Source organism: Curtobacterium sp. 1310, from assembly GCF_017834105.1.
Taxonomy (GTDB): Bacteria; Actinomycetota; Actinomycetes; order Actinomycetales; family Microbacteriaceae; genus Curtobacterium.
This window is the reverse complement of sequence record NZ_JAFICY010000002.1, coordinates 802712-888602: the sequence shown is the minus strand read 5'-3', so window position 1 is coordinate 888602 and position 85891 is coordinate 802712. Positions and strand designations below refer to the sequence as shown.

The 85891-nt window shown below is 72.4% G+C and carries 87 protein-coding genes and 2 pseudogenes (1 of these 89 only partly in view); 50 read left to right on the top strand and 39 right to left on the bottom strand.

Features of this window, described 5'->3' with window-relative positions; translation table 11 throughout:
• Positions 1 to 169: 169 nt before the first annotated feature.
• From JOD95_RS08235 to JOD95_RS08215, 5 genes are all read left to right on the top strand, one after another.
• Positions 170 to 1129: an ABC transporter permease gene (locus JOD95_RS08235; protein WP_209684403.1), complete on the top strand. Its 960-nt coding sequence runs from the start codon at positions 170 to 172 to the stop codon at positions 1127 to 1129.
• Positions 1126 to 2019 carry an ABC transporter permease gene (locus JOD95_RS08230; protein ID WP_209684402.1) on the top strand — a complete coding sequence of 298 codons (894 nt, stop codon included), beginning with the start codon at positions 1126 to 1128 and terminating at the stop codon, positions 2017 to 2019. Before JOD95_RS08235 ends, JOD95_RS08230 begins: the two co-directional genes overlap by 4 nt.
• The gene (locus JOD95_RS08225) at positions 2020 to 3696 is read left to right on the top strand and encodes an ABC transporter ATP-binding protein (protein ID WP_209684400.1); all 1677 of its coding nucleotides are present in this window, start codon (positions 2020 to 2022) and stop codon (positions 3694 to 3696) included.
• A complete protein-coding gene (locus JOD95_RS08220; RefSeq protein ID WP_209684398.1) occupies positions 3693 to 4619 on the top strand; it encodes an ROK family protein in 927 nt (308 codons plus the stop codon). Before JOD95_RS08225 ends, JOD95_RS08220 begins: the two co-directional genes overlap by 4 nt.
• 119 nt (positions 4620 to 4738) lie before the next feature.
• On the top strand, positions 4739 to 5470 hold the full coding sequence (locus JOD95_RS08215; RefSeq protein ID WP_209684396.1) for a trypsin-like serine protease: 732 nt from the start codon (positions 4739 to 4741) through the stop codon (positions 5468 to 5470).
• A 90-nt stretch (positions 5471 to 5560) separates the two neighbouring features.
• On the opposite strand, the gene JOD95_RS08210 is transcribed toward JOD95_RS08215, so the two are convergent.
• Positions 5561 to 6379, bottom strand: a complete 819-nt coding sequence (locus JOD95_RS08210; protein ID WP_069711866.1) for an SDR family oxidoreductase — start codon at positions 6377 to 6379, stop codon at positions 5561 to 5563.
• Between the two features lie 129 nt (positions 6380 to 6508).
• Here JOD95_RS08210 and JOD95_RS08205 point away from each other — a divergent pair, with 129 nt between their 5' ends.
• Positions 6509 to 7396: an SDR family oxidoreductase gene (locus JOD95_RS08205; protein ID WP_209684395.1), complete on the top strand. Its 888-nt coding sequence runs from the start codon at positions 6509 to 6511 to the stop codon at positions 7394 to 7396.
• A 69-nt stretch (positions 7397 to 7465) separates the two neighbouring features.
• On the opposite strand, the gene JOD95_RS08200 is transcribed toward JOD95_RS08205, so the two are convergent.
• A complete protein-coding gene (locus JOD95_RS08200) occupies positions 7466 to 7822 on the bottom strand; it encodes a VOC family protein (RefSeq protein ID WP_209684393.1) in 357 nt (118 codons plus the stop codon).
• 126 nt (positions 7823 to 7948) lie between these two features.
• Here JOD95_RS08200 and JOD95_RS08195 point away from each other — a divergent pair, with 126 nt between their 5' ends.
• Positions 7949 to 8257: a Dabb family protein gene (locus JOD95_RS08195; protein ID WP_081984546.1), complete on the top strand. Its 309-nt coding sequence runs from the start codon at positions 7949 to 7951 to the stop codon at positions 8255 to 8257.
• A gap of 106 nt (positions 8258 to 8363) precedes the next feature.
• The gene (locus JOD95_RS08190; RefSeq protein WP_209684391.1) at positions 8364 to 9089 is read left to right on the top strand and encodes a phosphatase PAP2 family protein; all 726 of its coding nucleotides are present in this window, start codon (positions 8364 to 8366) and stop codon (positions 9087 to 9089) included.
• A gap of 75 nt (positions 9090 to 9164) precedes the next feature.
• Here the strand turns inward: JOD95_RS08190 and JOD95_RS08185 are convergent, their stop codons facing one another.
• Entirely contained in the window at positions 9165 to 10400 is a 1236-nt protein-coding gene (locus JOD95_RS08185) for a multidrug effflux MFS transporter (protein WP_209684389.1), read from the bottom strand.
• A 46-nt stretch (positions 10401 to 10446) separates the two neighbouring features.
• Here JOD95_RS08185 and JOD95_RS08180 point away from each other — a divergent pair, with 46 nt between their 5' ends.
• Together JOD95_RS08180 and JOD95_RS08175 are read left to right on the top strand one after the other, a co-directional pair.
• Positions 10447 to 10887 (top strand): MarR family winged helix-turn-helix transcriptional regulator, encoded by a 441-nt coding sequence (locus tag JOD95_RS08180; protein WP_209684387.1) that lies wholly within the window; start codon positions 10447 to 10449, stop codon positions 10885 to 10887.
• A 216-nt stretch (positions 10888 to 11103) separates the two neighbouring features.
• Positions 11104 to 12342 (top strand): MFS transporter, encoded by a 1239-nt coding sequence (locus tag JOD95_RS08175; protein WP_209684385.1) that lies wholly within the window; start codon positions 11104 to 11106, stop codon positions 12340 to 12342.
• 7 nt (positions 12343 to 12349) lie between these two features.
• Here JOD95_RS08175 and JOD95_RS08170 read toward each other — a convergent pair whose 3' ends face one another.
• Positions 12350 to 13573, bottom strand: a complete 1224-nt coding sequence (locus JOD95_RS08170) for an ATP-binding protein (protein ID WP_209684383.1) — start codon at positions 13571 to 13573, stop codon at positions 12350 to 12352.
• Positions 13574 to 13677: 104 nt separating this feature from the next.
• Between JOD95_RS08170 and JOD95_RS08165 the strand changes: the two genes are divergently transcribed.
• Entirely contained in the window at positions 13678 to 14649 is a 972-nt protein-coding gene (locus JOD95_RS08165) for an NAD-dependent epimerase/dehydratase family protein (protein WP_209684381.1), read from the top strand.
• Between the two features lie 148 nt (positions 14650 to 14797).
• Here JOD95_RS08165 and JOD95_RS08160 read toward each other — a convergent pair whose 3' ends face one another.
• From JOD95_RS08160 to JOD95_RS08125, 9 genes and pseudogenes are all read right to left on the bottom strand, one after another.
• Positions 14798 to 15568 carry a DUF4190 domain-containing protein gene (locus tag JOD95_RS08160; RefSeq protein ID WP_245171635.1) on the bottom strand — a complete coding sequence of 257 codons (771 nt, stop codon included), beginning with the start codon at positions 15566 to 15568 and terminating at the stop codon, positions 14798 to 14800.
• A 96-nt stretch (positions 15569 to 15664) separates the two neighbouring features.
• Positions 15665 to 15760, bottom strand: a pseudogene (locus JOD95_RS17065) (DUF2510 domain-containing protein); the annotation flags it as partial.
• 308 nt (positions 15761 to 16068) lie between these two features.
• A complete protein-coding gene (locus JOD95_RS08155; protein WP_081984549.1) occupies positions 16069 to 16425 on the bottom strand; it encodes a monovalent cation/H(+) antiporter subunit G in 357 nt (118 codons plus the stop codon).
• Complete coding sequence (locus tag JOD95_RS08150) at positions 16422 to 16763, bottom strand: sodium:proton antiporter (RefSeq protein ID WP_209684378.1); 342 nt, start codon at positions 16761 to 16763, stop codon at positions 16422 to 16424. Before JOD95_RS08150 ends, JOD95_RS08155 begins: the two co-directional genes overlap by 4 nt.
• Positions 16760 to 17341, bottom strand: coding sequence for a Na+/H+ antiporter subunit E (locus JOD95_RS08145; RefSeq protein ID WP_066651579.1), 582 nt, complete (start codon positions 17339 to 17341; stop codon positions 16760 to 16762). Before JOD95_RS08145 ends, JOD95_RS08150 begins: the two co-directional genes overlap by 4 nt.
• Complete coding sequence (locus JOD95_RS08140) at positions 17334 to 19037, bottom strand: Na+/H+ antiporter subunit D (RefSeq protein WP_066651581.1); 1704 nt, start codon at positions 19035 to 19037, stop codon at positions 17334 to 17336. The genes JOD95_RS08145 and JOD95_RS08140 overlap by 8 nt, the downstream gene beginning before the upstream one ends.
• Positions 19034 to 19459: a Na(+)/H(+) antiporter subunit C gene (locus JOD95_RS08135; RefSeq protein WP_209684376.1), complete on the bottom strand. Its 426-nt coding sequence runs from the start codon at positions 19457 to 19459 to the stop codon at positions 19034 to 19036. Before JOD95_RS08135 ends, JOD95_RS08140 begins: the two co-directional genes overlap by 4 nt.
• Positions 19456 to 22383 (bottom strand): Na+/H+ antiporter subunit A, encoded by a 2928-nt coding sequence (locus JOD95_RS08130; RefSeq protein ID WP_209684374.1) that lies wholly within the window; start codon positions 22381 to 22383, stop codon positions 19456 to 19458. The genes JOD95_RS08135 and JOD95_RS08130 overlap by 4 nt, the downstream gene beginning before the upstream one ends.
• 133 nt (positions 22384 to 22516) lie before the next feature.
• Positions 22517 to 23272: an SDR family NAD(P)-dependent oxidoreductase gene (locus JOD95_RS08125; protein ID WP_209684372.1), complete on the bottom strand. Its 756-nt coding sequence runs from the start codon at positions 23270 to 23272 to the stop codon at positions 22517 to 22519.
• 71 nt (positions 23273 to 23343) lie between these two features.
• Here JOD95_RS08125 and JOD95_RS08120 point away from each other — a divergent pair, with 71 nt between their 5' ends.
• From JOD95_RS08120 to JOD95_RS16675, 6 genes are all read left to right on the top strand, one after another.
• Entirely contained in the window at positions 23344 to 24063 is a 720-nt protein-coding gene (locus JOD95_RS08120) for an SDR family oxidoreductase (protein ID WP_209684370.1), read from the top strand.
• Positions 24060 to 24746 (top strand): FadR/GntR family transcriptional regulator, encoded by a 687-nt coding sequence (locus tag JOD95_RS08115; protein ID WP_066651590.1) that lies wholly within the window; start codon positions 24060 to 24062, stop codon positions 24744 to 24746. Before JOD95_RS08120 ends, JOD95_RS08115 begins: the two co-directional genes overlap by 4 nt.
• 37 nt (positions 24747 to 24783) lie before the next feature.
• Positions 24784 to 25404, top strand: coding sequence for a DedA family protein (locus JOD95_RS08110; protein ID WP_209684368.1), 621 nt, complete (start codon positions 24784 to 24786; stop codon positions 25402 to 25404).
• A 37-nt stretch (positions 25405 to 25441) separates the two neighbouring features.
• Positions 25442 to 26317 (top strand): SMP-30/gluconolactonase/LRE family protein, encoded by an 876-nt coding sequence (locus JOD95_RS08105; protein WP_209684366.1) that lies wholly within the window; start codon positions 25442 to 25444, stop codon positions 26315 to 26317.
• Positions 26318 to 26324: 7 nt separating this feature from the next.
• A complete protein-coding gene (gene rlmC / locus JOD95_RS08100; RefSeq protein WP_209684364.1) occupies positions 26325 to 27476 on the top strand; it encodes a 23S rRNA (uracil(747)-C(5))-methyltransferase RlmC in 1152 nt (383 codons plus the stop codon).
• Positions 27477 to 27837: 361 nt separating this feature from the next.
• On the top strand, positions 27838 to 28521 hold the full coding sequence (locus tag JOD95_RS16675) for a transglycosylase family protein (RefSeq protein WP_066651599.1): 684 nt from the start codon (positions 27838 to 27840) through the stop codon (positions 28519 to 28521).
• A gap of 81 nt (positions 28522 to 28602) precedes the next feature.
• Here the strand turns inward: JOD95_RS16675 and JOD95_RS08090 are convergent, their stop codons facing one another.
• Positions 28603 to 29637: an LCP family protein gene (locus JOD95_RS08090; protein WP_209684362.1), complete on the bottom strand. Its 1035-nt coding sequence runs from the start codon at positions 29635 to 29637 to the stop codon at positions 28603 to 28605.
• A 67-nt stretch (positions 29638 to 29704) separates the two neighbouring features.
• Positions 29705 to 30103 (bottom strand): MarR family winged helix-turn-helix transcriptional regulator, encoded by a 399-nt coding sequence (locus JOD95_RS08085; protein WP_209684360.1) that lies wholly within the window; start codon positions 30101 to 30103, stop codon positions 29705 to 29707.
• An 83-nt stretch (positions 30104 to 30186) separates the two neighbouring features.
• On the opposite strand from JOD95_RS08085, the gene JOD95_RS08080 reads away from it, so the two are divergent.
• From JOD95_RS08080 to JOD95_RS08065, 4 genes are all read left to right on the top strand, one after another.
• A complete protein-coding gene (locus JOD95_RS08080; RefSeq protein WP_209684358.1) occupies positions 30187 to 32316 on the top strand; it encodes an efflux RND transporter permease subunit in 2130 nt (709 codons plus the stop codon).
• A gap of 12 nt (positions 32317 to 32328) precedes the next feature.
• A complete protein-coding gene (locus tag JOD95_RS08075; RefSeq protein WP_209684356.1) occupies positions 32329 to 32979 on the top strand; it encodes a GntR family transcriptional regulator in 651 nt (216 codons plus the stop codon).
• 82 nt (positions 32980 to 33061) lie between these two features.
• Positions 33062 to 34555: an LCP family protein gene (locus JOD95_RS08070; RefSeq protein ID WP_209684354.1), complete on the top strand. Its 1494-nt coding sequence runs from the start codon at positions 33062 to 33064 to the stop codon at positions 34553 to 34555.
• Positions 34556 to 34610: 55 nt separating this feature from the next.
• The gene (locus JOD95_RS08065) at positions 34611 to 35396 is read left to right on the top strand and encodes an endonuclease/exonuclease/phosphatase family protein (RefSeq protein ID WP_209684352.1); all 786 of its coding nucleotides are present in this window, start codon (positions 34611 to 34613) and stop codon (positions 35394 to 35396) included.
• A 60-nt stretch (positions 35397 to 35456) separates the two neighbouring features.
• Here JOD95_RS08065 and JOD95_RS08060 read toward each other — a convergent pair whose 3' ends face one another.
• Positions 35457 to 36284, bottom strand: coding sequence for a hypothetical protein (locus JOD95_RS08060; protein ID WP_209684349.1), 828 nt, complete (start codon positions 36282 to 36284; stop codon positions 35457 to 35459).
• A gap of 158 nt (positions 36285 to 36442) precedes the next feature.
• On the opposite strand from JOD95_RS08060, the gene JOD95_RS08055 reads away from it, so the two are divergent.
• Positions 36443 to 37369, top strand: coding sequence for an SDR family oxidoreductase (locus tag JOD95_RS08055; protein WP_066651615.1), 927 nt, complete (start codon positions 36443 to 36445; stop codon positions 37367 to 37369).
• Positions 37370 to 37544: 175 nt separating this feature from the next.
• On the opposite strand, the gene JOD95_RS08050 is transcribed toward JOD95_RS08055, so the two are convergent.
• Complete coding sequence (locus JOD95_RS08050; RefSeq protein ID WP_209684347.1) at positions 37545 to 37862, bottom strand: hypothetical protein; 318 nt, start codon at positions 37860 to 37862, stop codon at positions 37545 to 37547.
• A gap of 152 nt (positions 37863 to 38014) precedes the next feature.
• Here JOD95_RS08050 and JOD95_RS08045 point away from each other — a divergent pair, with 152 nt between their 5' ends.
• Together JOD95_RS08045 and JOD95_RS08040 are read left to right on the top strand one after the other, a co-directional pair.
• Entirely contained in the window at positions 38015 to 38692 is a 678-nt protein-coding gene (locus JOD95_RS08045) for a TetR/AcrR family transcriptional regulator (protein WP_066651619.1), read from the top strand.
• An 82-nt stretch (positions 38693 to 38774) separates the two neighbouring features.
• On the top strand, positions 38775 to 38969 hold the full coding sequence (locus JOD95_RS08040) for a DUF2795 domain-containing protein (protein ID WP_066651621.1): 195 nt from the start codon (positions 38775 to 38777) through the stop codon (positions 38967 to 38969).
• Positions 38970 to 39067: 98 nt separating this feature from the next.
• Here JOD95_RS08040 and JOD95_RS08035 read toward each other — a convergent pair whose 3' ends face one another.
• From JOD95_RS08035 to JOD95_RS08025, 3 genes are all read right to left on the bottom strand, one after another.
• Complete coding sequence (locus JOD95_RS08035; protein ID WP_209684345.1) at positions 39068 to 40576, bottom strand: threonine/serine exporter ThrE family protein; 1509 nt, start codon at positions 40574 to 40576, stop codon at positions 39068 to 39070.
• A 64-nt stretch (positions 40577 to 40640) separates the two neighbouring features.
• Positions 40641 to 41117, bottom strand: coding sequence for a hypothetical protein (locus tag JOD95_RS08030; RefSeq protein ID WP_209684343.1), 477 nt, complete (start codon positions 41115 to 41117; stop codon positions 40641 to 40643).
• Positions 41118 to 41200: 83 nt separating this feature from the next.
• Positions 41201 to 41641, bottom strand: coding sequence for an OsmC family peroxiredoxin (locus JOD95_RS08025; protein ID WP_209684341.1), 441 nt, complete (start codon positions 41639 to 41641; stop codon positions 41201 to 41203).
• 155 nt (positions 41642 to 41796) lie between these two features.
• On the opposite strand from JOD95_RS08025, the gene JOD95_RS08020 reads away from it, so the two are divergent.
• Positions 41797 to 42840 carry an NAD(P)-dependent alcohol dehydrogenase gene (locus tag JOD95_RS08020; RefSeq protein ID WP_209684339.1) on the top strand — a complete coding sequence of 348 codons (1044 nt, stop codon included), beginning with the start codon at positions 41797 to 41799 and terminating at the stop codon, positions 42838 to 42840.
• A 190-nt stretch (positions 42841 to 43030) separates the two neighbouring features.
• Here the strand turns inward: JOD95_RS08020 and JOD95_RS08015 are convergent, their stop codons facing one another.
• The 6 genes from JOD95_RS08015 to JOD95_RS07990 are packed head-to-tail and all read right to left on the bottom strand — an operon-like array spanning position 43031 to position 50834.
• A complete protein-coding gene (locus JOD95_RS08015) occupies positions 43031 to 43732 on the bottom strand; it encodes a GntR family transcriptional regulator (RefSeq protein ID WP_251154236.1) in 702 nt (233 codons plus the stop codon).
• Between the two features lie 46 nt (positions 43733 to 43778).
• On the bottom strand, positions 43779 to 45437 hold the full coding sequence (locus JOD95_RS08010) for an ABC transporter ATP-binding protein (RefSeq protein ID WP_209684337.1): 1659 nt from the start codon (positions 45435 to 45437) through the stop codon (positions 43779 to 43781).
• Positions 45438 to 45447: 10 nt separating this feature from the next.
• On the bottom strand, positions 45448 to 47343 hold the full coding sequence (locus JOD95_RS08005; protein WP_245171631.1) for a gamma-glutamyltransferase family protein: 1896 nt from the start codon (positions 47341 to 47343) through the stop codon (positions 45448 to 45450).
• Positions 47344 to 47353: 10 nt separating this feature from the next.
• On the bottom strand, positions 47354 to 48229 hold the full coding sequence (locus tag JOD95_RS08000) for an ABC transporter permease (RefSeq protein WP_066651633.1): 876 nt from the start codon (positions 48227 to 48229) through the stop codon (positions 47354 to 47356).
• Complete coding sequence (locus JOD95_RS07995; protein WP_066651635.1) at positions 48226 to 49179, bottom strand: ABC transporter permease; 954 nt, start codon at positions 49177 to 49179, stop codon at positions 48226 to 48228. Before JOD95_RS07995 ends, JOD95_RS08000 begins: the two co-directional genes overlap by 4 nt.
• Positions 49176 to 50834 (bottom strand): ABC transporter substrate-binding protein, encoded by a 1659-nt coding sequence (locus JOD95_RS07990; protein ID WP_209684335.1) that lies wholly within the window; start codon positions 50832 to 50834, stop codon positions 49176 to 49178. The genes JOD95_RS07995 and JOD95_RS07990 overlap by 4 nt, the downstream gene beginning before the upstream one ends.
• Before the next feature lie 312 nt (positions 50835 to 51146).
• Between JOD95_RS07990 and JOD95_RS07985 the strand changes: the two genes are divergently transcribed.
• The gene (locus tag JOD95_RS07985) at positions 51147 to 52304 is read left to right on the top strand and encodes a peptidoglycan DD-metalloendopeptidase family protein (protein ID WP_209684333.1); all 1158 of its coding nucleotides are present in this window, start codon (positions 51147 to 51149) and stop codon (positions 52302 to 52304) included.
• Positions 52305 to 52335: 31 nt separating this feature from the next.
• Positions 52336 to 52959: a DNA alkylation repair protein gene (locus JOD95_RS07980; RefSeq protein WP_209684331.1), complete on the top strand. Its 624-nt coding sequence runs from the start codon at positions 52336 to 52338 to the stop codon at positions 52957 to 52959.
• A gap of 123 nt (positions 52960 to 53082) precedes the next feature.
• Here the strand turns inward: JOD95_RS07980 and JOD95_RS07975 are convergent, their stop codons facing one another.
• Positions 53083 to 53913, bottom strand: coding sequence for a polysaccharide deacetylase family protein (locus tag JOD95_RS07975; RefSeq protein ID WP_209684329.1), 831 nt, complete (start codon positions 53911 to 53913; stop codon positions 53083 to 53085).
• Between the two features lie 222 nt (positions 53914 to 54135).
• Here JOD95_RS07975 and JOD95_RS07970 point away from each other — a divergent pair.
• The 5 genes and pseudogenes from JOD95_RS07970 (at position 54136) to JOD95_RS07950 (ending at position 58033) form a co-directional block, all read left to right on the top strand.
• Positions 54136 to 55326, top strand: a pseudogene (locus tag JOD95_RS07970) (zinc-dependent alcohol dehydrogenase).
• Positions 55327 to 55354: 28 nt separating this feature from the next.
• Entirely contained in the window at positions 55355 to 56413 is a 1059-nt protein-coding gene (locus JOD95_RS07965) for an NAD-dependent epimerase/dehydratase family protein (protein WP_209684328.1), read from the top strand.
• Positions 56414 to 56568: 155 nt separating this feature from the next.
• Entirely contained in the window at positions 56569 to 56916 is a 348-nt protein-coding gene (locus JOD95_RS07960; protein ID WP_209684327.1) for a hypothetical protein, read from the top strand.
• Positions 56917 to 56925: 9 nt separating this feature from the next.
• Positions 56926 to 57360 (top strand): DUF6314 family protein, encoded by a 435-nt coding sequence (locus JOD95_RS07955; RefSeq protein ID WP_066651647.1) that lies wholly within the window; start codon positions 56926 to 56928, stop codon positions 57358 to 57360.
• Positions 57361 to 57364: 4 nt separating this feature from the next.
• Positions 57365 to 58033, top strand: coding sequence for a pentapeptide repeat-containing protein (locus JOD95_RS07950; protein WP_066651649.1), 669 nt, complete (start codon positions 57365 to 57367; stop codon positions 58031 to 58033).
• Here the strand turns inward: JOD95_RS07950 and JOD95_RS07945 are convergent.
• Entirely contained in the window at positions 58018 to 59007 is a 990-nt protein-coding gene (locus JOD95_RS07945) for an NAD(P)/FAD-dependent oxidoreductase (RefSeq protein ID WP_209684326.1), read from the bottom strand. The genes JOD95_RS07950 and JOD95_RS07945 overlap by 16 nt on opposite strands.
• A 66-nt stretch (positions 59008 to 59073) precedes the next feature.
• Between JOD95_RS07945 and JOD95_RS07940 the strand changes: the two genes are divergently transcribed.
• The gene (locus JOD95_RS07940; protein ID WP_209684325.1) at positions 59074 to 59682 is read left to right on the top strand and encodes a helix-turn-helix domain-containing protein; all 609 of its coding nucleotides are present in this window, start codon (positions 59074 to 59076) and stop codon (positions 59680 to 59682) included.
• A 3-nt stretch (positions 59683 to 59685) separates the two neighbouring features.
• On the opposite strand, the gene JOD95_RS07935 is transcribed toward JOD95_RS07940, so the two are convergent.
• Both JOD95_RS07935 and JOD95_RS07930 read right to left on the bottom strand, forming a co-directional pair.
• The gene (locus JOD95_RS07935) at positions 59686 to 60369 is read right to left on the bottom strand and encodes a hypothetical protein (RefSeq protein ID WP_209684324.1); all 684 of its coding nucleotides are present in this window, start codon (positions 60367 to 60369) and stop codon (positions 59686 to 59688) included.
• A gap of 89 nt (positions 60370 to 60458) precedes the next feature.
• Positions 60459 to 61223: a glycosyltransferase family 2 protein gene (locus tag JOD95_RS07930; RefSeq protein ID WP_209684322.1), complete on the bottom strand. Its 765-nt coding sequence runs from the start codon at positions 61221 to 61223 to the stop codon at positions 60459 to 60461.
• 199 nt (positions 61224 to 61422) lie between these two features.
• Between JOD95_RS07930 and JOD95_RS07925 the strand changes: the two genes are divergently transcribed.
• From JOD95_RS07925 to JOD95_RS07885, 9 genes are all read left to right on the top strand, one after another.
• The gene (locus JOD95_RS07925) at positions 61423 to 62307 is read left to right on the top strand and encodes a hypothetical protein (protein ID WP_209684320.1); all 885 of its coding nucleotides are present in this window, start codon (positions 61423 to 61425) and stop codon (positions 62305 to 62307) included.
• Complete coding sequence (locus tag JOD95_RS07920) at positions 62304 to 62747, top strand: phage holin family protein (protein ID WP_066651661.1); 444 nt, start codon at positions 62304 to 62306, stop codon at positions 62745 to 62747. Before JOD95_RS07925 ends, JOD95_RS07920 begins: the two co-directional genes overlap by 4 nt.
• Positions 62744 to 63316: a DUF3618 domain-containing protein gene (locus JOD95_RS07915; protein WP_209684318.1), complete on the top strand. Its 573-nt coding sequence runs from the start codon at positions 62744 to 62746 to the stop codon at positions 63314 to 63316. Before JOD95_RS07920 ends, JOD95_RS07915 begins: the two co-directional genes overlap by 4 nt.
• A gap of 79 nt (positions 63317 to 63395) precedes the next feature.
• The gene (locus JOD95_RS07910) at positions 63396 to 63821 is read left to right on the top strand and encodes a MarR family winged helix-turn-helix transcriptional regulator (protein WP_209684316.1); all 426 of its coding nucleotides are present in this window, start codon (positions 63396 to 63398) and stop codon (positions 63819 to 63821) included.
• 54 nt (positions 63822 to 63875) lie between these two features.
• Positions 63876 to 64517 carry an MBL fold metallo-hydrolase gene (locus JOD95_RS07905; protein ID WP_209684314.1) on the top strand — a complete coding sequence of 214 codons (642 nt, stop codon included), beginning with the start codon at positions 63876 to 63878 and terminating at the stop codon, positions 64515 to 64517.
• 48 nt (positions 64518 to 64565) lie between these two features.
• Positions 64566 to 65246 carry an HAD family hydrolase gene (locus JOD95_RS07900; protein WP_066651668.1) on the top strand — a complete coding sequence of 227 codons (681 nt, stop codon included), beginning with the start codon at positions 64566 to 64568 and terminating at the stop codon, positions 65244 to 65246.
• A gap of 33 nt (positions 65247 to 65279) precedes the next feature.
• Positions 65280 to 65762 (top strand): GNAT family N-acetyltransferase, encoded by a 483-nt coding sequence (locus JOD95_RS07895; protein ID WP_235426426.1) that lies wholly within the window; start codon positions 65280 to 65282, stop codon positions 65760 to 65762.
• 47 nt (positions 65763 to 65809) lie between these two features.
• On the top strand, positions 65810 to 66433 hold the full coding sequence (locus JOD95_RS07890; RefSeq protein ID WP_307810406.1) for a TetR/AcrR family transcriptional regulator: 624 nt from the start codon (positions 65810 to 65812) through the stop codon (positions 66431 to 66433).
• The gene (locus tag JOD95_RS07885) at positions 66430 to 68139 is read left to right on the top strand and encodes an MDR family MFS transporter (RefSeq protein WP_209684312.1); all 1710 of its coding nucleotides are present in this window, start codon (positions 66430 to 66432) and stop codon (positions 68137 to 68139) included. The genes JOD95_RS07890 and JOD95_RS07885 overlap by 4 nt, the downstream gene beginning before the upstream one ends.
• Before the next feature lie 376 nt (positions 68140 to 68515).
• Here the strand turns inward: JOD95_RS07885 and JOD95_RS07880 are convergent, their stop codons facing one another.
• The gene (locus JOD95_RS07880) at positions 68516 to 69523 is read right to left on the bottom strand and encodes a LacI family DNA-binding transcriptional regulator (RefSeq protein ID WP_307810405.1); all 1008 of its coding nucleotides are present in this window, start codon (positions 69521 to 69523) and stop codon (positions 68516 to 68518) included.
• A 232-nt stretch (positions 69524 to 69755) separates the two neighbouring features.
• On the opposite strand from JOD95_RS07880, the gene JOD95_RS07875 reads away from it, so the two are divergent.
• The 4 genes from JOD95_RS07875 (at position 69756) to JOD95_RS07860 (ending at position 74131) form a co-directional block, all read left to right on the top strand.
• The gene (locus JOD95_RS07875; RefSeq protein WP_066651673.1) at positions 69756 to 70784 is read left to right on the top strand and encodes a nucleoside hydrolase; all 1029 of its coding nucleotides are present in this window, start codon (positions 69756 to 69758) and stop codon (positions 70782 to 70784) included.
• A complete protein-coding gene (locus JOD95_RS07870; protein WP_209684495.1) occupies positions 70781 to 72199 on the top strand; it encodes an MFS transporter in 1419 nt (472 codons plus the stop codon). Before JOD95_RS07875 ends, JOD95_RS07870 begins: the two co-directional genes overlap by 4 nt.
• Entirely contained in the window at positions 72196 to 73053 is an 858-nt protein-coding gene (locus JOD95_RS07865; RefSeq protein ID WP_209684310.1) for a ribokinase, read from the top strand. Before JOD95_RS07870 ends, JOD95_RS07865 begins: the two co-directional genes overlap by 4 nt.
• Positions 73054 to 73195: 142 nt before the next feature.
• Complete coding sequence (locus JOD95_RS07860) at positions 73196 to 74131, top strand: Ppx/GppA phosphatase family protein (RefSeq protein ID WP_066651676.1); 936 nt, start codon at positions 73196 to 73198, stop codon at positions 74129 to 74131.
• Positions 74132 to 74182: 51 nt separating this feature from the next.
• Here the strand turns inward: JOD95_RS07860 and JOD95_RS07855 are convergent, their stop codons facing one another.
• Together JOD95_RS07855 and JOD95_RS07850 are read right to left on the bottom strand one after the other, a co-directional pair.
• Positions 74183 to 74797 (bottom strand): antibiotic biosynthesis monooxygenase, encoded by a 615-nt coding sequence (locus tag JOD95_RS07855; protein ID WP_066651677.1) that lies wholly within the window; start codon positions 74795 to 74797, stop codon positions 74183 to 74185.
• 89 nt (positions 74798 to 74886) lie between these two features.
• Positions 74887 to 75942, bottom strand: a complete 1056-nt coding sequence (locus JOD95_RS07850; protein WP_066651683.1) for a Ku protein — start codon at positions 75940 to 75942, stop codon at positions 74887 to 74889.
• 93 nt (positions 75943 to 76035) lie between these two features.
• Between JOD95_RS07850 and JOD95_RS07845 the strand changes: the two genes are divergently transcribed.
• The 3 genes from JOD95_RS07845 to JOD95_RS07835 all read left to right on the top strand — a co-directional run bounded on the left by JOD95_RS07845 (position 76036) and on the right by JOD95_RS07835 (position 80099).
• Entirely contained in the window at positions 76036 to 76590 is a 555-nt protein-coding gene (locus JOD95_RS07845) for a hypothetical protein (protein ID WP_209684308.1), read from the top strand.
• Positions 76591 to 76689: 99 nt separating this feature from the next.
• Positions 76690 to 77580 carry an SDR family oxidoreductase gene (locus tag JOD95_RS07840; RefSeq protein ID WP_209684306.1) on the top strand — a complete coding sequence of 297 codons (891 nt, stop codon included), beginning with the start codon at positions 76690 to 76692 and terminating at the stop codon, positions 77578 to 77580.
• Positions 77577 to 80099 carry an ATP-dependent DNA ligase gene (locus tag JOD95_RS07835; protein ID WP_209684304.1) on the top strand — a complete coding sequence of 841 codons (2523 nt, stop codon included), beginning with the start codon at positions 77577 to 77579 and terminating at the stop codon, positions 80097 to 80099. Before JOD95_RS07840 ends, JOD95_RS07835 begins: the two co-directional genes overlap by 4 nt.
• 306 nt (positions 80100 to 80405) lie before the next feature.
• On the opposite strand, the gene JOD95_RS07830 is transcribed toward JOD95_RS07835, so the two are convergent.
• From JOD95_RS07830 to JOD95_RS07805, 6 genes are all read right to left on the bottom strand, one after another.
• On the bottom strand, positions 80406 to 80579 hold the full coding sequence (locus JOD95_RS07830; RefSeq protein WP_209684302.1) for a hypothetical protein: 174 nt from the start codon (positions 80577 to 80579) through the stop codon (positions 80406 to 80408).
• A gap of 10 nt (positions 80580 to 80589) precedes the next feature.
• Positions 80590 to 81555, bottom strand: a complete 966-nt coding sequence (locus JOD95_RS07825; RefSeq protein WP_209684300.1) for a sugar phosphate isomerase/epimerase family protein — start codon at positions 81553 to 81555, stop codon at positions 80590 to 80592.
• 178 nt (positions 81556 to 81733) lie between these two features.
• Positions 81734 to 82417 (bottom strand): fumarylacetoacetate hydrolase family protein, encoded by a 684-nt coding sequence (locus JOD95_RS07820; protein WP_209684298.1) that lies wholly within the window; start codon positions 82415 to 82417, stop codon positions 81734 to 81736.
• Between the two features lie 17 nt (positions 82418 to 82434).
• A complete protein-coding gene (locus JOD95_RS07815; protein WP_209684296.1) occupies positions 82435 to 82650 on the bottom strand; it encodes a hypothetical protein in 216 nt (71 codons plus the stop codon).
• Positions 82647 to 82988: a hypothetical protein gene (locus tag JOD95_RS07810; protein ID WP_209684294.1), complete on the bottom strand. Its 342-nt coding sequence runs from the start codon at positions 82986 to 82988 to the stop codon at positions 82647 to 82649. Before JOD95_RS07810 ends, JOD95_RS07815 begins: the two co-directional genes overlap by 4 nt.
• Before the next feature lie 111 nt (positions 82989 to 83099).
• On the bottom strand, positions 83100 to 85571 hold the full coding sequence (locus JOD95_RS07805) for a phosphoketolase (protein WP_209684292.1): 2472 nt from the start codon (positions 85569 to 85571) through the stop codon (positions 83100 to 83102).
• A 206-nt stretch (positions 85572 to 85777) separates the two neighbouring features.
• Here JOD95_RS07805 and JOD95_RS07800 point away from each other — a divergent pair, with 206 nt between their 5' ends.
• Positions 85778 to 85891, top strand: the 5' end (the start) of a protein-coding gene (locus tag JOD95_RS07800; protein ID WP_209684290.1) for a hypothetical protein. It continues 573 nt past the right edge of the window; the window shows 114 of its 687 coding nt (coding positions 1-114); the start codon lies at positions 85778 to 85780; its stop codon lies beyond the right edge, outside the window.

Sequence of the window (85891 nt, the reverse complement as noted above, 5' to 3'; positions counted from 1 at the left end):
GGGGGGGGCGGCCGCCCCCGGGCCCCCCCCCCCCCCCCGCCGGGGCCCGCCCCGGGCGGGGGGGGGGCGGGCCGCCCCCCCCCCCCCCCGGGGGGGGGGGGGGGGGCGCCCCCCCCCCCCCCCCCCGCCTCCAGACCGGCTCAGCAACCACCCGAACGAGGGAAGCCGCATGACCACAGCTCTCTACCTCACCAGGCGCGTCCTGCAGGCGCTCGCCGTGATCCTCATCGTCACCGTCGTCGTGTTCTGCCTCCTGCACGCCCTGCCGGGCGGTCCCGCCCGCGGTGTGCTCGGTGTCTCCGCGACACCCGCGCAGATCGCCACCTTCAACCAGGCGCAGGGGCTCGACCAGCCGCTGCCGGTGCAGTACGTCCGGTTCCTCGGGCGGCTGCTCTCCGGGGACCTCGGCATCTCCTACACGCTCAACGAGCCCGTCGGGCAGCTCATCGTCGAGCGCCTGCCGAAGACGCTCGTGCTCACCGGACTGTCCGCCGTGCTCGGACTCCTCGTCGCGATCCCGATCGGGATGCTGCAGGCCGCTCGCCGCAACGGCGCGGTCGACTACGCGGCGACCGCGCTGGCGTTCGTCTTCTACTCGACGCCGGCGTTCTTCCTGGGGCTCGTCCTCATCATCGTGTTCAGCCAGCAGCTGCCGTGGCTGCCGTCGCAGGCACCGAGCGGCACCACCCTGGCCGAGGTGTTCCAGGACCCGGCGGGCCTCGTCCTGCCCGTCCTGACCGGAGCCCTCGCGATGATCGCCGTGTTCAGTCGGTACATGCGGGCGGCGACGCTCGAGAACCTGCAGGAGGACTACGTGCGCACCGCGCGGGCCGGGGGAGCGTCGACCGCGGCGATCCTCCGGCGGCACGTGTTCCGGAACTCGCTCACCCCGGTGGTGGCGATGCTCGGCTACTACCTGCCGGTGCTCTTCGGCGGCGCACTCGTCACGGAGCAACTCTTCAACTACCCGGGCATGGGCCTGCTGTTCTGGAACGCGGCCCAGTCCTCGGACTACCCGACGTTGCTCGGCTGCGTGCTCGTCATCTCCATCGCGACCGTCGTGGGCACCCTGCTCGCCGACGTCGCGCAGTCCCTCATCGACCCGCGAGTGAAGGCGAGCCGCGCATGACCGCCGTCCAGATCGCGCCGGAGGCCCCCGGCGCCCCCGCGACCGTCGCCGCGACGGGCTGGCGTCTCGCCGTCCGTCGCTTCCGGCACAACACCCTGGCGGTCATCGGCCTCGCCGTGATCGTCGTCATCGTGCTGTTCTGCTTCGTCGGGCCGTTCGTGTACCCGACCGACCAGGTGCACACGCAACTGTCCGAGGCGAACCTCGGCCCGAGTGCCGCGCACCTCCTCGGCACCGACGCCGTCGGGCACGACGTCCTCGGTCGGCTGATGTACGGCGGCAAGGTGTCGCTGATGGTCGGCATCGCGGCCGGTGTCCTGGCGACCGTCGTCGGCACCCTGTGGGGCTCGGTCGCCGGCTACCTCGGTGGTTGGGTCGACGCCGTGATGATGCGCGTCGTCGACGCGGGCATCGCGATCCCCGCCCTGTTCATCCTGCTCGTCATCTCGGCGATCACCACCCCGGGGGTCGCCGGGCTCATCGTGATCCTCGGGCTCGTGTCGTGGCTCGTGCCCTCGCGGCTGATCCGTGCGGAGACGCTGACGCTGAAGAACCGCGACTACCTCCTGACCCTCCGTGCGATCGGCGGGTCCCACGCTCGCGCGATCGGGAAGCACCTGCTGCCGAACTCGGTCTCGACGATCGTGGTCGCTGCGACGTTCCAGGTCGCCGATGCGATCCTGCTCGTGGCCTACGTGTCGTACCTCGGCCTCGGGGTGCAGCCGCCCGCGACCGACTGGGGCGGCATGCTCTCGGCGGGACTCACCGCCGCGTACTCGGGCCGCTGGTGGTTGATCGTGCCACCGGGACTCGCCGTGATCCTCGTCGTCTGCGCGTTCAACGCCGTGGGTGACGGGCTCCGTGATGCCTTCGACGTGAGGGGCCGCTAGATGTCCGTCCTGACCACCACCGACCTCGGGGTCGTGTTCACCACGGAGACCGGTCCCGTCGACGCGGTCCGCGGCGTCTCCCTGCACGTCGACCCGGGGGAGACCCTCGCCCTCGTCGGTGAGTCCGGGTCGGGCAAGTCGACCGTGGCGCTCGCCGCGATGGGGCTGCTCTCCGGCAACGCGACGGCCCGGGGGAGCGCGGTCGTCGACGGCCACGAGGTCGTCGGGGCGACGGAGTCGTCCCTGCGCGGGCTGCGGGGCAACACCGTGTCGATGGTGTTCCAGGAACCGGCGACCGCCCTCGACCCGCTCACGCGCGTCGGCGCGCAGATCGCCGAGGTCATCCGGAACCACCGGTCGGTCTCCGCCGCCGAGGCCGCCGAGGCCGCCGTCGACCTGCTCGACCGCGTCGGCATCCCTTCGCCCGAGACCCGCGCGAAGGCCTTCCCGTTCCAGCTCTCCGGCGGACAGCGCCAGCGCGTCGTCATCGCGATGGCGATCGCCAACGAGCCGGCGCTCCTCATCGCCGACGAGCCGACGACCGCGCTCGACGTCACCGTGCAGGCAGAGATCCTCGAGCTGCTGCGCCGACTGGCGGCCGACTCGGGGACCGGTGTCCTGCTCGTCACGCACAACATGGGTGTCGTCGCGGACTTCGCCGACCGCGTGGCCGTGATGCTGCAGGGTGAGGTGGTCGAGACCGGGGGTGTCGAGGACGTCCTGCTCCGCCCCAGGCACGACTACACGAAGCGCCTCCTCGCGGCGGTCCCACGGCTCCGGGTCGCGGACACGCCGCTCCCTCCGGTCAACACGCGGTCGGCGGCCGTCGGCGCGGCGACGGAGGATCGGGCGCCGGTGGTCGACCTGCGGGACGTCTCCGTCGTCTTCGGCCGCGGCGCGCGGGCCGTCCCCGCCCTGCGCGGCATCGACGTCGCGGTGCACGCCGGCGAGACGGTCGGGCTCGTGGGCGAGTCCGGATCGGGCAAGTCCACCGCCGCCCGGGTCGCGCTCGGCCTGGTCCGGCCCACCGGTGGGAGCGTGCGGCTGTTCGACGAGGACCTCCGGCGCGTCCGCGGGGGATCGCGGCGACGACTCCGGGCGGGCATCGGCGTGGTCCTGCAGGACCCGGTGGCGTCGCTCGACGCCCGGATGTCGGTCGGCGAGTGCATCGCCGAACCCCTGGCCGTGCACCGACGCGGAACGTCGGCCGCTGAGCGTCGTCGTCGCGTGGACGAGGTGCTCGACGCCGTCCGCCTGCCGCGCGCCCTGGCCGGTCGGGCTCCCCGCGAGCTCTCCGGCGGGCAGCGCCAGCGGGTCTCGCTCGCCCGGGCACTCGTGCTCGAACCCCGGCTGCTGGTCGCCGACGAGCCGACCAGCGCCCTCGACGTCAGCGTGCAGGAGGCGGTGCTCGAGGTCCTCACCGACCTCCAGCGCGACCTCGGCTTCGCCTGCCTGTTCGTCTCCCACGACCTGGCCGTGGTGCAGCACTTCGCGCAGCGCGTCGTCGTGATGCGGCAGGGGGTGGTCGTGGAGCAGGGGACGACGGGGGAGACCCTCGTGCACCCGCAGACCGACTACACCAGGCGGCTCCTCGCGGCGGTCCCGGTGCCGGACCCGGTCGTGCAGCGCCGTCGGCGGACGGAACGGTCGGCGACCCTGTCGGCGGTCGACGCGTGAGCGCGGTGATCGCAGGGATCGACGTCGGGGGCACGAACACCAAGGTCGTCCTCACCGACGCCGACCTCGTCGTCGTCGACCGCGTCGACCTCCCGACGCCCGCGCACGAAGGCGGCGCGGCGATCGTCGGTTCGGCCCTCGACGCCGTGGCGGGACTGCTCGACCGGCACGACGCCGAGCTCGTCGGTGTCGGCGTCGGGGCCGCCGGTGTCGTCGACGCAGGGAGCGGGACGGTCCTGGTCACCGCGAACTCGTTCACCGGGTGGGCTGGCTACCGGGTCACCGAAGCGATCACCGCGGCCGTGGGGGTGCCCGCCACGCTCGACAACGACGTGAACGCCTTCCTGCTCGGCGAGGTCGCCACCGGTGCGGTCGAGGGGGAGACCGACGTGCTGGGCATGACCCTGGGCACCGGTGTCGGCGGCGCCCTCGTGCTCGGCGGGGAACTCTTCGCAGGGCCTCGTGGTGCCGCCGGGGAGATCGGCCACGTCCCCGGTTTCGGCGACGCACCGTGCACCTGCGGGCAGTCCGGGCACCTGGAGACGGTGGCCGGCGCACGCGGCATCGCCGACCGGTACGCCGAACGCTCCGGCCGTCGGGTGTCGGCGCGCGACGTGGCCGATGCCGCACGCTCCGGAGACGCTGACGCGGTCGAGGTGTTCCGGACCGCGGGGTGGGGCGTCGCCCGCGCGGCGCTGCTCGCGGCCGGGATCCTCGACGTGACCACGGTGGTCGTCGGTGGCGGCATCGCACGGTCCTGGGACCTCCTCGGACCCGCTGTGGCAGCGGCGATCACGGCGGAGCCCCCGGTCAGCGGTGCCGCGGTCCGGTTCGCGCACTCGGCCCTCGGTGCGGACGCGGTCGCCCTCGGCGCGGCTGCCCGGGTCCGAGCGCGCCTGTTCGAGGACGCCCCTGCACGCTGACCCTCAGCGCCCGAACCCGTGTCGGTGGAAGTGCGGACTGGCGCGGCCCCCGGACGAGGGTCAGGATGACCGCAGTTGCATCCTGCAACGGTGCAGGAGCCAGGAACAGAGGAGTCCCCGTGAAGCACACCCTCGCAGCGGCATTCGCCGCCGTGGCCGTCGTCGCCGGCGGCGTGTTCGCCGCCACCCCCGCCTCCGCGCTGCCCGCGGGCACCGAGGTCGTCGGCGGTGAGAAGGCACCCACCACCACCTGGGCCGTCCAGCTCGAGGCGTCCGGCGGCACCATCCCGTCCGGGTACGTCAGCAACTGCACCGGCGAGCAGATCAACGCCTCGTGGATCGTCACCGCCCGCCACTGCATCGACGGCATCGGCGCGATGAACGTCTACCACTCGAACTCCACCACGAACCGCGGCACCGCCGTCGCGGTCGACCGCGTCAGCGCCGCGCCGGCCGGGGACATCGCGCTCGTGCACCTGCGCAGCACCTACGCGCTGTCGACCTACGCCCCCCTCGACCTGACCGCCGCGGCGAAGTCGAGCGGGACCGGCGTCATCCAGGGCTACGGCCTCCGCGCGAACGCGCAGCAGTCGGACGCGCTGTACCAGGCGACCGTGTCGCTCACGGGTGCGACGCGCGACGCCTACAGCGGCAAGGCGCAGCACGTCACCGGCGTCACCGGCGCGTCGAACCACGGCGACTCCGGCGGCCCGCTCCTGGTCAACGGCAAGGTCGTCGCGGTGTGCTCCACCGGCGACAGCGCCGACCCCGGTGCGGACACGACGGCCGGGTCGAACTACGCACTGCTGTCGCAGTCGTCCTCGTGGATCCGGTCGACGGCGGGCGTCTGACCGACGCGACCCACCGACGGACGGGAGGCTCCCCACCAGCTGGTGGGGAGCCTCCCGTCCGTCACGTGGCGACGTGGGCGACGTGGGCGCTCAGGCGCCGTGTGCCTCCTCGGCGACCGGCTGCCACTCGCGCCACGTCGCGAGCCGCGACTCGTAGTCCTGCTCGGCGATGCCGAGCGGCGCCTTGCCGAAGAAGACGCGCAGCGGCGGCTGCTCGGCGTCGACGACCTTGAGGATCGCCGAGCGGGTCGCCTCGGGCTTGCCCGGGTCCGATGCGGACGGACGCTTCGAGGCGGCCTCGCGGACGTCCGCGTAGGCGTCGAGCTCCTCGCTGTGCTTCGAGGACGGACCGGACCAGTCGGTCGAGAAGCCGCCCGGCTCGACGAGGGTGACGGAGATGCCGAACCCCGCGACCTCCTGCGACAGGGACTGGGACAGGCCCTCGAGCGCCCACTTCGACGCGTGGTACGCGCCGACCGTCGGGAACGCGCTGATGCCGCCGATGCTCGAGACCTGCACGATGTGGCCCGAGCCCTGCTCGCGCATGATCGGCAGCGCCGCCTGCGTGACCCAGAGCGCGCCGAAGAAGTTCGTCTCGAGCTGCGCGCGGACCTCGTCCTCGGTGAGCTCCTCGACCATGCCGAAGTGGCCGAAGCCCGCGTTGTTCACGACCACGTCGAGCCGGCCGAAGTGCTCCGCGGCCTGCTGCACCGCAGCGGTGTCGGCGGCCTTGTCGGTGACGTCGAGCCGGATCGCGAGGAAGGTGTCCGGGTACTGCTCGACGAGTGCCTGCACGTCGTCGGTGTTCCGCGCGGTGCCGGCGACGGAGTCCCCGCGCTCCAGTGCGGCCTCCGCCCACTCGCGGCCGAAGCCCTTCGACGCTCCGGTGATGAACCAGGTCTTGGCCATTCGCTGCCTCCAGTTGCTGATCGGGTGACCGCGAGCAGGCAACGCCCGTCGCCCGGGCGCGACCTGTGTGCCCGGGTGACACGTGGCCGACTGGACCGGCACGGAGCAGCTCGCGAGCACCATGGCCCCATGAGCCAGTACGAGAAGCGCGACCCGAACTCCCTCTACCCGAAGCCGCCGTTCCCGAAGCAGGAGCAGTCGCTGCCGGGTGCCGCGTGGAAGATGGACCCGGAGCCCGACCACGGCGAGCAGAGCTACGTCGGCAAGGAACGGCTGACCGGCTTCCGCGGCATCGTGACCGGTGCCGACTCCGGCATCGGCCGCGCCGCCGCCATCGCGATGTCCCGTGAGGGTGCCGACCTCGTCCTCTCCTACCTGCCCGACGAGCAGGAGGACGCCGAGCAGGTCCGCGACCTCCTGGAGTCCGAGGGGCGCAAGGCCGTCCTCGTCCCCGGGGACATCTCCGACGAGCAGTACTGCAAGGACCTCGTGCAGAAGGCGGTCGACGAACTCGGCGGGCTCGACACCCTCGTCATGGTCGCCGGTCGCATGGACAGCAACGACGACATCCTGTCGCTGACCACCGAGCACTTCGACTCGACGTTCAAGACGAACATCTACTCGCTGTTCTGGCTGACGCAGGCCGCAGTGCCGCACCTCGAGCCCGGCTCGACGATCGTCACCACCGGCTCGATCCAGGCCGCGACGCCGTCACCGGACAAGATCGACTACGCGATCTCGAAGAGCGCCGTGAAGACCTTCACCGAAGCCGTCGCGCAGCAGCTCGCCCCGAAGGGCATCCGCGTGAACTCGGTCGCGCCGGGTCCGGTGTGGACGCCGCTGCAGCCCGGGTCCGACGACGCCGAGACCGTCGCGCACTTCGGTGAGCAGTCGCCGTTCGGTCGCCCGGGCCAGCCCGCCGAGCTCGGTGCCGCGTACGTGCACCTGGTGAGCCCGGAGTCGAGCTACCAGTCCGGTTCGACCGTCACGATCGCCGGTGGGACGCCCGCGTTCTAGACAGGACCAGCAACGGACGGGAGGCGCGGTGCCAGCTGGCACCGCGCCTCCCGTCTGCAGGTCGTCGCCTCAGCCCTGCGGCGGCGAGTACAGCTGCAGGTCGTTGCCCTCACTGTCCTTGAACGGGATGATCTTGCCCCACGGGTGCTCGCTGACGTCACCCGCGAAGTCGACGCCCTTGGCCTTGAGATCGGCGACCTCGTCCTCGATGCTGCCGTCCGGCTGGAACGACACGACCGCGCCGCCGCCGCTCGACGGGCTCGCCGACTCCCGACCGTTCAGGCCGATGAGCAGCCCGTCCGCGTCGATCTCGCTCCAGTCGTCGTCCTCGCTCTTCACCGTCAGGCCGAGCGCGTCGCGGTAGAACGCGACCGCGCGCTGCATGTCACTGACCGGTACCCAGACCGCTGCCACTCCGCTTGCCATGGTGTTCCTCTCGTCGTGCCGTCTCGTACCCGGCCGACGGTAGGTCGCCTGGTTGCGTGCGGGCACAGGCGGGGTGGTGTCCCAGTGCTCGGGTGGCAGTGTGGGCCGGGACGACGGGAGCAGGACATGGCTGGTGTGACGCACGTGGTGCTGGTGCAGTGGGACGCAGCGCGGGACGGGGTCGGCGAGCACGCCGTGCAGGCGGATGCGCTCTGCCGTGACCACCTGCCCCGCATCGACGGGGTGGAGTCGGTGCACTCCGGTCCGAGCATCAGCACCGAGGGCCTCGAAGGCGGGTTCGACTGGATGCTCACCGTGCGCTTCCGTGACCGCGAGGCGCTCGCCGGGTACCTGCCGCACCCGGAGCACCGTCCGGTCGCCGACCACATCGGCGCCGGCAGCAGCCGCGTCGTCGTGTTCGACGTCGAGGACTGAGCCGGGGACGTCCTCCGCCGGGCCACGAGCGTCAGGCTGAGCGGTCTCTGATCTGCGCGTGCCGCGCGTGCCGGGCACGGGCGGCTCTCCCTGGGACGATGGGCGGATGAGCACCGAGCCCGAGCGCCGCCGCAGGAGGGCCGACGTCGTCGGCATCCTCGAGCCGAACCCCCACCCGCTGGCGACCGTCACGATCGGCATCGGGGCCGTGGTCGTGCTGACGGTGATCGGGTTCTTCCTCGGTTCGGTGGACGCGGGGCTCGCGAAGGCGTTCAACACGCTGCACACCGGTGCGCTCGGTGCGTTCACGACGGCGGTCTACCACGTCATCAGCCCGGTGCCGGCGATCGCGATCACGTTCGTCGTCGCTGGTGTCATCTGGTGGCGGGCACGGGACCTCCGACCGGCCCTCGGATTCGGCATGACGATCGCGATCACGTGGCTGCCGTCCGCCGTCGTCAAGGAGATCGTCCACCGCGCCCGGCCCGACGTGGCGCTGCTGCCGCACCCGTTCCCCGTCCAGCCCGACCCCGGGTACCCGAGTGGCCACACGGTCTACATCACGGCGTTCGTGATCGCGCTCGTGTGGGTCGTCCGCGAGACGCGGTGGCACCAGGTCGCCCGGGTCGCCGGTGTCGCGGCGATCGTGGTCGTGTTCCTGTCGGTCTCGATCGACGCCGTGCACTACCCGACGGACGCGGCGGCCTCGATCCTCTGGGCGCTCGCGGTCGCTCCGGCGGCCCGGGTGGTGTGGGTCGACTGGGCGATGCCCCGCATCCCGTTCCTCCGCCCGCGTGAGGGCGCCGCGGTACCGCTCGGGCGCCGCCACTGAGCGGCGCACGGCCCCGCGGCCCCGCGCCGCTCCGCCCGTCTGCGCTGCGCCGCTCCGCCCGGCTGCGCTGCGCTGCTACGCCCGGCTGCGCCGCGCCGCCACGAGCGCGACGACGGCGACCACGGCGGCCGCGAGCATGACGACCGCGAGCGGCGCCGCCGTGTCCTCGCCCCCGATGCTCACGAGCGGCGACACGAGCGCCGCGAGCCCGAACTGCAGGGCGCCGAGCACGGCCGAGGCGCTGCCCGCGACCCCGGGGACCGCGCCGAGCGCCAGCGCCGTCGCGTTCCCGAGCACGAGGCCGAGCGACCCGACCGCCGTGAAGAGCGGCACCGCGAGCCAGAGGACGGGCGCCCCGGTCACGACGAGCAGCGCGAACGCCACGGTGGACGCCACCACGAGGGTGATGCCGAGCGTCAGGACGCCCTCGACCGAGCGGGTCGCGGTGAGCTTCGCCGACAGGATGCTCACGCCCATCAGCGCGAGTGCGTTCAGACCGAAGGCGAGCCCGTAGCCGACGGTGTCGAGCCCGAGCATGCCCTGGTACAGGAACGGTGACGCCGAGATGTACGCCATCATCACCGCGAACGCGAAGCCGAAGACCGCCGTGTACCCGACGAAGGTGCGCGATCGCAGCGCTCGCAGCGGGGAGCCGGATGCCACGCGCTCGGCCCGGAGCGCGTCACGCCGCGAGCGCAGGTGCGTCTCCCGCACGACGGCGAGCACGGCGACGAGCATCAGCACCGACAGGCCGAGCACGATCGTCAGCAGTCCGCGCCACCCGATCGGTCCGGTGAGCAGACCGCCGAGGAGCGGTGCCACCACGGGCGCGACCCCGCCGACGATCATCATGAGCGAGAAGGCGCGGGCGGCGGGCTTGCCGGTCGCCAGGTCGGAGATCACGGCGCGGCCGATGACCATGCCGGCCGCCCCGCCGAGTCCCTGCAGCAGCCGGGCGACGACGAGCACCGCCACGTTCGGCGCGAGCACCGCTGCGGCGCTCGCGAGGACGCAGAGCGCGGCGCCGGCGAGGAGCGGGGGCACGCGGCCGAAACGGTCCGACAGCGGCCCGAACACGAGCTGCCCCGCGGTCACACCGACCAGGAACGCCGTCAGGGTGAGCTGCACGGTCGTCGCCGAGGCGGACAGCTCCGTGGTCATCCGCGGGAACGCCGGCAGGTAGAGGTCGGTCGCGAAGGGCGCGACCGCGCTGAGCAGGCCGAGCACGAGCAGCAGGGGAGTCGTGATGCCCGTGGGGCGGGTGGAGGGCGTCGCCGTGGTGGCGCGGATGGATCCGGTGTCCGTCGTCATGGTTATGAAACCATAACTCATTGTCGCTGGACGGTACAGTGACGCCATGGCACCAGCGGTCTCCGACGACGCCCTCGCCGAGTTCGCCGACGTCGTCCTGCGCATCGGTCGCGAGGTCGACCCGCACGGCCCGCACGCGCTCGACATCGTCCCGCTGACCGGCACCGAGGCGCTCGTGATGCGCTGGGTGCACCGGAACCCGGGTGCGTCCCCGAGTGCCGTGGCCGACGCCACGGCGCTGCAGCGCAGCAACTGCAGCGTCGCGCTCCGCTCGCTCGTCGCGAAGGGCATGGTCGAGCGCCGCACCGACCCGGGCGACGCCCGGACCGTGCAGCTGCACCCCACCGCCCTCGCCCACGACAGCATCTCGCGGTTGCACGCGCACTGGGCGGGCCGGCTCCGCGCCGCCCTCGGTGGCGACGAGAGCGGCCTCGGCGCCGCGGCTGACCTGCTGGCACGCATCGACGACGGCCTGCGACGCGGCTGACGACGGCCGGGAGGCGCGTGGCGGCCCTGCCACGCGCCTCCCGGCCGACCCGTGGCAGGTCCCGACCCCGCGTGCCGTCCGGACGGGCTTGGTACCCTGGAGGGACACAACAGCAAGCAGTGTGTATCTACCGGCCGTCGGCCCCACCGACGGACAGCGGCGGCACCCGATGGGCCCGTCGCCGGATCGGCCGGGCCCCAGAAGGCACACCCCCTCATGCTCCAACCTCGACGCTCCGACGCGTCCCTCGTCTCCCTCGCCGGTCGGTGGTACTTCCCGATCGCGTTCATCGCCCGTCTGCCCTTCGCGATGATGGTCGTCGGTGTCCTCACCCTCGTCGTCGCGTCCCGTGACTCCGTCGCCCTCGGCGGCATCAACTCCGCCTTCGTCGGCATCGGCTCGGCGATCTTCGGGCCGCTCGTCGGTGCGGCCGCCGATCGCTTCGGCCAGCGGGCCGTCCTCGTCCCCGTCGGACTCGCGAACGCCGTCCTGCTCGGCGTCCTGCCGATCGTGGTCGCGAGCACCGCGCCCGACCTCGCGGTCCTGGCGATGTCGTTCCTGATCGGCGCGACCGCACCGCAGGTCGCCCCGATGTCCCGCACGCGACTCGTGGCGATCATCCGCCAGCGCATGTCCCCGGCATGCCGCGACAAGGTCTTCAGCGGCACGATGGCGTACGAGTCGGCCGCGGACGAGACCGTCTTCATCGTCGGTCCGTTCCTGGTCGGCCTGCTCGCGAGCACGATCGCGCCGTGGGTGGCCGTCGCCGGTGCGTCGGCACTGACCTTCGTCTTCGTCACCGCCTTCGCGCTGCACCCGACCGGCGCCCTCGTCGTCGGTGGGCCGGCACAGGAGACGCGCTCCCCGGCCCGGCAGCTGCTCCGTCCGCGACTCCTCGTGGTCGTCGTCGGGATCCTCGGCATCGGACTCTTCTTCGGGTCGACGCTGACCTCGCTGACGGCCTTCACGGAACAACAGGGCGAGGCGTCCCAGGCCGGCCTGCTGTACGGCGTGATGGGGATCGGATCCGCCGCACTCGCACTCGGATCGGCGGCGTTCCCACAGCGGTTCGGTGTCACCTGGCGCTGGCTCGTGTTCGGGGTCGTGCTGCTGGGCGGCGCGATCGCCTTCAGCCGGGCGGACTCCGTCGTGGCGGTCGTCCTCGTGCTCGGTGTCATGGGTATCGGCATCGGCCCGACGCTCGTCGCGCAGTACAGCCTGGGATCGGACCGGTCGCCCGTCGGCCGTTCGGCGACCACGATGACGATCCTCGGCTCGGCGGTCATCGTCGGACAGTCGGTCGCGTCGGCCGTGGTCGGCGAGGTCGCCGAGCGTGCGGGCACCGGTGCCGCGATGGCGTTCCCCGCGTACGCTGCCGCGCTGGTCGTCGTCGCCGCCGTGGCGGACCTGCTGCTCGCCCGCCGCGAGGACGCTCCGGCGGCCGCGACCGCCTGAGCCGGGATCAGCTCGGCTTCTTCGGCGTCCGGCGTCTGACCTCGGGCACGATCAGCTTCGGTACGGCTCGCAGCATGAACTTGTCGAAGTCCGGCACGGTGAAGGCAGCGTAGCCGTGCTCTGGCGTGTAGAGCAGCCCCATGTCGATGAGTTCTGCTCTGGTCGGTCCGAGTTGCGTGGACTCCCGGTGCAGGACACGGGCGACGTCCGCAGCCTTCTGCGGAAGCGGACCGAGTTCAGCCATTGCTCGGAGGTAGGCCGTCTGGAGGGTCGTGGTGCGATCGAGCCGGACACGGAAGAACGACTGGTCCAGTTTCGCGAGGTATCCCTCTCTCGCCGCGTCGACGTCGTCTGCAACGATCACCGGACCGGGAGCGATCTCCCAGACCTGGTACCCGAGTTCCTGGATGAAGTAGGGGTACCCCTTCGTGATCTCGAGCGCGAGCTCTACGGCATCCTCGCTGAAGGATGCGTCCTCGATCTCTGCCGGTCGGATCAGGGCTTCACGTGCGTCCTCCGGGTCGAGCGACCCGATCTCGGGAAAACGGAACAGGCGTTCGGCGTACGACTTCGCGTCGCCGGCGAGCTCCGCGATCTGCGGAAGGCCCGCGCCGACGAAGGTGATGGGGAGCCGTCGCTGAACGGTCTTGTGGAGTGCTTGGATCAAGGCCTCGAGTTGTGCGGCGCGCAGGAACTGGACCTCGTCGATGAGGATGGCGAGCCCCCTGCCGTGCTCCTGTACGGCCTCCCCGAGCGCAAGGAGTACATCGGTGAGGTCGAGCGTCAGGTCTCCGTGATCAGCGAGGCCCTCCGCGGGTTCAACGTCCCACGTCATCGACCAAGTCCCCTCCGCGCTCATGTTCATGCTGAACGAGGTCAGGACCTCAGCGGCACGCCGAGCCCGGTCGCTCCATCGTTTCCGGGGTGACACCTGCAGCAGTGCTGATCGGAGCAGGGAAGCCATCGTCTGTCGGAACTGGCCGTCGTCGTGCTTGCTGGCCTCGAACTCCACGACTTCCCACCGCGCCTCGCGCGCCAGGTCCGCGAAAGCGTTGAGGAGCACGGTCTTCCCCACCCCGCGCAGACCCGTCATGATCATGGACTGGTCAGTGCGGCCGCGAGCGAGGCGACGGAGGAGTACCTCGAACGAGCGCGTGTGCTCGATGCGTCCTGCGACGATCTCCGGAGTAGCACCGGCGTTGGGCGTGTACGGGTTCCTGACGCTGTCCACGCGCCGACCTTACTGGCCTTACCAGGCTTTATCTCGATTCGCTAAAGCGAAGTAAGAAATCAAAACTCTCGAGAGTGCCTCGAGCTCGGTGCAGGCTGGACTGCATGCGCATCCTCGTCCTCGGCGGTACCGCCTGGCTCGGCCGGACCGTCGTGCAGCACGCCCTCGACACCGGCCACGACGTCACGTGCGTCGCACGCGGCTCGGACGTCCCCACCGGCGCCCGGCTCGTGCGGGCCGACCGGGACCGCGACGACGCCCTGACCGGGGTCGCCAGCGAGCGATGGGACGCGGTCGTCGACGTCTCCCGCACCCCGGAGCACGTCCGTCGCGCAGCCCGCGACCTCGAGCCCGTCGCCGACCGGTACGTCTTCGTGTCGACCGTGAGCGTCTACGCCTCGCAGGCCGAGCGCGGTGCCGACGAGCACGCCGCCGTGCTCGAGCCGTCGGACGACCCCGCCGACTACGGCGCTGCGAAGGTGGCGTGCGAACGTGCGGTCCTCGACGCCTTCGGCCCCGAGCGCGCCTCGATCGCGCGGGCCGGGCTCGTCGGCGGACCGGGTGACCACACCGGACGTTCCGGCTACTGGCCGTGGCGGTTCGCCCGTGCAGCCGAGAGCGGCCGCGCGGTGGTGGTCCCGGCGCGCACGGATCGACCCACCTCGGTGATCGACGTCCGCGACCTGGCGGGATGGCTCGTCGGAGCGGCCGAGGGCCGACGAGCGGGTGTCCACGACGTCCCCGGCGAGGTCGTCACGCTGGGGCAGCACCTCGAGGGAGCACGGGCCGCAGCGGGCGTGGACGTGCCGGTCGTGGCGCTCGCGGACGAGGTGCTCCTCGCGCGCGGGGTGGCGCCCTGGGCGGGGGCGCGGTCCCTGCCGCTGTGGATCCCCGACGACGACCACCAGGGCATGAACGACCGACCGGCAGACCGCGCGCGTGCGGCAGGCCTGACACGGAGGCCACTCGCCGAGACGCTGGCAGACGTGCTCGCATGGGAGCAGCTGCAACCGGTCCACCCGCACGGCGCGGGCCTCTCGGACGACGACGAGGCTGCCGTCCGCGCCGCCGGGTGAATCGACGACCTCCCGTCCCTCGTGCCGGTGGACGGACAAGTGCCCCGGACCTCGGTCCGGGGCACTTGTTCCTCGTCGACTCGATCTGGAGCTCCTGGCGGCGACTCCCGATCAGCAGTGCGAGAGGGCGATCACTGGCGTGAGCGGTTCAGAAGGCGATGTACTTCCCGTTGTCGTAGAGCAGGAAGGACTGTGCGCTGTCCGGAACGAGGTAGGCCGTGTACCCGGTGAACTTCGATCCGGGGTAGAGGGTCGGCCCGTCGCTCATCGACGGCATCCCGTCACCGAACATGATGTACTCGCCGTCGTACCGATTGCCCTCAGGGGTCGCGAGGGAGAGATCGATCGACGCGAGCGACGGCTCGACCCCGTCCGGATCGATCCCCGTCATGGTCAGTTCCGCGATGACGTACTTGAACCCAGCAGGCGCTTCGTCGTTGAACATGTTGTACTGCGCGACGGCTGCATTCGCATTCGCATCCACGATGCGCGCCGTCAGGCTGTACTTCTCGCCGCCGAGCAGGCCCTTGGCGGTGTAAGGCTGCGGCGAGGGGTTCTCGACGGTGCCGTCCGCAGTCGGAGCTGCCTCGGAAGCCTTCTCGGGCTCGTCCGCCGCGGCCGGCGCATTCGTCTGACTCTCCTGCTCGGCGGGTTCGGACGGCTTGGCGGTCTCCGCAGACTCGACCACGCTGGAAGCCTTCGACGCGGAATCGGTGCTGTCGTCCCCGCCACCTGCCACTGCGACTCCGGTCAGGAGTGCGACGCCGCCGAGCACGAGGCCCGTGATGGCCATCTTCTTCGCGTGTCGCTTGACCAGCGCCATGATCGCCAGGACGACAGCCGTGATTGCGAGCACGAGGCCGAGCACAGGCACGAGGCCCGTGAGGAAGGCCACGATGCCGACGACGAGTGCTGCCACGGACAGTCCGTACGGCTGGTTCGCGGAACCGGGTGCTCGAACCGCCGGAGGAGCCATCTGCGCCACCGATCCGTACATCGGAGCGGCGGGTTGTTCCGGCTGGAAGGGCGGCGGAGTCTCGGACCAGTCTCGTCCGTCCCAGTAGCGTGGTTCGTTGTTGGCGTGCGGTGCTGGGTACCAGCCGGCGGGCATGTCCTGAGGCAAGGCTCGTTCTCTCGGGTCGTGGCGCAGACTGCTCGGGATGCGTTGCGCGGTGGGGGAGCTCGCTGCCGTACAGACCTGGTGGGCGTCTGGGCGGGACGTCGCTGATCGGAGCTCGAACCGGAACCGGATGTCCTGGATCCCCGACGAGTGCTCCTCGGAGAAGCTAGACGAATTCGAAGGATCTTCGCTACTTGGAAGCGTGCCCTAGAACGGGGGGGGGGGGAGGTGGAACTCGTGGACCCGTTACGGCGCCCGGCTCGTCGATCACGAGGCCGACAGGGTCAGGAGGAGCCGCGTCAGTCCTCGGTGTCGTCGACCAGCAGGTCCTCGTGCCGGTAGTCGTTCGACCGCAGCCCGGCACGCGCGATCATGTGGGTCGACACCGGCACCAGGAAGAGCTGGAACACGAGCACCGGCAGCACGACCCAGAACGCCGTCCAGGTCCACACCGCCACGACGATCGCGGCCAGGGCGAGCGCCAACCCGAGCACCTGCGGCTTCGCCATCGCGTGCAGCCGGACGAGGGGGTCCCGGAACCGGACGATGCCCACGGCGGCGCCGAACGACAGCCCCGCGGCGAGGAGCATCAGCACGAGGGCGATCCACGCACGGACGCCGGCCCCGTCGACGAAGGACTGCAGGATCTCGATCACTTCGACTCCTCCTCGGCGGCGTGCTCCGGCGTGGTCACGTCGATCCCCTCGTCGGACGGGTCCGACGAGGGCGTGACGATCCGTGCGACGGCGATGGTCGCGAAGACGCTCGTCGCCGCGATGACGACCAGCACCGGGACGCCGGTCAGGTCGCGCCGGACCACCATCGCCGCGGCGATCACCACGAGCGCGGTGGTGAGCACCATGTCGGAGCCGATCATCCGGTCGAGGATCGTCGGTCCGCGGACGATCCGCCCGACGGCCAGCGCGAGCGTGGCGCCGAGCAGGACGAGCACGAGCGCGATCCCGACGGCCATGACGACGACCGCGGCGCTCACCGGGTCACCTCCGGCAGCGGCTCGGCGAGTTCGGAGACGTCCTGCTTCGACCCGATGGCGCGGATGACGAGCTCCTCGATGCGTGCGACGGTCCGCCGCTCCTGGTCGACCTGCTCACGGCGCTCGGTGTCGAGCACGTGGATGAGCAGGCGACGGCGGGGGAGGTCGACGTCGGCGACGTACGACCCGGGCACGAGGGAGATCGCCAGGGTGGCGAGCGTGAAGGTCATCTCCGACGTGGTGTGCAGCTGCACGAGCACGATCGAGCTCTGCCGGACGCCGCGCGGTCGGACGGCCGCCCAGGCCACCCGGAACGAGGCGACGACGACGTGCCCGGCCCACACCACCAGGAACCACAGTGCGCGCGGCAGCGAGAACCGCTTCGACAGGGGGACGGGCGGCAGCGGGAGCAGCTGCGTGACGAGGAGCGCGACGACCACGCCGCACAGCAGCGTCAGGACGCTCCAGGATCCCCACAGCAGCGCCCAGAGCACGGTCAGTCCGGCGACGAGCGGCACGTCGTAGCGCCAGGCGAGGGCGATCCGTCGGGCGTTCGAGATGCGGCGGGTGTCACTCATCAGCGCCTCCGTCCGTGCTGCCCAGGACGGCCTGCACGTAGCGGTCCGGCGACTCGAGTGACTCCGCTGCGCGGGTCGCGTAACCGTAGAGCGGACCGGCGACGACGGTGAGCGCGACCGACCCGAGGACCGCCACCGTCGTGACGGCGACGAGCATCCGGGGCAGCGGCGTGTGCACCGACGGCTCGACCGCGGGGGTCTGGCCGGTGGCCGGACCGGAGGCACTGCTCGCGTGCGCCGCGTCGGTGACGGTGGTCGAGCCTCCCGGGTGGTACGCCTCGCCCGTCTCCTCGGAGACGGTCAGCGGCGCCGGTTCCGGCGACCGCAGGTGCGCGTGCGGCTCGGCCGTGCTGGCGTGCGGTGCCGCCGCCTCGGCGGCCGGCTTGGGCCGCCAGAAGGCGGCGTCCCAGACGCGCATCAGCGCGTACAGGGTGAGGAGGCTCGTCACCACGCCGGCGCCGACCGTCACCCAGGCCATCGGGGAGCCGTCCTCGGCCGCGGCGCGGAACAGGCCGAGCTTGCCGATGAACCCGGAGAACGGCGGGATGCCCCCGAGGTTGAACGCCGGGACCAGGTAGAGCGCGGCGAGGAGCGGTGCGGCCTTGAGCAGCCCGCCGAGCGACCGGGTCGAGGTCGTGCCGCCCACGCGTTCCATCACCCCCGACACCAGGAACAGCGTGGTCTGCACGACGATGTGGTGCACCGTGTAGAACACGGCCGCGGCGGTGCCGACGACGGAACCGAGCCCGACGCCCATCACCATGAAGCCGATGTGGCTGATGAGCGTGAAGGACAGCAGTCGTTTCACGTCGGTCTGCGACACGGCCCCCAGCACGCCGACGATCATCGTGAGCACCGCGACCACGAGCAGCACCGTGTTGAGCTGTGGTCTCGGGAAGATGATCGTCTCGAGCCGGATGATCGCGTAGATGCCGACCTTCGTGAGGAGTCCGGCGAACACCGCGGTGACCGGGGCCGGTGCGGTCGGGTACGAGTCCGGCAGCCAGAAGGCGAGCGGGAACACCGCGGCCTTGATGCCGAAGGCGATGAGCAGCATCGTGTGGAGCAGGAGCTGCACGTGCTCGGGGAGCCCGGCGACGCGCTCCGAGATCTGCGCGATGTTCACGGTGCCGGTCGCGCCGTAGACCAGGCCGATGGACGCGAGGAACAGCGCCGAGGCGATGAGGCTCGTGATGATGTACGTCGTGCCGGCGCGGACGCGCTGCTCGCTGCCGCCCAGGGTGATGAGCACGTAGCTCGCCACCAGGAGCATCTCGAACGCGACGTAGAGGTTGAACAGGTCGCCCGCCAGGAACGCGTCGAGCACTCCGGCGGCCAGCACCAGGTAGGTCGGGTAGTAGATCGTGACGGGGGCGTCCTCGTCGTCGGCCGCGAGTCCCTGGCCGATCGAGAAGAGCAGCACGAGCAGGAGCACGCTCGCGCTCACGGTGAGGAGCAGGGCGCTCAGCCGGTCGACGACGAGCGAGATGCCGTACGGTGCCTGCCACCCGCCGACCTGCACGACGATGGTGCCGTGCTGGTCGACGAGCACCATGAGCGTGGCGGCCACGACCACGGCCACCGCGAGCACCGCGACCGTGATGGCCCGCTGGAGCTTCTGGTGCCGCAGGAGGCCGAGCGCGATGGCGGCGCCGAGCAGCGGGACGAGGACGAGCAAGGGGACGAGCCAGGTCATCGCGAGGCCTCCTCGTTCTGGACCGCTTCGGGGTCGGTGTCGATCTCGGGGTCGTCGTCCGCGGGATCGTCGTCGCGGTCCTTGCCGATCGCGACGTCGGCCTCGTCGACCTCGACCTCGTCGGCGCGGGACAGCTTCCACGAGCGGTGGATGAGGGCGAGCAGGAACGCGCTCACCGCGAAGGTGATGACGATCGCGGTCAGGGCGAACGCCTGGGGGAGCGGGTCGGTGATGCCCTCGGACGAGCCGCCGATCGGGGGCTTGCCCGCCGCGCCGGACATGATGAGCAACAGCAGGTTCAGGGAGTTGCCGAGCAGCAGGAACCCGAGCAGCATCCGGGTCAGCGACCGCTCGAGCAGCAGGTACACGCCGCACGAGAACAGCACCGCCATCGCGATGACGAGGACCAGGGTGATGGTCATACGGCACTCCCCTCCGGGGTCGCTGCGGCGGCGTTGTCGTCGACGTCGCCCTCCGTGGTGTCGGTGATGCGCGCCCGGGAGTCCTCGAGCCGTTGCCGGTCGACCTCGGCACCGAGGCTCCGGAGCACGTCGAGGACGAGCCCGACGACCACCAGGTAGACCCCGATGTCGAAGAACGTCGCGGTGACGAACTCGACGTGCCCGAGCACGGGGACGGTCGCCTCGAAGAACGCGGAGTACAGGGCTTCCTTCCCGAAGAAGAGCGGGACGATCGCGGTCGTGGCCGCGGTGGCGACGCCCAGGCCGAGCAGGCGACCGGCGCGGACGGGCGCGGCGGCGCCGAGCTCCGCGGGACCGCCCGCCAGGTACCGACCGGCCAGCGCGATGCCGGCGACGAGTCCGCCGGCGAAGCCGCCGCCGGCCGTGTTGTGCCCGGCGAAGAGCAGGTAGAGCGAGAGCACGACGAGGCCGTGGAAGAGCAGGCGGACGACCACGTCGAGCAGGGCCGAGCGACCGGTCGGGATCGCCGCGCTCGTCGGCAGCCAGGCGCGGGGCTCGCCGTCCGGGCGGTGCTTGTCGCTCGTCACGGTCGCCGGCAGGTCGCGCAGCCGCGGCAGGGTGTCCTCGCGCGAATCGAGGAAGATCAGGCTCGCGACACCCGTGGCCGCGGCGACGACGACGGTCAGCTCACCGAGCGTGTCCCAGCCGCGCAGGTCGACGAGGGCGACGTTCACGACGTTCAGGCCGTGACCGAAGGACTTCGTGAGCGCCGGGATGTCCGGCCAGATCGGGGTGCTGTTCCGTGCCGAGGCCGCGACGACCACGACGACGGCCAGGGTGGCTCCCGCGAGGCCGGCGAACAGGGCCCGCACGATCCGGAAGCGCGACGGGTTGGCCGTGGCGATCCGCGGGGGGAGCCGGCGGAGCACCAGCACGAACGCGATGAGCGTGACGGTCTCGACCACGAGCTGGGTGAGCGCGAGGTCGACCGCACCGTGCAGGACGAAGAGCACGGACATCCCGTAGCCGGTGACGCCGACGAGCACGGCGGCGGCGAACCGGGTCTTCGCGGTCAGCACCGCGATCGCGGCGACGGCCATCACGGCGACGACCGGTACCTGGCCCCACGAGTCGGCGAAGCGCACGCGGAACGCCCACGGGCCGCCGAGCACCAGGTTCGCCAGGGCGCCGGCGACGAACACCGACAGGATCACGGTCAGGTAGTAGGGGAGCGAACCGCGCTGGACGCCGGCCGTGAGCCCGGTCGCCAGGCGGTCGAGCCCACGCATGGTCTTCCGGTAGGTGTCGGCCGCGCTCGGTGACCCGGAGAGTCGGTGCTGCAGGGCCTCGACCCGGCGTCGTGCCAGGAACAGGAGGACGCCGCCGACGAGCGTGATCGCGGAGAGGCCGAGCGCGGGCTCCAGGCCGTGCCAGAGCGCCAGGTGCGGGACCTCGCCCTCGGGCAGGGCCGCGGCGGTGGCAGCGGGTTCGACGCCGTGCGCGACGACGGGCGTGAGCAGGCCGAGCGCGAGTCCGGCGACGGCGAGGACGGACGGCACGACACCGAGTCCGTGCAGGCCGTGCGGCTCGGTGTCGGCCACGCCGGACTTCCGGGCGAACGTGCCCCAGAGGAAGCGGAGCGAGTACGCGACGGTGAGGAGCGAGCCGAGGGTCACCCCGACGAGCGCGATCCACGCCCAGGCCGCCTGCGGTCCGTGGAGCTCCTCGACGAAGCCGGTCAGGACGGCCTCCTTCGCGACGAAGCCGATCGTCGGCGGGATGCCTGCCATCGACGCGAGCGCGAGGACGCTGACCACGACGAGCCACGGCAGCTTCCGCCCGAGACCGCTGAGCTTCCGGAGGTCGCGGGTGCCGGTCGCGTGGTCGACGGCTCCGACGACCAGGAACAGCGTCGACTTGAACGTGGCGTGCGCGACGAGCAGTGCGATCCCGCCCAGGGCGACGGCCGGAGCGCCCCACCCGGCGGCGAGCACGAGGAAGCCGAGCTGCGCGACCGTCCCGTAGGCGAGCAGCAGCTTCACGTCGGTCTGGCGCAGCGCGCGGTAGCCGCCGATGAGCATGCCGAGCACACCGAGCACGGTGATCGTCTCGCGCCAGCCGGTCAGCAGCGCGAACGCCGGGGCCAGGCGGGCGACCAGGTAGATGCCGGCCTTCACCATCGCCGCGGCGTGCAGGTACGCGCTGACCGGGGTCGGCGCCGCCATCGCTGCCGGGAGCCAGAAGTGGAAGGGGACGATCGCCGACTTCGTCAGGGCGCCCAGGAGCACGAGGACCACCGCGACCGGCACGAGCGGCCCCGGACGCTCGACGAGCTCCGGTGCCTGCGCGATGATGCCCGACAGGCTCGTGGTCCCCGCGGTCACGGACAGGGCGACGAGTCCGGCGAGCATCGCCAGCCCGCCGGCGGTCGTGACGACGAGGGCCTGCATCGCGGCGGCACGGCTCGCGCGCTTGTCGGCGTCCTGCCCGATGAGCAGGTACGAGAAGACCGTCGTGGCCTCCCAGAGCACGAAGAGCACGATCACGTCGTCGGCGACGACGAGGCCGTACATCGACCCGGCGAAGGCGGTCAGGACGGACGCGAACCGGCCCAGTCCGGGCTCGTCCCGCTCGAAGTACGACGCGCAGTAGACGAGCACGAGCGCACCGACGACGGAGACCACCAGGGCGAGGACCCACGACAGGGCGTCCATCCGCAGCGACAGCGCCAGGTCGAGCTCCGGGATCCACTGCCACCGGCTCGTGACCCCGCCGTGGAGTGCGGCGTCGCTCTGGGCGATCGTCAGCACCGCGGCGGCGGCGGGGGCGAGGGCGGCGACGTAGAACACGCGGCGCCCCATCAGCGGGGTCAGGGCGGGGACGATCAGGGCGACGATCGCGAACGCGACGAGGACGGAGACCATCGGGCACCTCCTCGGGGTCGGGCTGCAGTCCGGCTCACTGGGCCCTCACAGCCTACGGAGAGGCGGATGGCAACTTCCTGAGCGACCGGACAGCCGGAGCGAGCGTTCCCTCCACTCTGCTCCGCGTCCGGCCTCAGCGACCGTGCGCCCGTGCCGGGATCTGCGTCGCGAGCTTGCCGCCGGAGACGTCCAGCAGTGTGCCCGTGACGTAGGCGGACGCGTCGCTCGCCAGGAAGACCAGGAGGTCGGCGACGTCGTCGGGCGTCTCCCACCGCCGGAGCGACAGGGTGTCGAGCAGCCGGTCCTGCTCGGCCTGCGGCATCTCGGCGAACCCGTTCATCGCGGTCGGCACCATGCCGGGCGCGTAGGCGTTCACGGTGATGCCCCACGGGCCGAGCTCCGACGCCAGCACGCGGGTGAACGAGACCACCGCGGCCTTCGACGCCGCGTAGGCCGCGCTGCCGACGCTCGGCACGATCGCCGCGAACGACGCGGCGTTGACGATCCGCCCGCGCCCGGCCGCCTGCATCACCGGCGCGACCGCCTGGCTGACCAGGAAGGTGCCCCCGAGGTTCACGTCCATGCACCGTCGCCACTCGTCCCAGCCGAGCTCGGCGACGGTCCCGGTGACGTTGATGCCCGCGTTGTTGATGAGCACGTCGACGGTGCCGTGCCGGCGGACGACCTCGTCGACGGCCGCACGCACGGAGGCCGGGTCGGCGACGTCGCACACGACACGGTCGACGCCGTCGTCACCGGCGTCGTCGAAGGCGAGGTCGAACGCGACGACGCGGCACCCCTCGGTGGCGAACCGCGCCGCGAGTGTCCGGCCGATCCCCCGGCCGGCTCCGGTGACGACCACCACGCGGTCGGTCAGGTCGAGGTGCATCGTCGCTCCCGTCGTCGGTCTGTCCCGGCAACGGAGGGCGCCCGTGCCTCGAATCGTCATACTATTCAAGCATGACGGCGAAGGTGCTCTGGATCACGGGTGGCGGCAGCGGGATGGGGGCGGCGAGCGCGGTGGCCGCAGCCCGTGACGGGTGGACGGTGGTGCTCAGCGGGCGTCGCCGGGAGCGACTCGAGCAGGTCGCGGACGAGGTCCGCGCGGTCGGCGGGACGGCGGACGTCGTGCCACTCGACGTGACGGACGGCGACGCGGTGCCCGCAGCACGCGACACCGTGCTCGGACGGCACGGCCGGATCGACGGCCTGGTGCTGGCAGCCGGGCTGAACTCGCCGGCGCGACGGTGGGACGACCAGTCGCTCGCCGACGTCCGCGCCGTCCTCGACACGAACACGACCGCGGTGGTGACGGTGGTCGACGCTGCACTGCCGGCGCTCCGGGACGCGGGCGGTGTCGTCGTGGTGGTGTCGTCCTACGCGGGCTGGTCCTTCCAACCCGGTGCCGGTGTCGCGTACTCGGCGAGCAAGACCGCCCTCGGCTCGATCGTCCGGACGCTCAACCAGCAGGAGGCCGAGCACGGCGTGCGGGCCACCCACCTGTGCCCGGGCGACGTCGCGACGGACTTCCTGGACCAGCGTCCGGAGGTCCCCGACGCGGCGGCGCGCGCTCGGATGCTGCAGCCCGACGACGTCGGCCGCACGGTGGCCTTCGTGCTCGGGGTGCCGGCCCACGTCCGCATCGACGAGCTCGTCCTGTCGCCCGTCGCGCAGCGGTGACGAGCGCCTTCGACCGGGTGCTCGACGGGATCGGGACCGCCGTCGTCACCGGCACCTTCGCGCCGGGGAGCCGTCGGAGCACCGACGACCTGGTGGCCTGGTCGGGCGCGAGCCGCAGCATCGTCCGTGAGGCGGTCCGCGTCCTCGTCGCGCTCGGCATGCTCAGTGCGCGCCCCCGCGTCGGCGTGGTCGTCGCCCACCCCACGGACTGGGACGTCCTCGATCCGCTGGTCGTCCGCTGGCGGCTCCGGGGGCCCGACGCGGCGCAGGTCTCCGTCGAGCTCCGCGAGCTGCGGGTCGCCGTGGAACCGGCAGCGGCCGCCGCGGCGGCCCGACGAGCACCGCTCGAGGACTGCGCGGCCGGACGGGAGGCGCTCCTCGCCACCGCGGACGAGCTCGCGTCCGCCGCGGCCGAGGACCGCCGGGTCGACTTCACGATCGCGGACGTCCGGCTGCACTCCCTCGTGCTGGAGCTGTCCGGCAACGCGCTGTACCGACGGCTGCACCGCGTCGTGGGGGAGGCGCTCCGTGAGCGCGGGAGCATCCGGCCGGACCGCCACGACGTCGGCCTGCACGTCGCGCTCGTGCAGGCGGTCGTCGGGGGTCGGTCGGACGAGGCCGCCGACGTGATGCGCGAGATCGTGCGGCGCACCGAGCACCGGCCGGGCCCGGACCTGGGATGATCGTGGTCGGCGCACCCCGCGTCGACGGAGGTGACCGGTGGACGCAGCGCAGGAGATGGTGCTCCAGCTCGTCGGGACGCCCTGGGCCTTCCTCGTGGTCGGGCTCGTGCTGGCCGCCGGCAGCGTTGCGGTGTTCCTACCGAGTCAGGCGCTCGTCGTCGCGATCGGCACGCTGCTCGTCGGTGGTGACGGTGGGTTCCTGCCCGTGCTCGTCCTGGTGGTCGCGGCGACGATCGGGATGGTGCTCGGCGACGTCGCGCTCTGGCACCTGGCGCGGACGGTCGACCTCGGCTCGCGGTCGTGGTTCAGCCGGCCGAAGGTCAGGAAGGCGCGGGAGTCGATCGACGCCCGGTACCGGAAGGCCCCCGGACGCATCGCCGTCCTCGGCCGCTTCATCCCGATGGGGCGCCTCACGACGAACCTGGTCGGTGCGGACAGCGGGCTCGACCTCCGGCGCTTCCTGGTCAGCTGCCTCGTCGCCGACGTGGTGTGGGCGGCCTACTGCGTGGGGATCGCCGCGGCCACCGGGCACTGGAGCCGGGAGCAGCCGTTCCTCGTGACGACCCTCGCGGTGGTCGCGTCGATCCTGCTCGGCCTCGCGATCTCCGCGGTCGAGAAGGCCGTGCGACGCCGCGCCGAGGCCGCTGCGACCGCCTGACGCCGTAGCGTGGACGGCACCGTCCGAAGGAGGACCCGTGTCGAGCCTCACCGAACTCGTCCCCGACCCCGACGCCGTCGAGCGCCTCGCGACCGGCAGCACCTGGGCCGAGGGGCCGTGCTGGATCCCGTCGGACCGGACGGTCCGCTGGTCGGACATCCCGGGCGACCGGATCCTCGAGTGGCACCAGGAGACCGGCGGTACGACCGTGTACGCGTCGGACGTCGAGTTCACGAACGGCCGCACGCTGGACCGTGACGGTTCCGTCGTGCAGTGCTCGCACGGGCGGCGACGTGTCGAGCGCGACCGGGGCGGCGTCGTCACCGCGGTCGTCGACGGCTGGGCGGACGGTCGGTTGAACTCGCCGAACGACGTCGTCGTCACGCGGGACGGCTCGATCTGGTTCACCGACCCGGCCTACGGCATCACCCAGCCGCGTGAGGGACACCCGGGCGAGCGGGAGTACGGCGACCACTGGGTGTTCCGGTGCGGACCGGACGGCGAGGACCTGCGCCCCGTGGTGCTCGACGTCGACGAACCGAACGGTCTCGCGTTCTCGCCCGACGAGCGCGTGCTCCACGTCGCCAGCTCGTCCGCCCACGAGCCGGTCATCCGCGCCTACGACGTCGACGGCCACCGCGTGAAGAACGGCCGGGTGTTCGCCCGGCTCGGCGAGGGCGAGGGCGTGCCGGACGGCATCCGGGTCGACGTCCACGGCAACGTGTGGTCCTCGACCCACCGGGGCGTGACGGTCTTCGCTCCCGACGGCGCCCGCATCGGCGACGTCGCCGTGCCCGAGGTCGTGTCGAACCTGTGCTTCGGCGGCGACGACGGCACGACGCTCTTCGTGACCGCGACGACCTCGCTGTACCGCATCGCGACGACGACGCGGGACGCCGCTGCCGTATCCTGACCCGGCCATGCAGTGCGACTACTTCGACCGGGGGGTGTGCCGCTCGTGCACACTCATGGGACAGCCCTACGGCGACCAGGTGCTCGACAAGGAGATCCGCACGCGGGAACTCCTGCGGGACGCCGTCGAGGCCGCAGGGGGCCCGGGGGCGGTCGAGTGGTTGCCCGCGATCACGAGCCCGGAGTCCGGGTACCGCAACAAGGCGAAGATGGTCGTCGGCGGCACGGTCCAGCGCCCCACGGTGGGGATCCTGGACCACCGGCAGCGCGGCGTGGACCTGCGGCACTGCGGCATCTGCACGCCGGGCATCCGACGGGCGCTCCCGGTCCTGGCGGACTTCGTCGCCGACACGGGGCTGATCCCGTACGACGTGGCCGCACGTCGGGGCGAGCTCAAGTTCGTGCTCGTGACCGAGTCCCCGGACGGCGAGCTCATGGTGCGCTTCGTGCTGCGCTCCGAAGGGCAGCTGCCACGACTGCGTGAGCGCCTCGACGACCTGCGGCGGGTCCTGCCCGAGGCGGTCGTGGTCACCGCGAACCTGCTCCCGGAGCACAAGGCCGTCACCGAGGGGGAGCGCGAGGTCGTACTGACCGAGCAGGAGACGCTGCCGATGCGGTTCGGCTCGATCACGATGCACCTGCGACCGCAGAGCTTCTTCCAGACGAACACGAGCGTCGCGAGCCAGCTGTACGACCAGGCGTCGGCGTGGATCGACGAGGTCGGGCCGGCCTCGATGTGGGACCTGTACTGCGGTGTCGGCGGGTTCGCCCTGCACGCAGCGCGCCCGGGTCGTGCCGTCACGGGGATCGAGACGAGCCGGGAGGCGATCCGCTCCGCGAAGCAGTCCGCGCGCGAGGCGGGGCTGACCGACGTCCGCTTCGCCGCCGACGACGCGACGGAGCACGCCCTCCGGGCCCGACCGGACGCGCTGCCCGAGCTGGTGGTGGTGAACCCGCCGCGCCGGGGCATCGGCGAGACGCTCGCGACCTGGCTCGAGGAGTCCGAGGTCGAGCACGTCGTCTACTCGAGCTGCAACCCGGTCACCCTCGCGAAGGACCTCGCGCGCATGCCGTCGCTCCGCCTGCGACGGGCGCGCGTGCTCGACATGTTCCCGCAGACCGGCCACCTCGAGGCCGTGACGCTGCTGTCCAGGCGCTGACCAGGACGCGACCAGCCAGCGGTCGGGAGGCTCGCTGCCAGGCCGCCACGGGCCTCCCGTCCGCAGCATTGCCAGGAAACTGCCAAGGTCACGTACCCGGGTACAGACCGATCTGCATGCCCATGGTGATCGGGGCACTCAGGAAGACCGGTGGGGGACATAGCACTCACGGGTAGAACTCATTGTCTCGGTTTGATAACAGTCACGAATTTCCTATGGTTGCCGACCAGCGCCACCGGCACGAGACCACTGCCCCCGGCGGCGCACCCCACGACATGACCGCGATCGGTCGGGACGGGCAGTGGCGACCGGGTCCGCTCAGGCGGGCGCCAGGTCCGTGGTCCCGGTGGAGCGATCAACCATGAAGAAGCTTTCCCGTACCCGCACCATCGTCGGTGGCCTGGCCTTCGCCGGCATCGCCGCGACCGGTGTCGGCCTGGCGGCAGCGCCCGCGAACGCCGCATCCGGTTCGACCTGGGACGCCCTCGCACAGTGCGAGTCCGGTGGCAACTGGGCCATCAACACCGGCAACGGCTACTACGGTGGCCTGCAGTTCAACCTCGGGACCTGGCAGGCGAACGGCGGCGCCGGCAACCCGGCCTCCGCGAGCCGCGAGGCCCAGATCGCCGTCGCCGAGCGCGTCCTCGCGTCCCAGGGCTGGGGTGCATGGCCGGCCTGCTCCGCGAAGCTCGGCCTGAGCGGGACCACGGGTGCCGCTCCGCAGGCCGCCGCTCCGGCCCCCGCCGCGCCGCAGCAGGCTGCACCGCAGCAGGCCGCGCCGCAGCAGGCTGCACCGAAGGCGACCACGCCGGCCGCACCGAAGGCGACCACGCAGGCCGCTCCGAAGGCGGCCGTGTCGAGCAAGCCGGCCGCGGTCGCGACGAGCGGCAAGACGTACACGATCGAGTCGGGCGACACGCTCGACAAGATCGCGACGAAGCTGAACATCGACGGTGGCTACATGAAGCTGTGGGCCGCGAACACGTCGACGATCGACGACGCGAACCTGATCTACGCCGGCCAGGAGCTCCAGCTCCCCGCCTGATCGACCGCCCGATCCGACACGAGACCCCCGTGGCACCTGCCGCGGGGGTCTCGTGCTGTCCGGGATTCGCCGGCGCGACCGTCAGCTCGGGCGGTCCTCGAGCCACCGCTGCAGGTCGTCGGACCGCAGGGCGCTCGAGATCGCGGCGCGGTCGTGGTCGTCCAACCGGACGAACGACTGGCCGTCGGGGGTCGTCCCGCTGCCCGCGGTCGGCATCGTGAACGTGACCAGGTCGTCCGGTCGGACCCCGCGCAGGGACCACCCGAGACGGACGATCGTCGCCGCGTCGAGCCCGGGGTCCACCGCCAGGTGCTCGCTCGTCGCGGTGACGAACTCCTGCAGTCGTCCCGGGTGCGTCAGGGTGCCGCGCGACAGGGCCTGGTCGAACACCCCGCGCAGGAACGCCTGCTGGTTCCGGACGCGTGTGTGGTCGGCGTCGGCGAACGCGTACCGCTCCCGCACGAAGGCCAGGGCCTGTTCGCCGTCGAGCCGGTTCGCACCGCTGACGAAGTGGTGGCCCCGCGCCGTGAAGTCGCGCGGCGACTGCACCGTCACGCCGCCCAGTGCGTCCGTCATGTCGGCGAACCCGGCGAGGTCGACCTCGGCGACGTGGTCGATCCGGACGTCGAGCAGCTGCTCGACCGTCTGCACCGTGAGCGGGATGCCGCCCCAGGAGTACGCGGCGTTGATCTTGGCCTGGCCGTGGCCGGGGACCTCGACCCACGAGTCGCGCATGATCGACATGAGGTACACGTGGCGGCGGTCGGCGGGCACGTGGGCGAGCATCAGCGTGTCCGACCGCCCGCCGGCGGTCTGGTCGCCGTCGGCCAGTCCGGCCCGCGAGTCGGAGCCGATGAGCAGGATGTCCTCGGCGCCGCCGGAAGGTGCGGGCCGGTCGCCGGCGGGGAAGGGGTCCGCGATCGCCTCGGTGTGGTCGTCGAAGCTCCGGGTCAGACTGCCGACGAAGACCGCTGCGACGACCGCGAGCACGGTGGCGATGCCGACCAGGGTGCCGGTGGTGGCGACCAGCGCGACGAGCGCGGGGTGCCTGCGCCGCCTCCGGGCCGTTCTTGCTGTTGCTGCTGCCGCGGCTCGGGCGGCGCGACGCTCGGACATCGGGACTCCTCGGGTCGGGTCGGCCCTGCGCCGACCCGGAGAGTCTACAGCATGTGGTATTTCAGTGTCACGAGCGCCGCAGCACGCTGGTCAGCCGCCGGCGGAGCTCCGCGTCCTCGGGGAGGACCTCCCGCTCGATGTGCTGTGCGGTCTCCCATGCGCGGCGACCCACGTCGGTGACGGACACCACGCGACGCCGGCGGTCCTCCGGGTGGGCGGTCCGCTCGACCAGGCCGTCCCGTTCGGCCCGCTCGAGGGTCCGCGACATGGTCTGGGGCTGCACGCGAGCGGTCCTGGCGATGGTGTCCGCGCCCGTCGGGCCGGTCCGCAGCAGGATGTCGATCGCGACGAGGGCGGCGTGGGTCAGCCCGATCGCCCGGAGTCGCTCGTCCCACTCCCGTTCGACGGCACGTGCCGCGGCGGAGAGCAGGCGTCCGAGCGGCCACTGCTCCGCGGGTTCGTGCATGATCGGAGTCTACGGGCGGGTCCTCCCGGCGGCGTCGGCGCGGAGATAGTCAGCATGCTGACGATCGGTGTACGCTCACCGACGTGTCCCGGTTCCTCCGCATCGTCCTGCCCGCACTCGTCATCCTCGTCTGGCTCGTCGTGGCCGGCGTCGGCGGTCCCGTCTTCGGGAAGATCTCCGAGGTCGCCACGAACGACCAGACGTCGTTCCTGCCGGCATCGGCCGACGCGACGAAGGTGCAGGAGCGTGCCGCCGACTTCCGACAGGCCTCGGGGGCACCCGCCATCGTCGTCCTCGACCGCGACGGCGGCCTGACGCCCGACGACCTCACTGCGGCCCGTCGGATCGCCGACACCATCGGCGAGCGCGACGACGTGCAGGGCACGAGTCCGGTGATCCCGAGCGAGGACGGCGACGCCGCCGAGATCGTCGCGACACTGACCGAGGACGCGGAGACCGGAGACGCCGTCTCGGCCATCCGGACCACGGTGGACGAGGCGCTGCCCGCCGGCGTCTCCGGGTACGTCACCGGTCCGGCGGGCTTCACGGCCGACCTGACCGAGGCGTTCGCGGGCATCGACGGCCTGCTGCTCGGGGTGGCACTCGCCGCCGTGTTCGTCATCCTGATCGTGGTCTACCGGTCGCCGCTGCTGCCGTTCCTGGTGCTCGGGACGGCGACCTTCGCCCTGTGCGCCTCGATCCTCGTGGTGTACGCCCTGGCGAAGGCGGGGGTCGTGACGGTCAACGGGCAGGTGCAGGGCATCCTGTCGATCCTCGTGATCGGCGCCGCGACGGACTACGCGCTCCTCTACACGGCGCGCTACCGCGAGGCACTGCGCGAGCACCGCACCGGCTGGGAGGCGACCCGGGCCGCTCTCCGCGGCGCGTTCGAGCCGATCGTCGCCTCGGGCGGGACCGTCATCGTCGGGGTGCTCTGCCTGCTCCTGTCGGACCTCAACTCGAACAAGGCGCTCGGGCCGGTCGCCGCGATCGGGATCGCCTTCAGCCTGCTCGCCGCCCTCACCCTGCTGCCCGCCCTGCTGCTGGCGTTCCGTCGGGCGGCGTTCTGGCCCCTGCGCCCGGCCTTCGGCTCCGGTGGCCGCCCGACCACCGGTCCGGACGCGACCGGACTGTGGGCGCGGGTGGGGCGCCTCGTCGCGCGTCGGTCCCGCACGGTCTGGATCGTCTGCACCGTGGCGCTCCTGGCGATGGGCAGCGGCCTCGTCGGGCTCCGTGCCGACGGCGTCCCGCAGAGCGACCTGGTGATCGGGTCGTCCCAGGCGCGGGACGGCCAGCGGGTCCTCGCCGACCACTTCCCCGGGGGTTCCGGCAGCCCGGCCCAGGTCATCGGCACCGAGCGTGACCTGGACGCCCTCGTCGACGCCGTCCGCTCGGTCCGCGGGGTCGACGGGGTGGTGGCCGCCTCCACCGACTCGCCCTCGGGGACCGTCCCCGTGGGGTCGGACGCCGCCGCCCGGACCGCCCCGGGCACGGCGGAGCCGACGGTGTCGCGCGGGGACGTCCTGCTCGAGGCCACGCTCGCCGACCCCGCCGATTCGAGCGCCGCCGAACGGACCGTCCGCGACCTCCGCGTCGCCGTCGAGCGGGTGGACCCCGACGCGGTCGTGGGTGGCGTCACGGCGACCGCCGTCGACACGAACGACACCGGCATCCGCGACCGCTCGGTCATCATCCCCGTGGTGCTCGCGGTCATCCTGCTGATCCTCGTGCTGCTGCTCCGCAGCGTGGTCGCCCCGCTGGTCCTCGTCGGCAGTGTCGTGGTGTCCTTCGCGGCCGCACTCGGCGTCGGCGCACTGGTGTTCGACCACGTGTTCCACTTCCCCGGGGTCGACCCGTCCGTCCCGCTGTACGCGTTCGTGTTCCTCGTGGCGCTCGGCGTCGACTACAACATCTTCCTCATGACCCGGGTGCGCGAGGAGTCCCTGCGGCACGGCCCGCGTGAGGGTGTCCTGCGCGGGCTCGCGGCCACCGGGGGAGTGATCACCTCGGCGGGCATCGTGCTGGCGGCGACCTTCGCGGCGCTCGGCGTCATCCCGATCCTGTTCCTGGCGCAGATCGCCTTCGTCGTGGCGTTCGGCGTCCTGCTCGACACCGTCGTGGTCCGGTCGCTGCTCGTCCCCGCGCTCGTGATCGACCTGGGGCGCCGGGCGTGGTGGCCGTCGCGCCTCTCGCGCCCAGCGCGTCACATGTGACACGCTGGTGGCATGCCAGTTCCCTCCACGCAGCCGGCCGCAGAGCGCAAGCTGCTCCGTGACACCGTGCAGGACAAGATCCGCGACGCGATCATGGACGGCACGCTCGAACCGGGCGAACGACTGAACGACGACGACCTCATCGCGTGGCTCGGCGTCTCCAGGACCCCGATCCGTGAAGCACTGGCAGAACTCGCACGGGCCGGACTCATCGAGATGGCGCCGAACCGCTACACCCGCGTCGCCGCACCGACCGAGGCCGAGCTGCTCGACGCCTACCGCACGCTCGGCGTCATCTACGGCGGGGTCGTCCGCCTGGCCGTCCCGCGGTTCTCGGACGCCGAGCGGGAGCGGGTCACCGCCGTGCTCGACGACGTCCTGGCGCGGCTCGACGCCGACCAGCAGGCCGAGGTCGCGCGCGAGGGGGCGGACATCTACTCGATGTGGGCGGAGGCCTGCGGCAACGCCTCGCTCGCGCAGCTGTGCCGCTCGACCACCGACGGTCTGGCCTTCCGGCTCCGCGTGCCCGAGCTCACCGAGCTCGTCCCGACCGACGTCATCCGACCCGAGATCGTGAAGCTCCGTGACGCCGTCGCCGCGGGCGAGCCGATCGACGCGGAACTCGCGATGGAGGCGATCCACCTCCTGCCCACGCGCGACTGACCGAGCGCCGGGCGTACAGCGTCGGGCACGGACCCTCAGGGATCTCCCTGTCCGTTCCACGCTGTGCCGTTATGGTTTCCGGGTGAGCATCGAACCCGAGCAGACGACGCGCCGTGCCCGCCGCGGCCACGTGCCGCCGCGCCACGGGCGCCAGAAGCGTGGGAGCGGCGTGGTCCTCCCCGCGGTCGCCGGCGTCCTGGCGATGGGCCTCGTGCTGACCGGCGGCTACGCCGCGTTCGCCTTCACGAGCCTCAACAGCGGCGTCACGAAGATCGACGCGATCAGCCCGCGGTCGGACGACGACGACGACGTGGACGGTCAGGCGCAGAACATCCTGCTCGTCGGTGACGACCACCGCCCGGACAACGCGACGCCGGAGCAGATGGCCGAGCTGAGCACCGAGGACGACGGCGGTGCGACGAACACCGACACGATGATCGTGCTGCACATCAACGCCGACGGGTCCCAGGCGACGATGATCTCGTTCCCGCGCGACTCGTACGTCCCGATCCCCGGTGTCGGCAAGGGCAAGCTCAACAGCGCGTTCTACTACGGCACGCTCAACGGCGGCGGCGACACCGGCGGCGCGAAGCTGCTCATCCAGACGATCCAGGACCTCAGCGGCCTGACGATCGACCACTACGTCCGGGTGTCGTTGCTCGGCTTCTACCAGGTGGTCAAGGAGCTCGGGCCCGTCGAGGTGTGCCTGAACAACGCGGTGAACGACCCGTACTCGGGCGTCGACCTGCCGGCCGGCACCTCGGAGCTCGACGCCAAGCAGGCGCTGTCGTTCGTCCGCCAGCGGCACGGGCTGCCGAACGGTGACCTCGACCGGAACGTGCGCCAGCAGTACTTCCTGTCGCAGGAGGCCCGCAAGGTGCTCTCCGCGGGCACCCTGCTCAACCCCATCAAGATGAACAACATCCTCAGCGCCGTCGGGAGCTCCATCCAGACGGACACCGACCTGGTGTCGCTGGCGAGCCAGATGCGGAACCTGCGCCCGGGCAACATCCAGTCCGCCACGATCCCGACGCTCGGCACCCCGACCATCACGGTGGGTGGCCGGCCGCTGTCCATCGTCGAGGTCGACACCGTCGGGTTGCCCGCGTTCGTGCAGGGACTCGTCGGCGAGCCGAAGGAGTACACGAAGGCCACGGCCGCCGAGCCCGCCGCGACGACGGTCACCGTGCTGAACGGCAGCGGGACGACCGGCGCCGCCGCGACGGCGACCGCGAACCTGACGGCCCGCGGCTTCCAGGTCGGGACGCCGGGGTCCTCGGACACGACGCAGAAGACCCAGGTGCAGTACCCCGCCGGGCAGGAGGCGCAGGCCAAGGCCGTCGCCGCGGTGGTGCCGGGTGCGGTCGCCGTGCGGTCGACGACGGTGTCGGGCGTCACGCTCGTCCTCGGGTCCGACGGCATCACCGTCACCGCCCCGGCCGCCCCCGGCGACGCCTCCTCCACCCCGGCGGACGAGACGCCCGAGGCCGAGGCGTCGAAGCCGGCGGAGTCCGAGCCGACGCCGAGCTCCACCGACGTGAAGACCTACGGCGAGGAAGGCGTCTGCATCAACTGACGCACCCTTCACCACCCTGGGGTCGCCCGTGGGAGCGTGTCGGTAGGGTCGACCGGTGAGCCACGTCGCGCGTCCGATCACCCTGATGACCTACAACGTGAAGAACCCGGATCCGCGGTACGACTGGCCAGCGCGCCTGCCGCTGGTGCTCGAGGTCATCCGACGGCACGACCCCGACGTCCTCTGCGTGCAGGAGGCGTTCGACCACCAGATGGACGCCCTCCGACAGGGGCTGCCCGACCACGACGCCGTCGGGCAGGGCCGCGAGGGGGGCTCCGCGGGGGAGCACGCCGCGGTGTTCTTCCGCCGCGACCGCCTGCGCCCCGTCGACGTCGGGACCTTCTGGTTCTCCGACACCCCGGACGAGCCGGTGTCGAACACCTGGGGGAGCCTGTACCCACGGGTCGCCAACCACGCGCGCTTCCTCGACGCCGAGGGGGCCGCCTTCACGCTCCTCACCGCGCACTTCGACCACGAGGAGAACGACCACGGGGACGAGGTCCGTCGGCGCAGCGCCGCCCTCGTCGTCGAGCGGCTCGCCCCGGTCGACGGCCCCGTCGTCTTCGCCGGTGACTGCAACGAACCGTGGGGCGCGGGTCCGGCGTCCCGGGTCTTCACCGATGCCGGGTACCGGGACGCCTGGTCCGACGCCGGTGACCCCGGTGACCGCACCGCGTCCTTCAACGGGTGGCAGGAACCGGTCGACTCCGGCGAGCGGATCGACTGGGTGCTGACCCGCGGCGACGTCACCGCCGAGCGCGTCGTGATGGACCACGACGGCCCGGAGACGTGGGCCGCGAGTGATCACTTCCCGGTGGTGGCGTCCCTGCGCGTGGCCTGAGCCGCGTGGCCTGAGCCGCGCGGGTCGTGACCGTGCGGCCGTCGTGCAGTGCGGGACGCGTCAGCAGGACCGGCGTGCGTGCACCGGCATCGGGGACCCGATGACCGTCACCTCGGTGTCGTTCGTCAGCGCCGAGACGCCGTTCGTGCCCTGCGCGTCCTCGCCCGTGTCGTGGGTCGGACCGTCGGCCGCGTCGTCGTGCTCCGCGCGGGGGTCGTCCCCGGTCGGGTCGTCACCGGTCGGGTCGTCGCCGGTCGAACGCTCGTCGGGAGCCCAACCGGCTTCGAGCAGCAGCTGCCACGCCCGGGAGTCGCCGGACCCGAACGACACCTTGTCGGAGCGTGGAGCCGTCGCGATCTCGTCCGCGACGTCGTCGCCGACCTGGACCCCGTCAGGACCGGTCAGCTCGACCCGGTCGCCGGTCCGGCCCCGTACCGAGTCCTTGAGGACACGGATCTCGACCGCGTTGCCGACGGCGGACGGTGTGCGCAGCGCCGCGACGCGGACCGCGCCGCCCCAGGTGTAGGTCGTCCCCGCCGGGAAGCACGCGCCGCCGTCGCCGACCGCGGTCTGCGTGCGCGACGGGGTCCCCAGCAGCCGGTTGAGCAGCGAGACGGTCGACCTCGCGTCGCGCATGGGGACGTCCGCGACGGTGTCGTCGGCGTGCCGGAGGACCAGGGACTCGGCGTCGAGCTCGACCGTGTCGACCCGGCGCAGTTCGCGGTCGGTGACCCGGATCAGTGGCTGGACCGGGTCCGCGACGTCGCTGCGGTCCTCCGCTGCCGCGGCCGGTGCCACGCCCCCCGTCGCGAGAGCATCGGACCCGACCGTGCCGGCCGCGAAGGCGAGCACGGCAGCGCCGAGCGCGAGCAGAGTGCGGGAAGTCACCAGTCGACCGTACGGCCCGGAGCCGGACAGGACGACAGGTGTTACCGAATCGCAGCCCGGTCGTCACGTGTTCGTGATCTTGGGGATGTGTCACGGACGCGTCGCGGGGGACACCCGGCTGGACGGACAGCGGTACCCCGGTGCGTACCGTCCAGGCCATGACGGAGCAGCAGAACGACCAGGCGGGTCTCGACCAGTACGCGATGCAGGACCCCACGAAGATGTACGCCGACAAGAAGCCGGACGAGCAGTACCTGCAGGGTGCCGGTACCGACGAGGAGATGGCGCAGAACGTGCCCGCCGATCACGGTGAGGACACCTACCGCGGCTCGGGCCGCCTGCAGGGCCGCAAGGCGCTCGTCACGGGCGGCGACTCGGGCATCGGCGCCGCCGTCGCCATCGCCTACGCCCGCGAGGGTGCCGACGTCGCCATCGTGTACCTGCCCGAGGAACAGGAGGACGCCGACCGCATCGTCGGCCTCATCGAGGCAGCGGGCCGCAAGGCCGTCGCGATCCCCGGTGACATCAAGGACCTGGCGTTCTGCGAGGAACTCGTCCAGAAGACCGTCGACGGCCTCGGTGGGCTCGACATCCTCGTGAACAACGCCGGCAAGCAGCAGAACGTCGACGACATCACGAAGATCTCGGACGAGGAGTTCGACGAGACCTTCAAGACGAACGCCTACGCGACCTTCCGCATCACGAAGGCGGCCGTGCCGCACATGCAGCCCGGTTCCACGATCATCAACACGACGTCGATCCAGGCGTACGCGCCGTCACCGCATCTCGTGCACTACGCCGCCACGAAGGCGACCGTGAACAACATGGCCAAGGGGCTCGCGGCACAGCTCGCGCCGAAGGGCATCCGCGTCAACGCCGTCGCTCCCGGCCCGATCTGGACCCCGCTGCAGCCGGCCGGTGGCCAGCCGCCGGAGGCGCTCCCGTCCGCCGGTGAGCAGACCTACCTGGGCCGCTGGGGCCAGCCCGCCGAGCTCGCGCCGGCGTTCGTGTTCCTGGCGAGCGGCGAGTCGTCCTACGTGGTCGGCGAGACGCTCCACGTCGACGGCGGCATGCCGACCCCGTGAGACGGGTCGCCTGACGCGCGCACACCGCAGACGGACGGGAGGCGCGGTGCCGGCTGGCACCGCGCCTCCCTCACAGGCTCGGTGCCGACTGGCACCGCGCCTCCCTCACAGGCTCGGTCGGGGCGCCCCGCAACGCTTCGCGTCGCCGTTCAGCGGGGCGCGCCCGTCCGTCGTCTCAGCAGGCGACGGAGCGCGCCATCCGCTCCAGCAGCTCCCGTGCGGACATCGCCGCGGTCAGTTCGACCTCGACCGGGTTGATCCCGATCGCGCGCTCGAACGCGCGGCGGCGGGCCTGGTCGGCGATCGGGACCTCGGGGCGTTGCGGCAGCCGGGCGATCGCGCGTGCTGCGGCGTCGAACGCGCCCTCCGGGGAGCCGAGCTGCTCCCACATGGTCCGCACGTCGTGCGCGACCTGCTCGTCGTCGCCGCCGAACTCGTAGCCTGCGGAGGCCATGATGGCCAGGCCCTGTGCGACGGGGTCTTCGGGGGTCATCCCGGCATGGTCGCACGGCAGCCCGCGTGCGTGCTCCGGGGTCGTCGCCTGTCCCCCGACATGCTGACACCCGTACCGGGGATGCTGTGTCCCCCGCCACTGCGCTTGGATGGAGGTGCGGACAGGACGTCCGCCGCACGACGGAGGGCACGATGCTCGAACACACCAGCGCCGACACGCAGGCGGCAGCCGCCGCGGCCGCCACCCTGCACCTGCGCATCACGATCGTCGGCGCCACGGTCGACGTCCTCCGCGACGTGCCCTTCCACGAGGCCCACGTCGGCATGGTCGCCGAGCGGATGGGCATCACGACGGAGGAGCTCCGCCAGCACTTCCCGTCCTGGGACGGCCTCGTGCTCGCCGCCGTCGACCGCTGGAACGGCGCACGACTGGAGGCGGTGGCGCACGAGGTCGGGGACGGCCCCACGGTCGACCTGCTGCGTGCGATCGTCGCCTCGAACGCCGAGGACCCCGCGCTCATGCGGCTGCTCGTCGCACTGCTCTCCGTCGCCGGCAACCCTGCGCACCCCATGGCCACGTACCTGCGGTCGCGCTACCAGCTCTTCTTCTCGCAGGTCAGGCGCGGACTGGAGCACGACATCGCCGTCGGCCGCGCGCCGCACACGATGGACCCCCGTCGCGGTGCCGAGCAGCTCATCGCGCTGTACGAAGGGCTCCAGCTGCAGGCGATGCTCCGCGCGGAGCTCGACCTGGTGCCGGCGTTCGACCGTGCGGTCGCCCGACTCGAGCGCGGATGGATGGAGCGGTACGAGCCGCAGGCCGCGCAGCGCTTCTCGACGTGGAGCGACAGCGGGAGCTGGGAGATCTGACCCCTGGCCGCGAGGCGCGTCACCCGGGTCGACCCGGAGCCGCACGGGCGTAGTCGTGGAGGCTCCGACGGAAGGAACCGACATGGCAGCACCGAACCCGATCCAGGTCCAGAAGTACCTCAGCGGCATCGACTACCCCGCCTCGAAGGAGGACATCGTCGCGACCGCCGAGAAGGAGGACGCCCCCGGTGACGTCCTGGACGCCCTGAAGGGGATCCCGGACGGCGACTACGACGCCCCCACCGCGGTGACGAAGGCCGTCTCCGACAAGGGCTGAGGCGCTCGCACCACCCGAGACCCGGGCTGGGCGACGTTCCTCGTGCTCCCGGGCACGAGAGCGGTCGCCCAGCCCGGGTCTCGTGTCCGGGTGGTCCCTCAGCGCGGGCGGTGGCCCCGCGGCACGGAGCCGTTGCCCGGGTCGTACCCGGTGTCCCGCAGGACGGGGATCGCCGTCGTGTCGTTGTGGACCGAGTGCACCGTCACCCGACGCGCCCGCCGCAGGGCCCGTCGCGCGCCGGGGGTCGCCACGAGACCGCCGAGCACGAGCCCCGCGCCGATGCCGAGTGCCACCGAGACGGCCGCCACGAAGTCGAGCGCGGCGCCGGACGCCCCCGACATGAAGTGCAGCAGGGCATCGGACACCGCGACACCGGGCAGCAGTGCACCGCAGAACGCCGGCACCGCGATCGCCGCCACGGCCGTGCGCATCCGGGCTGCTGCGATGGTCGACAGCACGCCGAGCAGCACCGACGCGATGAACGTCGCTCCCAGCAGCGGCATGCCGAGGTGCCGGAGCTCCCAGAGGAACGCGCCGGCGGTGACCGAGAACACCACCGCGACGGGGATGACCCGGGCACTGGCCTGCTGCACGAAGCAGTTCGCCGCCGCGGACACGACCGTCAGCGACAACGAGGCCCAGAGCGGCAGCGGTTGCAGCACGATGCCGGACGGGTCGACCTCGATGCTGAGCCACTGCAGGACCGCGATGCCGGCCGGGACCCCCACGACGATCGCGGCGATCACGAGCACGATGTAGAACGCCCGGGCGACGGCCATGGCCCGGAAGCCGGAGATCGCGTCCTGGGCCCAGGTGACGAGCGACACGTGGGGCAGCAGCAGGACGACGAGTGCGGCGACCATCGTGGCCGCACCCGTCGCGGTCAGGACCTCGGCCCAGATCGCCAGGGTGCCGATGGCCGAGGCGACGGCTGCCTGCGCACCGGAGACGAAGAACTGCGGGAAGCCCCGGCCGGTCAGCCAGCGGCCGGACAGGATGATCCCGAACATGAGCACGAACGCGCCGACACCGGCGCGCCAGCCACCACCGGCCTGCATCGCGATCGAGGTGCCGAGCACCGAGAGGCCCACGTCGGCGAGCCAGGTCGGCCACCGGGTGGGCAGCCGCAGGACGGCGACCAGGGCGCTCACCGCGCTCGTCATGTCGCGCTCGCCGTGCACCAGGTCGTCGACGATCTGGTTCGCGCGCGCGAGCCGGTCGAGGTCGGAGCCGTCGGACTGCACCGTGCGGACCTTGACGAGCGGCGGGTGGTCGGCCGGGGCGTACTGGAGCGTGACCGAGCTGCCGGAGAAGTCGAGGTCGAGGGGCGCGAGGTTCCACTTCGTGGACACCGCGACGACGGCGGTCTCGACACTGCGGGTGTCCGCACCGGAGGCGAGCATGACCTCGGCCAGGTCGAGGCAGAAGTCGACGATCTGCACCGGCGAGTACTGCTCGCGCGGGCGGGTGTCCGGGGTGACGTCCTCGTAGATCGTGCCGCGCAGGCGGGCACGGGCGTCGCGGATGTCGTGCTGTGCGAGGTTGCGGACGCGCGGCCGGGGTGGGCGCCCGGGCCGCGGGACGCCGGGGAGGAACTGCTCGGCCATCAGACCATGGTGCCAGCCGCTCGCGCCCGAGTCCGGACGTCCGCTGGACGTTGCCGATGACGGGTCAGTGACGGGCCTGCGTGCTGAGTCGTCCGGCTGCGAAGGCGGTGAGGACCGCACCGACCAGCACGACGACCTGCCCGGTCAGCTGCAGTCGGGTGGTCCGGATCGGCAGCATCGTCTCGCCGGCGAGGGGCGCGTAGGCGAACCACCCGAACGACGGGTTCGGTGCTGCGAGGAGGAGGACCACGCCGGCGACGAGCAGGATGATCCCGACCAGCAGCCCCCGGAGCGTCCAGGTGCGGGCGAGGCGAGCGGCGCAGGCGGCCGCGACGATCCCACCGAGCAGGGCGAGGACCGCCCCCACGACGAGCTGCCCGGGTCGGTCCCCGCTGACGAACGCGAAGTCACCGCCCGATGCACCCGCGATCCAGCCGGACGAGTCGAGTCGCCGCACCGCCAGGAACACCACGCCGACGAGGGCGACGAGTGCGCCCACCCACGTGACGACGTGCGTGCGGGTGCGGAAGAGGCGGCGCATGCGCCCCACCGTACCGATGGACGGACGGGAGGCGCGGTGCCAGCTGGCACCGCGCCTCCCGTCCGTCCGTCCGTCGGTGACGACTACTGCTCGAAGGTCGCCTTGAGCTCGATCTCGACGCCCGTGAGCGCCTTGGAGACCGGGCAGGTCGCCTTGGCCTCGTCGGCCGCCTTCAGGAAGGCGGCCTCGTCGATGCCGGAGACCTCACCGTTGACGGTGAGGGTGATGCCGGTGAGCTTGAAGCCGCCGGCGCTGTCCGGGCCGAGCGAGACGTCGGCCTTGACGTCGAGGGCCTCGACGGTGCCGCCGGCCTCGCCGAGGATCGCGGAGAACTGCATCGCGTAGCAGGCCGAGTGGGCCGCGGCGATGAGCTCCTCGGGGCTGGTGGTGCCACCGGCCTCGTCCGCGGCGCGCTTCGGGAAGGAGACGTCGTAGGTGCCGACCTTCGAGCTCGACAGCTCGACCTGGCCGGAACCGTCGTTGAGGCCGCCCTGCCAGGCGGTGCGTGCGGTGCGCGTGGGCATAGCCGCTCCTTTCGTTGGGGGAGGCCCCGTTCAGGGCCGACGCCAGTCAATCGGAGAACGACCGTTCTCGCAACCGGCTCTCGGGGAAGACGCAGGATGTCCGGCGACCGAGATGCGCGACAGGTGTAGTTTTGACGGAGATCGAAGGAGAACCCGTGCACGCCGTCGTGTTCGAACAGTTCCGGACGTTCCCCGTCCTGACCGAGGTCGAGAAGCCCGTCCCGGGACCCGGGGAGGTGCTCCTCAAGGTCGCCGGTGCCGGGGCGTGCCACTCCGACGTCGCCGTCTACCGCGAGTTCCAGGAGGGGCAGCCGGGCGCGCAGGCCCCCGGGTTCGTCCTCGGGCACGAGACCTCCGGTTGGGTCGAGGCCGTCGGTGACGGGGTGAGCGGCTTCACCGAGGGCGACGCCTACCTCGTCTACGGGCCGGTCGGCTGCGGGCACTGCGCGTCCTGTTCGAAGGGCCAGGACACCTACTGCGAGAACGCCGCCACGAACCCGTACGCGGCCATCGGTCTCGGTCGGGACGGCGGCATGGCGGAGTACGTGACCGTCCCGGCGCGCAACCTCGTCTCGCTCGGTGACGCCGACCCGATCGCGGCGGCACCGCTCAGCGACGCCGCACTCACGCCGTACCACGCGATCAAGGCAGCGATGCCGAACCTGGCGGGCGGCGGCAGGTACGCGCTCGTGGTGGGGCTCGGCGGTCTCGGGCAGATCGCCGTGCAGATCCTCACGGCACTCACCGGCGCCACGGTCATCGCGACCGACACGAAGCAGGACGCGATGGACCGTGCCGCGGCCCGCGGTGCGGTCACCGTTCCCGCCGGGCCGGACCAGGCCACCGCGATCCGCGAGCTCACCGGCTGCAAGGGCGTCGATGCGGCGTTCGACTTCGTCGGTGCGACGCCGACGATCGCGACCGCGAAGGCCTCGATGGCGATCGGCGGACGGCTGACCGTCGTCGGGATCGCCGGCGGGACCGTCGAGTGGAACTTCTTCACGACGCCCTACGAGTCAACGATCACGAACACCTACTGGGGCACGATCGAGGACCTGCACGAGGTCGTCGCGATGTACCGAGCGGGGCAGATCGAGCCCGACGTCGAGCGGTTCGCGTTGTCCGACGCGCTCGAGGCCTACCGCAAGCTCGAGGCCGGCGAGCTGTCCGGCCGCGCGGTGGTCGTCCCGACGCTGTAGCGGCCGCGGCGCGGCCGCGGCGGCGGCCGCGGCGGCGGAGCGCCGCGGCTGCCCGAGGCTCGGCTGGGCGGACGGTTTCGCGGCCACTGGGCCGCGAACGTGTCCGCATGCGCGAGCCTCGGCCGCGCGGCCCGTGCGGGCCGCGCGGGCCGGGCCGCGCCGGCCGGGCCGGCCGGGCCGGCCCGACCGGTCAGACCGCGGGGCCCGCGGTCCGCAGGGCGTCGGCCTGCTCCGGGGAGGAGCGCGCCGCGTACCCGATGCGGCTCTCGCGGACGTGCCAGGCCATCCGCTCGGCGGCCTGCTCGACGTCCCCCGCGTCGATCGCGGCCAGGATGCGCCGGTGGTCGGGCCACAGCCGCTTGCCGCGCGACGAGGTGTCGAGCGCGTAGAGCCACTCGATCTTCCGCGAGAGCTGCCGGAGCAGGGTCGCGAGCGTCGTGCTGCCGGAGAGCTCGGCGACCAGCAGGTGGAAGCGCTCGTTCAGGTCGACGAGCAGGTCGAGCTCGCCCCGCTCGACGGCCGCGTCACCCTCGTCGAGGACGGCCCCGAGTTCGCGGCGCACGCGCCACCAGTCCTCCGGCGGGGCCTCCGCGTCGAAGAGCGTGCGCGCCCGGGTCGCGGCGCGGCGGGCGGTGGCGGTCTCGAGCGACTCGCGGACCGCGAACAGGTCGTCGGCCTCGTCGAACGGGATGTCGGCGATGCGCGAGCCCACGTTCGGGCGCGACACCACGAAGCCCTCGCCCTCGAGCCCGCGGAGTGCCTCGCGGACCGGCACCCGGGAGACCCCGTGCCGCTCCGCGAGGAACGCCTCGGTCACCCGGGTGCCCGGTTGCAGGGCGCCGGTCACGATGTCGTGGCGGATGGCGTCGATGACGCTCGTCCCGTTCAGCACGGTGCCGATCGTGCCACACCGCGCCGGTCGCCCACCCGGGACGCCGTCACGCAGCCGCCTCGGCGAGGGCTCTCCCCGGGATGGCGTCGAGCAGGTCCTTCGTGTACTGCTCCTGCGGGTCGTCGAACACCGCTGCGACGCTGCCCCGCTCGACGACCTCACCCCGGCGCATCACCACGACGTCGTCGGCGATCCGCCGGACCACCCCGAGGTCGTGCGTGATGAAGAGGTAGCTCAGCCCGAGCCGGTCCTGGAGCTCCTCGAGCAGCGCCAGGATCTGCTCCTGCACCAGGACGTCGAGCGCCGAGACCGCCTCGTCGAGGATGATCAGCTCGGGTTCGAGCGCCAGCGCCCGGGCGATCGCGACGCGCTGCCGCTGCCCGCCGGACAGCTCGTTCGGCCGGAGCTGCGCGACCTCGCGGGGGAGCGCCACCTGGTCGAGGAGCGTCGCGACCCGCTCGGTGCGCGACGCCCGGTCACCGATGCCGAAGACGCGCAGGGGCTCGTCGATGATCCGCTCGATCGTCGAGGTCGGGTCGAGCGACCCGTACGGGTCCTGGAACACCGGTTGCACGCGGCGTCGGATCTCCCGCCGCTCGGCGCCACGGGCGGTCCCGATGGACTTCCCGTCGACCAGGGCGGTGCCCGACGTCGGCGTCTCGAGTCCGAGCACGATCCGCGCGACCGTCGTCTTGCCCGAGCCGGACTCACCGACGACCGCGGTGGTCGTGCCGCGACGCACCGCGAACGACACCCCGTCGGCAGCCTTCAGCGTTCCGGCACCACGACCGCGGAGCCGGTACTCCTTCACCAGGTCGGACACGACGAGGATCGGCTCGCCCGCGGCCACGGGCTCCGGCGCGACCCCGGACAGCGCGGGCGCCGCCGCGATGAGCCGCTTCGTGTACTCGTGCTGCGGGTCGCGGAGGATCGCCTCGGGCGCACCCTGCTCGACGATCTCGCCGTCGAGCATCACGACGACGCGGTCGGTCCGGTCCGCCGCGACCCCGAGGTCGTGCGTCACGAACAGCAGCGTCGTGCCGTGCTGGTCGACGAGGGTCTGCAGGTGGTCGAGGATCTGCCGCTGCACGGTCACGTCGAGCGCGCTGGTCGGCTCGTCGGCGATGAGCAGCTCGGGCTGGCGGGCGAGTGCGACGGCGATGAGGATGCGCTGCCGCATCCCGCCGGAGAACTCGTGCGGGAACTGGTCCGCCCGCCGCGACGCCTCGGGGATCCCGGCCTCGGTCATCAGCGCCACCACCCGCTGCCGGATCGCCGCGCGTCCCCGCAGCCCGCCGGCCCGCAGCGCGTCGGCGATCTGCGCGCCGACCCGCATCGACGGGTTGAGGTTCGTCGACGGGTCCTGCGGCACGAGCCCGATCCGTGCGCCACGGACGCGTCGCATGAGCGCCTCGTCGGCGTGGGCGATGTCGTCGTCGCCGAGGCGGATCCCACCACCGGTGATGTGCCCGGCCCCCGGCAGGAGCCGGAGCAGGGCCGCGATGAGCGTCGACTTGCCCGAGCCGGACTGGCCGACGATCGCGACGCGCTCGCCGCGGCGGACGTCGAGGTCGACGCCGTGCAGGACCTCGCGGTCACCGAAGGCGACCCGCAGGTCGCGGACGGACAGCAGGGTGTCGGTCCGGTCGGTCTGGTCGGTCTGGAGGCGCGGTGCGGCCCCGGTGGTCGTGTCGCCGTCGTGCATGGTCCGGTCCTCAGCGTCCTGCGGCATAGCCCTGTGCTCCTCGCGGGTTGGCGGCGGCGCCCATGACGCCGGTGTCGGGGTCGCGCGTCACGCACGACAGACGGCCGAGCGACCAGTCGCCGGCGCGGGTGACGACGTGGCCGAGCTCCTCGAGCCCGGCGATGACGTCGTCACCGAGGCGGTCCTCGACGACGAGGCCGCCCGGGGTCCAGGTGCGGGGCCAGAACGACCCCGGGAACGACGTCGTGTGCAGTGCGGGTGCGTCGATCGCCTGCTGCGGGGACCACCCGCCGACGATCGTGCGGAGCAGGAAGAGCAGCTGCCACTGGTCCTGCTGGTCGCCGCCCGGGCTGCCCATCGCGACCACCGGCTCGCCGTCCCGGAGCACGAGCGTCGGGGTGAGCGTCGTGCGGGGTCGGGCGCCCGGGGTGAGCGTGGACGCCGTGCCCTCCTCGAGCCAGGTCATCTGCATGCGGGTGCCGAGGCAGAACCCGAGCTCCGGGATCGTCGGCGACGACTGCAGCCACCCGCCGGAGGGCGTCGCGCTGACGATGTTGCCCCAGCGGTCGACGACGTCGATGTGGCACGTGTCGCCGCGGGTCTCGCCCGTCTCCATCACGATCGGCTCACCGCGGTCCTCGTGCACGGGGGCATCCTCGGCCGGTGCGGCCACCGCGTTGCCGCGGGCGCCGGGGACGGTGGGCTCGCCGACACCGGCGATCGACTCGCCGCGCGGTGTGTACGTCTCACGCAGCGGGGGCATCGCACCCGCGGGCACCGAGACCGACCCCGGTCGCAGCTCGTGCGACGCACGGTCACCGATCAGGGCGCGACGCGCGTCGGAGTACGCGTCGGAGAGCAGCTCGGCCATCGGGACGTCGCCGTCGCCGTAGTACGCCTCGCGGTCGGCGAGCGCGAGCTTCTGCGCCTCGGCGATCGTGTGCGCGCCGAGGACGGTCGACGGGTCGAGCCGCTCGTCGTCCAGTGGGTCGAGCAGGCGGAGGGTCTGCAGGAGCGCCGGACCCTGGCCCCACGGCCCGGTCTTCGCGATCGTGTGGCCCCGGAACTCCGCGGTCGTCGCGGGCTCGGTCGACGCGCGGAACGCCGCGAGGTCGCTCGCGCGGACCACCCCGGCGTGGTCGGTGCCGGACGCGTGGCGGTGCGGGGCGCGGACGAAGGCGTCGACTGCCTGCGCGACGAAGCCCTCGGCCCACTCGGTGCGGGCGGCCTCGATGCGCGCGACGCGCGCGCCCTCGCCCTCCACGGTGCCGGACCCTGCCTGCACGAGCCGTTCCAGGACCGAGGCCCAGGTCTCGTTGCGCACCATCGACCCGGCGGCCGGCACCGAGCCTCCCGGCAGCCACCGCTCGGCGGAGGACGGCCAGTGGTCGCGGAACAGGTCCTGCACGGTCGCGATGGTTGCGACCACGCGGGGCGCGACCGGGTGGCCGTCACGGGCGTACCCGATCGCGGGGGCGAGGACGTCGGCGAGCTCCCACGTGCCGTGCTCGGCGAGGAGCAGCAGCCACGCGTCGACGGCACCGGGGACGGCGGCCGCCAGCGCGCCCGCCCCCGGGACCAGGTCCAGGCCCTCGGACCGGAAGTGCTCCGGCGTCGCGCCGGCCGGGGCCGGTCCCTGGCCCACGAGGACGGTCGGTGCCCTGTCGGACGCCGTCGCGAAGATCGCGGTCACGTCGCCACCGGGTCCGTTCAGGTGCGGTTCGACGACGTGCAGGACGAAGGCGCCGGCGACGGCGGCGTCGAAGGCGTTGCCGCCGCGCTCGAGGACCGACTGCGCCGTCGCGGTCGCGATCCAGTGCGTCGACGCGGCCATCCCGAAGGTGCCCTGCAGGTCCGGACGGGTGGTCTCCGTCGGCGGGGTGGTGAAGGCGGGGTTGGTGCTCATGGTGCTGGTGCTACTTCCGGTCCGAGGCGGTGGGGTCGAGGGCGTCGCGCAGGGCGTCCCCGAACAGGTTGAAGCCGAGGCAGATGACGGCGATCGCGACCCCCGGCACGACGGCGGCCCACGGCGCCTGGCCGAGGTACTGCTGCGCGTCCGAGAGCATGATGCCGAGGCTCGGCGTGGGCGGCTGGATGCCGAGCCCGAGGAAGGACAGCAGTGCCTCGCCGATCACCGCGACCGGCATGATCACGGTGGCCTGCACGATGATCGCCGAGACGCAGTTCGGCAGGACGTGCTGCGCGATGATGCGCGCGCCGCCGGCGTCCAGCGTCCTCGCGCTCGTCACGAAGTCGGCGCTCGTGATCCGCAGGGTCTCACCGCGGACGATGCGGATCATCGCCGGCACGTGCGAGATGCCGATCGCGATCACGGCGTTCGACAGGCTCGGCCCGCTGATCGCCGCGAGCCCGACCGCGATGATGAGGAACGGGAACGCGAGGGCGACGTCGGTCAGGCGGGAGATGATCGCGTCGAGCCAGCGCCAGTACCCGGCGAGCAGACCGAGCGGGGTGCCGACCACGACGGCGAGCAGCACCGACAGCACGCCGACGACGAGCGAGACCTGGATCCCGTACAGCGTGCGGGACAGGATGTCTCGGCCGAGGTCGTCGGTGCCGAACCCGAAGCCCACGGTGAAGGGCACCTGGAACGGCAGGTCGAAGTGCGTCGCGGTCGGGTCGTGCGGTGCGACGAGCGGTGCGGTGATCCCGGCGAGCACGACGACGGCGAGCATGATGCCGCCCGTCATGCCGAGCCGGTTCGTCCGGACCTGCTTCCAGATGCGACCGCGGCTCGAGCCCAGGTCGAAGGGAGCGGTGATGGTGGTCATGCGGTGCCTCCGACGCGGATCTTCGGGTTGATGACGGAGTACAGGACGTCCACGGCGAAGTTGATGAGGACGTAGCCCAGGGTGATCACGAGCACGACGGCCTGGATGACCGGGTAGTCGCGGGTGAACACGGCGTCGAGCGTGAGCTTGCCGAACCCGGGCAGGGCGAAGATGCGCTCCGTGACGACCGCGCCCGAGATGAGGCCACCGAGCTGCAGGCCGACGATCGTGACGACGACGATCATCGAGTTGCGCAGGCCGTAGCGGAAGAGCACCCGCGGGCGGCTGAGCCCCTTCGCGCGGGCGGTCCGGACGAAGTCGGTCTTCATCGTCTCGATCATCGACGCGCGGGTCTGGCGCATGATGACGGCCGCGAGCGACGTGCCGAGGATGAGCGCCGGGAGCGTCAGGTGGTGCAGCGCGCCGAGCGGGTCCCGCGTCACCGGGACGTAGCCCGAGGCGGGGAACCAGCCGAGGCCCGCCGCGAGCCAGACGATCGCGAGGATGCCGAGCCAGAAGTTCGGCACGCTCAGGCCGACGAGCGCGGCGGCGTTCGCCATCCACTCGGGCCACCGGCCGCGGTAGCGCTCGGCGAGGGTGCCGAGGGCGACCCCCACGACGACCGCGACCACGATCGCGTAGAGCGCGAGCCACAGCGTGACGGGGAGCGTCGAGCCGAGCAGGTCCGTGACCGGGGTGCCGGTGCGGGTGGACTGTCCGAGGTCGCCCTGCAGTGCGTTGACGACGAAGCGCCAGTACTGCACGAGCAGGGAGTCGTCGAGGCCGAGGTCGGCGCGGACGGCGGCGAGCCGCTCGGGGCTCGCCTCCTCGCCGGCCAGGGCCAGGGCCGGGTCGCCCGGCAGCTGCCGGACCCCGAAGAAGACCACGATCGAGGCGAGGACGAGCGTGAGCGCCGCCTGCCAGAGCCGTGTCAGGACGTACCGGGTCACTTGTCGCTGCCTTCCACGAACGCCGCCTGACTGAGCCGGACCACGCCGTCGGCGTAGGTGGACACCCCGGCGACGTCGGAGCTGACGCCGGTGATGCTGCGGGTCCGGTAGAGGTAGATGATCGGGTCGTCCTGCTGGACCTTCGTGACCAGCTGGCCGTACAGGTCGGCGCGTTCCTGCTGGTCGGTGGCCTGCGCCGCCCGGGCGATGAGGTCGTCGACCTCGGGGTCGCTGTAGCCCGGGTAGTTGTTGCCGCCGCCGGTGCCGAGGAACGAGCCGATGTTGCCGTGCGGGTCGACACGGCCCGACCAGCCCAGCTGCAGCGCCTGGAAGTCGCCGCGGGTCTGGTCGTCGAGCAGCGTCGTGTACTCGACCGGGGTGATCGTGATCGCGAAGCCCCCGGCGCGGGCCTGGGCCTGGAGCGCCTGGGCGAACCGGACGGTGTCGGGGGTGTTCGTCACCTCCATCTCGATCGGGAACGGTTGCTCGACCCCCGCTTCCTCGAGGAGCTCCTTCGCGTGGTCGGGGTCGTACTCGGGGCACGCCGTGCTCGCGTCGGTCGCGAAGGCGCTCGTGTCCGGGATCGGGGAGCACGCGACGTCCGCCCACCCGCGGAACACGCTCTGCACGAGCTCGCCGCGGTTGATCGACATGGACAGGGCCTGCCGGACCTTCCGCTCGGTGGCGAGCGGGGTGTCGAGTGGCTCCGGGTCGGTGCCGACGCCGTCCTGGTTGGCGAGGTTGATCGTGATGCCCTGGTAGCCGAGGGAGCCGGTGCGCAGGACCTCCAGGTCCTTCCGCTCCATCAGGTCGTCGACGTCCTGCGTGGAGATCGTGTCGGCGACCTGGACGTCCCCGGACTTCAGGTTCTGTGCGCGGATGCTGGCGTCGGTGATGATCCGGTAGGTGATCCGGTCGAAGTGGGCGCTCGCCGGGTCGTGGTACATCGGGTCGCGCTCGACGGTGATCGAGGTCTGCGGCACGCGCTCGACGAACTTGTAGGGGCCGATGCAGACCGGGGCGTCCCCGAACCCGTCGCCCTCCTGCTCCAGTGCCGTCGGCGACATGACCATGCCCGCACGGTCGGCGAGCGCCGCGGTGATCGGGGCGAACGGGGTCGAGTAGCGGATGCGGACGGTGTGGTCGTCCACCGCGTCGATGCTCGAGACCGGACCCATCTCGCTCTTCCGGCTCGAGTCGTCCTTCGTCAGGTTCCGCTCGAGCGTCGTCACGACGGCGTCCGCGTCGAACGGGGTGCCGTCGGCGAAGCGGTAGCCGGTGTGCACCGGGAACGTGACGGTCTTCCCGCCGTCCGACACCGTCGGCAGCTCGGTCGCGAGCATCGGGATGATCGCACCCTCGGCGTCGATGTCGAAGAGCTTCTGGCACATCGTCTCCATGACGTACCGGGTGTACAGCGACGACGAGGTGGTCGGGTCGAGCCGGTCCGGTTCGGCGGAGAGCGCCATGACGAGGTCACCGCCTTCGCGGACCTGCTGGTCGCCGATCGCGACGGTCGTGACGGTACCGGCGGTGGCGCCACCGGCCTTCGAGCGTTGGACCGGCACGCAGGCGGTGAGCGCGAGCGAGGCGGCCAGGGCGACGGCGGGCACGGCGAGGAGTGTCCGGCGGCGTCGAGCGGGAGTCTGGGACATCGTGTTCCTGGAGCTGCTGGTGTGCGTGGTGACCCTTGTGGAGTCACGCTCAGGAGTGCGGTGATTGCATACAATCACGACTGACAGCGCTCGTTTGTACACAGTGTGTTTCCGGTGTGTAACAGTTCCGCCGACCGCCGGCGCTCGTCTGCACGATTCCCGCCCGGTGTCATGCCCCCGGTCCGGGGGCTGTCCCGACCGAGGGCCTCCTGCGAACATCGACCCTCGGTGGGTTTCAGGGGCCCGCCGTTCCGAGACACGCACCGCGCCGGCATCCGACGCCCGCGGCACCACGAGCAGGGGTTCCACCACATGATCAGGGCACGGGCGAAGTTCGCTGCGGCCGTCACCGCCGTCGTCATCGCGGCCGCGGGACTCGTCGCCACCGCGTCGCCGGCGCAGGCCGCGACCACCTACAAGGGGACGGTCAAGGCCGGCACCACGCTGCAGCCGGGCGACACCGTCACGTCCACGAACGGGCAGTTCCGGCTCGTCATGCAGGGCGACGGCAACCTCGTCGAGTACGGCATCGGGAACGTCGTGCTCTGGGCGTCGAACACCGCGAACCAGCCCGGGGCCGCTGCCGTCGTGCAGAAGGACGGGTACCTCGCGCTCGTCCGGAGCGGTCGGCTCGTCGCCAGGTGGGGCACCGCCGGGACGGCGAAGGACTTCGGTGTCCGGCTGGACGGCGAGCTGCGGATGCGGACGCCGACGAACGGTCCGCTCTGGCGCACCAAGGTCGCACAGTCGCGGGTCGTCTCGGGCAACGTCCTCCTGCCGGGGACGGTCCTGCGCGCGGGCGCGGGCTCGACCACGACCTTCACCATGCAGGCGGACGGCAACCTCGTCCAGTACGTCAGCAGCAAGCCCGTCTGGTCGTCGCAGACCTTCGGCAACCCCGGGGCGACCGCAGCGGTGCAGACGGACGGCAACCTCGTGGTCTACAGCCCCGACGGCGGCCGCGCACTGTGGTCGTCCGGGACGTTCGGCCGCGGCGCCGGTCAGCTGCTCGTGCAGGTGGACCAGAACGTCGTGCTCTACGGCAGCTCCGGCACCCGCACCTGGTCGTCACGACCGGTGACCGGGCTGCTCTGGCCCGTGACCGGCACGACCATCTCCGGACGGTACGGCGACGACCGCGGGGCCGGGCACGTGCCGCGCTACCACCAGGGCACCGACGCACCGGTGAAGGTGGGGACACCCGTGTACTCGTCCGGCCCGGGAACGGTGACGACGGTCGTCCGGGACAACGCCAGCTACGGCAACTACGTCGTGGTCACCTACGGGCTGACCACCGTCCTGACGGCGCACCTCAGCGAGATCTCGGTCACCAAGGGGCAGGTGGTCGGGAACGGCAAGCAGATCGGGAAGTCCGGCAACACCGGCCAGTCGACCGGTCCGCACGTGCACGTCGAGACCCGCGTGAACGGCACGCTGAAGGACCCGCTGTCGTTGCTGTCGTTCCGCTGAGCCCCGCTCTGCGCGGACCTAGGCTGGGCGGATGCAGCGCCACGACGCCGAGTCGGTCCTCGCCGCCCTCGCCAGGACCCCGGGCGACGTCGCGGGTGCCCGGCGCGTCGCCCGACGGTTCGCCGACGTCGACGCCGGGGAGCGCTCGGCGCTGCTGTGGAGCGAGGACGCGGGAGCGCGGCTGGTCGCCGTGCTGCTGCTGGTGCAGGCGATGCGCGCGCACCCCGACCCCGAGCTGACCGACGAGTACCTCGCCGCGGCGAAGGCCGAGCGGTTCGAGGACACGGTCCTGGTGGACGTCGCGGCCGAGGAGCTCGTCGGTGTCCCGCTCGTCGGCACCTCGACCGGCCCGCTGTTCGCGCTCGCGAAGTCAGACGTGGCGACGGTCCGCCGGATCGCCGTCGTCGCGACGCTCGCCTTCGTCAAGCAGGGGGACGCCGAGGTGCCGCTCGCGATCGCCGGTCGGCTGGTCCGGGAGCGCAGCGACGCCGTGCAGTCCGCGCTCGGGTGGGTCCTCCGCGAGACGGGGAAGCGCGCCTCGGAGTCGGCGCTCGTGGCCTTCCTCGAGCGGAACGGCCGCTTCCTGTCGACGGCGGCCCGGGCGACCGCGACCGAGCACCTGCCGCCGGCCGAACGGGACCGCCTGCGCGGCTGACGACGCACCCTCGCGAGACGCAACGACGGCGACTGCTCGCAGCGCTGTACCGTTGCGAGCAGCCGCCGACGTTGCGTCTTGCGGAACCGGCGGAACCCGGCCGGACGGCCGGGTCGCCGGGCGTCAGTGCGCGAAGACGTCGTCCAGCGTCCAGGTCGCCAGACCGCGCTCCTCGAGCAACTCGTGCAGCCTCGGGAGTGCCCCGATCGTGCCGGGGAAGTTCGCGTGCCCGATGACGATGTGTGCCGGCTGGAACCACTGCTCCGCGAAGCCGACGATCTGCTCCGCCGTGATGTCGCCCGAGTCCGCGAGCGTCCCGTACCAGAGGAGCGGGGTCGAGTAGCCGACGGCCGCCGCGGCACGGTCCACCCGCGCGTCGTGGTACCCGAAGGGCGGTCGGAAGTACGGGCGGGCGTCGACGCCGAACGTCCGCTCGAGGAACGCGTGGTTCCGCATCAGTTCGTCCTGGATCGCCTGGTCGCCGAGCTTCGTCAGCGCGGGGTGGCTCCACGTGTGGTTGCCGAGCTGCACCTGCCCGGAGTCGACGAGCGGCCGCAGCAGGTCGGCGTGCTCGGTCCACGACGGTCGGTCCCCGTTCACGAAGAACGTCATTCGCGTCCCGGTCTCGGCGGCGAAGCGGGCGTAGGCCTCGACGACCTCGGGTGATGCGCCGTCGTCCACGGTCCACGCGATCCCCGGCGTGCCCTCCGGCAGACCCGTGACCGTGCCGCCGGGCAGGGGGACCCGCGTCAGCGCCGGCCTCGTCGGGGTCGGGGTCGGCGTGGGTGTGGGTGTCGGTGTCGGTGTCGGTGTCGGGGCGGCCGTCGAGCGCGTGGGGGTGGCAGACGTCGGCCTCGCGGGCCGGTCACCACCGGAACAGGCAGCGAGGACCGCGGCCGCCAGGGTGCCGGTCGCCCCGGCGAGGATCGTCCGGCGGGTGGTGCTGTGGTCCATCGGCCCCAGCCTGCCGACCGGCCGGGCGCCGGCGCATCCGCACGCGGGAGGAGTCGCGGTGGCCGACCGGCCACCGGTGCGGACGGGAGGCCCGCCCCACCGCCGCCCGCAGCGCGCGTGGAGGACGGGGCTGGGAGGCCACCACGGGGCGGGCGCGTACCGAGGAGGTCACGTGAGCCGTGCCTCCCGGCCGGCCCGAAGCAACGACGAGAGGAACGCGACGTGCGCGCACTCACCTGGCAGGGCACCGAGAAGGTGTCCGTCGAGACCGTCCCCGACCCGACGATCCAGGAGCCGACCGACGCGATCGTGCGGATCACCTCGACGGCGATCTGCGGCTCCGACCTGCACCTGTACCGGGTCCTCGGCCCGTACATCGACAAGGGCGACGTCCTCGGCCACGAGCCCATGGGCATCGTCGAGGAGGTCGGCTCCGCCGTCACGAACCTCAAGGTCGGCGACCGCGTCGTCGTGCCGTTCAACATCTCCTGCGGGCACTGCTGGATGTGCCAGCACGGCTTCCAGTCGCAGTGCGAGACCACCCAGGTCAAGGAGTACGGCACCGGCGCCTCGCTCTTCGGGTACACGAAGATGTACGGCCAGGTCCCCGGCGGCCAGGCCGAGTACCTCCGCGTGCCGCACGCCGACTACGGGCCCATCAAGGTGCCGGACACCGGCGCCGACGACCAGTGGCTCTTCATGAGCGACATCATCCCGACCGCGTGGCAGGCCGTGCAGTACGCCGAGGTCCCCGAGGGCGGCACGCTCGCGGTGCTCGGTCTCGGTCCGGTCGGCCAGTTCGCCGCACGCATCGGCAAGCACCTCGGGTACCGGGTCCTCGCCGTCGACCCCGAGCAGGTCCGCCGCGACCTCGGTGCGAAGCACGGCATCGAGGTGTTCGACCTCGACGACGACATGGTGTCGAAGCTGATCGACCTCACCGACGGGCGCGGCCCGGACGGTGTCGTCGACGCGGTCGGCATGGAGGCGCACGGCGACCCCGTCGCCGGGTTCGCGCAGCGCGCGGCCGGGCTGCTGCCCGACAAGCTCGCGCAGAAGGCGATCGAGACCGCCGGCGTCGACCGGCTCGCAGCCGTGCACGCGGCGATCGACCTCGTGCGCCGCGGCGGCACGGTGTCGCTGTCCGGTGTCTACGGCGGCATGGCCGACCCGATGCCGATGATGACCCTCTTCGACAAGCAGATCACGATCCGCGAGGGGCAGTGCAACGTCCGCCGCTAGGTCGACGACCTCATGCCGCTCGTGTCCGACCCCTCGGACCCGCTCGGCACCCTCGACCTCACCACGCACCGGGTCTCGCTCGAGGACGCCCCGGAGATGTACTCGGTCTTCCAGAAGAAGGAGGACGGCTGCATCAAGGTCGTGCTCGACCCGTCGATGGCCGCGGCCTGATGACCGCCCGTCCGCTGCGGGTGCGCTGATGCGCGTCGTCGTGGTCGGGGCGACCGGCAACGTCGGGACCGCGGTGCTCCGACGGCTCGCGGCTGCGCGGCTCACCGGTGACGGCCGCGCGGGCGACGAGGACGGCCTGCAGGTCGTCGGCGTCGCTCGCCGGGTGCCGGACGCCCGGGTCGCGCCGTACGACGTCGCTGTGTGGCACGCGGTCGACGTCGGTGGTCCGCGCGCCGTGGACGAGCTGACGGCGGTGTTCCAGGGCGCCGACGCCGTGGTGCACCTGGCGTGGGCACTCCAGCCGACGCACGACATCCCGGCGCAGCACCGGACGAACGTCACCGGGACGGCGAACGTGCTCGCGGCGGTCGCCCGGGCCGGCGTCGGGCAGGTCGTCGTGTCCTCGTCGGTCGGCGCTTACCGCGGCGTCGACGTCGAGGGCAAGCGGACCCCGGTGGACGAGTCGTTCCCCGCCACCGGCATCCAGACCGCCACCTACTCGATCCACAAGGCCGAGAACGAAGCCGCTCTCGACGTGTTCGCGTCGCAGCACCCCGGGGTCGTCGTCACGCGGCTCCGACCCGGACTGGTGTTCCAGCGCGGGGTCGCGGCCGAGCTCCGGGGGCTGTTCCTCGGGCACCTCGTGCCGATGTCGATCGTCCGGGCGGCTCGGTTCGCGGTGCTGCCGCTGCCGCTGCCGTTCGTGTTCCAGGCCGTGCACGCCGACGACCTGGCGGACGCGTTCTGGCGGACGATCGACCGACGTGCGGCCGGGGCGTTCAACATCGCGGCGACGCCGGTGCTCACCCCGCCACGCATGGCCCGGGCAGCGGGGATGCTCGGGGCGGTGCGGGTACCGCTCCGGCTGCTGCGCGGGATCGTCACGCTGACCTGGCGGCTCCGGCTCCAACCGACGGACGCCGGGTGGCTCGACATCGCCGCCGGGGTGCCGATCATGCGGACCGACCGGGCTCGGCGCGAGCTCGGGTGGGTGCCGCAGCACACGGCGGAGGACGCGCTGCGCGAGCTCGTCGGCGGGTTCGCGGACGGGGCGAACGTCGAGGCGTCGGGACCGCTGCGCGGCTGAGGGTCGCGGGCGTCCCTGGTGGGACCGGGCGTCCCTGGTGGGACGGTTCCACCAGGTACGCCCGGAAGCCCCTGCCGTGGCACCTGTTCCGGGAAGCACCGGGCGCGCTACGCTCCAGCCCAGGGCGCGACCGTGCCCGGCGGGGAGGGGCTGACATGGCGATCGACGACTTCGGGGTCCCGGGCGGGGAGACCCACAACCCGCTGATCCCGCCCGTGTACGACCTGGTCTGGACCCTCGTGGCCGTCGGCGGCATCGTCACGCTCCTCGGCGTCGTCGCGGTGATCGTCCTCGTCGTGCACCGGTCCCGACGGATGGCCGCTCGTGGACAGGACCCCCTGACCCTGCAGGAGGACCTGGCGTACCGCGCGGCGCAGAGCGCAGCGTTCGCTCCGGCGGTCTCCCGAGAGCACCGGCTCGCCGAGCTCGACGACCTGCACCGCAGGGGCCTCATCACCGACGACGAGCGCCGGGACGCCCGGGCCGAGGCGCTCCGCGCGTAACCTGGCCGGGTGTCGCCGACGAGCCCGCTGCTGCCGACGGACCTGCTGGGCGACTGGACGCTCCGCCGGACGGTCGACGACCGCCTCGCGGGTGTGACCGGCACCGTCACCGGGTCGACGACCCTGACGCTGACGACCCCGGACGAGGTGCGCTGGGACGAGTCCGGCACCATGACGTTCGACGGCCGCGTGGTGCCGGTGTCCCGGACCCTCGTCGTGCGCCGTGGCCCTGACGGCCGGTGGACGGTGCACTTCGCCGACGGCCGGGTCTTCCACGACTGGGTGTGGGGCACCACGGTCGAGCACGCGTGCGCGCCCGACGACTACACGGGCGTGCTCGACGGGGACGCCGAGCGCTGGACCGTCCGGTGGCGGGCACGCGGCCCGGCGAAGGACCACCGGCTCGACAGCGTCCTGCAGCGTCGGTCCACCACGGCAGACTGAGCGCATGGCACGCTCCTCGACCGGTACCGCCGCCCCACGGATCACCCCGATCGACCCGCGGGACCTCGACGACTGGGCACCGGCGCCCGGTGACGTCCTGACCGGGGACCGGATCGACGGCAGGCGCATCGACGTGCTCGACCTCGCGGGCGAGCGCCTGCCCGACCTCGAGCTCGAGGAGTGCGTGGTCGACACGCTCCGGGCGGACGGCACCGACCTGCGCGGACTGCGCATCCGCGACTCGGTGGTCGAGACGCTCGACGCGCCGGTGTTCCGCGCCTCGAGCAGCGCCTGGCGCGAGGTCCGGGTCGCCGGTGGCCGGGTCGGCTCCGCCGAGCTGTACGACGCGACGCTGAACGGGGTCGAGTTCGTCGGCATGAAGCTCGGGTTCGTCAACCTGCGCGGCTCGACGCTCACCGACGTCGTGTTCCGCGACTGCGTGGTCGACGAGCTCGACGTCGCCGACGCCCGGCTGCTGCGCGTGGCCTTCCCCGGCACCCGGATCCGCTCCGTGGAGGGCTCGGGCACCCGCATCGAGCACGTGGACCTGCGCGACGCCGACCTCGACCGGGTGGAGCGGCTCGAGGGCCTCCGCGGGGCGACGATCGGCACCGACCAGCTGTTCGCCCTCGCGCCGCTCCTGGCAGCGCAGGCCGGCTACCGCGTGGAGTGACCGGCGGGCTCCGCGTCGGCGGCCAGCGCCGCCGCGATGTCGGCCTGGACGAGGTCGCCGTGCACCGCGGCACCGGCCTGGGTCCCCGCAGCCGCCGCCGCGATGACGGTGGCCATCGGTGACGTGACGTTGCCCGCGGCGTACACCCCGCGGACGCCCGTCTGGCCGACCGCGTCGACGGTGAGCCCACCGCCGAACCGGAAGCCGTTCACGACGACGTCATCCGCGTGCAGCCCGAGCCCCTCGAGGAACCCGACGCGTGGCTCCGCCGTACTCGACGCCGCGAGCGCGTCGAGCGCGACGACCTCCCCGGAGTCGAGCTCGACACCGGTCAGGACGCCGTCCGAGGAGCGGACCCGCGTGATCGACGCCTCGACCACCTCGACGCCGCGGGCCCGGAGACCGGCGAGCGCGGTGTCGTCGACCAGTGCGGGGTCCGTGACGAACGCCGTGACCCGGTCGCTCAGCGCGCGGAACATCTGGGCGTGGTGCGCACCGTTCGGTGTGGTGACGAGGACACCGATGCGGCCGTCGCGGACCTCCCACCCGTGGCAGAACGGGCAGTGCACGACGCCGCGTCCCCACTGCTCGGCGAGGCCGGGGACGTCCGGCAGCACGTCGACGGCGCCGGAGGCGACGACCAGCCGGCGCGACGTGACGACCGCTCCGGAGTCGAGGGTGACCGAGAAGCCGACGGGGTCGACACCGGTGCCCTCGGTGGCGGACGTGGCCACGACCCTCCCGGCCGCGACCTCGACGCCGTACGCGGCGACCTCCTCACGGCCGATCCGGGTCAGCTCCGCGGGTGCGACGCCCTCGCGCCCGAGGTAGTTGTGGGCGCCCTCGGCGGGCGCGTTCCGGGGCTCACCCGCGTCGACGACGAGGACGGAACGGCGCGACCGCCCCGTGATGAGTGCGGCGGACAGGCCGGCGGCCGAGCCGCCGATGACGATGACGTCGTAGTGATCACGCATGACCGCATCATGGACAGTGGTCGGCGACAACGGCAACGAATCTTGCCGGTGTGGCAACATGGCCGCATGGTGCACGGCCGGGAGGAACGGATCACCCCACCGACGACGGCGCAGGTCGTCGACGCGGTCGGCCCGCGGCTGCGGTCGCTGCGGGAGCGACGACAGGTCACGCTCGCGGCGCTCGCCGCGGAGACCGGCATCTCGGTGTCGACGCTCTCGCGGCTCGAGTCGGGGCAGCGTCGACCGACCCTCGAGCTGCTGCTGCCCCTCGCCCGGGCGTACCAGGTGCCGCTCGACGACCTCGTCGGCGCACCGCAGACCGGCGACCCACGCGTCCACCTGCAGCCCGAGCGGCACGGCGGTCGCGTGGTGATCCCGCTGACGAAGCGCACCGGGGGCGTGCGGTCGTTCAAGCAGCTCATCCCGCCGATGCCGGCGAACGGCGACCGGAGCCTGAAGACGCACGAGGGCTACGAGTGGCTCTACGTGCTGTCGGGACGTCTGCGCCTGCTGCTCGGCGACCGCGACTTCGACCTCGGGCCGGGCGAGGTCGTCGAGTTCGACACGCACACCCCGCACTGGGTCGGCAACACCACGGACGAGGTCACCGAGGTGCTCTGCCTGTACGGGCCGCAGGGGGAGCGGGCCCACGTGCGGTCACGGCCGACGGGCTGAGGCTCAGCCGAACACGTGCCCGACGACGTCCTCGAGGAGCCCGTCCGTCGGCACGTTCGACTGGGCGATGCGGATGCCGATGTCGCCGCGGGTGAAGTAGGTGTCGCCGTCGGTCACGGGGTACTGCGGGTTCTGCGTGACCTTCTGGCACCGGAGCCCGTCGTCGACGGACGCGCAGTCGAAGTCGGACAGTCCGCGGAGCGCCTCCGTGGCACGCGACGGGACGACGTTCTCGACCTGGATGGTGAGGTTCGTGAGGTCGGCCTCGGGGTCACGCCAGACGCAGTACAACCGTTGCCCGCTCGACTGCCGTGCCGGGGTCAGTGCGGTGCGGGGGATCTCGAGGTCACCGACGACGGCGGGGTCGTTCAGGGCTGCCTCGTCGGTGTACTCGAACGCGCCCGGTGTCACGAGGTCGTCGCACGTCTCCGGCACCGTGCCCGTCGCGGAGGCCGGTGCGGTGCTCGACTGCGGTGACGACGTGTGCGTCGCCCCGGAGCCGGGCGTCCGTGCCGGGGTGGCGCCGTCGGTCGGGGTCGGCGCACCCGACGTCGTCGACGACGAGGACGTGCTCGCGGTCGGGGTGGCGCCGTCACCGCCGTCGCCGGTGCACCCCGACAGGGTGAGCGCGAGGCCCACCCCGAGTCCGATCGTGGCGAGCAGCGTCGTGGTGCGTGTGTGCCGCATCGTTCCGCCCCCCCCCCCGGGTGCGTCGTCAGGTGTCCACCCGACCTCGTGCTGCCGACGGTAGTCGTCGACGCCGCTCGGTGCGCCGGTCAGCGCCGGAGGGTCCAGCGAGCGGTGACCCGGGCCCGGAGCGCCACGCGGCCCCGTCGCGCCCACCGCCGCACCGGGTTCGCCCGCCGGCCGTTGACCCGGAAGGTGTGGAACGCGCGCCGGGTCCGCCGCGCGACGGAGGCCGCCCCGGACAACGGCCGCGCCGACACCTCGACGGTGAGCGACCGGGCGGCCACCACGTGCCACGCGGGGTCGAGCTGCATCGAGAGGTCGACGTCGTCGTGCACCTCCGGGTCGTCACGGTGTGCCCGGCAACGGGCCGCGAGCCACGTGGCACGATGCATCGCCATCGCCGAGCCGAACAGCGGAGGACGTCCGAGCGCCGACCACATCAGCACGAAGTACGGACCCATGTAGAGCCCGTCCCACAGGCGGCGCAGGACCCGGCCGCCCTCGCGCGGTCGACCGGGGCCGGTGACCGCCACGACGCCCGGCCGTTCGAGCAGGCGCACCGACTCGGCAATCCATCCCGGCGGCGGCACCGAGTCGGCGTCGAGCCGCGCGATGACGTCCCCCGAGGCGCGGTCGTACCCACGAGCCGAGGCCGAGGCGATGCCGCGCACGGGTTCGTGCAACACGGTCGCGCCCGCGGCCCGGGCGACCTCGACGCTGTCGTCGGTGCTGCCGTTGTCGACGACGAGGACCTCGTGCACGGGGTGCGTCTGCGCGGCCAGTGCGTCCAGGCAGCGTGCGAGGTGCTCGGCATCGTCGAGCACGGGGACGACGACGGAGACCTGCGGCACCCTGCCGATCCTGCCGGAGGCGCGCTGGGCGGACCGTCGGCCCCGCTGCCGCGGTCGACCACGGCAGCCCCTCCGCGTTCCGTGGACGGACCGACCGCGCAGATCGACGTTCCTGTGCTGCAACGCAGCGCCGGTCGCGCACGGTCGGGGCCAGCGCGACGGGTGCCGTACCCGCCGCGACCGAACCGGAAGGCCGACCATGACCACGAACCCACCCGGGAACGACTCCGGGACGCCCATCCACGACCGCACCGCGGCTGCCGAGGGACACGAGGTGCACCCGGGCGTGACGGTGCCCTCCTTCGGCACCGGCGTCCCCGCGCCGCGCGACACCGACCGCGACTTCGACGACGTCCTCCGGCCCGACGGCTTCGACGACGTCGAGCCGCTCGACGCGCTGCCCGCCGACGAGCAGCTCCCGGCGACGCCGTCCGCCGCCGGCGAGTCGGCACCGCTGCACGACTCCACGACGACGAGCACGGGCACCGGCACCTCCACCGGCTCCGTCCCGCCCGTCGGCGGGGCCACCGCCACGAGCACCGGTGCCGGTGCCGGCGGCGGCAGCAGCGACGGCGGCAAGGCCGACGCAGCCAAGGGTGCCGCGCAGGACGTCGCCGGCGACGCGAAGGACAAGGCCGCGGACGTGGCCGGCACCGCGAAGGAGCAGGCGTCGAACGTCGCCTCCGAGGCGACCGACCACGCCAAGCAGCTCTACTCCCAGGCCTCCGACACGCTCAAGGAGCAGGCGGCCGGGCAGCAGGAGCGCGCCGCCGGAGGGCTCCGCAGCCTCGGCGAGCAGCTCGGCCGCATGGCCGACAAGGACGACGAGCAGGGCATCGCCGCGAAGGTCGTCCGCGACCTGTCGAACCGCGCGGGCTCCGTAGCCGGGTACCTCGAGAACCGCGACCCCGGCTCGCTCCTCGACGAGGTGAAGTCCTTCGCCGCGAAGCGTCCCGGCACGTTCATCGCGCTCGCCGCGGGCGCCGGGATCCTCGCCGGACGCCTGACGAAGGCCCTCGCCACCGAGGTCAAGCACGAGAAGGAGGCCGGCGAGACCTCGACCGGCACGGGGAGCGGCGTATGAGCCACACGGTCCCGGGCGCGACCCCGCTCGGTGAGCCGACGCCCGAGGAACGCGCCGCCACGACGCCCCTGGGCGAACTGCTGACCGACGTGTCGAAGGACCTGTCGTCGCTGTTCCGCCAGGAGGTCGCCCTCGCCAAGGCGGAGCTCACCGAGTCCGCCAAGAAGGCGGGCAAGGCCGGCGGCATGTTCGGCGGCGCCGGGCTCACCGCCCTGTTCGCCCTGCTGTTCCTGTCGATCGCCGCGTGGTGGGGTCTCGGGTACCTCATCGGCAACGCGTGGTCCGCCGTCGTGATCGCCGTGGTCTACGCGATCGTCGCCGCGATCCTCGCCGTCCGGGGGCGCAAGGAGATCAAGGAGATCCAGGGCGCCCCGCAGACGGTCGAGACCGTCAAGGAAGTCCCCGAAGCACTGAAGCCGAACACCGGGAGGAAGCCATGAGCACCCCAGAAGAGATCCGTGCCGACATCGAGCGCACCCGCGGTGCCCTCGGGTCCGACGTCGACGCCCTGGCCGACAAGGTCAACCCGTCCTCGATCGCGCACCGCCAGACCGACCGGGTGAAGAACCGTTTCCAGGGCGTCCGCGACTCGGTGATGGGCTCGGCGCACTCCGCCGGCTCGAGCGTCTCGGGGTCTGCCTCGGGTGCGACCGACCGGGCGAAGGACGTCGCGCACGAGGGCGTCCAGAAGGCCAAGGGCAACCCGCTCGCGGTCGGGCTCATCGCGTTCGGCGCCGGGTGGCTCGCCTCGTCGCTCATCCCGACGTCCGACAAGGAGGAGCAGCTCGCCGGTGAGCTCAAGGACAAGGCGGCGCCCCTCGTCGAGGACGTCAAGTCCCAGGCGAAGGACGTCGGTTCGCAGCTGGGCGACGTGGCGAAGGAGCACGCGCAGGACCTCAAGGGGACCGCGCAGGACGCCGCGCAGACCGTCAAGGACGAGGCGCAGGGCGCCGCGTCCGACGTCCAGGAGCACGCGAAGGGTGCTGCGGACGACGTGCGCAGCAGCTGACGTCACCCCGTGACGGACGGGAGGCCCGTGGCGACGCCGCCACGGGCCTCCCGTCCGTTCCGCGGTAGCGTCGGGGCCCATGGACCCGATCGACGAACTCGCCGCCGAGTTGCGCCAGTCGATCGGCCGCGTCGTGCGGGCGGCCCGGCGCGAGGGCGACAGCCTGCCGCCGGCGCACTCGACGACGCTGGGGTTCCTCGGACGCGAGGGGCCGATGACGATCGCGGAGCTCGCCCGGCGACGCGGCGTGAAGCACCAGGGGCAGTCCCGGACCGTTGCGGAGCTGACGAGCCAGGAGTACGTCGAGCGGACCGTGTCCGAGACGGACCGACGGGCGTCGGTGATCCGCATCACCGATGCCGGCCGCGCCGCGCTGCAGCGGGACATGGACGGGCGCGCGGACTGGCTCGCGACGGCCGTGCGTGCGGAGCTCGACGACGACGAGCGCGCGCTCCTCGCCCGGTTGCCCGACATCCTCGAGCGTCTGGCGCGCCGGGCTGACTGAGGGTCCCTCCGACAACCGGTCCCATTTGTACAACAGTGTTGTACAGTTGACGACATGCAGCTGACGAAGTACAACCACGCCACCGTCGTCCTCGAGCAGGACGGCGCCTCGCTCGTCATCGACCCGGGCTCGTTCACGCCCGAGTCCGCCGACCTCGTCGCCCGGGCCACGGTCGTCCTCGTCACCCACGAGCACGCCGACCACTTCGCCGTCGACGCGATCCGTGCGGGTCTGGAGCGCAGCGCCGACGTCGTCGTCCACGGTCCGGCGTCGGTCGTCGAGCAGCTCGGCGACCACGACGGCCGCGTCCGCACGGTCGCCGCGGGCGACACGGTCGAGGTCGGGCCCTTCCGCGCCCGGGTCTTCGGGGAGGAGCACGCGGTCATCCACCGCGACATCCCCACCATCGCGAACGTGGGCTACCTGGTGAACGACGCCGTCTTCCACCCGGGCGACGCCTACCTCGTGCCGGACGTCCCGGTCCGGACCCTGCTCGTCCCGACGAGCGGGCCGTGGGCGAAGACCGGCGAGGGTGTCGACTACGTCCGCGCGGTCGCACCGGAGCGCGTGGTGCAGATCCACGAGCTGCTCCTCAGCGAGGGCGGTCAGGAGATGAACGTCCGGATGTTCGGCACCGAGGGCCTCGGTGGCGTCCCGGCGTCGATCCTGCCCGTCGGTTCGTCGATCGAGGTCTGATCGCGCGACCCTGGGTCGAACCGGTGGTCGTGGGAGCAGGCTGGGTGGATGCCTGATGCTCCCTCGACCGCCGTCCTCTTCGACATCGACGGCACCCTCGCCGACTCGAACTACGCGCACGTCGACGCATGGTGGCGAGCGTTCCGAGCCGCCGGCGAGTCCGTCGACGCGTGGCGGATCCACCGCGCGATCGGCATGGACTCCGGGCGCCTGCTCGAGGAGCTGCTGCCCGACGCCTCCGACGAGGTCCGTGACACCGCGAAGCAGTTCCACACCGCCTACTACTCCGAGCACATGCCGCAGCTGCGGCTGCTGCCCGGGGCGCGGGAACTGCTCGAGGCGGTCGCCGACGCCGGCCACGCGGTCGTGCTCGCGACGAGTGCGCCCGAGTCGGAGCTGTCGGTGCTGCGCGAGCTGCTCGACGCGTCCGCGTGGGTGACGGCCGAGACGAGCTCGGAGGACGTGGAGCAGGCGAAGCCGGACCCCGGGATCATCCAGGTCGCGCTCGACAAGGTCGGCGTCGCTGCGGATCGCGCGGTGATGGTCGGTGACGCGATGTGGGACGTGGAGTCGTCGGGGAAGGTCGGGCTGCCCTGCGTCGGTGTGATGACCGGCGGGATCGGCGGCGACGAACTCCGCGGGGCCGGTGCCGCGGCCGTGTACGACGACGCAGCCGCCGTGCTCGCCGCGTTCCGGGCGGGCGAGGGGCCGATCGCCGCGCTGGCCTGAGTCCCGCCCCCGTGCGTGCGAGGATGGACGATCGTGATCACGATCGAGCGCGTTGCCTGGGACGACCCTCGTGGAGTTGCCCTCCGCGCCACCATGGACGACGAGATGCACGAGCGCTACGGTGACGGGCACGCGGACGAGGACCCGGCCGTCACCGCCGAGCGGAACCGTGTGCTGGCCGTCGACCCGGCGACCGTGATCACCTCGTTGCTCGCGATCGACGAGGACGGTTCCGCCCTCGGGCACATCGCCGTCCGGCACCTCGGCGACGAGGTCGAGCTGAAGCGCCTGATCGTCCTCGCCGCCGCCCGCGGCAAGGGCGCCGCCACCGCGCTGCTCACCGAGGGCGAGCAGGTCGCACGCGAGCAGGGCGTGTCCCGCGTGATCCTGCAGACCGGCGACAAGCAGCCCGAGGCCGTCGCGCTGTACCGCAAGACGGGGTGGCAGCAGATCGACGTCTACGAGCCGTACGCCGCGACCATGCCCTGGTCGTTCTGCTTCGCGAAGGCGCTGTAACCCGTCCTCCTGTTGCACTCTCAGCATCAGAGTGCAATTCTTGCTCGGTGAGCCCCACCGAACGCACCCGCACGCTGCGCCGACGCATGGTCGTCGAGGCACGCCGGGCCACGATCGAGCACGGTCTGCACGGCTTCACCATCGAGCAGCTCTGCGAGACGGTCGGCGTCTCACGGCGGACGTTCTTCAACCACTTCGCGTCGAAGGACGACGCCGTGCTCGGCATCGAGCAGGGCGCCATGTCGGAACTGCTCGCGGCGTACGCCGACGGCTCGCTCGTGCCGACGGACCTCGACCCGCTCGGGTCGATCGTCGCGCTCGCGATCGAGCAGATGCACGTCGTCGGGCTCGACCGCGCCGACGAGGCCCTGGTCCGTCGGGTGTTCGACGCCGAGCCGCTGATGGTCGCGAAGTTCCTGGCGGCCGCGGACGTCCAGCTCGCCGCGGTCGGACAGGCCGTGCGGCATCGCTTCGGGTGGACCGACCCGGACGATCGACGGGCCCAGCTGGTCGCCGAGGCGGCCGCGGGCCTGCTCAAGGTCACCGCCGGCACCTACTTCGACGACGCCTTCGACGAGTCGACCGGGCCGTCGTTCGACGCGCTGCTCACCGACAACCTCCGCCAGCTCAGGGCGGCCATCACCACCACCGGACAGGACCACACCGCATGAGCGCCACCGCGCAGGGCACGAAGCGTGCCCGACCCGGATCCGACGGACCGCTGCTGCTGACGCAGCGACGCATCTGGATCATCTTCTCCGCCCTCATCGCCGGCATGCTCCTGTCGAGCCTCGACCAGACGATCGTGTCGACGGCGATGCCCACCATCGTGGGCGAACTCGGCGGCGTCGCGCACCAGGCGTGGCTCACCACCGGCTACCTGCTCGCATCGACCATCGTGATGCCGATCTACGGCAAGTTCGGCGACGTCCTCGGGCGTCGCAACCTGTTCCTCGTCGCGATCGCCCTGTTCACGATCGCGTCCGCCGGCTGCGCCTTCGCCGGCGACTTCACGCAGCTCGTCGTCTTCCGCGCGATGCAGGGCCTGGGCGGCGGTGGCCTGATGATCCTGTCGCAGGCGATCATCGCCGACATCGTCCCCGCCTCGGAGCGCGGCAAGTACCTCGGCCCGCTCGGCGCGATCTTCGGCCTGTCGGCGATCGGCGGCCCGCTGCTCGGTGGGTTCTTCGTCGACCACCTCACCTGGAACTGGGCGTTCTACATCAACATCCCGGTCGGCATCGCGGCGTTCTTCGTCGCCTGGTTCGCGCTGACCCTGCCGACGAAGAAGGCCGAGAAGCGGATCGACGTGCTCGGCGTCGTGCTCATGTCCGCCGCGACCACCTGCCTCGTGTTCTTCTCCGAGTTCGGCGGCAGCAGGGACCACGGCTGGGACGCTCCCGAGACGTGGGCCTGGTTCGCCGGACTCGTCGTCTCGGCCGCGCTGCTCGTGCTCGTCGAGTCGCGCGTCGAGGACCCGGTGCTGCCGATGTCGTTCTTCCGCAACCGCACGTTCCTGCTCGCGACGGGCATCGGCCTCGTGCTCGGCATCGGCATGTTCGCCGCGATCGGGTTCGTCCCGACGTTCCTGCAGATGGCGTCGGGCACCTCGGCCGCGGTGTCCGGCCTGCTCATGCTGCCGATGATGGTCGGCCTCATCGGTACCTCGATCGCGTCCGGCAACCTCATCACCAAGACCGGCCGCTACCGGGTGTTCCCGATCGTCGGCACGGTGCTCGTGGCGCTGGCCATGCTCGCCATGACGCAGCTCGCCGCGGACACCCCGATCTGGCTCATCTGCGCCTACCTGTTCGTGTTCGGCGCGGGGCTCGGGCTCATCATGCAGGTGGTCGTCCTCGTCGCGCAGAACGCCGTGCCCGCGGAGCAGGTGGGGACCGCGACGTCGACGAACAACTACTTCCGCGAGGTCGGCGCATCACTGGGCACCGCCGTCTTCGGCGCGCTGTTCACGGCACGGCTGACGAGCGCGCTGACCGACGTCTTCACCTCGGCAGGCGGGTCCGCCACCGACGCGGCGTCCTCGGCGGGCAGCATCGACCCGGCCACCGTCGCGAAGCTGCCCGGGGCGGTGCAGGACGGCATCGTGAACGCGTACGCCGACTCGCTCGCGCCCGTGTTCTGGTACCTGCTGCCGTTCATCGCGATCGCGTTCCTGCTCGCACTGTTCCTGCCGCAGATCCGCCTGTCGGACACGGCCGGCATGGTCGCCCGTGGCGAGGCGGTCGGCGGCGCCGAGGCGGACGAGCTCGAGCGTGCGCAGCGGGCCGGGACGGCCGGGTCGGCCGCGGCTCCGTCGCCCGCCGCGACGTCGGCGCGCGGCGAGACGCCGGTGTCGGGGCGGGACACCTCCGCCTGACGCGGGCGCTCCCCGCGCCGAGACGCCGGCGTCGGCGCGGGACGCCCCGTCCGTCACGGGGGCTCCGTGCGCCGAGACGCCGGCGTCGGCGCGGGACACCTCGTCCGTCACGGGGGCTCCGTGCGCCGAGACGCCGGCGTCGGTCTGAGACGCCCCCGCGCGTGCGAGACGCCTCCGGAACCGGGGGCGTCTCGCGTGTTCCGGTGCGTCCCGGGCAGACGCCGGCGTCTCGCGGTACGACACCGCGTCTCGCCGCCGGAACGGGGCCGTGTCGCCGGAACGGGGCCGCGTCGCCGGACGTGCGCCGTGTCGGACGGGAGGCGCGGTGCCGGCCGGTCCCCGCGCCTCCCGTCCGGTGGATCGTGCGGAGGCGCCGTCAGGCGCCGGTGCTGGCGCGGGGGACCAGGCGGGCCGGCAGGTCGACGGGCTCCACCGCGGTGCCGTCGATCGTCGCGAGCAGGCGCAGGGCGGCGGTGCGGCCGAGCTCGGCTCCCGGCAGGGCGACGCTCGTCAGGGCCGGCGCCGTGACCGACGACGAGGGCAGGTCGTCGAAGCCCGCGACCGCCAGGTCCTCGGGGACCCGGAGCCCCATCGCGCCCGCCACCCGGAGCACGCCGTACGCCAGGGTGTCCGCCGCCGCCACGACCGCGGTGACGCCGTCCTCGTGCCACGCCTCGACCACGTGCTCGGTCGCCAGCGCGGCGGCGTCCACCGTCAGGTCCGCGCGGGCACCGGTCTCCGAGACCGTGATCCCGGCGGCGGCGCAGGCCTCGTCGAACATCCGGTGGCGGATGCCGAACGTGGCGACCCGGGCGGTGCCGTCGAGGTACGCCACGTGGTCGTGTCCGCGGTCCCGCAGGTGGGCGACGAGCGCGTCGATGCCCGGAGCGAGGTCGTAGTCGACGGCGGTGGTGCCCTCGGCGGCGTCGGGGGCGTCGAGCAGCACGACGGGCACGCTCGCGTCCATCGACTCGCCGGCTGCCGGGGCGTCGACCAGGATCCCCGCCGGCCGCAGCCGCTCGAAGCGCCGGAGGTCGGCGGCGGTGGGCTGTGCGCCGCGCTCGGTGACCGAGAGCACGAGCTGGTACCGGTCGCCGAGCGTGTCGCGCACGCCGCGGATCACCTCGGCGAAGAACGGGTTCGACAGGTCGGGTGCGATGAGCACGACCAGGTCGCCGGTGCCGCGGGCGAGGGTGCTCGCCGCGTGGTCGACGACGTACCCGAGGGCATCCACCGCGTCGCGCACCCGCTCCGCGATCGGCGGGGACACCCGCCCGCGCTCCTTGCCGTTGACGACCAGGGAGACCGTCGCGATGCTCGTCCCCGCGCGTTCGGCCACCATCGCCGCGGTCACGCGACGGCCGTGAGCGGCGGGGGAGGGCACCCGACGAGCCTACCGACCGACGAGGGCAGGCGGTCGGACGAGGATCGCTCGGAGTTGACGTCAAGCGTTTGACGTGTTCGAATGTCAAACGCTTGACGCGCCGCGCTGGAGTTGGTTCCTCCACAGTGCGGACCCCACCGCGTCGAGCACATACCTCCGTCCGGCGCTGCCGGACACGACGGGCTGCGAGCGGCCCGCCGACGCCGATCCCCGACGAAGTGGAGCGCCCAAGGTGCCCGATGCAACGACGCAGAAGATCATCCTCGACTGCGACCCCGGCCACGACGACGCCGTCGCCATCCTGCTGGCACACGGCAACCCGACGATCGAGCTCCTCGCCGTCACCACCGTCGTCGGCAACCAGACCCTGCCGAAGGTCACCCGCAACGCCCTCGCCGTGGCGCGCATCGCCGGCATCACGGGCGTGCCGTTCGCTGCGGGCGCCGACCGGCCGCTGCTGCGCGAGATCGAGGTCGCCCCGGAGATCCACGGCGAGAGCGGCCTGGACGGGCCGATGCTCCCCGAGCCGTCGTTCGGCCTGGACGAGCGGCACGCGGTCGACCTCATCATCGACACCGTGATGGCGCACGAGCCCGGCACCGTGACGATCGTCCCGACCGCCGGCCTGACGAACATCGCCCTCGCCGTCCGCAAGGAACCGCGCATCGTCGAGCGCGTCAAGCAGGTCGTCCTGATGGGCGGCGGCGTGCACGTCGGCAACTGGAGCCCGGTCGCCGAGTTCAACATCGTCATCGACCCCGAGGCAGCGGACATCGTGTTCCGCGCCGGGTGGGACGTCGTCATGGTCGGGCTCGACCTGACCCACCAGGCACTCGCCACCCCCGAGGTGGCCGCGCGCATCGCCGCCGTCGGCACCGGGCCCGCAGCGTTCGTCGGCGAGCTGCTCGAGTTCTTCGGCAAGGCCTACGAGGACGCCCAGGGGTTCGACGCCCCGCCCGTGCACGACCCCTGCGCCGTCGCGTACGTCATCGACCCGACGATCGTCCGCGCGGTGCGGATGCCGATCGCGATCGAGACGACGGGCACCCACACGCTCGGCATGACCGTCGCCGACCTCCGCGGTCCCGCGCCCGAGGACTGCCGCACGTCCGCGGCGATGGAGCTCGACCACGGGCGCTTCTGGGACCTGGTCGTCGACGCCCTCGAGCGGATCGGCGAGACGCCCGACACCGGGTGGTCCCCGCGCGCCGCAGCCCGGGCCGTCGAGTCCGCCGACACCACCGTCACCCCGGAGGCCTGAGCACCGTGACCACCACCTCGACGACGAAGTCGATCGGCGCCCTCACCGCCGCCCTGCTCGCCGCGTGCGTCGCGTTCCAGCTCAACGCGAGCATGCTCAGCCCGGCGCTCGCGACGATGGCGGACGAACTCCGCACCGACGACGCGACCATCGGGCTCTCGCAGACGCTGTTCTTCACGATCGCCGCCCTGTTCTCACTGTTCCTGCCCCGGCTGTCCGACATCGTCGGCCGCAAGCGGGTCCTGCTCGGCATGCTCCTCGTGATGCTCGTCGGCAGCGTGGTCGCCGCCCTCGCCGTGAACGTGCCGGTGCTCTTCGCCGGCCGCATGATCCAGGGCGTCACCGGGCCGGTCGTCCCGATCGGCCTGCTCATCCTGCGCAACGAGATCGCCGACCCCAAGCGCTACGGCGCAGCCCTCGGCCTGCTCACCGCCGTGAACGGTGGCATCGCCGGTGTCGACGCGCTGGCCGGCGGCTGGATCGCCACCCACTTCGGCTTCCGCGGCATCTTCTGGGTGATCGCGGTCGTCACGGTCCTCGCCGCGCTCATGGTGGCGGTGTGGGGCGTCGAGTCGAAGCCGTCCGCCGGCACCCGGATGGACTGGTGGGGCGTGCTCCCGCTCGTCGTCAGCGTCGGCGCACTGCTCACGGCGTTCAACGAGGCCGGCAAGCTCGCCCAGGCCGACCGGGCGCTCGTCGTCGGCGGGATCGTCGTCGCCCTGGTCGCGTTCGCGGTCTTCTGGGCGGTCGAGTCGCGGGTCCGCGAGCCGCTCGTCGAGACCCGGTACCTGCGGCGTCGCGGGACCTGGGCGCTCCTCGTGACGACGCTGCTCACCATGACGGGGGTCTTCGCCGTCGTGAACGGGCTGGTCACGAGCCTGGCCCAGAACGACGAGGTCGGCTTCGGCATGGAGGCGGACGTCGCATCGCTCGCGTTCCTCGTGCCGTACGCGCTGGTGGGCTGGGTCGTCGGACCCTTCTCCGGCCGCCTCGCACCGACGCTCGGCTACCGCGCCGTGCTCCGCGTCGGCCTCGTCGGCAGCATCGTCGCGACGCTCGTCATGGCGTTCGTCGGCGTCCACTCGCTGCCCGTGCTCGTCGCCGCCACCGTGCTCATCGGCATCACCTACGCGGGCATCGCGAACATCGTGCTGAACGGGCTCGGCATCGTGCTCTCGCCGGACTCGAACCCCGGCTTCCTGCCGGGCCTCAACGCGGGCGCGTTCAACCTCGGTGCGGGCATCAGCTTCGCGGTCCTCCCGGCGCTGCAGATCGCACTCGGCACCGGCGGGTCAGCGGGCACCGCCGGCTACTCCGGTGGCATGCTCCTCGGTGCCGCGATCACCTGCGCGGCACTCGCCACGTCCTTCCTCATCCCGCGCCCGGCCTCGGCCGAGACAGGAGCCACCGCATGAGCGGCATCGTCGTCGTGGGCAGCCTCAACGCGGACCTGGTGGTCCGCACCGAGCGCTTCCCGAAGCCCGGGGAGACCCTGCAGGGGTCCGACCTCGCGATCCTGCCCGGTGGCAAGTCCGCCAACCAGGCGGTGGCAGCCGGGAGGCTCGGGGGCACCGTCCGCATGATCGGTGCGGTCGGCGACGACGGGAACGGCACACTGCTGCGCGAGTCCGTCGCATCGGCCGGCGTGGACACCACGCACGTGGCGGTCCGGCAGGGCGTCGCCACCGGGACGGCCGTCATCACGGTCGACGCCGCGGGGGAGAACACCATCGTGATCTCGGGCGGCGCGAACGCCACGCTGACCCCGGACGACGTACCCGCCGACGCCCTCGACGGCGCCGGGGTGCTCGGTCTCTGCCTCGAGGTCTCGATCGACGTCGTGCTCGCCGCCGCGCGGGCCGGTCGTGCCGCCGGAGCGACGGTGCTCACGAACCTGTCGCCGTTCGGCGCCGTGCCGCAGGAGCTCCTCGACCTGACCGACGTGCTGCTGGTCAACGAGCACGAGGCCGCCGAGCTCGGGGACCACGGCGTCGCACGCTCCATCGTGACCCGGGGCGGCGCGGGCTGCACGGTGCACGACGGGGATGCCGCGCCGGTCGACGTCGACGCCGTGCGGGTCGAGCCCGTCGACACCACGGGCTGCGGCGACGCGTTCATGGGGGCGGTGGCGCTCCGACTCGACGCCGGGGACTCCCTGCTCGAGGCCGCGCGCTTCGCCGTCGGCGTCGGCGCGTACGCCGCGACGAAGCCGGGCGCGCAGGCCTCCTACCCGACCACGTCGGACCTGGAGTCGTTCCTGCGGCCGTAGCCCGGGCCTCCCGTCCGCCCGTCCCGTCCCGTCCCGACCGTTCCGCGAAACGCAACCCTGGCGGCTGCTCGCAGCGCTGTACCGCTGCGAGGTGTCGCCGAGGTTGCGTCCTGCGGGGGACATCGGCCGCTAGCGTTGGTGCATGCGCGTCGGAGTCCTCGACATCGGGTCCAACACCGGCCACCTGCTCGTGGTGGACGCCCACGGCGGGGCCGCGCCGCTGCCGGCGTCGTCGTTCAAGCAGGCCCTCCGGCTCGCCGAGCACCTCGACGAGTCGGGTGCGGTGACCGCGGTCGGGGTCGACGCGCTGACGACCTTCGTCGCCGACGCCGTCCGCGTCGCCGAGGAGCGCGGCTGCGAGGACATGCTCGGCTTCGCGACCTCGGCCGTCCGCGACGCCGTGAACTCCGACGAGGTGCTCGCGCACGTCGAGCGGGAGACCGGCGTCGAGCTCGCGGTGCTGTCCGGCGAGGACGAGGCGCGGCTGACCTTCCTGGCCGTCCGACGCTGGTTCGGGTGGTCCGCCGGACGCCTCGCGGTGTTCGACATCGGCGGTGGCTCCCTGGAGATCGCCGGTGGTGCCGACGAGGCCCCCGACGTCGCGTGGTCGATGCCGATCGGAGCAGCCCGACTCGCGCGCCGGTACTTCGCGGCGGGCACGCCCTCGGAGGACGACGTCCGCCGTATCCGCCACGAGATCCGCGTCGCGATCGCCCGCGACGCCGGACTGCTGCTGCGCGCCGGGCGGCCCGACAGGGCGGTGGCGACCTCGAAGACCTTCCGGTCGATCGCCCGGATCTGCGGCGCCGCGCCCTCGGCCGCGGGACCGCTCGTGCCGCGGTCCCTCGACGGTACGGTGCTCCGCGAGCGGCTGCCGTCACTCCTGACGATGTCGCTCGACCAGCTGGCCGAGCTGCCGGGCGTCTCGCCGAGCCGGGCGCACCAGGTCGTCCCGGGAGCGCTCGTCGCCGAGGCCTGCCTGGACATCTTCGACCTGCCGGCGCTCGAGATCTGCCCGTGGGCGCTGCGCGAGGGCGTGATCCTCGAGCGGCTCGACCAGCTCTCCGTGCTCGGCTGAGACCGACCCGACCCGACCCGACCCGGCCGGGCGGTCGGGCTCGGTCAGGGCCTAGCGCTGCCGGGCGGGTCGCGGGGGAGCGAGCAGCCACGGGCGGATCAGCCCCGTGACGACGGGCAGGACCCAGAACGTCATGATCGGCGTGAGCACGAGCGTCGTGACGAGCACGCGGGGCAGCACGGCCAGGTGCCCGAACGCCGGGACGAGCCAGCCGACCAGGTAGGTGAAGGCGAGGTTGACCGGGAAGAACCCGAGCCAGATGCTCACGGCCTGCTTCCAGCGGGGCGGGGCGCTCGACGCGGGGGCGTCCTGCGGGGCGTCGAACCAGCCCTCGATGCCGGTGCGCTTCTCCACCCGGGACTCCACCACGAGGTCACGCCCCTGGTCGAGCCAGCGGAGCCGGTCGTCGGAGTTCTCCCACGTGGCGAGCTGCTCGTGGTCGGCGAACCGGTAGAGCATGTGCCACTCCCGACTGGTGGCGTGCGACCGGACCCACCCGGAGCCGAGGAAGCCCGGGTAGCGGTTCGCGAGGTTGACGCCGGACTGCACCCACGCTGTGGCGTCGGGGATGCGGTCGGGTTCGACCAGGCGGGTGATGGACACGGTGACGGGCGGGCCTGCGGTCACGGATGACGACTGCAGGCTCCCTGGCTCTTGTGGAGTCATGCGGACAGTCTCGCGGAGTCGTGTTTCCGGCTCGTGACGGCACCGTGGTGCGCTGCCCACGGTGGGCGGCGGTGGACCCGACGCGACGGCTAGCTGGCCTGCTTCTTCGCAGCGGTCTTCTTCGCGGGAGCCTTCTTCGCCGGAGCCTTCTTCGCGGGGGTCTTCTTCGCGGGGGTCTTCTTCGCCGGCGCCTTGCCTGCCGGTGCCTTCTCGGCCGGTGCCGCCTCCGCGTCCCCCTCGTCGTCCGCACCAGCGGAACCGGACGACGACCGTGCGCCGGACGACGAGCGCGACCCAGAGCCTCCGGACCGTGACGATGACCGTGACGAGGACCGCGACGACCCCGACGGGCCGGACCGCTTCTTGTCCACCGAGGCCCGCAGGGCCGCCATCAGGTCGATGACGTCCCCGCCGTCGCCGTCCTCCTCGTCCTCGGAGCGCTCGCCGAACGTCTCCGCGGTGTCGACGTCGTCGCCGGCCTCGAGCTTCGCGTCGATGAGCTGCTGCAGTTCCTCCTGGTAGGAGTCCGTGTAGCGGTCCGGGTCGAAGTCGGCGGACATGCTCTCGACGAGCGAGGACGACATCTTCAGCTCGTTCGCGCTGACCTTCACCGACGCGTCGAGGGCCGCGAAGTCAGCAGCCCGGACCTCGTCGCCCCAGAGCAGCCCCTGCAGCAGGATGACGTCCTCGTTCACCCGCAGCACGCCGAGCCGGGTCTTCTGCCGCAGGGTGAACTGCACGATCGCGAGCCGGTCGGTCTTCGACAGCGTCTCGCGGAGCAGCACGTAGGCCTTCGGCGAGCGGGAGTCCGGCTCGAGGTAGTACGACTTCTCGAACATCATCGGGTCGACCTGGTCGACGGGCACGAACTCGAGCACCTCGATCTCGTGCGACTGCTCCTCGGGGAGCTGCTTGAAGTCGTCGGACGTCAGCACGACGGTCTTGTCGCCGTCGTCGTAGGCGCGCTGGATGTCGGCGTACTCGACCTCGTGGCCGAACTCGCACACGCGCTTGTACCGGATGCGGCCCTTGTCCTCGTCGTGCACCTGGTGCAGGGAGACGTCGTGGGTCTCGGTCGCCGCGTACACCTTGATGGGCACGTTGACGAGCCCGAACGCGATGGAGCCCTTCCAGATCGACCTCATGGGCACATGATGCCCGCGAGTGCGGCGACGGGCCCTCAGTTCCGGGCGGATCGCCAGCCGCGCCCGGACACCGGAGGGCGTACCGTGCTGCACATGACGGGGGACCACGAGACGACGACGGCCAGCGAGGCGCCGGCGACGGCGACGACGGACGACGATCGGATCGGCGCGTCGGGGTGGTGGCAGCTCGTCGCCCTGACGGTCGGCGGGGCGGTCGCACCGGCGGTGTTCTTCGCGCTGCAACCGCGACCGGTCCCCTGGGTCGCGGTCGTCGTGCTCGGCCTCGCGCTGGCGGTCGTGCTCCCCGCGCTGCAGGTCTGGTCCTGGGCGCGACGGGGCGGTCGTGCCGCCGTCGTCGCGACGCGACGGTGGGTGGACGACGGACGCGTCCCCGCCGAGGTCCCGGACGCGGTCTGGCGTCCGCGGGTGCAACGGTGGCTGGCGGACGCCCGGCAGCGACGCACCAGCGGGTGCGTGTTCGTCGGGCTGGCCGCGCTGTGGGCGATCCTCGCGGCGTCGGGGACCGCAGGCGACTGGGGTGTCGCGGTCGTCTGGGCCGTACTCGGGGTCGGCACCCTCGTGCAGGGACGCGGCGACCGGGTCGGCGCGGAGCAGCTGCTCGCCGCCCCGGTGCGGACGACGGCCTGACGGCCGCCGGTCCCTGCACAGCTCCTGTGTCAGGACGACCCGTCCACGGAACAGCCCGGTCCTGAACCGTCGTGCCGCCACGGCGAGCACCATGGGCCCATGAGCCAGCTCGACAAGCAGGACCCGCGTTCGCAGTACGCCCGGCCGCCGTTCCCGCCGCAGACCCAGCAGGGGTCCGGGCTGGCCAGCGCGATGGACCCGGCGCCCGACCACGGCGAGACGACCTACCTCGGGACGGGGCGGATGCCCGGGTACCGGGTGCTCGTGACCGGAGCCGACTCCGGCATCGGGCGAGCTGCCGCGATCGCGATGGCGAAGGAAGGGGCCGACGTCGCGTTGAACGCCCTGCCCGAGGAACGCGAGGACCTGGAACAGGTGCGCGACGTCGTCGGCGACCTCGGGCGCAGGGCCGTGCTGCTGCCGGGCGACCTGACCGACGAGGCGTTCTGCGACACCCTCGTGCGCGACGCCGTCAGCGAGCTCGGCGGCCTCGATGCGCTCGTGCTCGTCGCCGGACACCAGCAGGTGCACGAGGACGTGACCGAGCAGTCGACCGAGGACTTCGACCGCACCATGAAGGTCAACCTCTACTCGATGTTCTGGTTGGTGCGAGCGGCCGTCCCGCACATGGCGCCCGGCAGCGCGATCGTCACCACGAGCTCGGTCTCCGCTTACCAACCGCAGGACCGGATGATCGACTACGCCGCCACGAAGTCCGCCATCATCACCTACACGAACGGTCTCGCCCGCCAGCTCGCGGCGAGGGGCATCCGGGCGAACTGCGTCGTGCCGGGGCCGGTGTGGACGCCGCTGCAGCCGATCAGCTACCCCGGTGACGAGATCGCCGCCTACGGTCAGGACACCCCCTTCGGCCGTCCGGCGCAGCCCGTCGAGCTCGGCAGCGCCTACGTCCACCTCGCCGGCCCGGAGTCCTCGTACACGTCCGGCAGCACCCTGACCGTGGCGGGAGCGACCGGGGTCGCGCTGTGAGCCCGGTCGCCCGGAAGACCACCGTCACGGTCGGCGACCGTCGGATCGCCCTGACGAACACCGACAAGGTGCTCTACCCGACGACCGGGACGACCAAGGGCCAGGTCATCGCCTACTACGAGCGGGTGGCGCCGTGGATGATCCCGCACGTCAAGGACCGCCCCGTGACGCGGAAGCGCTGGGCGAACGGCGTGGACGGCGGGGTCTTCTTCGAGAAGAACCTGCCCGACTCGGCGCCCGACTGGGTCCGTCACCACACGATCGCGCACAAGGAGCACGACACCGAGTACCCGATCGTCGACGACCTGCCGACGCTCGTCTGGATGGCGCAGCAGGCGGCGCTCGAACTGCACGTCCCGCAGTGGCGGTTCGGTCCCCGCGGCGCGCAGCAACGTCCGGACCGGCTCGTGCTCGATCTCGACCCCGGCGAGGGTGTCGGGCTGCCGGAGTGCGTCGAGGTGGCGCTCGCCGCACGCGAGATCCTGCACGGCATGGGGCTCGACCCGTACCCGGTGACGAGCGGCTCGAAGGGCATCCACCTGTACGCGGCGCTCGACGGGCGCGCCACGACCGCACAGGTGTCCGACGTCGCGCACGAGCTCGCCCGGGCGTTGGAGCAGGACCTGCCCGACCTGGTGCTGTCCTCGATGAGCCGCGCCGAGCGACGGGGCAAGGTCTTCGTCGACTGGTCGCAGAACAACGGCAACAAGACGACGATCGCGCCGTACTCCCTGCGCGGCCGTGACCGGCCGACCGTCGCCGCGCCGCGGACCTGGCGGGAGCTCGAGGAGCGCGGGTTCGCCCAGCTGGAGTTCGAGGAGGTCCTCGACCGCCTGGAGGCCCACGGCGACCTCCTGCACCCGGTCGTCTCCGCCTCGCTGGCGGTGGGCAGGACCGACCACGGCCACTGGGACGGCGACCGGACCCAGCGTGCGAACGAGGCAGAGCAACCGGCTCGCGACCGCCTCGCGGCCTACCGCGCGAAGCGCGATGCGTCGCGGACGCCGGAGCCGGTGCCCGAGGGCGCACCGACCGTGCGGAAGGACGGCACGCCGACGTTCGTCATCCAGGAGCACCACGCGACCCGGGACCACTACGACTTCCGGCTCGAGCACGAGGGTGTGCTCGTGAGCTGGGCGCTGCCGAAGGGCGAGCCGACCGACCCCGGGAAGAACCACCTGGCGGTGCAGACCGAGGACCACCCGCTCGAGTACGGCTCGTTCGAGGGGACGATCCCGCAGGCCGAGTACGGCGGGGGGACCGTCACGATCTGGGACGACGGCACCTACGAGCTCGAGAAGTGGCGCGACGGCGAAGAGGTGATCGTCACGCTGCACGGCCGCACGAACGGCGTCCGTCGGCTGGCGCTCCTGCACACCCGAGGGCGGGGCCGCGGGAAGGACGGCGACGAGCAGAACTGGCTCATCCACCGCACGAAGGACCAACCGGACCGTCTCGCCGACGGGGGTGGCGAGGCGGATGCGGGTCGAGCCTCCCGGACACCGACGCCGAGCGCTGCGGAGCGGCAGCGGATCGGACGTGCCGCGCCCGCGAGGACGTCGCCCGCCGAGCGTCGGGCCATGCTCGCGAGCCCCGTGCAGGGGGAGCCGCGTCTCGACCCGGCGGCCTGGGCGTTCGAGATGAAGTGGGACGGCGTCCGTGCCCTGGCGACCGTGCGCGACGGACGGGTCACCCTGCGCAGCCGCAACGACAACGACCTGACCGCGCAGTACCCGGAGCTGCAGGAGCTGGGTGAGCGGGCCGGGGTCGACGGGGTCTTCGACGGCGAGGTCGTGGCGCTGGACGAGCGCGGGCGTCCGTCGTTCGGCCTGCTGCAGGACCGCATGGGACTGACCGGGGCTCGTGACGTCGAGGCTGCTCGGCGCCGGACACCCGTGCGCCTGCTGCTCTTCGACGTGCTCGAGGCCGACGGACACGACCTGACCCGGCTCGGCTACGACGCCCGGCGCGAGGCGCTCCTGACCGTCGTCGAGCCGGGTGGGGTGATCGACGTGCCCCAGGCGGTCGACGGTGACCTGGACCATGCCGTGGCGGCGTCGCGTGAGCGGGGGCTCGAGGGCGTCGTCGCGAAGAAACGGTCGTCGCGGTACGCCGAGGGCCGCCGCTCCGAGGCCTGGGTGAAGATCAAGCACCACGCCACGCAGGAGGTCGTCGTCGGTGGGTGGCGACCCGGCAGGGGGCGCCGGGCCGGTGGCGTCGGATCGCTGCTGTTGGGCGTACCCGGCCCGGACGGACTCGAGTACGTCGGCAGGGTCGGGACGGGGTTCAGCGACCGCGACCTGGACGAGATCGGGGAGGCCCTCGGGAAGACGGAGCGGAAGACCTCGCCGTTCGTCGAGGTCCCTCGCCCGGATGCCCGCGACGCCCACTGGATCACACCTCGTCGGGTCGGTGAGGTCGAGTTCGCCGAGTGGACGGCGGACGGTCGGCTCCGACAGCCGTCGTGGCGCGGGTGGCGGCCGGACAAGGGGCCCGAGGACGTCGTCCGCGAGTCCTGACCGGTCGGCCTCGGCGATCGCGGGCGAAGGCGGTCCGTGCGCCGGATCAGGGGACGCACGGACCGCCGCCGGTGCACCGCGGTCGGCGATCAGGGGTGGCCGACCACGGCGCGTCCGCGGCCCGGGATCACCAGAACCCGGGCGTCCGGAACCCCCACGGTTCCGGGGCCCACTGGTGTGACGGGTCGACTCCGGGGTTCGTCACGCCGTTCGTCGGATTTCTTCCTGCAGAGCCGCTGCGGACACGAGGAGACCGTCCGGGAGCTCGGCTCCCGGACGGTCTCCTGTGGTCCTCGGCAGGCCCGTTCAGGCGGCCGGCGCGGGACCGTCGGCGGGCTTCGCGGTGTCCGCGGCGGGCAGGTCCTCGTCGATCAGGTCCTCCTGCTCGGGCAGGTCGACCTCGGCGGCTGCCGCCTTGGCCTCGTCGATGGACTCCTGCGAGCGCCGGAGGAGGTCGTCGTCTGCTGCGTGATCCTTCATGCGCCCGACGCTACGCGGGTGCGCCTGTACCCGCGTCGGTCCGGGGCACCGGTCGATCGAGCGGAGGTGGGGCGGCGTCGAAGTCGACGGCGGAGGTCGGGGCAGGCGTGGTCGGCATCGCCGGGGCAGCGGGCTCGTCCGCGGCGTCCGCGGCGTCGAGCACGGCCCGGGTCGCGGCCACTGCGGTCCGGAGCGCGTCGGCCAGGGGCATCGCCCGGTGCGCGGCCGTCCGGACCTCGACACCCCAGGGCTCCTCGTGTCCGAGCCCCCGGAGCACGCGGACGAGCCCGGGCAGGTCCCATGCGCCCGATCCCGGCAGGTGTCGGGCACTGCGGGACTCCTCGGCGAGGGTGAGTCCGGACGGGGTGTGCAGCAGGCCGTCGCTGAGCTCCACCGCGGCGAGCACCTCCGGCGCGACGCCCTGGGCGATCGAGGCGAGTGTGGAGCCGCCGCGCAGCGTGTGCATGGCGTCCAGGAGCAGCCCGGCGTTCGGGTGGCCGGCCGCGGCGACGAAGCGCGATGCCCGCTCGACGGTGGGCAGGTTCGACCAGGGCTCCGGTTCGAGGACCAGGCGGGCACCGACCTTCTCGGCCTGCGCGGCGAGGTCGACGAAGTCCGCGGTCATCGCCGCTGGCGTGACCGGGTGGACACCGGTGTCGGCACGGACGACGACCTGCCAGGCGCCGAGGGTCGCTGCCGCTTCGAGCACGACCCCACGGTCGGCCTCGTCGTCCGTCGAGCGTCCGCCGTGGCTCCACCAGCGGTCGAGGGGGCCGAGCTGCACCCAGACGATCCCGGCTCGGTCGAGGGCACGTCGCAGTGCCGTGAACCCGGTCGTCGCCCGCACCTCGTGGAGGTCGTCCAGCGACAGTGACAGGCCGGAGAACCCGGCATCCCCGACGGCTCGGACCCGGTCGGCGATCGGCTCGTCGCCCGCCCAGGTCCAGGACGTCGCGAGCAGGTCGTGTTCCTGCACGGCGCACCTCCTCGGTCGGGACACGCACCCGTGCCCGGCGCGCTCGGCGTCGAGCACGCTCGCGGTGTCCCGTGGTCTGGCGCCGATGGTCCCCCGGCGTCACCGACCGGTGTACGCCCCGGGGCTGCGGACGTTCCCAGCGGTGCGTGGTCGCGCACCGTCCGACCGCGCCCGGAGGTCAGACGATGCGGGTCGTCACCGTCCCGACCTCGGCGACGAAGCCGGTGACGACCTGGCCGCGCTGCAGCGGCCCGACGCCGTCCGGGGTCCCGGTGAACAGCAGGTCACCCGGGGCGAGGGTCACCCACCGCGAGAGCTCGGCGATCGTCTCGGCGACCGACCAGACCTGGTCGGCCAGGTCGCCCGACTGTCGCAGTGCGTCGTCCACGCGGAGGCTGATCGCACCGGTGGTCGGGTCGACCCCGGCGGCCGGGACGAGCGTCCCGACCGGGGCCGAGGCGTCGAAGCCCTTCGCCAGGTCCCACGGCCGACCGAGCCGCTTGGCCTCGGCCTGCACGTCGCGACGCGTCAGGTCGATGCCCACTCCGTAGCCCCACACCAGGTCGAGGGCGTCCGTCACGGCGACGTCCGACCCGCCACGACCGAGCGCGACGACGAGTTCGACCTCGTGCTCGAGACGGTCCGTACCCGGCGGGTAGGGGGTGTCGGCGCCGTCGGTGACCAGGGCGCTGGCCGGCTTCGTGAAGAAGAACGGCGGCTCGCGGTCAGGGTCATGGCCCATCTCCCGGGCGTGGGCTGCGTAGTTGCGACCGACGCAGTACACCCGACGGACGGGGAACCGACCGCCGGCCGTGGTCGGCAGCGTGGGCTGGTCCGGAGCGGGGATGACGAGGTCCTGCACGTGCCCAGCCTGGCACGTCAACTCGCGGTGTCGGCGGTCTCGTGCTCTGACGCTCGGTGGCGGGCACGTTCCTGGCGCTCCCGCCACTCCTGTCGGAGGTCCTCGATCAGCTCGGCCTCGTTCTGCTCGGCCATGAGCGGGCCGTAGTGCGGATGCGCGCAGAGCGACCGGTAGATGCGCTCCATCATGTCCAGGCGTCGTTTGAACAGGTCGTCGGGTTCGTCGGTGATCATCGGGATCGTCCTCCTTCTCGGTCGCGTGTCCTCCGGTCACGGAAGCGGCGGCGCTCGGCATGTTGGACGGCCCACACGACCCACTCGTCGTCCTCGGTGACCCACGAGCGCGTCGTCAGCGCGTACGTCATGAGCGCCGCCGCGTCGTGGTCGTCCGGGTCCCGCGAGAGCGCTCGCTCCACCACCCACGTCCAACGCTGCCACCACAAGTCCCGGTGCACCGAGAACTCGGTATTCCGCCGCGTCCGCCGCCCCTCGACCACGGTCACGACGACGCTCGCGGCGGCCACTGCAGCCCCGACCAGCGCGACCACCGCGCTCACCCATCCGACGTCCATGCCCCGAGCCTCACGGCACAGGACCGGCCACGCGACGGGCGTGACCGGTCCTGTGGACGGTTCGCAGCGCCTCCAGGCTGTGCAGGAGGAGCGTGCAGGAGACGCGGGACGTCAGTTGCCGGGTGCGGCGCCCTCCGTCTCGCCGGCGCCCGGGTCGCCCCCGGTCCCGCCGTCGGTCGGCTCGTCCTGCGGCCACCCTCGGAACTCCCAGCCCGACAGCGACGGGTGGTCCTCGCCCTTCGAGTAGGCGAAGGTCCGCGCGGCGTCCCGCGCCTCGGTGAGCTTCGCGAGCAGGTCAGCGTGCGCGTCGGCGTCGACCCGCGACAGTGCGTCGTGCGCCAGCGAGAAGCGGTCCATCTCGTTCAGCATGAGCATGTCGAACGGCGACGTGGTGGTGCCCTGCTCGAGGAAGCCGTGCACGTGCAGGTCGTCGTGGCCGTTCCGGCGGTACGTCAGCTGGTGCACGAGCGACGGGTAGCCGTGGAAGGCGAACACCGTCGGCGTGCCGGGCAGGAAGACCTCGTCGTAGCGCTCGTCGCTGACCGGGTGCTCGTGCTTCCGCGGGTCGCCGAGGGACAGCAGGTCCACGACGTTCACGAAGCGGACCCCGACCTCGGGCGCGTGCTTCCGGATGATGTCCGCGGCGGCGACGGCCTCGACCGTCGGCACGTCACCGGCGCTCGCGAGGAGCACGTCGGCGCGTCCGACCGTCTGCTCGGTGCCGGCCCAGTCCCAGACGCCGAGCCCGGCAGCCGCGTGCGCGACGGCGTCCTCGAGGGACAGGAAGACCGGCTCGGGGTGCTTCCCGGCGACGATCACCTCGATGCGGTCCGTGGTCTCGAACGCGTGCGCTGCCACGGCGAGCAGGGTGTTCGCGTCCGCCGGGAGCTTGATGCGCACGAGGTCCTGCTGCTTCGAGGCGACGACGTCGAGGAAGCCCGGGTCCTGGTGCGAGAAGCCGTTGTGGTCCTGCCGCCACACGTGCGACGACAGCAGGATCGACAGGTTCGACACGGGCGCGCGCCAGTCGATGTCGGTCGACGACTCGAGCCACTTCGCGTACTGCCCGACCATCGAGTCGATGATGTGCGCGAACGCCTCGTAGGTGTTGAGCAGTCCGTGGCGGCCGGTGAGCACGTAGCCCTCGAGCATCCCCTCGAGCAGGTGCTCCGACAGGACCTCGATGACCCGGCCACGAGCGCCGAGGTGCTCGTCACCGGCCGCGCGACGGGCACGCCACACCCGGGAGGTCACGTCGAACACGGCGTCGAGCTTGTTCGACACCGTCTCGTCGGGACCGAACAGGCGGAAGGACGACCCGTTCCGCGAGGTCAGCTCAGCGAGCCACGGCCCGAGGGTCGCGGTCGAGCTGGCGTCCTCGCCGACGGGGACCGCGTACGGCTCGAGCGGCGGACGGTCGAGCGCGGTGCGGATGCGCCCGCCGTTGGCGTGCGGCGTGGCGCTCATGCGGAGGTCGCCCTGCGGCCGGATGGTCGTGAGGATCCCGGTCGGCTGGCCGTCGGCGTCGAACAGCTCGTCCGGGCGGTAGCTCCGCATCCATTCCTCGAGCTGCTCGCGGTGTCCGGCGTCCTCGCGCACGGCCGGCAGCGGGACCTGGTGGGCGCGGAAGGTGCCCTCGACGCGCTCGCCGTCGACCTCCTGCGGGCCGGTCCAGCCCTTCGGGGTACGGAGCACGATCATCGGCCAGCGCGGACGCAGGTCGGCTGCGCCTGCCGGCTGTCCGGCTGCGGCCCGTTCGGCCTGGGCCCGAGCGGCGGCCTGGATGTCGTCGATGCTCGCGAGCGCGCGGCGGAGGGCACCGTCGAACAGCGCGTGCACCGCGAACGGGTCGTGGTCCACGCGTGCGGAGTCGACGACGATCGGCTCGTACCCGAGGCCACGGAAGTACGCGGTGAGGTCCTCGTCGGGGATGCGCGCGAGGACGGTCGGGTTCGCGATCTTCCAGCCGTTGAGGTTGAGGATCGGCAGCACGGCCCCGTCGGACACCGGGTCGAGGAAGGTGTGCGCCTGCCAGGAGCCGGACAGGGGACCGGTCTCGGCCTCGCCGTCACCGACGACGCACGCCACGACGAGGTCCGGGTTGTCGAGCGCCGCGCCGTACGCGTGCGCGAGCGAGTAGCCGAGCTCGCCGCCCTCGTGGATGGATCCGGGCGTCTCCGGGGCGGCGTGGGACGGGATGCCGCCCGGGAACGAGAACTGCTTGAAGAACTTCCGGAGCCCCTCGGGGTCCGGCGTGATGTCCGGGTACAGCTCGCCCCAGGTCCCCTCGAGCCAGGCGTTCGCGTTCATCGCGGGGCCACCGTGCCCGGGCCCGCACACGTAGAGGAGGTCGCGGTCGGTCTCGGCGATGAGCGCGTTGCAGTGCGCGTAGACGAGGTTCAGCGCGGGGGAGGTGCCCCAGTGCCCGAGCAGGCGCGGCTTCACGTCGTCCGGGTCGATGGGACGGGTGAGCAGTGGGTTGTCGAGGAGGTAGATCTGCCCGACGGTGAGGTAGTTCGCGGCGCGCCACCAGGCGTCGATCGCCCGGATCCGGTCGGTGCTCGGGATGTGTACGGGGGCCATGTCTCCACGCTACGGAGCAGGGGGCCGGAGTTCCCCAGGAACTTCGTCCAATCCGATCGGGCGAGGGCCCCGAATCCCTTGCATCAGCCGGGAAACACCCGGAGCGCTCACCAGCCGCAAGTAGCTGGTTCTCCACCCCTCTTCGGGGTGTGTTCGGCGCGCACACAGGGAATCGCGCCGAGCGCGACAACGGAAGGAACCCACTCATGCGCAAGTCCATGAAGACCTCGATCACCCTCGCCACCACCGGCGCCCTCGTCCTCGGTGGTGCCGCGTTCGGCATCAGCACGGCGAACGCCGCGACCCCGAACGTGCAGACG

Excerpts from the sequence above, each read along its gene's own strand:
- JOD95_RS08235 (WP_209684403.1), top strand. The coding sequence starts at position 170 with ATGACCACAGCTCTCTACCTCACCAGGCGCGTCCTGCAGGCGCTCGCC.
- JOD95_RS08230 (WP_209684402.1), top strand. The coding sequence starts at position 1,126 with ATGACCGCCGTCCAGATCGCGCCGGAGGCCCCCGGCGCCCCCGCGACC.
- JOD95_RS08225 (WP_209684400.1), top strand. The coding sequence starts at position 2,020 with ATGTCCGTCCTGACCACCACCGACCTCGGGGTCGTGTTCACCACGGAG.
- JOD95_RS08210 (WP_069711866.1), bottom strand. The coding sequence starts at position 6,379 with ATGGCCAAGACCTGGTTCATCACCGGAGCGTCGAAGGGCTTCGGCCGC.
- JOD95_RS08205 (WP_209684395.1), top strand. The coding sequence starts at position 6,509 with ATGAGCCAGTACGAGAAGCGCGACCCGAACTCCCTCTACCCGAAGCCG.
- JOD95_RS08200 (WP_209684393.1), bottom strand. The coding sequence starts at position 7,822 with ATGGCAAGCGGAGTGGCAGCGGTCTGGGTACCGGTCAGTGACATGCAG.
- JOD95_RS08195 (WP_081984546.1), top strand. The coding sequence starts at position 7,949 with ATGGCTGGTGTGACGCACGTGGTGCTGGTGCAGTGGGACGCAGCGCGG.
- JOD95_RS08190 (WP_209684391.1), top strand. The coding sequence starts at position 8,364 with ATGAGCACCGAGCCCGAGCGCCGCCGCAGGAGGGCCGACGTCGTCGGC.
- JOD95_RS08185 (WP_209684389.1), bottom strand. The coding sequence starts at position 10,400 with ATGACGACGGACACCGGATCCATCCGCGCCACCACGGCGACGCCCTCC.
- JOD95_RS08180 (WP_209684387.1), top strand. The coding sequence starts at position 10,447 with ATGGCACCAGCGGTCTCCGACGACGCCCTCGCCGAGTTCGCCGACGTC.
- JOD95_RS08175 (WP_209684385.1), top strand. The coding sequence starts at position 11,104 with ATGCTCCAACCTCGACGCTCCGACGCGTCCCTCGTCTCCCTCGCCGGT.
- JOD95_RS08165 (WP_209684381.1), top strand. The coding sequence starts at position 13,678 with ATGCGCATCCTCGTCCTCGGCGGTACCGCCTGGCTCGGCCGGACCGTC.
- JOD95_RS08145 (WP_066651579.1), bottom strand. The coding sequence starts at position 17,341 with ATGAGTGACACCCGCCGCATCTCGAACGCCCGACGGATCGCCCTCGCC.
- JOD95_RS08140 (WP_066651581.1), bottom strand. The coding sequence starts at position 19,037 with ATGACCTGGCTCGTCCCCTTGCTCGTCCTCGTCCCGCTGCTCGGCGCC.
- JOD95_RS08135 (WP_209684376.1), bottom strand. The coding sequence starts at position 19,459 with ATGACCATCACCCTGGTCCTCGTCATCGCGATGGCGGTGCTGTTCTCG.
- JOD95_RS08130 (WP_209684374.1), bottom strand. The coding sequence starts at position 22,383 with ATGGTCTCCGTCCTCGTCGCGTTCGCGATCGTCGCCCTGATCGTCCCC.
- JOD95_RS08125 (WP_209684372.1), bottom strand. The coding sequence starts at position 23,272 with ATGCACCTCGACCTGACCGACCGCGTGGTGGTCGTCACCGGAGCCGGC.
- JOD95_RS08120 (WP_209684370.1), top strand. The coding sequence starts at position 23,344 with ATGACGGCGAAGGTGCTCTGGATCACGGGTGGCGGCAGCGGGATGGGG.
- rlmC (WP_209684364.1), top strand. The coding sequence starts at position 26,325 with ATGCAGTGCGACTACTTCGACCGGGGGGTGTGCCGCTCGTGCACACTC.
- JOD95_RS16675 (WP_066651599.1), top strand. The coding sequence starts at position 27,838 with ATGAAGAAGCTTTCCCGTACCCGCACCATCGTCGGTGGCCTGGCCTTC.
- JOD95_RS08090 (WP_209684362.1), bottom strand. The coding sequence starts at position 29,637 with ATGTCCGAGCGTCGCGCCGCCCGAGCCGCGGCAGCAGCAACAGCAAGA.
- JOD95_RS08085 (WP_209684360.1), bottom strand. The coding sequence starts at position 30,103 with ATGCACGAACCCGCGGAGCAGTGGCCGCTCGGACGCCTGCTCTCCGCC.
- JOD95_RS08075 (WP_209684356.1), top strand. The coding sequence starts at position 32,329 with ATGCCAGTTCCCTCCACGCAGCCGGCCGCAGAGCGCAAGCTGCTCCGT.
- JOD95_RS08055 (WP_066651615.1), top strand. The coding sequence starts at position 36,443 with ATGACGGAGCAGCAGAACGACCAGGCGGGTCTCGACCAGTACGCGATG.
- JOD95_RS08050 (WP_209684347.1), bottom strand. The coding sequence starts at position 37,862 with ATGACCCCCGAAGACCCCGTCGCACAGGGCCTGGCCATCATGGCCTCC.
- JOD95_RS08045 (WP_066651619.1), top strand. The coding sequence starts at position 38,015 with ATGCTCGAACACACCAGCGCCGACACGCAGGCGGCAGCCGCCGCGGCC.
- JOD95_RS08040 (WP_066651621.1), top strand. The coding sequence starts at position 38,775 with ATGGCAGCACCGAACCCGATCCAGGTCCAGAAGTACCTCAGCGGCATC.
- JOD95_RS08035 (WP_209684345.1), bottom strand. The coding sequence starts at position 40,576 with ATGGCCGAGCAGTTCCTCCCCGGCGTCCCGCGGCCCGGGCGCCCACCC.
- JOD95_RS08030 (WP_209684343.1), bottom strand. The coding sequence starts at position 41,117 with ATGCGCCGCCTCTTCCGCACCCGCACGCACGTCGTCACGTGGGTGGGC.
- JOD95_RS08025 (WP_209684341.1), bottom strand. The coding sequence starts at position 41,641 with ATGCCCACGCGCACCGCACGCACCGCCTGGCAGGGCGGCCTCAACGAC.
- JOD95_RS08010 (WP_209684337.1), bottom strand. The coding sequence starts at position 45,437 with ATGCACGACGGCGACACGACCACCGGGGCCGCACCGCGCCTCCAGACC.
- JOD95_RS08005 (WP_245171631.1), bottom strand. The coding sequence starts at position 47,343 with ATGAGCACCAACCCCGCCTTCACCACCCCGCCGACGGAGACCACCCGT.
- JOD95_RS08000 (WP_066651633.1), bottom strand. The coding sequence starts at position 48,229 with ATGACCACCATCACCGCTCCCTTCGACCTGGGCTCGAGCCGCGGTCGC.
- JOD95_RS07990 (WP_209684335.1), bottom strand. The coding sequence starts at position 50,834 with ATGTCCCAGACTCCCGCTCGACGCCGCCGGACACTCCTCGCCGTGCCC.
- JOD95_RS07985 (WP_209684333.1), top strand. The coding sequence starts at position 51,147 with ATGATCAGGGCACGGGCGAAGTTCGCTGCGGCCGTCACCGCCGTCGTC.
- JOD95_RS07980 (WP_209684331.1), top strand. The coding sequence starts at position 52,336 with ATGCAGCGCCACGACGCCGAGTCGGTCCTCGCCGCCCTCGCCAGGACC.
- JOD95_RS07975 (WP_209684329.1), bottom strand. The coding sequence starts at position 53,913 with ATGGACCACAGCACCACCCGCCGGACGATCCTCGCCGGGGCGACCGGC.
- JOD95_RS07965 (WP_209684328.1), top strand. The coding sequence starts at position 55,355 with ATGCGCGTCGTCGTGGTCGGGGCGACCGGCAACGTCGGGACCGCGGTG.
- JOD95_RS07960 (WP_209684327.1), top strand. The coding sequence starts at position 56,569 with ATGGCGATCGACGACTTCGGGGTCCCGGGCGGGGAGACCCACAACCCG.
- JOD95_RS07950 (WP_066651649.1), top strand. The coding sequence starts at position 57,365 with ATGGCACGCTCCTCGACCGGTACCGCCGCCCCACGGATCACCCCGATC.
- JOD95_RS07945 (WP_209684326.1), bottom strand. The coding sequence starts at position 59,007 with ATGCGTGATCACTACGACGTCATCGTCATCGGCGGCTCGGCCGCCGGC.
- JOD95_RS07940 (WP_209684325.1), top strand. The coding sequence starts at position 59,074 with ATGGTGCACGGCCGGGAGGAACGGATCACCCCACCGACGACGGCGCAG.
- JOD95_RS07935 (WP_209684324.1), bottom strand. The coding sequence starts at position 60,369 with ATGCGGCACACACGCACCACGACGCTGCTCGCCACGATCGGACTCGGG.
- JOD95_RS07925 (WP_209684320.1), top strand. The coding sequence starts at position 61,423 with ATGACCACGAACCCACCCGGGAACGACTCCGGGACGCCCATCCACGAC.
- JOD95_RS07920 (WP_066651661.1), top strand. The coding sequence starts at position 62,304 with ATGAGCCACACGGTCCCGGGCGCGACCCCGCTCGGTGAGCCGACGCCC.
- JOD95_RS07915 (WP_209684318.1), top strand. The coding sequence starts at position 62,744 with ATGAGCACCCCAGAAGAGATCCGTGCCGACATCGAGCGCACCCGCGGT.
- JOD95_RS07910 (WP_209684316.1), top strand. The coding sequence starts at position 63,396 with ATGGACCCGATCGACGAACTCGCCGCCGAGTTGCGCCAGTCGATCGGC.
- JOD95_RS07905 (WP_209684314.1), top strand. The coding sequence starts at position 63,876 with ATGCAGCTGACGAAGTACAACCACGCCACCGTCGTCCTCGAGCAGGAC.
- JOD95_RS07900 (WP_066651668.1), top strand. The coding sequence starts at position 64,566 with ATGCCTGATGCTCCCTCGACCGCCGTCCTCTTCGACATCGACGGCACC.
- JOD95_RS07885 (WP_209684312.1), top strand. The coding sequence starts at position 66,430 with ATGAGCGCCACCGCGCAGGGCACGAAGCGTGCCCGACCCGGATCCGAC.
- JOD95_RS07865 (WP_209684310.1), top strand. The coding sequence starts at position 72,196 with ATGAGCGGCATCGTCGTCGTGGGCAGCCTCAACGCGGACCTGGTGGTC.
- JOD95_RS07860 (WP_066651676.1), top strand. The coding sequence starts at position 73,196 with ATGCGCGTCGGAGTCCTCGACATCGGGTCCAACACCGGCCACCTGCTC.
- JOD95_RS07855 (WP_066651677.1), bottom strand. The coding sequence starts at position 74,797 with ATGACTCCACAAGAGCCAGGGAGCCTGCAGTCGTCATCCGTGACCGCA.
- JOD95_RS07850 (WP_066651683.1), bottom strand. The coding sequence starts at position 75,942 with ATGAGGTCGATCTGGAAGGGCTCCATCGCGTTCGGGCTCGTCAACGTG.
- JOD95_RS07845 (WP_209684308.1), top strand. The coding sequence starts at position 76,036 with ATGACGGGGGACCACGAGACGACGACGGCCAGCGAGGCGCCGGCGACG.
- JOD95_RS07840 (WP_209684306.1), top strand. The coding sequence starts at position 76,690 with ATGAGCCAGCTCGACAAGCAGGACCCGCGTTCGCAGTACGCCCGGCCG.
- JOD95_RS07830 (WP_209684302.1), bottom strand. The coding sequence starts at position 80,579 with ATGAAGGATCACGCAGCAGACGACGACCTCCTCCGGCGCTCGCAGGAG.
- JOD95_RS07815 (WP_209684296.1), bottom strand. The coding sequence starts at position 82,650 with ATGATCACCGACGAACCCGACGACCTGTTCAAACGACGCCTGGACATG.
- JOD95_RS07810 (WP_209684294.1), bottom strand. The coding sequence starts at position 82,988 with ATGGACGTCGGATGGGTGAGCGCGGTGGTCGCGCTGGTCGGGGCTGCA.
- JOD95_RS07805 (WP_209684292.1), bottom strand. The coding sequence starts at position 85,571 with ATGGCCCCCGTACACATCCCGAGCACCGACCGGATCCGGGCGATCGAC.